The organism is Acidiphilium sp. MT5 (assembly GCF_054767495.1).
Window position 1 is genome coordinate 55,897 of sequence record NZ_BAABMR010000010.1, and the last position, 111,648, is coordinate 167,544.

110 protein-coding genes, 1 tRNA gene and 1 riboswitch (2 of these 112 cut by a window edge) are annotated in these 111,648 nt (G+C 59.6%); of the genes, 60 read left to right on the top strand and 51 right to left on the bottom strand.

The window, feature by feature from the left end:
* From flgE to ACYUCQ_RS11695, 9 genes are all read left to right on the top strand, one after another.
* On the top strand, positions 1-452 hold the 3' portion of the coding sequence (flgE, locus tag ACYUCQ_RS11655; protein WP_460254701.1) for a flagellar hook protein FlgE. The gene continues 865 nt to the left of window position 1, outside the view; the window shows 452 of its 1,317 coding nt (coding positions 866-1,317); its start codon lies off the left edge, out of view; its stop codon occupies positions 450-452.
* Between the two features lie 22 nt (positions 453-474).
* On the top strand, positions 475-1,974 hold the full coding sequence (locus ACYUCQ_RS11660) for a flagellar hook-associated protein FlgK (RefSeq protein ID WP_460254702.1): 1,500 nt from the start codon (positions 475-477) through the stop codon (positions 1,972-1,974).
* Entirely contained in the window at positions 1,971-3,068 is a 1,098-nt protein-coding gene (locus tag ACYUCQ_RS11665; RefSeq protein WP_460254703.1) for a flagellin, read from the top strand. Before ACYUCQ_RS11660 ends, ACYUCQ_RS11665 begins: the two co-directional genes overlap by 4 nt.
* Before the next feature lie 95 nt (positions 3,069-3,163).
* Entirely contained in the window at positions 3,164-4,027 is an 864-nt protein-coding gene (locus ACYUCQ_RS11670; protein WP_460254704.1) for a flagellin, read from the top strand.
* Between the two features lie 61 nt (positions 4,028-4,088).
* Positions 4,089-4,487, top strand: a complete 399-nt coding sequence (locus ACYUCQ_RS11675; RefSeq protein ID WP_460254705.1) for a flagellar biosynthesis repressor FlbT — start codon at positions 4,089-4,091, stop codon at positions 4,485-4,487.
* A 24-nt stretch (positions 4,488-4,511) separates the two neighbouring features.
* The gene (locus ACYUCQ_RS11680) at positions 4,512-4,853 is read left to right on the top strand and encodes a flagellar biosynthesis regulator FlaF (protein ID WP_460254706.1); all 342 of its coding nucleotides are present in this window, start codon (positions 4,512-4,514) and stop codon (positions 4,851-4,853) included.
* Between the two features lie 10 nt (positions 4,854-4,863).
* Positions 4,864-5,757 carry a DUF1217 domain-containing protein gene (locus ACYUCQ_RS11685; RefSeq protein ID WP_460254707.1) on the top strand — a complete coding sequence of 298 codons (894 nt, stop codon included), beginning with the start codon at positions 4,864-4,866 and terminating at the stop codon, positions 5,755-5,757.
* A 57-nt stretch (positions 5,758-5,814) separates the two neighbouring features.
* Positions 5,815-6,537 carry a tetratricopeptide repeat protein gene (locus ACYUCQ_RS11690; protein WP_460254708.1) on the top strand — a complete coding sequence of 241 codons (723 nt, stop codon included), beginning with the start codon at positions 5,815-5,817 and terminating at the stop codon, positions 6,535-6,537.
* The gene (locus ACYUCQ_RS11695; RefSeq protein WP_460254709.1) at positions 6,530-8,875 is read left to right on the top strand and encodes an O-linked N-acetylglucosamine transferase, SPINDLY family protein; all 2,346 of its coding nucleotides are present in this window, start codon (positions 6,530-6,532) and stop codon (positions 8,873-8,875) included. The genes ACYUCQ_RS11690 and ACYUCQ_RS11695 overlap by 8 nt, the downstream gene beginning before the upstream one ends.
* Here the strand turns inward: ACYUCQ_RS11695 and ACYUCQ_RS11700 are convergent.
* Entirely contained in the window at positions 8,838-9,506 is a 669-nt protein-coding gene (locus tag ACYUCQ_RS11700) for a glutathione S-transferase family protein (RefSeq protein WP_460254710.1), read from the bottom strand. The two genes, ACYUCQ_RS11695 and ACYUCQ_RS11700, sit on opposite strands and share 38 nt — an antisense overlap.
* 201 nt (positions 9,507-9,707) lie before the next feature.
* Between ACYUCQ_RS11700 and ACYUCQ_RS11705 the strand changes: the two genes are divergently transcribed.
* Together ACYUCQ_RS11705 and ACYUCQ_RS11710 are read left to right on the top strand one after the other, a co-directional pair.
* Entirely contained in the window at positions 9,708-10,976 is a 1,269-nt protein-coding gene (locus tag ACYUCQ_RS11705; RefSeq protein ID WP_460254711.1) for a molybdopterin-dependent oxidoreductase, read from the top strand.
* 13 nt (positions 10,977-10,989) lie between these two features.
* Entirely contained in the window at positions 10,990-11,328 is a 339-nt protein-coding gene (locus ACYUCQ_RS11710; protein ID WP_460254712.1) for a sulfite--cytochrome C oxidoreductase subunit B, read from the top strand.
* A 16-nt stretch (positions 11,329-11,344) separates the two neighbouring features.
* On the opposite strand, the gene ACYUCQ_RS11715 is transcribed toward ACYUCQ_RS11710, so the two are convergent.
* Together ACYUCQ_RS11715 and ACYUCQ_RS11720 are read right to left on the bottom strand one after the other, a co-directional pair.
* Complete coding sequence (locus tag ACYUCQ_RS11715) at positions 11,345-14,962, bottom strand: Hint domain-containing protein (RefSeq protein WP_460254713.1); 3,618 nt, start codon at positions 14,960-14,962, stop codon at positions 11,345-11,347.
* 244 nt (positions 14,963-15,206) lie between these two features.
* A complete protein-coding gene (locus ACYUCQ_RS11720; protein ID WP_460254714.1) occupies positions 15,207-16,118 on the bottom strand; it encodes a diguanylate cyclase domain-containing protein in 912 nt (303 codons plus the stop codon).
* Between the two features lie 168 nt (positions 16,119-16,286).
* Here ACYUCQ_RS11720 and ACYUCQ_RS11725 point away from each other — a divergent pair, with 168 nt between their 5' ends.
* Positions 16,287-17,132, top strand: a complete 846-nt coding sequence (locus ACYUCQ_RS11725; protein ID WP_460254715.1) for a 2,3,4,5-tetrahydropyridine-2,6-dicarboxylate N-succinyltransferase — start codon at positions 16,287-16,289, stop codon at positions 17,130-17,132.
* A complete protein-coding gene (dapE, locus tag ACYUCQ_RS11730; protein ID WP_460254716.1) occupies positions 17,132-18,253 on the top strand; it encodes a succinyl-diaminopimelate desuccinylase in 1,122 nt (373 codons plus the stop codon). The genes ACYUCQ_RS11725 and dapE overlap by 1 nt, the downstream gene beginning before the upstream one ends.
* 38 nt (positions 18,254-18,291) lie before the next feature.
* Here the strand turns inward: dapE and rsmI are convergent, their stop codons facing one another.
* Positions 18,292-19,197, bottom strand: coding sequence for a 16S rRNA (cytidine(1402)-2'-O)-methyltransferase (gene rsmI / locus ACYUCQ_RS11735; RefSeq protein ID WP_460254717.1), 906 nt, complete (start codon positions 19,195-19,197; stop codon positions 18,292-18,294).
* 8 nt (positions 19,198-19,205) lie between these two features.
* Here rsmI and ACYUCQ_RS11740 point away from each other — a divergent pair, with 8 nt between their 5' ends.
* The 5 genes from ACYUCQ_RS11740 to ACYUCQ_RS11760 all read left to right on the top strand — a co-directional run bounded on the left by ACYUCQ_RS11740 (position 19,206) and on the right by ACYUCQ_RS11760 (position 25,710).
* On the top strand, positions 19,206-20,480 hold the full coding sequence (locus tag ACYUCQ_RS11740; RefSeq protein WP_460254718.1) for a penicillin-binding protein activator: 1,275 nt from the start codon (positions 19,206-19,208) through the stop codon (positions 20,478-20,480).
* Positions 20,481-20,496: 16 nt separating this feature from the next.
* Positions 20,497-21,882 (top strand): ATP-binding protein, encoded by a 1,386-nt coding sequence (locus ACYUCQ_RS11745; RefSeq protein ID WP_460254719.1) that lies wholly within the window; start codon positions 20,497-20,499, stop codon positions 21,880-21,882.
* A riboswitch (cobalamin riboswitch) is annotated at positions 21,846-22,051 on the top strand. Its footprint overlaps the gene before it by 37 nt.
* Before the next feature lie 190 nt (positions 22,052-22,241).
* On the top strand, positions 22,242-24,188 hold the full coding sequence (locus tag ACYUCQ_RS11750) for a TonB-dependent receptor plug domain-containing protein (protein ID WP_460254720.1): 1,947 nt from the start codon (positions 22,242-22,244) through the stop codon (positions 24,186-24,188).
* Positions 24,189-24,236: 48 nt separating this feature from the next.
* Positions 24,237-25,133: a cation diffusion facilitator family transporter gene (locus tag ACYUCQ_RS11755; protein ID WP_460254721.1), complete on the top strand. Its 897-nt coding sequence runs from the start codon at positions 24,237-24,239 to the stop codon at positions 25,131-25,133.
* A gap of 22 nt (positions 25,134-25,155) precedes the next feature.
* Positions 25,156-25,710, top strand: coding sequence for a cob(I)yrinic acid a,c-diamide adenosyltransferase (locus ACYUCQ_RS11760; RefSeq protein ID WP_460254722.1), 555 nt, complete (start codon positions 25,156-25,158; stop codon positions 25,708-25,710).
* A 42-nt stretch (positions 25,711-25,752) separates the two neighbouring features.
* Here ACYUCQ_RS11760 and ACYUCQ_RS11765 read toward each other — a convergent pair whose 3' ends face one another.
* Both ACYUCQ_RS11765 and ssb read right to left on the bottom strand, forming a co-directional pair.
* The gene (locus tag ACYUCQ_RS11765) at positions 25,753-26,424 is read right to left on the bottom strand and encodes a hypothetical protein (RefSeq protein ID WP_460254723.1); all 672 of its coding nucleotides are present in this window, start codon (positions 26,422-26,424) and stop codon (positions 25,753-25,755) included.
* A 114-nt stretch (positions 26,425-26,538) separates the two neighbouring features.
* The gene (ssb, locus tag ACYUCQ_RS11770) at positions 26,539-27,039 is read right to left on the bottom strand and encodes a single-stranded DNA-binding protein (protein WP_460254724.1); all 501 of its coding nucleotides are present in this window, start codon (positions 27,037-27,039) and stop codon (positions 26,539-26,541) included.
* Between the two features lie 113 nt (positions 27,040-27,152).
* On the opposite strand from ssb, the gene uvrA reads away from it, so the two are divergent.
* Positions 27,153-30,035 (top strand): excinuclease ABC subunit UvrA, encoded by a 2,883-nt coding sequence (gene uvrA, locus ACYUCQ_RS11775; RefSeq protein WP_460254725.1) that lies wholly within the window; start codon positions 27,153-27,155, stop codon positions 30,033-30,035.
* 35 nt (positions 30,036-30,070) lie between these two features.
* Positions 30,071-30,499: a GlcG/HbpS family heme-binding protein gene (locus ACYUCQ_RS11780; protein ID WP_460254726.1), complete on the top strand. Its 429-nt coding sequence runs from the start codon at positions 30,071-30,073 to the stop codon at positions 30,497-30,499.
* 3 nt (positions 30,500-30,502) lie between these two features.
* Here ACYUCQ_RS11780 and nudC read toward each other — a convergent pair whose 3' ends face one another.
* Together nudC and mutL are read right to left on the bottom strand one after the other, a co-directional pair.
* Positions 30,503-31,411 carry an NAD(+) diphosphatase gene (gene nudC / locus ACYUCQ_RS11785; protein WP_460254727.1) on the bottom strand — a complete coding sequence of 303 codons (909 nt, stop codon included), beginning with the start codon at positions 31,409-31,411 and terminating at the stop codon, positions 30,503-30,505.
* A gap of 59 nt (positions 31,412-31,470) precedes the next feature.
* Complete coding sequence (gene mutL / locus ACYUCQ_RS11790; RefSeq protein ID WP_460254728.1) at positions 31,471-33,195, bottom strand: DNA mismatch repair endonuclease MutL; 1,725 nt, start codon at positions 33,193-33,195, stop codon at positions 31,471-31,473.
* A gap of 62 nt (positions 33,196-33,257) precedes the next feature.
* Here mutL and ACYUCQ_RS11795 point away from each other — a divergent pair, with 62 nt between their 5' ends.
* The gene (locus ACYUCQ_RS11795; protein ID WP_460254729.1) at positions 33,258-34,106 is read left to right on the top strand and encodes an SDR family NAD(P)-dependent oxidoreductase; all 849 of its coding nucleotides are present in this window, start codon (positions 33,258-33,260) and stop codon (positions 34,104-34,106) included.
* Between the two features lie 10 nt (positions 34,107-34,116).
* On the top strand, positions 34,117-35,022 hold the full coding sequence (locus tag ACYUCQ_RS11800; RefSeq protein WP_460254730.1) for an alpha/beta hydrolase: 906 nt from the start codon (positions 34,117-34,119) through the stop codon (positions 35,020-35,022).
* On the opposite strand, the gene ACYUCQ_RS11805 is transcribed toward ACYUCQ_RS11800, so the two are convergent.
* The 5 genes from ACYUCQ_RS11805 to ACYUCQ_RS11825 form a co-directional block, all read right to left on the bottom strand.
* Positions 34,985-36,199, bottom strand: a complete 1,215-nt coding sequence (locus ACYUCQ_RS11805; RefSeq protein ID WP_460254731.1) for an MFS transporter — start codon at positions 36,197-36,199, stop codon at positions 34,985-34,987. The genes ACYUCQ_RS11800 and ACYUCQ_RS11805 overlap by 38 nt on opposite strands.
* A 64-nt stretch (positions 36,200-36,263) precedes the next feature.
* A complete protein-coding gene (locus tag ACYUCQ_RS11810) occupies positions 36,264-36,839 on the bottom strand; it encodes a DUF3035 domain-containing protein (protein WP_460254732.1) in 576 nt (191 codons plus the stop codon).
* Between the two features lie 80 nt (positions 36,840-36,919).
* The gene (lspA, locus tag ACYUCQ_RS11815) at positions 36,920-37,408 is read right to left on the bottom strand and encodes a signal peptidase II (protein ID WP_460254733.1); all 489 of its coding nucleotides are present in this window, start codon (positions 37,406-37,408) and stop codon (positions 36,920-36,922) included.
* Entirely contained in the window at positions 37,405-40,263 is a 2,859-nt protein-coding gene (ileS, locus tag ACYUCQ_RS11820; RefSeq protein WP_460254734.1) for an isoleucine--tRNA ligase, read from the bottom strand. The genes lspA and ileS overlap by 4 nt, the downstream gene beginning before the upstream one ends.
* A 244-nt stretch (positions 40,264-40,507) precedes the next feature.
* A complete protein-coding gene (locus ACYUCQ_RS11825) occupies positions 40,508-41,686 on the bottom strand; it encodes a CCA tRNA nucleotidyltransferase (RefSeq protein WP_460254735.1) in 1,179 nt (392 codons plus the stop codon).
* Between the two features lie 133 nt (positions 41,687-41,819).
* Here ACYUCQ_RS11825 and ACYUCQ_RS11830 point away from each other — a divergent pair, with 133 nt between their 5' ends.
* Together ACYUCQ_RS11830 and ACYUCQ_RS11835 are read left to right on the top strand one after the other, a co-directional pair.
* Complete coding sequence (locus ACYUCQ_RS11830; RefSeq protein WP_460254736.1) at positions 41,820-42,251, top strand: hypothetical protein; 432 nt, start codon at positions 41,820-41,822, stop codon at positions 42,249-42,251.
* A 220-nt stretch (positions 42,252-42,471) separates the two neighbouring features.
* Positions 42,472-42,831: a hypothetical protein gene (locus ACYUCQ_RS11835; RefSeq protein WP_460254737.1), complete on the top strand. Its 360-nt coding sequence runs from the start codon at positions 42,472-42,474 to the stop codon at positions 42,829-42,831.
* A 9-nt stretch (positions 42,832-42,840) separates the two neighbouring features.
* Here ACYUCQ_RS11835 and ACYUCQ_RS11840 read toward each other — a convergent pair whose 3' ends face one another.
* Together ACYUCQ_RS11840 and ACYUCQ_RS11845 are read right to left on the bottom strand one after the other, a co-directional pair.
* The gene (locus ACYUCQ_RS11840; RefSeq protein WP_460254738.1) at positions 42,841-43,425 is read right to left on the bottom strand and encodes an NUDIX hydrolase; all 585 of its coding nucleotides are present in this window, start codon (positions 43,423-43,425) and stop codon (positions 42,841-42,843) included.
* Positions 43,426-43,430: 5 nt separating this feature from the next.
* A complete protein-coding gene (locus tag ACYUCQ_RS11845; RefSeq protein ID WP_460254819.1) occupies positions 43,431-44,012 on the bottom strand; it encodes a DUF1285 domain-containing protein in 582 nt (193 codons plus the stop codon).
* 112 nt (positions 44,013-44,124) lie between these two features.
* Between ACYUCQ_RS11845 and ACYUCQ_RS11850 the strand changes: the two genes are divergently transcribed.
* The 5 genes from ACYUCQ_RS11850 to ACYUCQ_RS11870 are packed head-to-tail and all read left to right on the top strand — an operon-like array spanning position 44,125 to position 51,692.
* Positions 44,125-45,114 carry an AAA family ATPase gene (locus ACYUCQ_RS11850; protein WP_460254739.1) on the top strand — a complete coding sequence of 330 codons (990 nt, stop codon included), beginning with the start codon at positions 44,125-44,127 and terminating at the stop codon, positions 45,112-45,114.
* Positions 45,111-45,980 carry a DUF58 domain-containing protein gene (locus tag ACYUCQ_RS11855; protein ID WP_460254740.1) on the top strand — a complete coding sequence of 290 codons (870 nt, stop codon included), beginning with the start codon at positions 45,111-45,113 and terminating at the stop codon, positions 45,978-45,980. The genes ACYUCQ_RS11850 and ACYUCQ_RS11855 overlap by 4 nt, the downstream gene beginning before the upstream one ends.
* A complete protein-coding gene (locus tag ACYUCQ_RS11860) occupies positions 45,980-48,709 on the top strand; it encodes a DUF4159 domain-containing protein (protein WP_460254741.1) in 2,730 nt (909 codons plus the stop codon). The genes ACYUCQ_RS11855 and ACYUCQ_RS11860 overlap by 1 nt, the downstream gene beginning before the upstream one ends.
* Positions 48,706-50,715, top strand: a complete 2,010-nt coding sequence (locus ACYUCQ_RS11865; RefSeq protein ID WP_460254742.1) for a hypothetical protein — start codon at positions 48,706-48,708, stop codon at positions 50,713-50,715. The genes ACYUCQ_RS11860 and ACYUCQ_RS11865 overlap by 4 nt, the downstream gene beginning before the upstream one ends.
* Positions 50,716-50,753: 38 nt before the next feature.
* Entirely contained in the window at positions 50,754-51,692 is a 939-nt protein-coding gene (locus ACYUCQ_RS11870) for a bifunctional riboflavin kinase/FAD synthetase (protein ID WP_460254820.1), read from the top strand.
* Here ACYUCQ_RS11870 and moaB read toward each other — a convergent pair.
* Positions 51,667-52,197 (bottom strand): molybdenum cofactor biosynthesis protein B, encoded by a 531-nt coding sequence (gene moaB / locus ACYUCQ_RS11875; RefSeq protein WP_460254743.1) that lies wholly within the window; start codon positions 52,195-52,197, stop codon positions 51,667-51,669. The two genes, ACYUCQ_RS11870 and moaB, sit on opposite strands and share 26 nt — an antisense overlap.
* 100 nt (positions 52,198-52,297) lie before the next feature.
* Between moaB and ACYUCQ_RS11880 the strand changes: the two genes are divergently transcribed.
* The 4 genes from ACYUCQ_RS11880 (at position 52,298) to ACYUCQ_RS11895 (ending at position 54,888) form a co-directional block, all read left to right on the top strand.
* Complete coding sequence (locus ACYUCQ_RS11880; protein ID WP_460254744.1) at positions 52,298-53,098, top strand: DUF1295 domain-containing protein; 801 nt, start codon at positions 52,298-52,300, stop codon at positions 53,096-53,098.
* 69 nt (positions 53,099-53,167) lie between these two features.
* On the top strand, positions 53,168-54,196 hold the full coding sequence (locus tag ACYUCQ_RS11885) for an SAM-dependent methyltransferase (RefSeq protein ID WP_460254745.1): 1,029 nt from the start codon (positions 53,168-53,170) through the stop codon (positions 54,194-54,196).
* 9 nt (positions 54,197-54,205) lie between these two features.
* Complete coding sequence (locus ACYUCQ_RS11890; protein WP_460254746.1) at positions 54,206-54,766, top strand: hypothetical protein; 561 nt, start codon at positions 54,206-54,208, stop codon at positions 54,764-54,766.
* Positions 54,767-54,813: 47 nt separating this feature from the next.
* Positions 54,814-54,888, top strand: a tRNA-Val gene (locus ACYUCQ_RS11895).
* Here the strand turns inward: ACYUCQ_RS11895 and ACYUCQ_RS11900 are convergent.
* Positions 54,867-55,469, bottom strand: a complete 603-nt coding sequence (locus ACYUCQ_RS11900) for an SRPBCC family protein (protein ID WP_460254747.1) — start codon at positions 55,467-55,469, stop codon at positions 54,867-54,869. The two genes, ACYUCQ_RS11895 and ACYUCQ_RS11900, sit on opposite strands and share 22 nt — an antisense overlap.
* Positions 55,470-55,634: 165 nt before the next feature.
* Here ACYUCQ_RS11900 and ACYUCQ_RS11905 point away from each other — a divergent pair, with 165 nt between their 5' ends.
* From ACYUCQ_RS11905 to hypB, 9 genes are all read left to right on the top strand, one after another.
* The gene (locus ACYUCQ_RS11905) at positions 55,635-56,762 is read left to right on the top strand and encodes a hydrogenase small subunit (RefSeq protein WP_460254748.1); all 1,128 of its coding nucleotides are present in this window, start codon (positions 55,635-55,637) and stop codon (positions 56,760-56,762) included.
* Positions 56,759-58,555, top strand: coding sequence for a nickel-dependent hydrogenase large subunit (locus ACYUCQ_RS11910; RefSeq protein WP_460254749.1), 1,797 nt, complete (start codon positions 56,759-56,761; stop codon positions 58,553-58,555). Before ACYUCQ_RS11905 ends, ACYUCQ_RS11910 begins: the two co-directional genes overlap by 4 nt.
* A 29-nt stretch (positions 58,556-58,584) precedes the next feature.
* On the top strand, positions 58,585-59,307 hold the full coding sequence (gene cybH, locus ACYUCQ_RS11915; protein WP_460254750.1) for a Ni/Fe-hydrogenase, b-type cytochrome subunit: 723 nt from the start codon (positions 58,585-58,587) through the stop codon (positions 59,305-59,307).
* A complete protein-coding gene (locus ACYUCQ_RS11920) occupies positions 59,304-59,882 on the top strand; it encodes a HyaD/HybD family hydrogenase maturation endopeptidase (protein ID WP_460254751.1) in 579 nt (192 codons plus the stop codon). The genes cybH and ACYUCQ_RS11920 overlap by 4 nt, the downstream gene beginning before the upstream one ends.
* Complete coding sequence (locus tag ACYUCQ_RS11925; protein WP_460254752.1) at positions 59,879-60,265, top strand: thioredoxin domain-containing protein; 387 nt, start codon at positions 59,879-59,881, stop codon at positions 60,263-60,265. Before ACYUCQ_RS11920 ends, ACYUCQ_RS11925 begins: the two co-directional genes overlap by 4 nt.
* A gap of 103 nt (positions 60,266-60,368) precedes the next feature.
* Complete coding sequence (locus ACYUCQ_RS11930) at positions 60,369-61,136, top strand: hydrogenase expression/formation protein (protein ID WP_460254753.1); 768 nt, start codon at positions 60,369-60,371, stop codon at positions 61,134-61,136.
* A complete protein-coding gene (locus tag ACYUCQ_RS11935) occupies positions 61,133-61,330 on the top strand; it encodes a rubredoxin (protein ID WP_460254754.1) in 198 nt (65 codons plus the stop codon). The genes ACYUCQ_RS11930 and ACYUCQ_RS11935 overlap by 4 nt, the downstream gene beginning before the upstream one ends.
* 1 nt (position 61,331) lies before the next feature.
* On the top strand, positions 61,332-61,664 hold the full coding sequence (locus ACYUCQ_RS11940) for a hydrogenase maturation nickel metallochaperone HypA/HybF (protein WP_460254755.1): 333 nt from the start codon (positions 61,332-61,334) through the stop codon (positions 61,662-61,664).
* A 71-nt stretch (positions 61,665-61,735) separates the two neighbouring features.
* On the top strand, positions 61,736-62,539 hold the full coding sequence (hypB, locus tag ACYUCQ_RS11945; protein ID WP_460254756.1) for a hydrogenase nickel incorporation protein HypB: 804 nt from the start codon (positions 61,736-61,738) through the stop codon (positions 62,537-62,539).
* 18 nt (positions 62,540-62,557) lie between these two features.
* Here hypB and hypE read toward each other — a convergent pair whose 3' ends face one another.
* From hypE to ACYUCQ_RS11965, 4 genes are read right to left on the bottom strand one after another with little or no spacing between them, the layout of a single operon-like run.
* Positions 62,558-63,580, bottom strand: a complete 1,023-nt coding sequence (gene hypE, locus ACYUCQ_RS11950) for a hydrogenase expression/formation protein HypE (RefSeq protein WP_460254757.1) — start codon at positions 63,578-63,580, stop codon at positions 62,558-62,560.
* Positions 63,573-65,837, bottom strand: a complete 2,265-nt coding sequence (gene hypF / locus ACYUCQ_RS11955; protein WP_460254758.1) for a carbamoyltransferase HypF — start codon at positions 65,835-65,837, stop codon at positions 63,573-63,575. The genes hypE and hypF overlap by 8 nt, the downstream gene beginning before the upstream one ends.
* Positions 65,834-66,931, bottom strand: a complete 1,098-nt coding sequence (hypD, locus tag ACYUCQ_RS11960) for a hydrogenase formation protein HypD (protein WP_460254759.1) — start codon at positions 66,929-66,931, stop codon at positions 65,834-65,836. The genes hypF and hypD overlap by 4 nt, the downstream gene beginning before the upstream one ends.
* A 9-nt stretch (positions 66,932-66,940) precedes the next feature.
* Positions 66,941-67,171 carry a HypC/HybG/HupF family hydrogenase formation chaperone gene (locus ACYUCQ_RS11965; protein ID WP_460254760.1) on the bottom strand — a complete coding sequence of 77 codons (231 nt, stop codon included), beginning with the start codon at positions 67,169-67,171 and terminating at the stop codon, positions 66,941-66,943.
* A gap of 219 nt (positions 67,172-67,390) precedes the next feature.
* Between ACYUCQ_RS11965 and ACYUCQ_RS11970 the strand changes: the two genes are divergently transcribed.
* The 6 genes from ACYUCQ_RS11970 to ACYUCQ_RS11995 are packed head-to-tail and all read left to right on the top strand — an operon-like array spanning position 67,391 to position 71,694.
* Positions 67,391-67,651, top strand: coding sequence for a PqqD family protein (locus ACYUCQ_RS11970; RefSeq protein ID WP_460254761.1), 261 nt, complete (start codon positions 67,391-67,393; stop codon positions 67,649-67,651).
* Positions 67,648-68,625, top strand: coding sequence for a radical SAM protein (locus ACYUCQ_RS11975; protein WP_460254762.1), 978 nt, complete (start codon positions 67,648-67,650; stop codon positions 68,623-68,625). Before ACYUCQ_RS11970 ends, ACYUCQ_RS11975 begins: the two co-directional genes overlap by 4 nt.
* A gap of 41 nt (positions 68,626-68,666) precedes the next feature.
* Positions 68,667-69,572, top strand: coding sequence for a UbiA family prenyltransferase (locus ACYUCQ_RS11980; protein WP_460254763.1), 906 nt, complete (start codon positions 68,667-68,669; stop codon positions 69,570-69,572).
* The gene (locus ACYUCQ_RS11985) at positions 69,569-70,573 is read left to right on the top strand and encodes a radical SAM protein (protein ID WP_460254764.1); all 1,005 of its coding nucleotides are present in this window, start codon (positions 69,569-69,571) and stop codon (positions 70,571-70,573) included. Before ACYUCQ_RS11980 ends, ACYUCQ_RS11985 begins: the two co-directional genes overlap by 4 nt.
* On the top strand, positions 70,566-70,724 hold the full coding sequence (locus ACYUCQ_RS11990; RefSeq protein WP_460254765.1) for a hypothetical protein: 159 nt from the start codon (positions 70,566-70,568) through the stop codon (positions 70,722-70,724). Before ACYUCQ_RS11985 ends, ACYUCQ_RS11990 begins: the two co-directional genes overlap by 8 nt.
* A 16-nt stretch (positions 70,725-70,740) precedes the next feature.
* Positions 70,741-71,694: a radical SAM protein gene (locus tag ACYUCQ_RS11995; RefSeq protein ID WP_460254766.1), complete on the top strand. Its 954-nt coding sequence runs from the start codon at positions 70,741-70,743 to the stop codon at positions 71,692-71,694.
* Between the two features lie 53 nt (positions 71,695-71,747).
* Here the strand turns inward: ACYUCQ_RS11995 and ACYUCQ_RS12000 are convergent, their stop codons facing one another.
* Genes ACYUCQ_RS12000 through ACYUCQ_RS12015 form a run of 4 tightly spaced genes read right to left on the bottom strand, consistent with a single transcriptional unit; the run spans position 71,748 to position 76,230 of the window.
* The gene (locus ACYUCQ_RS12000) at positions 71,748-72,416 is read right to left on the bottom strand and encodes a rhodanese-like domain-containing protein (protein ID WP_460254767.1); all 669 of its coding nucleotides are present in this window, start codon (positions 72,414-72,416) and stop codon (positions 71,748-71,750) included.
* Between the two features lie 11 nt (positions 72,417-72,427).
* Positions 72,428-73,468 (bottom strand): NrfD/PsrC family molybdoenzyme membrane anchor subunit, encoded by a 1,041-nt coding sequence (gene nrfD / locus ACYUCQ_RS12005; RefSeq protein ID WP_460254768.1) that lies wholly within the window; start codon positions 73,466-73,468, stop codon positions 72,428-72,430.
* Positions 73,469-73,492: 24 nt separating this feature from the next.
* On the bottom strand, positions 73,493-74,035 hold the full coding sequence (locus tag ACYUCQ_RS12010) for a 4Fe-4S dicluster domain-containing protein (protein WP_460254769.1): 543 nt from the start codon (positions 74,033-74,035) through the stop codon (positions 73,493-73,495).
* Positions 74,032-76,230 (bottom strand): molybdopterin-containing oxidoreductase family protein, encoded by a 2,199-nt coding sequence (locus tag ACYUCQ_RS12015; RefSeq protein ID WP_460254770.1) that lies wholly within the window; start codon positions 76,228-76,230, stop codon positions 74,032-74,034. Before ACYUCQ_RS12015 ends, ACYUCQ_RS12010 begins: the two co-directional genes overlap by 4 nt.
* A 227-nt stretch (positions 76,231-76,457) precedes the next feature.
* Here ACYUCQ_RS12015 and ACYUCQ_RS12020 point away from each other — a divergent pair, with 227 nt between their 5' ends.
* The 6 genes from ACYUCQ_RS12020 (at position 76,458) to ACYUCQ_RS12045 (ending at position 80,514) form a co-directional block, all read left to right on the top strand.
* The gene (locus ACYUCQ_RS12020) at positions 76,458-77,432 is read left to right on the top strand and encodes a sulfurtransferase (protein WP_460254771.1); all 975 of its coding nucleotides are present in this window, start codon (positions 76,458-76,460) and stop codon (positions 77,430-77,432) included.
* Between the two features lie 41 nt (positions 77,433-77,473).
* Entirely contained in the window at positions 77,474-78,001 is a 528-nt protein-coding gene (locus ACYUCQ_RS12025) for a YeeE/YedE thiosulfate transporter family protein (RefSeq protein WP_460254772.1), read from the top strand.
* Entirely contained in the window at positions 77,998-78,600 is a 603-nt protein-coding gene (locus ACYUCQ_RS12030; RefSeq protein WP_460254773.1) for a YeeE/YedE thiosulfate transporter family protein, read from the top strand. Before ACYUCQ_RS12025 ends, ACYUCQ_RS12030 begins: the two co-directional genes overlap by 4 nt.
* 9 nt (positions 78,601-78,609) lie before the next feature.
* Positions 78,610-78,897, top strand: coding sequence for a hypothetical protein (locus ACYUCQ_RS12035; RefSeq protein WP_460254774.1), 288 nt, complete (start codon positions 78,610-78,612; stop codon positions 78,895-78,897).
* Positions 78,898-78,967: 70 nt separating this feature from the next.
* Entirely contained in the window at positions 78,968-79,624 is a 657-nt protein-coding gene (locus tag ACYUCQ_RS12040) for a DUF6969 family protein (RefSeq protein ID WP_460254775.1), read from the top strand.
* A gap of 113 nt (positions 79,625-79,737) precedes the next feature.
* A complete protein-coding gene (locus ACYUCQ_RS12045) occupies positions 79,738-80,514 on the top strand; it encodes a Crp/Fnr family transcriptional regulator (RefSeq protein ID WP_460254776.1) in 777 nt (258 codons plus the stop codon).
* Here the strand turns inward: ACYUCQ_RS12045 and ACYUCQ_RS12050 are convergent.
* The 3 genes from ACYUCQ_RS12050 to ACYUCQ_RS12060 are packed head-to-tail and all read right to left on the bottom strand — an operon-like array spanning position 80,507 to position 85,187.
* Positions 80,507-83,716 (bottom strand): efflux RND transporter permease subunit, encoded by a 3,210-nt coding sequence (locus ACYUCQ_RS12050; RefSeq protein WP_460254777.1) that lies wholly within the window; start codon positions 83,714-83,716, stop codon positions 80,507-80,509. The genes ACYUCQ_RS12045 and ACYUCQ_RS12050 overlap by 8 nt on opposite strands.
* Complete coding sequence (locus ACYUCQ_RS12055; RefSeq protein ID WP_460254778.1) at positions 83,713-84,792, bottom strand: efflux RND transporter periplasmic adaptor subunit; 1,080 nt, start codon at positions 84,790-84,792, stop codon at positions 83,713-83,715. The genes ACYUCQ_RS12050 and ACYUCQ_RS12055 overlap by 4 nt, the downstream gene beginning before the upstream one ends.
* On the bottom strand, positions 84,789-85,187 hold the full coding sequence (locus tag ACYUCQ_RS12060) for an ArsR/SmtB family transcription factor (RefSeq protein WP_460254779.1): 399 nt from the start codon (positions 85,185-85,187) through the stop codon (positions 84,789-84,791). The genes ACYUCQ_RS12055 and ACYUCQ_RS12060 overlap by 4 nt, the downstream gene beginning before the upstream one ends.
* A 120-nt stretch (positions 85,188-85,307) precedes the next feature.
* Between ACYUCQ_RS12060 and ACYUCQ_RS12065 the strand changes: the two genes are divergently transcribed.
* Genes ACYUCQ_RS12065 through ACYUCQ_RS12075 form a run of 3 tightly spaced genes read left to right on the top strand, consistent with a single transcriptional unit; the run spans position 85,308 to position 87,303 of the window.
* Positions 85,308-86,615 (top strand): NAD(P)/FAD-dependent oxidoreductase, encoded by a 1,308-nt coding sequence (locus ACYUCQ_RS12065; RefSeq protein WP_460254780.1) that lies wholly within the window; start codon positions 85,308-85,310, stop codon positions 86,613-86,615.
* A gap of 12 nt (positions 86,616-86,627) precedes the next feature.
* Positions 86,628-87,077: a thioredoxin TrxC gene (gene trxC / locus ACYUCQ_RS12070; RefSeq protein WP_460254781.1), complete on the top strand. Its 450-nt coding sequence runs from the start codon at positions 86,628-86,630 to the stop codon at positions 87,075-87,077.
* A gap of 19 nt (positions 87,078-87,096) precedes the next feature.
* Positions 87,097-87,303, top strand: coding sequence for a YgaP family membrane protein (locus tag ACYUCQ_RS12075; RefSeq protein WP_460254782.1), 207 nt, complete (start codon positions 87,097-87,099; stop codon positions 87,301-87,303).
* Between the two features lie 38 nt (positions 87,304-87,341).
* Here ACYUCQ_RS12075 and ACYUCQ_RS12080 read toward each other — a convergent pair whose 3' ends face one another.
* From ACYUCQ_RS12080 to ACYUCQ_RS12130, 11 genes are all read right to left on the bottom strand, one after another.
* Entirely contained in the window at positions 87,342-87,866 is a 525-nt protein-coding gene (locus ACYUCQ_RS12080; RefSeq protein ID WP_460254783.1) for an NADH-quinone oxidoreductase subunit B family protein, read from the bottom strand.
* A 5-nt stretch (positions 87,867-87,871) separates the two neighbouring features.
* Entirely contained in the window at positions 87,872-89,275 is a 1,404-nt protein-coding gene (locus tag ACYUCQ_RS12085; protein ID WP_460254784.1) for a hydrogenase large subunit, read from the bottom strand.
* Positions 89,276-89,282: 7 nt separating this feature from the next.
* Positions 89,283-90,731, bottom strand: a complete 1,449-nt coding sequence (locus tag ACYUCQ_RS12090; RefSeq protein WP_460254785.1) for a hydrogenase 4 subunit F — start codon at positions 90,729-90,731, stop codon at positions 89,283-89,285.
* Positions 90,728-91,417 (bottom strand): hydrogenase-4 component E, encoded by a 690-nt coding sequence (locus ACYUCQ_RS12095; RefSeq protein WP_460254786.1) that lies wholly within the window; start codon positions 91,415-91,417, stop codon positions 90,728-90,730. Before ACYUCQ_RS12095 ends, ACYUCQ_RS12090 begins: the two co-directional genes overlap by 4 nt.
* Positions 91,414-92,370 carry a respiratory chain complex I subunit 1 family protein gene (locus tag ACYUCQ_RS12100; protein ID WP_460254787.1) on the bottom strand — a complete coding sequence of 319 codons (957 nt, stop codon included), beginning with the start codon at positions 92,368-92,370 and terminating at the stop codon, positions 91,414-91,416. The genes ACYUCQ_RS12095 and ACYUCQ_RS12100 overlap by 4 nt, the downstream gene beginning before the upstream one ends.
* Positions 92,361-94,385 (bottom strand): hydrogenase 4 subunit B, encoded by a 2,025-nt coding sequence (gene hyfB, locus ACYUCQ_RS12105; protein WP_460254788.1) that lies wholly within the window; start codon positions 94,383-94,385, stop codon positions 92,361-92,363. The genes ACYUCQ_RS12100 and hyfB overlap by 10 nt, the downstream gene beginning before the upstream one ends.
* A gap of 6 nt (positions 94,386-94,391) precedes the next feature.
* Positions 94,392-94,643 carry a helix-turn-helix domain-containing protein gene (locus tag ACYUCQ_RS12110; RefSeq protein ID WP_460254789.1) on the bottom strand — a complete coding sequence of 84 codons (252 nt, stop codon included), beginning with the start codon at positions 94,641-94,643 and terminating at the stop codon, positions 94,392-94,394.
* Between the two features lie 63 nt (positions 94,644-94,706).
* Entirely contained in the window at positions 94,707-95,600 is an 894-nt protein-coding gene (locus ACYUCQ_RS12115; RefSeq protein WP_460254790.1) for a DMT family transporter, read from the bottom strand.
* Positions 95,601-95,665: 65 nt separating this feature from the next.
* Positions 95,666-96,643, bottom strand: a complete 978-nt coding sequence (locus ACYUCQ_RS12120) for a fumarylacetoacetate hydrolase family protein (RefSeq protein WP_460254791.1) — start codon at positions 96,641-96,643, stop codon at positions 95,666-95,668.
* Complete coding sequence (hmgA, locus tag ACYUCQ_RS12125) at positions 96,640-97,956, bottom strand: homogentisate 1,2-dioxygenase (RefSeq protein ID WP_460254792.1); 1,317 nt, start codon at positions 97,954-97,956, stop codon at positions 96,640-96,642. Before hmgA ends, ACYUCQ_RS12120 begins: the two co-directional genes overlap by 4 nt.
* Before the next feature lie 23 nt (positions 97,957-97,979).
* Positions 97,980-98,453: an Lrp/AsnC family transcriptional regulator gene (locus ACYUCQ_RS12130; RefSeq protein WP_460254793.1), complete on the bottom strand. Its 474-nt coding sequence runs from the start codon at positions 98,451-98,453 to the stop codon at positions 97,980-97,982.
* A 116-nt stretch (positions 98,454-98,569) separates the two neighbouring features.
* Here ACYUCQ_RS12130 and hppD point away from each other — a divergent pair, with 116 nt between their 5' ends.
* The 3 genes from hppD to ACYUCQ_RS12145 all read left to right on the top strand — a co-directional run bounded on the left by hppD (position 98,570) and on the right by ACYUCQ_RS12145 (position 101,441).
* The gene (gene hppD / locus ACYUCQ_RS12135) at positions 98,570-99,679 is read left to right on the top strand and encodes a 4-hydroxyphenylpyruvate dioxygenase (RefSeq protein ID WP_460254794.1); all 1,110 of its coding nucleotides are present in this window, start codon (positions 98,570-98,572) and stop codon (positions 99,677-99,679) included.
* 145 nt (positions 99,680-99,824) lie between these two features.
* The gene (locus ACYUCQ_RS12140) at positions 99,825-100,742 is read left to right on the top strand and encodes an MBL fold metallo-hydrolase (RefSeq protein WP_460254795.1); all 918 of its coding nucleotides are present in this window, start codon (positions 99,825-99,827) and stop codon (positions 100,740-100,742) included.
* A 36-nt stretch (positions 100,743-100,778) separates the two neighbouring features.
* On the top strand, positions 100,779-101,441 hold the full coding sequence (locus ACYUCQ_RS12145; protein ID WP_460254796.1) for an NAD(P)-dependent oxidoreductase: 663 nt from the start codon (positions 100,779-100,781) through the stop codon (positions 101,439-101,441).
* Here ACYUCQ_RS12145 and ACYUCQ_RS12150 read toward each other — a convergent pair.
* The 12 genes from ACYUCQ_RS12150 to ACYUCQ_RS12205 all read right to left on the bottom strand — a co-directional run.
* Positions 101,380-102,255, bottom strand: coding sequence for a M48 family metallopeptidase (locus tag ACYUCQ_RS12150; protein WP_460254797.1), 876 nt, complete (start codon positions 102,253-102,255; stop codon positions 101,380-101,382). The genes ACYUCQ_RS12145 and ACYUCQ_RS12150 overlap by 62 nt on opposite strands.
* 52 nt (positions 102,256-102,307) lie before the next feature.
* The gene (locus ACYUCQ_RS12155; RefSeq protein WP_460254798.1) at positions 102,308-103,498 is read right to left on the bottom strand and encodes a YbfB/YjiJ family MFS transporter; all 1,191 of its coding nucleotides are present in this window, start codon (positions 103,496-103,498) and stop codon (positions 102,308-102,310) included.
* Between the two features lie 89 nt (positions 103,499-103,587).
* Positions 103,588-104,298 carry an ABC transporter ATP-binding protein gene (locus ACYUCQ_RS12160; RefSeq protein ID WP_460254799.1) on the bottom strand — a complete coding sequence of 237 codons (711 nt, stop codon included), beginning with the start codon at positions 104,296-104,298 and terminating at the stop codon, positions 103,588-103,590.
* Positions 104,295-105,044, bottom strand: coding sequence for an ABC transporter ATP-binding protein (locus ACYUCQ_RS12165; protein WP_460254800.1), 750 nt, complete (start codon positions 105,042-105,044; stop codon positions 104,295-104,297). Before ACYUCQ_RS12165 ends, ACYUCQ_RS12160 begins: the two co-directional genes overlap by 4 nt.
* Positions 105,041-106,072 carry a branched-chain amino acid ABC transporter permease gene (locus ACYUCQ_RS12170; RefSeq protein WP_460254801.1) on the bottom strand — a complete coding sequence of 344 codons (1,032 nt, stop codon included), beginning with the start codon at positions 106,070-106,072 and terminating at the stop codon, positions 105,041-105,043. The genes ACYUCQ_RS12165 and ACYUCQ_RS12170 overlap by 4 nt, the downstream gene beginning before the upstream one ends.
* Positions 106,069-106,938 carry a branched-chain amino acid ABC transporter permease gene (locus ACYUCQ_RS12175; protein WP_460254802.1) on the bottom strand — a complete coding sequence of 290 codons (870 nt, stop codon included), beginning with the start codon at positions 106,936-106,938 and terminating at the stop codon, positions 106,069-106,071. Before ACYUCQ_RS12175 ends, ACYUCQ_RS12170 begins: the two co-directional genes overlap by 4 nt.
* A gap of 78 nt (positions 106,939-107,016) precedes the next feature.
* Complete coding sequence (locus tag ACYUCQ_RS12180) at positions 107,017-108,297, bottom strand: ABC transporter substrate-binding protein (RefSeq protein ID WP_460254803.1); 1,281 nt, start codon at positions 108,295-108,297, stop codon at positions 107,017-107,019.
* Between the two features lie 174 nt (positions 108,298-108,471).
* Positions 108,472-109,068, bottom strand: a complete 597-nt coding sequence (gene trmB, locus ACYUCQ_RS12185) for a tRNA (guanine(46)-N(7))-methyltransferase TrmB (RefSeq protein ID WP_460254804.1) — start codon at positions 109,066-109,068, stop codon at positions 108,472-108,474.
* 73 nt (positions 109,069-109,141) lie between these two features.
* Complete coding sequence (gene metK, locus ACYUCQ_RS12190; RefSeq protein ID WP_460254805.1) at positions 109,142-110,329, bottom strand: methionine adenosyltransferase; 1,188 nt, start codon at positions 110,327-110,329, stop codon at positions 109,142-109,144.
* A 123-nt stretch (positions 110,330-110,452) separates the two neighbouring features.
* Positions 110,453-111,151 carry a 4-hydroxy-tetrahydrodipicolinate reductase gene (dapB, locus tag ACYUCQ_RS12195; protein WP_460254806.1) on the bottom strand — a complete coding sequence of 233 codons (699 nt, stop codon included), beginning with the start codon at positions 111,149-111,151 and terminating at the stop codon, positions 110,453-110,455.
* A complete protein-coding gene (locus tag ACYUCQ_RS12200; RefSeq protein WP_460254807.1) occupies positions 111,148-111,552 on the bottom strand; it encodes a J domain-containing protein in 405 nt (134 codons plus the stop codon). Before ACYUCQ_RS12200 ends, dapB begins: the two co-directional genes overlap by 4 nt.
* Positions 111,549-111,648 carry the final stretch of a DUF2167 domain-containing protein gene (locus ACYUCQ_RS12205; protein ID WP_460254808.1) on the bottom strand. It continues 791 nt past the right edge of the window, so 100 of the gene's 891 nt are visible here — the last part of the coding sequence; its start codon lies off the right edge, out of view; it ends in the stop codon at positions 111,549-111,551. Before ACYUCQ_RS12205 ends, ACYUCQ_RS12200 begins: the two co-directional genes overlap by 4 nt.

The window sequence follows — 111,648 nt, forward strand, 5'->3', positions numbered from 1 at the left end:
TTAGCCTCGGCTCGTTCGGGAGCACCACCGGCTTAACACAATATGCCGGCACCAGCTTTAATCTGCTTGGCTCCAGTCAAAATGGTATGCCTCAAGGCAGTTTCAGTAACGTCGCTGTCGATAGCCAGGGCAATGTCGCGATCAATTATAGCAATGGCTTTTCGCAAACAATTGCCCAAATTCCACTCGCAACGTTTCACGCACCCGACGCTCTGCAAAATCAGAGCGCTCAGCTCTTCACCGCCAGTCAAGGATCGGGGGGGGCCTCAATTAACGCCGTGGGCACCAACGGCAGCGGCGGCGTTGATACCGGCTCGGTGGAAAGTTCAAATGTTGATATCGCCACCGAATTCACCAAACTGATTGCGGCTCAAGAAGCCTACTCGGCGAATTCCAAAGTGATCACAACGGCCAATCAATTGGCGCAAACAACCATCAACATGCTCCCCTAATCGTTAGAGAAAGCATATCGTCATGAGTCTCGATACGGGCCTCGGCATTGCGAATAGCGGTCTTGCTGCGATCAGCCAGCAATTTGCCTTGATTTCGCAGAATGTCGCAAATGCAAGCACACCCAGCTATGCTGCGGAATCATCCGCATTATCCAGCAAGACCGCAGGCGGCGTTGGATCAGGTGTTGCCTCTGCGCCGGCAACATTGAATATCGATCATGCGGTGCAGAGCGCGCTGGTGAGTTCCATGGGCACTGCTTCGTATCAAGCCACCATCGCCAACGCCATGAGCGGCCTCGATCAAGTGATGGGCACGCCTGGTCAGGGCAATGATTTGTCAAGCCTAACGGCCAACGTGCAGTCAAGCTTCACAGCGTTGCTGAACGATCCATCGAATGCGGCGCAACAAAGTGCCGTGATCTCCGCCGCACAAGGCTTGTCCGGACAAATCAATAACATCGCCAATAGCATTGGTTCAGCGCGGCAAACGGCCCAAGCTCAAATTAGCACCTCACTGACAACACTGAATACATCGCTCACCCAAATTGGCACTCTGAATACGCAAATCGTTGCTCTCACCCAACAAGGCTTGAGCACTGCCGATTTGCAAAATCAGCGCAGCGGCTTGGTTCAAACGGTTGCGCAACTCACCGGCGCCAAACTAATTGCCGGATCGAATGACACCATTTCACTTTATACAGCGCAGGGGCTGCAGCTACCAACAACGGGCGCATCGTTCCAGATTTTGCCTTCAGCCATTGGCGCCAGCGACTCATACCCTGGCACAATCCCCGCAATCACCTTGAATGGGCAAGACGTCACGGCGGGGCTGGGTGGCGGGTCGATCGGCGCTGCGATTTCGCTCCGCGATCAGATATTGCCCGCGCAACAAGCGAGCCTCGATAGCTTCGCCCAAACCGTGGCATCGCGCTTTGCCGCACAAGGGCTGACCTTGTTCAGTGATCCAACAGGAGCCATACCGTCAACCGCATCAATGACCGGGTTCTCCAATGTGATCACGGTCAATCCTGCCGTTGTCGCGAATCCAGCCTTGGTGCGCGATGGGACCAATGCCGTCGTCGCCAGCACCACCGGGGCAACAGGCTTCACCCCTAATCCACCAGGCGGTCCGGCTGGCTTCTCAACCCTGATCGACAGAATCATCAATTTTTCACTCGGCAACCAAGTCCAAGCCGGTGTGCCGCAAACACCAGCTCCCACAACCGGCCTCGGTCCCGCCGGCACGATCAACCTGCCCTACCCAGGCAATGCCAATATCGGTGATCTCGCCACCAGCGTTGTCGCCAGCGAGGCCGCCACCAGCGCCTCGGCACAATCCGCATCGACCCAGGCCGGTCAGACCCAATCAGCCCTGCAAACCCAGGCAACCCAAACGAGCGGCGTGAGCATCGATCAACAGATGGGCACATTGGTTTCGCTACAAAACGCCTATGCCGCCAACGCCAAGGTTGTTGGGATCGCTCAGCAAATGATGCAAACAATGGAGGCGATGATCTCATGAGCGGCACCATCGGAACCATGACCGGCGCTGGCACGTTGCAGCAACTGATTGAGCAAGCCGCTGCCACCAAGTCCCGGCTTGATCAACTCACCACGCAAGCCTCAAGCGGCTATGTCGCCACGACCTATGCGGGCGTGGATGCCGCGAGCGGCGGTGCCGGCGCAACCCAATCCTCCTTGGCACTCGGCAGCCAGATTGCCGGTCTCACCTCAACCGTGAGCAACATCAACGCCGCGACAGGCCGAATGGGGGTTCAGCAAACCGCCTTGGCCAATATCAGCTCAATCGCCTCGGGGGTGATGAGCGCGTTGCAGAGTGCTGACCCCACCAATCCCCAATCTCTGGCCGTGGTCGCGCGTTCAGCCCAGCAGGCGCTGGTGCAAGTGGCCAATATGCTCGATACCAAGGATGGCAATGTCTATGTATTCGGCGGCCAAAATAGCAGTGAGCCGCCGGTTCCAAACCCCAACGCGATCAATAGCAGCGGGTTCGCCACCCAAATTGCGGCTGCTATCGCGGGCCTCGCCACCAATGGCGCGAGCGCCACCTCGGCTGCCATCCTCGCCATCGGTCAGTCGAATATAGCAGGCACAACCCCGTTTGCGACCGCACTCGGTGCCAACCCTTCATTGCCCCAGGTCGCTCTCGGAAATGGCACGACCGCAACGATTGGTGTTGCGGCCAATGTGAATGGCTTCGTTACCTCCAGTGCTTCCGGCAACGGCGCCGGCACCACAGGATCGTATATGCGCGACATTTTGACAACAATCGCCAGTGTCGCCAGCCTGGGAACCAGCACGATGAATGCCGCCTCCTATACCAATTTTGCACAATCAACAGCAGCAACGCTTGGCAGCGCAATCGATACACTCAATCAGGACGCGGGCGTGCTCGGCAATACGCAAAGCACGATGACTGCCCAGGCCACCGGCTTACAGCAAACGATCAACGGCATGACCACCCAACAAGCCGGCTATAATCAGGTCAATATGGCAACCACCTTGTCAGATTTATCGGCGGTGCAAACCCAATTGCAAGCTTCTTATCAGCTCATCGCTGCGATGAAAACAATGTCTCTGACCCAATATATTTAAGGGATTACGTTCACGTAGTGTTAAGAAATTCGGCGCAATATACGCTGAGTTCGCAAAATGCGAAAATGCGAAATGACTATCTGAAGGAATAAACCATGTCTGGCGTAATTAGCTCAGTTGTTACCAATTCTGCGGCGATGGTCGCCGTCTCTTCGCTCAATCTGATCAATTCCCAGCTCAGCACCGTGCAAAATGCGGTGTCCACCGGCTATTCGGTGTCGAGCGCAATGGATAACGGTGCGGCCTATGCCGTCGCTCAGTCAGTGCGAACGGACATTTCGGGATTGACCGCCGCCAACCAGCAGCTTGGTGACACCCAAGGCCTGCTATCCACGACCAGCACCTCGCTGAATAACGTCTCGAACATGATGCAAACGATGAAAGCCACTCTGGTCAATCTATCAAACCAGGCCGTTACCGGTTCTCAGCGTCAGCAATATATCCAACAATATCAGTCAAACCTGCAAAATATCCAGGCCTCAATTCAGGATGCGAACTATAATGGCCGCACCTTGGTGGGCAATATTGCAGGGTCGAACGGGACGTTTTCAACCACGGCCATTTCCGTGGTGAGCAACGGCTCTGGCGGTTCGTTCTCGATTGCATCGACTGGCATGTCAACCATCTACCATGCCTTGTCATTTACCAGCACGCAGCTATCGAGTGCGACATCGGTCGCGGCATTTTTGACGGCGACGGGAACGTTCTCGTCACAAGTCACCAATGTTGGAACCGCGATGAATACGTATGGCAATCTGTCGAACTTGGTCAACAACCAGATCACGTTCAATCAGAACAAAATGACAGCCCTGACCAACGGGCTTGGCGCTTTGGTCGATGCCAACATGGCGCAAGAGTCAGCGAAACTCCAGTCGCTGCAAATCCAGCAACAATTGGCGACCTCGTCACTCTCAATTGCCGATCAGTCGCCCAGCTTGCTCGTCAAGCTGTTCCCGTAATGGTCGGACGGCCCAGCATCATCGTGCTGGGCCGTTTCTTCCCCAGGAAAAGGAACAACCCATGACGGCGCTCGTTTTGGAATTGCGACAGGGGGATCTGATGATCCTTAACGGCACACCCATCCGATTTCGAACCAAATCAAGGATCGAACTGACCGAAAAGGCTAATTTCCTATTCGGCAAACAGATTTTGCGTCCCGACGACGCGAACTCACCAGCCCGCCGGATCTATTTCGCCTTTCAAACTGTTTATATCGGCACGGACGCTGAACGCGCCGTGGCGCTGGAGACTGCGCGATCGCTTATTGATGAATTCAAATCCGCAACGACGTCGAATCTCGCTCGCGAAATTCTCGATACGGCAATGGCTTGTGCATCATCAGGTCGATATTACGACGCGCTAAAACTTGCGCGGCGGATCATGAACCACGAGACGGCGGTGCTACACGCCAACCAATGAACATCCCCCAAACTTGGAGGCAAAATGTCAGTTTCCCACCATGTTGTTAAAGCCTATGGCCAAGCTGCTCGACTGCGGAGCCAACGCGAGCAAGACGCCGAAATTTTTCGCCGTGCGGCGGACCGACTCAGCAAGGCCGAGCAGCCGATTGATGTCACCCGCGCCCTGATCGACAACCAAACGCTGTGGCGCACTGTCATTGGTCTCGTGAACGACCCCAGCAATCCGTTGCCTGAGGCTTTGCGCGCACAAATTGCGTCGGTTGGACATACGGTACTGCGGGTACTCGATCACACCGTGCCGGATATTGATTTTGTTATTTCTGTCAATCTGGCCATTGCCGAGGGGTTAAGCGGCCGCGCGTAAGGAGTTTGGTATGTCAGCAAGCTTATCCGGTGTCGCGAGCAATTTCTCATCGCTATTTGCCGTTCAAGGCGCATCAGGCACCTCACCAGCGGCTGCGATCAGCTCGATACTTGCCGCAAGCGTCAGCGGTACGCTTGCCAATTCAAGTGCGAGTGCAATCAATCCAGTTACCGCATTAGCGATTGCTCAGCATAATCAAACCACTGATATTGCCAATGAGGCCAAACAACCGCAGGTGCTGCGCGATATCGCCGCGTTCACGACTGCCGTGAAAAATGCTAAAACACCACAGGAATTACTTCAGAACCCAACCGTCCTCAAAGTCCTCCTGACTGCCAGCGGGCTGGGGTCACAGGTGGGTTATCCAGCACTCGCCCAAAAGGCGCTCCTTTCGGACCCAAGCAAGTCGGACAGCCTCGCACAGCAACTCAGTAGCAGCAACGCGCAATGGTTATCAACGGCTCAGACATATGATTTCGCGACGAAAGGTCTGAGTATCATTCAAAATCCCAAAGTGATGAGCACAATCACTAATGGCTACGCCGAAGTATTATGGCGACAATCTCTTGATGCGCAGACACCTGGATTATCTAATGCGTTAGATTTCATCCAAAATGCTAAAACATTTACCTCAGCCACCCAAATTTTGGGCGACTCTGTGATGCGATCGGTCGTCACAACTGCGCTGGGACTACCACCACAAATCGCTTATCAGGACGTTAATACTCAAGCCTCTGCGATCACCAATCGTCTTGACGTTTCCAATTTTCAAAACCCTAGCTTTGTGCAAAGCTTTGCGGACCGATATCTAGCCATTGTTCAATCGCAGGCACAATCACAACCAAACAATTCAAGTAGTTCAATCGCCTCTCTGGCCGCGCAATCGATGGGATTATTGGCCTAAAAAATAAATCTGAAATCGAGATCAAAGGACAAGATGTCCAACATACAGGAGCCTTGAATGACCGTATCCTCCCCATCACCATCAATTATTGATCGGACGCGAGAGCTAATCCGGCGCGGTCAATATCAAGCCGCGACACTTTTGTTGCCAGCACTTGCAGCCCTTGGCCCAGATTTGCCGTGGCAAGCCGAAATTGAAGCTGAGCTCGCGTGTGCGCAGCAGCAATTTGAAAAGGTAATGATCATTACCGAAGCGGCGTTGCACCGCTGGCCGAACTCAGTCCCTCTTTTGGCAGCGCGCTCTGAAGCGGCGCTGGCGTGCGGTGATCGGATCGTTGCCTGTGTTGCGGCCGCCGATGCTGTAATCAATGATCCGCAATTGGTTCACGCCAAAGTGCTTTTGGGACGCGCCTTGCTGGCTCTCGGCAAGACTGAGCAGGCAGCGATTTGTTTTCGTGAAGTGCTCTCTCAAAATCCGAATGATTTGACCGTGCGCCGGATGATGGCAGAAGCCGCACCAAATGAAGCCGTCGCACTATTGCGCGACGGCATAAAAATCCATGCAAACAATATCGACATCCGCAATGCTCTGATCCGCTGCCTCCTTGATCAAAACCATGTCAAAGCAGCCAGCGACGCCGCTGACGAAGCAATCGAGCTTGGTGTTGCGAATGCGACCACGCGCTTATTTGCAATTGAGGCGGCTGGGTGCAATCTCGACTGGTCAAAAGCGGCTGCATTATGTGATGACACTGTCGCCCGGATGGGTCTTAATGGCTAATCTTCTAGAAAACCATGATAATATGGCACTTTCGGATCACGATGCCGATCGCTTAGTGACGGCAGCCTTGCAGTTTAGCCAGGATGGTCAACTTGATCTGGCGTTGAGCGTTGCCCACCGTTCGGTGGCATTATTTAGCCAATACGATCAGGGCTGGATGGCACTCGGGCAAATCCAGCGGGGTTGTAACCGATTGGCTGACGCGCGCGATGCCTATGCGCAAGCCACCACATGCAATCCACATAATGTGGAAGCTTGGATTGCGCGCGGCGTCATCGCATACCAGATGGATAACAATGACCGCGCATTAGAATTTCTACAGAAAGCTATTTCTATTCTCGAAAATCAGCCGGAAAATTCGAGCGATCAACAGCTCTATCAGGCATTGCATGCGCTTGGTATCGTGCGCATGCGCAACAAAGATTGGCCGAACGCAATCGCCCATTTTAGCCGTGCTCTTGAGCTAAACCCCACAGGTTTGGCGTGCGGCTTTGATTTGGCTGAGGCTTGGATCTTGGCAGAGTATTGTTGCGACGATCAATTATTAGATGACAAATATTTTCTGAAACATATTTCCATCGCGATAGAGTTCGGGCTCAAGGCCAGAGAGGCCATCAACGCAGGGCAACTCGCTATCGCGGAACCGATCTTAGAAGCTCTAATTGCGCTCGCACCTGAAGAGGTTTGGCCGTATTCGGCCTTGGCGTCCGTGCATATGTTGCAAATGCAACCCGAGCTTGCAGAACCGCTACTCCGTGAGGCAGTGCGTTTACAACCAAGTGATACGACGATTATCCATGATTATTCAGTCGCGTTAGCGCGCCTCTATCGCTATGCTGAGGCCGAAACGCTGATGAGCCGGCTGATTGAACGCGGTGATCGTCATAGTCTCACATTTTGCAATCGGGCCGTTCAGCGCACATCAATGGGTCTGATCGATTTGGCGCGCGATGATCTGCGCCGTGCGCGTGAGATTTTAGCGGCCGGCGAGCGAGGCATCGGGTTAAATGTCGCGGCGCTCAGCACCGACCAACAATCGAGGGATCACGATCTCGGAATATTGCGCACTGAAGCGTCGCTACTGCCCTATATGGAACAAACGTCTGCCGAGGATTTGCGCCATACGATGATGGCGCTGGGCGATCGTTTGCCGCGCGATCATCAACGCCGCTGCCAATCACCCGTATATCCTGAGCGAAAACTTCGTGTCGGGTTGCTGTCGAACACCCTGCGGCGGCATCCAGTCGGCTGGCTGACCCTAGCCGGTATCGAACAGTTGGATCGGGCAGAATTTGATGTCGTCTGCTTTGGGCGTTACGAACCGAGTGACGCCGTAGCACAACGTTATGCAGCCCGCGCCCTTGAGTGGCATCCAATCGAGGGTATGAACGATATTGATGCCGCTGATTTTGTGTCGCGCCAATCGATCGATATTTTGATCGATATGGGTGGCTATGGCGACGCGGGACGGGTCCAGATTGCCGCATTCAAGCCCGCGCCGGTTCAGATGAAATGGGTTGGCATGCAATGTTCAACCACCGGTCTCCGCGAGATTGACTGGATGATCACTGACCGATGGGAGACGCCTGCGGGATTTGAACGATTTTATTCTGAACGCCTGCTTAGGTTGCCAGATGGCTATGTGTGCTACACGCCACCCGATTATGCGCCCGCACCCTCGATCTTACCGGCTCTAGCAACGAAGCATGTCACATTTGGTTGTTTCAATAACGTGACAAAACTATCTGACAAGACGCTTTTACTATGGAAGAATATATTGTCGCGCGTGCCCAATTCACGCATGGTATTGCGCTGTCCACAGTTTTCGCAGGAGGCCATTGTCGACATCTTCATGCGTCGATGGGTTCAGTTGGGCATCGATCCTGGGCGCTTGACAATCTTGGGGCGCACGGCGCATCCCGATTTTATCGCGGGCTATCGTGCAATTGATATTGCGTTGGACCCCGTGCCCTATTGCGGCGGGCTTACCACATGCGAGGCGCTTTACATGGGCGTTCCGGTGGTCACGCTCGCAGGCGAGTTTTTCGCTGCGCGGCACTCAGTGAGCCATCTGTCTAATGTTGGTCTGCATGATTGGGTTACTGATTCCGCCGATGATTATGTGGAGCGGGCCGTTTCGGCGGCAAACAACATTCAGGCATTGGCCACACTTCGGTCCGGTCTGCGGTCCCAAATGCTGGCGAGCCCCTTATGTAATGCGCCGCGCTTCGGTCGAAATCTCGGTGCCGCGTTACGCCAAGCGTGGCGGAGCGCCTGCGCTGACCCAACTTCCATAATCCTTAAAAATCCAAATCAGCATAATGCGGCGGCGGCGTGATGCCCGAAACGCGATCCGCAAGCAATGCGCGAAACGCGGGCCGTGATTTGATCCGTGCGTACCAATCCTTAGCAGCCGGCGCAATGCTCCAATCAACATCGCCGATGAAATCAAGTGACGAGAGATGAGACGCCGCCGCAAAATCAGCCAATGATAAATGCGCGCCGGCGAGCCATTTTCTGGTCTCAGCTAGCCAGCCAACATAGGCCAGGTGCTTGCGCAGCGCCGCATATCCCTCACGTAAATTGGTGGCATTCGGCGCGCCGCGCCCAGAAGCAGGCTTCATAATTTTTTCGTCCAACAAATTCTTGGAAACCTCTTGGGCAAATCGCTCATCAAACCAAGCCGTGACGCTGCGAATCTCCACACGCTCGGCAAAGGTGCGGCCTATCAAACCAATATCGGGATAGGCTTCATCCAGATATTCGCAAATGGCGCCCGAATGTGGAATGATCAGGCCATTATCTTCAACCAACGTCGGTACGGTGCCCGCCGGATTGAGAACCAAATATTCGGGCCGGCGCTCCCAGGTCTTCTCGGCCCGTAGTTCGAACGGCAGGCGCTTCTCGGCCAAAACAAGCCTGACTTTTCGGGACGCAGGGGACAAAGGTAAGTGGTATAGGATTCGCATGATCGCTTTATGACATTACTCGAGCGAAGCGCAAATCATCCGCGCCACAACGGAGCGCTGACATGATTCCACTTTACTTCAATTCGATATCTCGCATATGGTCCGAGAGCTCGCGACTCACATGGCTGTGAGGTGAGATATTATCCCCGCGTGGGCCAGCCTAAAAACATGATAAAATCTAAATAATCTCGGGAGAATAACGTGCAGAATGACTCCACAGACCCAACAAGCCGATCGAGTGCCAGTCGCCGCGCCGTCATGACCGGCGCCGCATCGCTCGGTGCCTATGCGCTCGGCGGTGGCTTCGGCCGCGCCGATGCCGCCCGCGCAAACTCGGTCACGTTACCCTTCGCCAACGGGGAACGGCCACTGATACCGCCGGGAACATTTCCGCAAAAAGGCGAGATGATCCTGCAACGCACACGGGCGCCCTTGCTCGAAACCCCATGGTCGGTCTTCCAAAAACATCTATTCACGCCCAACGATCAAGCCTATGTGCGATGGCATATGGCTGACTTCCCGACAGAAGTGGACATAAATACATACCGGATCAAAGTATCAGGGGCCGTCAAAAAACCGTTTGAACTCACACTCGAAGAACTTGTGCGGATGTTCCCCGCCAAGCGCATGGCTGCGGTCAATCAATGTTCCGGCAATAGCCGCGGCTTCATCAATCCTCGCGTGGCCGGCGCACAATGGGCGAACGGCGCGATGTATAACGCGATGTGGACCGGCGTGCCGCTCAGTCGGCTGCTCGCCCATGCCGGGCTCACCGGCAAAGGAACCCATGTGGCCTTCCGCAGCCTTGAACAAGGTGGCGGCCTATATCCGCCGAGCGCCACTTTTGAAAAAGTCTTGCCCATCGGCCGCGCCAATGATGGTGACGTCATGGTAGCCTATCAGATGAACGATGCGGATATGCCCCTGCTCAACGGCTATCCGGTTCGCCTGATCGTCCCCGGCTGGTATTCGACCTACTGGGTCAAAATGCTCACCGAAATCGAGGTTATTGATCATCCGGGCACCGGATTTTGGATGGCGGTCGCGTATAAAATCCCAGCTACGCCAACGGGCGAAATGACGCCCGGCGAAGCAGGCGTTAAATTCGTACCCATCAATAAAATGAAACCGCGCAGCTTTTTTACCAATGTCGAAACCGGTGCAACACGACCAGCGGGCAAACCCACATTGCTGAAAGGCTTTGCTTTTGGCGGTGGCAGCGCCCTGAAATCGGTCCAAGTCTCAACCAATGGCGGCAAAACATGGCGGAGCACGACGCTCGCTAAGAATTACGGCGCCTATGGATTTCGCCAATGGCAGGCACAAGTGACACTGGCCAAACCTGGCCGCTACCGGTTGATGGTCAAGGCCACCAATGTTGCCGGTCATACCCAGCCGATGGTCGCTGGCTGGAACCCCGGGGGGTTCATGTATAATGGCATCGAGCATGTTGATATCACCGTTGCTTAAGGGAAACCGCATCATGACCAGAAATATGATCGTTGGGCTGACGGTGAGCTTTATGGCCGTCGGGTTCATCACCGTTGCCATCGCTGCGACACCAAGCCCAGTTTTTAAGTCCGAATCGGTCAAAATCCCGGTGCCTGGCGCCTATTTCGAGGGCACCGACGCCGCTGTGCTCAATCAAAACTGCGCATATTGCCACTCAGCCGGTTTTGTTGATCGCCAACCCCCACTGCCCGCTGCCACCTGGATGCTGGAAGTCACCAAAATGAAGGGCGCTTTCGGCGCACCTTACGCCAAGGCTGAGATACCAAAAATTGTCGCAGCGTTGATTGCGCGGCAAAAAGCCGCCCAATAGCTAGGCAACCTATCCACTATCCGGTGCGGCGGCGCGCTGAACCGCTCGTCACCGGATAATGGAGGACACTGCAAATCTCCAACTCAATCGCCCGCCCCTGAACCAGACTCGCAGGAATGAGCGCTCGGCCCGTCGTCCACCTGCCTTCCGGTTCGGTTGCGTGCCAACCCTGCGTCAACAAAGGATGGTCGATCGGGATCGTTTCGCCATTTGCGATGATACGAGCGATTTTCACCCCCAGCCGGCGCCTGTCACGTGGATCAGGCGTGCTGTAACCAGGGATCACGCTGCGGCTAAGCACCCAAATTCCACCACTGGCACAAGAATTAAGGCGCAAACACGGATCAGAGGAAGCAGCGCCACCCACTCTCGCGAGGATATTGCGCCGCACGGCCTCAACCGCCGGGCCGGACTCCGCCAGCTTCGCACAAGACCCAATTTCACGGTATGTTTGACCATCGAGGCACGGTGAATCAAAATCAGGGTGGAGTGTGACGACGCTCGCGCCATTGGCGAATGCGGCACGGTTGCCGGTATCAAGATAGCTTTCCACCGGCAAACCTTCCGCATACATGACAGCGTGACGCGCCAGTTCGACATGATAATATGTCACAGAGCGAGGATTAACCGTCTTGATCGATGTTTGATTAAGCAGCGCTTTGGCCGGAATAAGACAATTTTCTAAGTAAATCGCATGATCGGGTGAAACCACCAAATCACGTTGCGGCACCCCATCCGCAATTGCACCCGCAGCGATCCGCACAGGACGAACAGCATCGGGCCGTGGATGACGATCAATCTGCACGTGACGATGCCCAAGCCAAACTATCGGGGCGGAACCACCGCCATGCAGAACTACCCGATCACCAATGTCTAAATCTTCAACATGAACTGGCCCGTTCACGGTCAAAATTCGCGTTCCCGCCGCAAAACATGGCGCACCAAGCGAAATGTCGGTTGCCGTCGCCCCCAAGGCGGTCAGGCTGAAAGCCTCGCTGTTAAAGCTCGAAGGATTAGCAAAGGTCAGGGTGATCGATCCAACCGCTTCATTGAGCGTCAAGACGCCTGACGCAAAATTCTCACCCGTGATCGCACTGCTTGGGATATTGGTCAGCTCAATTGTGTCGCCAAGCGTGAAAGCAGAAATTGTTCCACTAAATCCACTCGCATCCCCCAAAGCCAGCACATCGCCGGTTTGGGCAAATAAAACCGATTGACCCGATGCAACGGCACCATCAAGTGTCAAGGACGAGCGATCAATCTGAATTGCGCCTTGCCCCATGATTGAACCTGAAATCGTAAGAAAATCATTTGAGTTTTCAACGATCGTGCCATTATTGCTTACCACCAATACAGCCGAACGCGCCGTTAGATTTTCGATTCCTGCCATATTCCATGTTGCGCCAGATTCAATAACGATTGAGGAAAATCCGCTAAAACCTGACCCAAAGCTCGTTAAGGTTCCCACCGACGCCGCTGAAGCCAAATCAAGAAAGCCCATGCCGTTGGCGACATCGACCGCTCCATTGAACACCGCACCTGGATCAAATATGAGTTCACCAAAGTTACTTGAACTGGTCCCAACAAAATCTACTGCAACACCCTGCGTGCCGGTGATCGTGCCGAAATTTTGAACTATGGCGCCGGTTGAAAGACTGCTGGCAGAAATCAAAATACCAACGCCACCAACAATATTTGCATGATTGGTGATCGACGCATCTGGAAACCCAACGAGCACCCCATCAGTCGCCCCGGTGATCAGACCGGCACCATAATTCGCCACGGTGCCGCCAGATTGCAAATCGATGCCGAATTGGCCGCCGTTAATCTTGCCATTATTAAACAACGTTACGCCGAGAAACGAACTATTTGATGCAAAAACGCCCGATGCACCACCATAGATTGTGCCTGCTGGCTGGTTGGTCATCGAATCAACGAATGATATGGCGATACCGGCGCCAGAGGGGCCAGCCGTAATCAATCCTTGATTTGAAAGCGACGCACTTGTCCCCAGCCCCACGCCTGCCGGGTCAATACCTGTGATGGTCCCTAAATTATTCAAATATCCAGAACCATTTGAAAGATATACGCCACCATAGCCTGATATGTGAGCGCCAACGGCGTTGGTAATGGTTCCACCGCCGGTTGCAGCGACCCCGAATGCAATATGAGAACCGCTTGTATTGGAAAAACTCGTTCCGGTTGCGTCAATAGAACCATTATTGATCAGATCACCAGACTGAATAAAGACAATTCCAGCATGATTTCCAATAATTGTGCCATTATTATGCGCATTTCCCGCATAAAGAAAATACACGCCAGCACCGGTCGTCGCCGTAATCACTCCCGCATTATCGAGTGAATTATTGTTAGACCCCAAATTTCCCTGGAATTCGATTCCACGCGCACCGCTGATGACAGCCGTCGTTGTATTGGTGATACTCCCAGCTTGTATCAAATCAATCGCAAAGGGATTAAAAACTGTGCCATTAATAGTAAATTTAGGCCCCGTAGCCTCGATTAATCCGTCATTCATAATCGCGAGAGCCCCCTGCGCGATCACACCATCCCTTGCGCCACTCAGCGTCCCCTGATTGAGAAAATAACCCCCATTTTGCAAATAGACCCCATAACCTGCACTCGCCGTGATCGCACCAGTGCTTGCATTTGTGACCTGACCCGGCCCGCGTTCAACCACGATACCCGCATGCGTGGCATTTATAACCCCCGCATTGACCACGGAACCCGGATCCGCAAGGTAAATGCCGACACCCGCATTGAGAAAGCCCGCCGAGGCCCCGGAGGTCGCGTTCGCCGTTCCATTGGCGTTAATCAAGCCATGATTGCCAACATATCCAACAAAACTAACATAGCCTGACCCGGACGTACCCGTATAATGGTCTAACACAATGCCGTTTTCGGCCACGATCGTGCCACTATTGGTCGCCGTTCCCCCGAGCTTAAAATAAAGTCCCGCATAATTTGATTGCGAACCCGACCCTGTAACCGTGATCTGACCCACATTATTAGCCGTGCCACCAGCACCGAACGCAGCACCACCAAGGATCAACCCGGCGTTGGTCAGCGCACCACCCGCACCGAGCTGCACAGCTTGATGGTGTGTCGAGCTGATTGTGCCGAGCGACGAATTTGAGAGAGTAGCAAACCCATTGATTTGTAATCCGCCCTGAATACCCTCAATCACGCCACTATTCGACAAATTGGCAGCACCTTTCAAATAAGCGCCAATTCCAATCGATCCGTTAATAACGCCACGATTATTCAGATAATCTGCTGTGGCCGTACCCAGCATCGCAACACCACTGGCGCCCGCAATGGTGCCTGCATTGGTAAGCGAGCCATTTCCGCCCAAAAACACGCCTAGATCATAGGGATTATTTGTATTCGCTCCATGAGACTCAATTATACCACTATTATTGATTGTAAAAATTGTGCCGGCAGCGCCAAATAATGCCGCTTCAATCGTCTCCTGCACGCTGGTCCCGGAACCTTGATTAATTGGATAGATGCCAACGGAGCCATACGCATTAATTGTACCCACGATACTGGCAAACGGCGTGAGCGCGCTGAGTGTCTGGACCGATGTTTGATATCCCGTAATCGTCTCGGACATGGTTCAACCTCTAGAGATCAGGTTAATAGCCAACTCTGAGCCAAAAAGACCGGATACACGCGCATGCGCATCGATCAGGACAATGAGCGGAAGATACAAACACCAATCGATAACAATGCCCGCGATCACGCATAACAGAGTCGTGATATAATTTATTCGGACGACATTGTCTATAATTTTATAATGGTGCCGATGCGATCACATGGCATCGGCACAGGCGAAACTCTGGTCCGCTCGCGTGCTGTCACACGCCCTCGCGTGCGTCGTCCTGCCAAACGCGAATCGCCGGTTTCCCCGCTGTCGCCGCTGCCAAACGGGCGCGCTCCAAGCCAGCGCGAGCCCGGATCAGCACATTGCTGGGGTCATCGCCCGATTGCGGCCAGCGCGTGGCAATGCCGACCGCCACCTGGCGTCCCGTTTCCGCCAACAGCATTTGCAGCTTAGCTGCAATACGATCAGCGCGTTCAGCACCAATCAAATGATCAATGCCGTCGCACCAGGCGGCAATGCGCGTCGGCGCCACGCGACCCAGCAAATCAGTCGGCCGCAACATGTCGCGCAAACATTCAACAGAGGCCCGCACCACAGCCGCATTCGCCTCAACTTTGCCGAGACCATCACTGCGCACCCAACCGAATGCGAGCATGGTCCCCGCCCGATCTTCAACATCTAGCCGATCCAACCGCCGTTCAATTTGATCGATAAAGGGGCGCAACCGCCATAATCCGGTCTCCTCATCCAGCGGGCTAGCGGCAATCGGCTCGATGACTCTTTCAATCCGATCAGCAAATCCGACCATATCAATGACCAAAGCCGTCAAAAGCTGACGATCCGCTGGCGCGAATCGGCGATCACCAGCGCTGCGCCATGCTTGCAGTTCGATTGCAATCCCTGATTGCATCCGCGAGGCCGCACGAATTGTCTCGGCTCGGCCCGCACCATCAACGCCAAGCCCACTCGGATAATCTGCCAACACCACATCGCCAGCGCGGCCCGGCTCATGGCGAACCAGTGCAACACCAGCATCGCCAAGATCAGCTGCAATCAACGCACAGCAGGCCGACGCAGCGGTTCGTGCATCAGGCAGACCAGAGAGACTCAAGATCAGCCGATGCAGCGATTCGAGCCTCAGTTGAAAATCCGGGACATTGTTCATCCTTTGGATCCCAACTGCCTATATTGGTGCAAACTCATTAGATCGATCCTTTAGTGGCGTTGCTCACCCTAAGCTGACCGAAAAAAGTGAATAGATCGTTAGCGTGCAATTGACAGTTTGGCGCCGCGTCACCATGGTCCGGCACAACCTTATTTCACGGATTGAACCATGAACGACATCGACTTGCGTGCCGCCATCGAAACCGCGTGGGACCGACGCGACAGCCCTGATTTACGCGCCGAGCCTGCGCATCGCATGGCGATCGAGGCGGCCCTGTCGGGCCTTGATTCGGGGCGCCTGCGCATCGCTGAACCTGGACCTGGACCTGATGGATGGATCGTCCATGACTGGCTCAAAAGGGCCGTATTATTGTCGTTCCGGATTGCCGATAATGCGCCATTACCCGGCGCAGGCGGAGCGCCTGTGTTTGATAAAGTCGCAATGAAATTTAGCGATTGGGACAGGACGCGCTTTGCCAGTGCGGCGATTCGCGTTGTGCCAGGAGCCGTCGTTCGCCATTCCGCCTTTATCGAGCCAGGTGCGGTATTGATGCCCTGTTTCATCAATGTTGGAGCACGCGTGGGTGCCGGCACAATGGTCGACACATGGTCAACGATCGGGTCATGTGCGCAGGTTGGCGCCCATTGCCATATTAGTGGTGGCGTTGGCATCGCCGGTGTTTTGGAACCGTTGCAAGCGGCCCCTGTGATAATCGAGGATCATTGCTTTATTGGCGCCCGCTCGGAAGTGGCGGAAGGCGTGATTATCGAACGCGGCGCGGTGCTGGCGATGGGGGTATTCATCGGGGCATCGACCAAAATCATCGATCGCGAGACCGGTGAAATTTTCTATGGTCGGGTGCCGGCCTACTCGGTGGTGGTGCCGGGAAGCTTGCCGGGCAAACCTCTGCCGGACGGGTCACCGGGGCCAGCTCTCGCATGCGCCGTCATTGTCAAACGCGTTGATGAGCGCACGCGGGCCAAAACCGCGATCAATGATTTACTGCGGGCCTAATGAACCCAGATCCGCTACCGCTGGCGCAGGCCTTGCTGCGTTGCCCCTCCGTCACGCCTGATGACGCGGGCGCGCAGGAGGTGCTGGCAGCTGCCTTATTGCCTCTCGGATTTTCAATCGAGCATCGCCGCGACGGGGTGGTGCATAATCTCATCGCGACCTTAAACGGGGATGGCCCCCATCTTGGCTTCGCCGGCCATACCGATGTTGTGCCGGCGGGCGAAGGTTGGGGGCAGGATCCGTTCGCGGGCATCATTGCAGACGGCATGCTGCACGGTCGCGGTGCCGTTGATATGAAAGGGGCGATTGCCGCCTTTGTGGCGGCTCTGACCCAACATCGCAATGCCGGGCGACGATTGGGGCGGCTAACCCTGTTGGTCACCGGGGATGAGGAGGGTGAGGCGGTTGATGGCACGGTGCGGATTCTTGAAAGCCTCGCCGAGCGCCTGGCGATGCCAGATGCGTGCCTCGTTGGCGAGCCAACATCGGTGGCCCGACTGGGCGATACCATCAAAATCGGGCGACGGGGCAGTATTTCCGCTGAGATTACCGTGCGCGGCATCCAAGGGCATGTGGCTTATCCGCACCGCGCTGATAACCCGCTGCATCGGTTATTACCCGCTCTCGAAGCCTTACGCGGCACCGCGCTAGACCAAGGAACGGCATACTTCGAACCGTCGAGCTTACAAATCACCAGTGTTGATGTGGGCAATCCGGCGGGGAATGTCATCCCCGGTGAGGCACGCGCCCGGCTGAATATTCGCTTCAATGATCTGCATTCCGGCGCGGCGCTGCACGCTTGGATACGCACCACAGTCACTGAATACGCGCCAGAGGCGCAAATTGCGATTAAGGTGAGTGGTGAAGCGTTTCGCACCGAGGCGGGTCCGCTGACCGACACGCTCACCAAGGCCATTGGCACGGTCACCGGGCTGGTGCCCCGATTAGACACTGGCGGCGGCACATCCGATGCGCGCTTTATCAGCCGCTACTGTCCGGTTGCGGAGTTTGGATTGGTCGGCACCCGAATGCATCGCAATGATGAAGCCGTGCCGGTGCAGGAATTGCGAGAACTCAGCACGATTTACGCGGCGCTACTCGCCGATTGGTTTCGCGCCTGAGCGCCGCTCCCGCTGACTCTCAGGCTGTTGCGCGCTGATCAATCGGGTTCTGCATCGTCGGTCGAACGGAGTAACAGCGCACGCTGGTAGGCGCGATTGCGGGGCACGCCGAGGCGTTCGGCGACGCTGCTCGCCGCGTCGCGAACCCGCTGGGTGCGCAGGGCGGCCCGTAACGCCTCATCCAGATTTTGTTCGGAGGGCACCGTTGGTCCGGCGGGGGGCGCGATAATCAAGGTGACCTCCCCACGCGGCGCCAGCTCGGTATAAAATTGCGCGAGGGCAGCCAGCGAGTCGCGGCGAACTTCTTCGAACCGTTTGGTCAATTCGCGCGCAACCGCTGCAGGGCGATCACCCAGAATTTCAGCGGCGTCCTGCAGGCAGCCGGCGAGCCGGTGCGGGGCTTCATAAAAAATTAATGTCGCTGACAGACCCGCCGTTTCGGCCGCCACAATCTCGGCGAAGGCGCTGCGGCGCTGGCCGGAGCGGGGTGGTAAAAACCCGTGAAACAGAAAGGGCTGGGGCGGCAAACCAGACAAAGCAAGGGCCATCAACGCCGCGTTCGGGCCTGGAATTGCGCTGATCGGCAGGCCAGCCGCCAGGGCGGCCCGCACCAAGCGATAGCCAGGATCGGCGATGAGTGGCGCGCCTGCGTCACTGACCAGGGCGTAATGCTCGCCGCGCTGCATGGCGGCGATCAGCCCGGCGCTACGCTGCTCTTCGTTGTGATCATGCAGGGCGATCAATCGGCGGCGCAGACCGTGCGCTGCGAGCAAAGTCATGGTATGACGCGTGTCTTCGCATAAAATAGCATCGGCGTCCTGCAGGGCGGCGAGCGCGCGGGGGGATAAATCGCCGAGATTACCAATCGGCGTTGAAACGAGAACCAGTGCGGGGCGACGTGCCTCGGACTCATTGATACGGATTGTAGGAGGTTCAGCTGTCACGTCGATCCATGATACGGTTGAGTGTGTGTTTTGCATCCTGCCTGGGCCTCGCCGCCTGTGGCACGCAAGCACCCTATTACGCGCCTGGCGCGATGAGCGCCAATGGCACCCCCATGGCAAGTTCGATGGCCGGCCCGACGCAGACCGGGCAGCGCGGGGGCGGCGTTGCGTTGTTATTACCGCTGTCGGGTCCGCTGGCCTCAATTGGGCAATCGATGGAACAGGCGGCGAAGCTGGCTTTTGCGGAACCGGGCGCACCTAAATTGGATGTGCGCGACACCGGGGGCACACCGACCGGTGCGGCGCAGGCCGCGCAGGCGGCCATTGCGGCGGGCGATGGCCTGATACTGGGGCCACTCACCAAGGACGAAACCGCCGCCGTTGCGCCGATTGCGCAGAAGGCGGATGTGAATATGCTGGCCTTCACCAATGATGAGACGCTGGACGCGCCCGGTCTTTGGACTTTGGGGATTTCGCCGGGGCAGCAGGTGCGGCGGGTGATCAGCTTTGCGGCTCAGCATGGCCGCACGCGAACTGCCGCGATTTTGCCGGAGACGGCGTTCGGGCAGATCATGGCGACGGCCTTGCGTGACGAGACGCAGCATTTGGGTGAACCTTCGCCGCAAATTGGGTTTTATCAGAATGGTAATTTTTCCAGCCTGACGGCGACAGTGCGATCCGTCTCCGATTTCGATGGTCGCGGTGCGGGGTTGGAGGCGCGGATCCGCACGGCACGCGATCAGGATAACCAAGCGGGGCGGCTGCTGGCCGCCAAATTATCGCGCGAGCCGATTCCACCGCCGCCGTTTGATACCTTGCTGCTTGCCGCCACGGGCGAACAACTCGCTGAGATGGGCACGTTATTGCCGTATTTTGATGTCGGCGCGCCGGCGGTGCAGCTCGCCGGGCCGATGCTGTGGGCGCAGGATGCGACATCGATGGCGACGCATGATGGATTGCGCGGGGCGATTTATGCGGCACCGGACCCGGCCCTGCGGGCGGCCTTTGTGCAGAAATTTGAAGCCGCTAACGGGGGCAGCGCGCCGCCGGCGCTGGATGATGTGGCCTTCGATGGGGCGGCGATTGCGGTGTTGGCGGCCCATGAGGGTGGGTTCACCACCCGCGTATTGACCAACCCAACCGGGTTTTTGGGCACGGATGGTGTGCTGGTGTTGCTGGATAATGGTCATGTGCGGCGGGGGCTGGCGGTGTTCAAAGTGACGCCCGGCGGGCCGACAATTGTGTCGCCCGCGCCGTTGCGCCTGACCACGCCGACCGGCTGAGACGGCCCTCATCGCCATGCCATCGCGCCCGGTCGTTACGATTACCGTCTGGTTGGGGGCGATTCCCGCGCTCGCCATTGTGGCTTTGCTGGTCTCGGGCATGCTGCATCCGCGCCTTGGCATTATCGGGCTGGTCGGCACCGCCTTGTGGTCGGGCGGGGCGGGGTTGATTCTGGCGCGCGATCTGGCCGCGTTTCGGCGATCGATTGAAGATGCTTCGCTCGATCAATTGCATTTTGTCACGCCAGGGCTGAGCATTTTGGCCCTGAACGCCATTCGTGCCATCACCGTGGAACGCGACAAGCTCAACCGGCTGGTGCCAGCGGCGGCGGCGAACCAGGCGTTGCTCGATCGGCTGCCGGATGCGTTGTTCCGGCTGGACCATGAGGGCGGGGCGCGGCGCGTGGTATGGCAAAACCCCTCCGCCGAACGGGCCTTTGGCGCCGATGCCCAGGCGTTGCTGCGCCACCCTGGAATTCGGGCGGCGATTATTGACGCGGAGATGGCGGAGCAGCCGGTGCGCGTATCGATCAATTTGGCGGCGCCGGTGCCGCGCGATTTGGATGCGGTGCTGATCCGGGCGGCGGACGGACGAAGCGCGCCGCTGTTTTTGTTGCTCAGTGATCGCACCCGGGAACGCGGTTTGGACCGGATGCGCCAGGATTTCGTGGCCAATGCGAGCCATGAGCTGCGCACCCCCTTGACCAGCTTGATTGGCTTTATCGAGACGCTGCGCGGGCCGGCGGCGGGGGATGCTGAGGCTAGTCAGCAATTTTTGGGGATCATGGCCGAGCAGGCGGAGCGGATGCAGCGCATTATTGCGGATTTGCTCAGCCTGTCGCGGATTGAAATGATGGAACATCAGCCGCCTGAGCAGCTTGTGTCGATTGTGCAGGTATTGCAGGAGGTGGCGGGCTTTATGGCTCCCTTGCTCGACCAGCAAGAAACTAGGCTGGAGCTGAGCTTGCTCGATGGGCTGCCCGATTTGCGCGCCGATGCCGGGCAATTGACCCAGGTTTTCACCAATCTGCTGGATAACGCCATCAAATATGGCAAGCGCGGTGGGACGGTGACGATACAGACCACACTGACGCCGACCGAACAATTGCCGTTGCCGGGCATTTTGATCGATGTGATCGATGACGGACCGGGAATTGCCCGCGACCATATTCCACGGCTCACTGAGCGGTTTTATCGGGTGGATAAAGGGCGTAGCCGCACGGTGGGCGGGACCGGGCTTGGGCTTGCCATTGTAAAACACGCGGTATCGCGCCACCGGGGGCGGTTTATGATTGAAAGCGTGGAACATGTTGGCACCAAATGCCGGGTTTGGCTGCCTCTTGCACCGGAGGTGGAGAAAGGGTTAACGGAGACGCAGATGAAGGTGACCCGCAAGGGTTGAAACGGGAATACAGAACGCCGTTAACGCGGCGAAGCTGTGGCTGCCCCCGCAACTGTGAATGGTAAGGCGCTCCCTGAAGGCCATTGCCGGTTTGGTTTTGAACCGGTGAGAAGGCGGGAGAGGCCGATGACCCATGAGCCAGGAGACCGGCCCTCATCGAGACCAACGGCGCGGATCTGGGCGGGGTGCACCAGATGCGAAGGGTAAAGTCCCAATGTCATCGGTCGTCCTGTGGGTGATGCGCCCTGCCATGGTTGGGCGCATGGATGCGGAGCGTATCGATGTTTTTTCTCTCGCGTAAAATGTTATCGCCTCGGGTGATGGGGTGGTCATTTGTTAGTATTACTGTATTTACAGTTATGGCACAAGCCCAAACCGTGTCCGCGCCCGCCGCGACATCATACTCGGTGCGGGTGCAGAGCGTCACGGCTTCCTATGTGCCGACGCCAGTGCGCGACACGCCAGCGGATGTGACGATTATTACGGCGGCGCAAATGGCACGGCGCGGGATTACCACTTTGACCCAGGCGCTGCAGACGGTGCCGGGATTGATGGTGGTGCCCTCGGGCGGGCCGGGTAATCAGGCTTCGGTGTTTGTGCAGGGGGCGAATTCGGAAGATGTGTTGGTGCTGCGCGATGGGGTGCCGGTGAATGACCCCTCGGTGGCGAATGGTGCTTTCAATTTCGGCAATGCCGGCATTGGCGATTTGGCGCGGATTGAAGTGGTGCGTGGGCCGATGTCGAGCCTCTATGGCTCGAGCGCGATTGGCGGGGTGATTAACTTAATCAGCAAGCGCGGCCACGGCAAAGCGCATATCGATTACACGGTGGGTGGCGGGTTTCCCGGCCAGGGCGAGGCGAGCGCCACCTTATCGGGCGCGACCGGGCGCTTTGATTATGCGTTGACGCTCTCGACCATTGAGCAGGCGGGGTTTGATGCGACCGCACGCAGACTGAGTGTTTATGCGGGGCATCGTGATCCGTTTCGGTATAAATTAGCCTCGGTCAATCTCGGCTATCGCCCGGTGGCGGGTACGCGGATTTCATTGATTGTGCGCGCACGCCAGGACGGGACGATCTATCCGGATTTGGGCTATCCGATTTTCGATGATCCGTATGAGAATAGCTATGATTCGAACCTGTTTATCCGGTTTGGGATCAAGTCGCATTTGTTCACGCGCCATTGGGTGACCTCGCTGGTGGTAGCGCATAGCCAGGATGATCGGCGCTATCTGACCTTGCTTGATCCGCTCGATCCGAACGGGTTTGCGGGGAATAGTGCCTATCGCGGCGATCGCACCACGATCCAGTTCAATAATATTGTGCATTTGCCGGATGCAGGAGCGTTCCGTGCGAGTGACGTGGTGTTTGGAATCGTGCGCAAACGCGATACCGCCTATCAGGATTTGAATGAGAGTTTCTTTGGCTCGCCTTATCTATCGACGGTGAATGCCGCGCAGACGACCACCTCCGGCCATGTGGGGGTGCAGACGGTGATTGCGCGGGATGTGTCGCTGCAAGGGGCCGTGCGCGATGACGCGGTGAGTGGCTATGGCAATGTGCTCACCGAGCGGGCAGGGGCGGTGCTGGCCGTGCCGATGTTGGCAACACGGTTTCGCGCTTCGATTGGCAGCGGGTTTCTGGCACCCTCGCTCTATGATTTATACGGGGTGGATAGTTACGGCTATCAGGGAAATCCCGCACTGCATCCTGAGCGCAGCATTGGTTATCAGGCGGGATTTACCACCGATTTGACACTAGGGGGACACGCACGGGCGGTGACGCTGGGGGCAAATTATTTTCATGATGACATCAAGGATTTGATCGAGTTTGCCTATTTGGCCAATGGCAATTCGACCGAGCAGAATATTGCCCAGGCGCAGATCCATGGGGTGGAAGCGACGCTGGATTTGCGGCCCGCCCCGTGGCTGACGGCGCATTTGAATTATACTCGCACGATTGCCCGCGATCCGGCGGCGGGGACGGAACTCTTGCGCCGGCCGGAAAATGCCGGATCGCTGGTGTTGGATGTTCGACCGCTGCCACGCCTGACGATTGAGCCGGTGGTGCGGTATGTTGGGCGGTTTTCGGATTATCTTTATGCGAATAACGGCTATCCGTCCGGCATTGGGCTGGCGAAGGCGGGCACGATTGCCGATTTGACCGTGAGTTACCGGATTAATCGGGCGATCACTTTGTTCGCCAATGGGCGCAATTTGACCAATTCACGGTTTGAGCCGGTGAATGGGTTGCAGATTCCGGGGCAGAATTTTCTGTTTGGGCTGCGCGGGCGGTTTGGGCTGTAAGCGCAGGCTATAATCGCGGGCGGCTTCTTGGTATCAGGGTGCGTGGAGATGATGCGCACCCTGACCCCGTTTCGCCTGGCTCTTGGGAGTATTGCCCTAGGGTTTGTGGTGTTTGCGATGAAATTGCTGGCTTGGCATATCAGCTTGAGCACGGCGCTCTATTCGGATGCGTTGGAGTCGCTGGTGAATGTGGCGGCGGCAATTTTGCTGGCTTATGCGTTGCGCACGGCGGCGAAGCCTGCGGATCGCGAGCATCCTTATGGCCATGCCAAGGCGGAATTATTTAGCGCCGTGGCTGAGGGTGGCATGATTATTGTGGCCGCCGTACTGATTTTTCAGCGTGTGTTCTCGGAGATTAGCCATCCGGCGTTGCCGCGCCATGCGGTGCTGGCGCTGAGTTTGAATGGGATGGGTGGTGCGCTGAATGCGCTCTATGCGCTGTTTTTGCACCAATCGGGTGCGGCGCGGCGGCATCCGGCGATTGCGGCGGATGCGGCGCATTTGGTTGCCGATGCGGTGACGACGCTGGGGGTGCTGGTGGGGTTGGGGGCGGCGATTTTGTTTAATTTGCCGATTTTCGACCCGATTATTGCGGCGTTGGTGGCGGTGCAGATTTCGGTGATTGGGGTGCGGACGGTGTTTCGCTCGATGAGCACCTTGCTCGACCGCGCCCCCTCGCCGCAGGTGACGGCGAGGGTGCAGGCTTTGCTGCGCGCGCATGGAGCCGGGGCGATTGAGGCGCATGATTTGCGGATGCGCGAGGCCGGGACGTCGCGGTTTTTGGAATTTCATTTGGTGGTGCCGGGGACGATGAGTGTTGCGGCGGCGCATGAGATTTGTGATCGGATTGAGGCGGCGCTGAAGCTGGAAATGCCGGGCGTCGTGATTACTATTCATGTCGAGCCAGATGGTAAGGCGAAGCGCGAAGGGGTGTTGCTCAGGTGAGCGGACCGAAACAGGAGCTTATATGGTAAAATTGGATCGGATTGCGACGCGCGGCGGCGATGGCGGGGAAACATCGCTTGCCAATGGGGCGCGGGTGCGCAAGGATCACGCGCGGATTCAGGTCTTTGGCGCGTTGGATGAGGCCAATAGCGCGATTGGGTTGCTGCGGGCGGCTTGCGCGGATCACGCGGCGATTAGCGATGTGCTGGGGCGGGTGCAGAATCATTTATTTGATTTGGGGGCTGATTTAGCGACGCCGGGCGAACGGCGCAGCGGACCCCAGATTGATGAACGGTACGCGGCGTATTTAGATGAAAATCTCGTAATATACAACCATCGATTGCAACCATTAATGAGCTTTGTCTTGCCTGGTGGGACTGAGGCGGCGTGTCGGGCGCATTTGGCGCGAACGTCGGTGCGGCGGGCGGAGCGCGAGTTGGTGGCGTTGAGCGCGCTGGAGCCGATTTCGCCCTTGCTGATCCCGTATTTGAACCGATTATCCGATCTGCTGTTCGTGCTGGCCCGCGTGCTCAATCATGACGGGCGCGACGATGTGCTCTGGGTGCCCGCCGCTTAATTTTCATTTTGCTCTCGTAACAATTAGCGCGCAATTATGCGCCTAACGCTCGAAGTTGATTTTTGCGCGGGCGGGGGGTGCGTAGATGTGGCCGGGCAGCGTGGGGCGTGGCGGAGCGGGAGGGTATTTTGCCAGCATGTAGTCGTAAAATGTTGGCTCTGGTTTTTTGCTCCGCCGCGCTGGTTTGCGCGCTGGTTTGCGCGCCGGTTTTTGCTCCGGTTTGCGGGGCTTGCGCGGTAATTTGAGGTAAGCGGGGAGCGGGATCGCCAGCATGTGGCACATGGGGCGCAGCACGCGACCGATGCGGGGATTTGCGGCGTGGAGGAGCGACAATTCGGGGTCTTCGAGGAAGCGGATCAGGTGACCGCGGACGTAGGGGATGTGGTGGCCAGGGAATGTTTGCAGCAGCCAGCCCTTTTGCGCCGGCAGTTTGCTTTTTTTCGCGCCAGTTGGAGGGGTTGGTGCTGGTGCTTCTGCTGATTCGGGCGCGGTTTGAACTTTGGGCTGGGGTTTCCGTTCGCGGATGGGTCGGGGATTGCAGGCGAGGGCGCGAAAACGGAGCGAAAGAGCGGAAATACGGTGCCAGACGGCCCACTTGAGCGAAAGATTAAAGCGGGCGTAGTCGGGGGCGCCGAGGGTTTTGCGGAGCATGTGCGCGATCGCGGTGAAGCGGTCGGCGAGACTCTGTGCGAGGGGGTTAGTGACCTGCTCCATTTCGCTAACATGGCATAGGAGCAGGGGGGTGCGAAAGGGGAAAATTAGAGAGTGGTTTTGTGCCCTCCCCTCCCCGCTCGGCTTCGCTGTCGCGGGGTGGGGCGGAGCGAAAAATTAGAAGGGGATGTCGTCATCCATATCGGCGTGGCTGGTGCGGCTGGCGTCCCAACTGCCGCCGGCTTGGCTGCGGGCGGGGGCTGGGGTGGGTTCGGCGTAGCTGCTGGAACCGTAGCTGCTGGCGCTGGCACCGGCGTTGGCACCTGTGGGGCGATCGAGGAGCACGAGTTCAGCGCCGATGCGCCCGAGCATGATTTCGGTGGTGTATTTTTCTTGACCGGATTGATCGGTCCATTTGCGGGTTTGCAATTTGCCTTCGAGATAGATTTTTGAGCCTTTTTTCAGGTATTTTTCAGCGACATCGGCCAGGCGGTCATTCATGATGACGATGCGGTGCCATTCGGTGCGCTCTTGGCGTTCGCCGCTGGTTTTATCGTTCCAGCTTTCTGAGGTGGCGAGGGCGAGATTGACGATTTTCATGCCGGCTTGGGTGTTGCGAATCTCGGGGTCTTTGCCGAGATTGCCCACCAAGATTACTTTATTGACGCTGCCAGCCATGAATTCCCCCTAAGGTTGTGCGATCGAGGAGCGAAGAATAGCCTATTATGGCCCCCCTTTCCAGCGCCCCGGTTTGACGCCATATCCGATGCTTCACCAATTAGGCGATGATCATGGCGGGGACCGGCTATATTGTGGTGCGCGGCGCGCGCGAACATAATTTGCAAAATATCGACGTGCGGATTCCGCGCGATCAGTTGACGGTGATTACCGGCCTGTCTGGCTCGGGGAAATCATCGCTGGCGTTTGATACGATTTATGCCGAGGGGCAGCGGCGCTATGTGGAGAGCCTGTCGGCCTATGCGCGGCAATTTTTGGAATTGATGGGCAAGCCGGATGTCGACTCGATTGAGGGGTTGTCACCGGCCATCTCGATTGAGCAGAAGACCACCTCGAAAAATCCGCGCTCGACAGTGGGCACGGTGACGGAAATTCATGATTATATGCGCTTGCTGTGGGCGCGGGCGGGGGTACCGTATTCGCCGGCGACGGGGCTGCCGATTGAGGCGCAGACGGTGAGCCAGATGGTGGACCGGGTGATGGCGATACCGGAGGGCACGCGGCTGTTGTTGCTGGCGCCGGTGGTGCGCGACCGTAAGGGGGAATATCGCAAGGAACTGGCCGAATTGCAGCGGCGCGGTTTTACCCGGGTGAAAATTGACGGCAAGTTATTTGAAATTGGCGCGGTGCCGGCGCTGAACAAAAAGATCAAGCACGAGATTGAGGCGGTGGTGGACCGGGTGGTGGTGCGGGCGGGCACTGAGCAGCGGCTGGCGGATTCGTTTGAGACGGCGCTCGGATTGTCCGATGGGATTGTTTATGCGGAGAACGCGGATCATGCCGAGGAGCGGACGGTGTTTTCGGCGCGATTTGCCTGCCCGGTTTCGGGATTTAGCATTGAGGAGATTGAGCCGCGCTTGTTCAGTTTCAACTCGCCGCACGGGGCGTGCCCGGTTTGCGATGGGTTAGGGACCGAGACGGTGTTTGATCCGGCGTTGATTGTGCCGGATGACACCAAATCGCTCGCCGAAGGGGCGGTGGCGCCCTGGGCCAATGCGCAATCGCCGTATTATGACCAGACGCTGGCGGCGATTGCCAAACATTTCAAGGTCAAAACGTCAACGCCGTGGGAAGCGTTGCCCGATGCGGTGCGCCAGGCGATTTTATATGGCGCGGGGCTGGCGGAGATTGAATTTTCTTACAAGGATGGTGTGCGCGCTTATGCGGTGAAGAAGCCATTCGAGGGGGTGGTTGCGAATTTGGCGCGCCGGTTGCGCGAGACTGATAGTGTGTGGGTGCGCGAGGAATTATCGCGCTATCAGGCCGATCAGCCTTGCCAGCGTTGCCAGGGGGCGCGGCTGCGGCCTGAGGCGTTGGCGGTGAAAATTGCCGGATCGAGCATTGCGGATGCGTCGTTCCTCTCGATCCGCGCAGCGCGGGATTGGTTTGCCACGGTGGATGACACGCTGACGCCGCAGCGCCGGGATATTGCCCGGCGGATTTTGCGCGAGATTAATGAGCGGTTGCAGTTTTTGGTGGATGTGGGCTTGGATTATCTGACGCTGGCGCGTGGCTCGGCGACGCTCTCCGGCGGGGAGAGCCAGCGCATTCGCTTGGCGAGCCAGATTGGGTCGGGGCTGACCGGGGTGTTGTATGTGCTGGATGAGCCATCGATCGGGCTGCATCAGCGTGATAACGAGCGGTTATTAGGGACGCTGCGCCGGTTGCGCGATTTGGGCAATACGGTGCTGGTGGTTGAACATGATGAGGATGCGATTCGCAGCGCGGATCATGTGATTGATATGGGGCCGCTGGCCGGGGTGCATGGCGGGCAGGTGATTGCCGAGGGGACGCCGGATCAGGTGGCGGCGAACCCGCAATCGCTGACCGGGGATTTTCTCTCGGGCCGCCGGGTGGTGCCGATCCCAGCACGGCGGCGCGCGGTGGACCCGGCCCGGATGCTGACGCTGGTTGGCGCGCGGGGCAATAATTTGAAGGCGGTGACTGCGGGGTTTCCGCTGGGGGTGTTTACCGCGATCACCGGCGTGTCGGGCGGTGGGAAATCGACCTTGGTGATTGACACGCTGTATAAGGCGGTGTCGCGCCGGTTGATGGGATCGGGGCAGGTGCCGGCACCCTATGATCGGATCGAGGGGTTGGAGCAGCTTGATAAGATTATCGAGATTGATCAATCGCCGATTGGGCGCACGCCGCGTTCGAACCCGGCGACCTATACGGATTTGTTTGCCCCGATCCGCGATTGGTTTGCCGAACTGCCGGAAAGCCGGGCGCGCGGTTATAAATCCGGGCGGTTTTCGTTCAATGTGAAGGGCGGGCGGTGCGAGGCGTGCCAGGGCGACGGGCTGATTAAGATTGAGATGCATTTTCTGCCCGACGTGTTTGTGACCTGCGATACGTGCAAGGGACGGCGCTATAATCGGGAGACGTTGGAGATCAAGTTTCGCGATCAGTCGATTGCGGATGTGCTGGATATGAATGTCGAGACGGCGATGGGGTATTTTTCGGCCCAGCCGCGCATTCGCGACCGGCTGCGGTTATTGATGGAGGTGGGGCTGGGCTATATCAAGCTGGGGCAATCGGCGACGACTTTATCGGGCGGCGAGGCGCAGCGGATTAAGCTCGCGAAGGAATTGGCGCGGCGGGCGACGGGGCGGACCTTATATATTTTGGACGAGCCGACGACCGGGCTGCATTTCGAAGATGTTCGGAAATTGCTAGAAGTTTTGCATGCGCTGGTGGATGCTGGCAATAGTGTGATTGTGATTGAGCATAATCTGGAAGTGATCAAGACCGCTGATTGGGTGATTGATTTGGGGCCTGAGGGCGGCGATGGGGGCGGCGAGATTGTGGCGGAGGGAACGCCTGAGCAGGTGGCGGGGGCTGCGCGTTCGCATACCGCGCGGTTTTTGGCGCCGTTGCTGAGCGTGCGCATCAGTGAGCGGGTTGCTGTTCGCAAACGGCGCAAAGCAGGGTAACCCGTGCGGCGCTGATAACCTTAAGGAGCGAAACTATGTTGAAATTGGAGCAGGCCGAGCAGATCATTGCGGCGGCGCGGGCGAAGGGGCGGGCGTTGAAGCTGGCGCCGTTGACCGTGGTGGTGCTGGATGCCGGTGGGCATGTGGTGGCGAGTGCGCGGGAAGATCATTCCGGGATTGCGCGGATTGAGATTGCGACCGGGAAGGCTTGGGGCGCGCTGGGCGTTGGTGCGGGTTCGCGGGCGTTGTTTGATCGGTGGAATGCCGGGGGGCAAGGGTTTTTGACCGGGTTTGCTGCTGCGACGCAGGGGCGGATGGTGCCGGTGCCGGGCGGGGTGTTGGTGTTGGGCGCGGATGGGGTGATGGGTGCGGTTGGAATTTCTGGTGATAATTCCGACAATGATGAGATTTGCGCCATTGCCGGGATTGAGGCGGCGGGGTTGAGCGCGAAGCCGGGCGCGTAAATTTTAGAGGGTTGCGAGAAAATTCTCGATCAAACGCCGCGCGATGGAGTCGCGCGGCGGGAGATTGAATCCGAGCGCGTGGCGATTGGCGATGTCGGCCGGGGTGAACCAGCGGGCGGCGCGCATTTCATGGGTATCGAGGGTGATTTTATCGGTGAGGGCTTCGGCGCGGAAACCGAGCATCAGCGAGGCGGGGAACGGCCAGGGTTGGCTGGCCTCGTAGCTGACATGGCCGACATGGACGCCGACTTCTTCGAAAACCTCGCGCCGGACGGTTGCCTCTAAGCTTTCGCCCGGCTCGACGAAGCCGGCGAGGGTGGAGAAGAAATTGCGATCGACCGGGAATTTGTGGGATTGGCCAAGCAGCAGGCGGTCTTCGCGATAGACCAGCATGATCACGGCGGGGTCGGTGCGGGGGAAATGTTCGGTGGCGCAGGCGGTGCAGCGCATCACGTGGCCGGCGCGTTCGGGCGTGCAGGCGCCGCCGCAGACGCCGCAAAATTGATGGCGCGATTGCCACCAGAGCAGGCCACGGGCGGTGGCGAGCAAGCCGGCTTCGGGGGCGGGCAGGCCGCCCGCGATGGCGCGAAGCTCAGCGAAATGCCCGTGCGGGTGGGCCAAGGCGGCAAGCGGGTCGGGATGTGGCGACAGATCGGCGGCGAACACGGGCTGGTCATGCCAGAGGCCTAGAAAAACGAACGGCGCGGACAGGGAAGGTGCGGCATTGAGCACGGCGCGGGCGGCGCTGGCATCGCCCTCGATCAGGAATTGGCCGCGCCAATAGGCGATCCAATAGGTGGTTGGGTTCGCGCGGGCGGCGGCGATCCAATCAGGGTCTTCGCGATGGTGACCGGCGCGATCAAGCTCGGCATTGGTGTAGAGGAGCGGGCGGGTCGGCTGGGTATCGCGCATGGGGTTTACTGACATTGTGCGCGGCCCGGCGCAAGCGCGGGGTGTGGTTAGATGCGTAGTTAGAGGCCTGCGCGACCGAACATGCGTTCCAGCGCGTCACGGCTCAGGCGCAGCACGGTGGGGCGGCCATGCGGGCAGGTTTGGGCGCGCGGGGTGGCCTCCATGGCGCGCAGCAGGGCGGACATTTCTTCGATCGTGAGGCGGCGGCCGGCGCGAATCGAGCGGTGGCAGGCCATGCGGATCAAGACCGCATCGAGCCTTGCGGTGAGGGCGACGGCGCTGCCGTGCTCGGCTAGGCTATCGGCGATGTCACGGACCAGGGCGGCGGGATCGGCGCGGTCGAGGGCGGCGGGGATGGCGCGGACCAGCACGGCGCCGGGGCCGAAGCTTTCGAGTTCGAGGCCGAGTTCAGCAAGGTCAGCGGCGGCGGTGAGCAGCAGATCGATGTCCGGGGCGGGAAGATCGACCGGCACCGGGGCGAGCAGGGCGTGGCGGGTGATGCCTGTTTGATCGCGCTCGCCGCGCAGCCGTTCTTCGGTGAGGCGTTCATGGGCGGCGTGCTGATCGACCAGGATCAGCGTGTCATCCGCGGCGAGGGCGAGGATGTAGGTATCGAAAATTTGGGCGATGGGCGCGCCCAGCGGGTAGCTATTGGTATCGGGGGCTGCGCTGATCGGCCGCAGGGCGGGGGCGGGTAGGTCAAACCCGGTGGCGATTTCGCGTTCGGCGAAGCCGCGTTGCAGCGCCATGGATGGTTGGGCGGGGGGATAATAGCGCAGCGACGGGGCGGCTTGGCGGGTGGCGGGGCTGGCGAGGCCCGCACGGATGGTGCGGATCAGCGCGCTACGCACGGCATCGGCGGCGGCGAAGCGCAGTTCGGATTTGGCGGGATGCACGTTCACATCGAGCTGGTCGTGCGGCAGGCTGAGCCAGAGGGCGGTGATCGGGAAGCGGCCTGGGGGGATCACTTCGCGATAGGCGAGGCGCACCGCCATGCGCAGCATAGGATCGCGCACTGGGCGGCCATTGACGGTGAGGTGGTTATGGCGGGCGGCGGCGCGGGTCAGGCTGGCGGGGCTGATGAAGCCGGTGATGGCGAGCGGGGCATCGCCGGTATCGATGGGGATCAGTTGGGCGGCATCATCATGGCCGATCAGGGCGGCGAGGCGCGCACGGCGATCTTGGGGCGGCAGGTCGAACTGGGTTTTGCCATCGATGCGCAGGGCGAAGCCGATTGCGGGGGCGGCGAGGGCCAGATCGCGCACGATGTCGCTGCAGGCGGCGGTTTCAGCGCCGGTGGAGCGGAGGAATTTGCGGCGGGCGGGGGTGGCGAAGAACAGGTCGGTGACATCAGCGCAGGTGCCGATGGGGGCGGCGACGCGGGTGATGGGGCTGATCACGCCGCCTTCGACGGTGATCCGGGCGGCGCTGTCTTGGCCGGTGGGGCGTGAGGTGAGGGTGAGGCGGGCGGCGGCGCCGATGGAGGGCAGGGCTTCGCCGCGAAAGCCGAGCGTGGTGATGTGGATCAGCGTATCATCGTTCAGTTTCGAGGTGGCGTGACGCTCAATGGCGAGGGCGAGTTGTGCTGCGGCGATGCCGGACCCATTATCAATGACGGTGATCCGGGCGATGCCGCCGCCTTCGATGGCGATTTCGATGCGGGTGGCGCCCGCATCCAGCGCGTTTTCGACCAATTCTTTGACCGCTGCTGCCGGGCGCTCGATCACCTCGCCGGCGGCGATGCGGTTGATGGTCTCTTGCGTGAGGCGGGTAATGATTGTCATTACTGTCAATATTCTTTCGCGGCGCCGACGGGGCGGGAGAGAAATAGGGAGTGAGCGAGACCATGCAGGTTTGTCAACAATTGGGGCTGCTGACCGGTGCGGCGAGCGGGATTGGCGCAGCGACGGCGCGGTTGCTGGCGGTGCAGGGGGCAGATTTGGCGCTGGTGGATCGCGATGCGGCGGGGCTGGCTGCGTTGGCGGATGAGCTGCGGCTGTTTGGGGTTAAGGTTTCGACCCATGAGGTGGATTTGGCGGATGGGGCGGCGATCCCTGCCCTGCCCGATGCCGTGAAGGCGGCGCATGGGCGGGCGGCGAACCTGTTGATTAATAATGCGGGTGTGGCGTTGGTCGGGCGGTTCGATCAGACCGAGGCGGAGGCGTTTGACTGGCTGATGCGGATTAATTTCGAGGCCGGGGTGCGGCTGACGCGGGCGATGCTGGCGGATTTATTGGCGGCACCGCAGGCGCGGATTGTGTTTATCTCGTCGGTGTTTGGGATTATCGCGCCGGCGGGACAGACGGCTTATTGCGCATCGAAATTCGCGATCCGGGGCTTTGCCGAGTCGTTACGCCATGAATTATCCGACACCAAGGTAGGGGTGACGGTGGTGCATCCGGGTGGGATTCGCACCAATATTGCGCGGCGGGCGCGGGTGACCGCCGGGGTGGACCCGATTGCGGCGCAAACCGGGATTAAGGCGTTCGAGGTGGCGCTGGTGACGCCGCCGGAGGTCGCGGCGCGGCGGATTGTGGAGGCGATTTTGCGGGATCGTCCGCGTTTGTTGATTGGGCCGGATGCGCAGGCGATTGATGTGATCCAGCGCGTGCTGCCGGTGCGCTATTGGTCGTTGATTAACCGTCGGCTTGGCAAGATGGCCAATCTGGTGAAAACTCCGGCTGCAACCCGATAAAGGAACCGTTATGGCCAGTATCCAGGCGCATTTGATCAATCCACTGATGCGGTTGCAGGTGAAGCGCAAGCTGGTGAAGGCCGGCACGGCGCAGGATATTCGCAAGGCTTTTGGCGCGAAATTGCCGGTGCCGCGCGGGGTGCGGTTTACCGAGGCGGTGATTGGCGGTGTGCCCGGTGAGTGGGCCGAGCCGGCGGATGGGGCGATGCCGGCGATGACGCTGCTTTATTTGCATGGTGGCGCGTATATAGCCTGTTCGCCGCGCACCCATCGACCGATTACCGGGGGGTATGCGAAGCGGGGGGTGCGGGTGTTTGCTGCCGATTATCGGCTGGCGCCGGAGCACCCGTTTCCGGCGGCGGTGGAGGATGGGTTGGCTTCGTATCGCGGGTTGCTGGCGCAGGGCGTGGCGCCGGAGCGGCTCGCGATTGGGGGCGATTCGGCGGGCGGCGGCCTAGCGATGGCGGTGCTGCTGAAGGCGAAAGCGGAGGGCGTGGCGTTGCCCGCGCGGGTGGTGCTGTTTTCGCCTTGGGTGGATTTGCTGGGCAGCGGAGCGAGTGCGGTGGAGAATAAGGACCGCGACCCGATGCTCGATGGCAGCAAAATTGGCGATGGGGCGGCGATGTATTTGGCGGGGGCGGATGCCCATGATCCGTTGGCGTCGCCGTTATGGGGGGATTTGGCGGGCTTGCCGCCGATCTTGACCCATGTGGGCGAGCGCGAAGTGTTGCGCGATGACAGCACGCGGTTGGATGCGAAAATCCGCGCGGCGGGGGGCGTGAGTTTATTGCGAATTTGGCCGGTGGTTGCGCATGTCTGGCCGTTGCTGCAGGGGGTTTTGCCGGAGGCGCGGCACACGCTGGATGAGAGTGCGGCGTTTATCCGGGCTGCTGGCGTGGCACCCGCGCCTGAATGAGGTGAATGGTGAGGTAGGTCAGCGCGCAGGAGGGTGCGATCATCCCGGCCAGGGCAATGCCCGCCCAACCGTGATCGAGCAGAAGCTGACTACCGAGTGCTGAGCCTGCGGCACCGCCCACGAAAAAAGCGGCCATGTAAGCGCCGTTGAGGCGCGCGCGCAGCGTGGGGGCGAGCGAATAGATGGCGCGTTGGCCAAGCACGTTATTCGCTTGCACGCCGATATCGAGCAGGATGCCCGCAGCGGCGAGCAGGATGAGGTTTTGCAGGGCAACGGCGAGGGCCGAGAGCGCGAAGGCGATGATGATCGAACCCAGGGACGCGGCAGTGCCGATTTGACTATGGCCGCGATCCGCGAGGCGACCAGCGATGGGCGCTGAGGCGGCCCCTGCCGCGCCGACCAGGGCGAACAGCGCGATGCCGAGCTGATTGAGATGAAAATCATGCGCGAGCAGCAAGGGAACCGCAGTCCAGAACAGGCTGAATGTGCCGAAAGCGGCGCATTGATAGAGCGCGCGGCGGCGCAAGACCGGCTCGGTCGCGTAGAGGCGCAGCATCGAGCCGATCAAGGCGGGATAGGGCATGGTGCCGGTGGGTTGGATTCGCGGCAGGAAGCGCAGCAGCAAGAGCAGCAGGGCCGCCATTAAGGCGGCGGCGATGGCAAAGACGGCGCGCCAGCCGGCGATATAGGCGATGACGCTGGCGGCGGGGCGGGCGAGCAGGATGCCAAGGAGGAGACCGGCCATGACATTGCCGACGACTTCACCCCGCCGCGCCGGCGTGGCGAGGCTGGCGGCCATGGGGACCAGGATTTGCACGGCGCATGAGGCGATGCCGACCAGGATGGCGGCGACGAGGAACCAGACCGCATTTTGTGCCAGTGCGGTGAGGGCCAACGCGGCGGTGACGGCGATGAGCAAGCCGAGAACGAGCCGACGATTTTCCAATCGGTCCCCGAGCGGGATGATGAACAGCAGGCCGAGCACGTAGCCAAGCTGGGTGACGGTGACCAGCAGCCCGGCCAAGCGCGGTTCCATATGCAGGCCCCGCGCAATCGGGCCGAGCAGGGGCTGGGCGTAATAGAGTGTGCCGACCATCGCCCCGGTTGCGACGGCGAATAGCAGGGTCAGCGCGGCGGAGAGGCCGGAGCCTGGGTGAGCGATGTTGCGGTGCGGCATTTGCCCGATATGACTCGGCTGGCCGCAAGATCAAGCAAAAGGGTGGCGAGGGCAGCTATGCGGTCTAGAAGAAATTCATGATCCGACCGAGCAAACCGGGCTTGGCTTCGGTGGTTTGCGGGGTGGCGCCTTGCGTGACGGGGGCGCCGAGGGCGGCGTTTTCTTGCAGGCGGCGCTGCTCGGCGGCGGCATTAACCAATGTTGGTGTGGTTGAGGGAGCAGCGCCAAAATTCATGATCCGGGCGACGAACCCTGGCGATTTGCTGGTTTCACCGGCTTCGCGATTGACGATGGCGCGGATGTCAGGCGGCGGGGTGGGGCCGGCTTGCGCGAGGAGCGACGATTGGCCGGGGCCCATAGCGGCGCTGGAGGCGCTGGTGACGCTGGAGGGGGCGAGCAGCGCTTCGGCCTGTTGGGACGACGAGATTTGCTGTGGCCGGGGCGCGCCGGGATTGGGCCGGGGCAGCGTGGCCAGCTCGGGCGGCATGGAGAGCGGGGCTTCGGTGGCCACATCGAACGCGTTTGGCGGCGTGAGGCTCAGGCCAAAGGTTTTGGACGCGCCGCTGCACCCGGCGAGGGCCAGGGGGACGAACAAAGTGGCGAGCAGGGTGGCGGTCGGGATCGCGGAGTTGCGCTTCATGGCGCGTTCATATCGCCCGGCTGATCCGGCGGCAAGGGCGTGGCGCTGGTCAAACCGCATGGTGGGGCAAAGTTGGGCGATCAGGTGGTGGATTTCGGGTCTTTGCGGAGCAGATTCTCGGCGATCAGGGTCATCACGCCGCAGACGATGCAGGCATCGGCAATGTTGAAAACATACCATTCATAGCGGCCAAGATGAAATTCCAGGAAATCGACCACGGCACCGTAATACAGGCGCGAAATGACGTTGCCGAGCGCGCCGCCAATGATGGCGCCGAGGGCAAGGCTGGTGGTTCGGTGTGGGGCGCGCCAGAGCCAGACGGCGAGAAAGGCCACGGCGGCGATGGCGATCAGGATCAGCAGGGTGCTGGCATTGGCCCCGCTGAGCAGGCCGAACGTGACGCCGTGATTCCAGACCATCGCGAAATTCAGGATCGGCAGGATGGTCACGACATGTTTTGCCGGCAGATCCAGCCCGTAGAGAATCCAATATTTCGAGGCTTGATCGGCGGCGAGCACCACCAGGGCCATGAGCAGGCCGAGGAGCCGGTTTTGGGCGGCAGCGGTCATGCGACATACTCGCAGCAGCGCCGGCACAAAGTGGGATGGTCCGGCTGGGTGCCGACATCCGGCAGTACGCGCCAGCAGCGGGCGCATTTTGCGCCGGTGGCGATCGCGGCACCCGCCGCGTTTTGACCGAGTGTGGCGCTGGAGGTGATGCAGAGTTCGGCCCAGCTTGCGGCGTCCAGCCAAGCCGACACGTCGTTGGGTATCAATGCGACAGCTTGCAGAGAAGAACCAATCGTTTTTTGGGCGCGCATTTGTTCGATTTTGACGGTGATGGCGCTGCGCGTGTCGCGAATCTGGCTCCAGCGCTGATCGAGTGCCGGATTGAGCTCGACGGCGAGACCATCAGGGAATTGTTCGAGATGGACCGAGCGATCCGGGCCAAAATGCGCCCGCCACGCTTCATCGGCGGTGAAGGGCAGCACCGGGGCGAGCCAGGTGCAAAGGCAGCGGAGCGTGATATCGAGCACGGTGCGGCAGGCGCTGCGGGTTTGGCTCTGTTTGGTTTGCTGGCCCGCCGCATTGAGCATCACGTCGCAATAGAGGGCGTCTTTGCGAATATCGAAATAGAAGGCCGAGAGATCGTTATTGCAGAATTGGTGGATCGCTGGGTACACGCCGGTCCAATCATGGGTCTCGACGGCGGTGCGGATCATCGCATCGAGTGTCGCGAGTTTGTGCAGGATATAGCGTTCCAGCTCCGGCAGATGATCGGGCGCGAGGGCTTCAGCGGGTGTGAAGCCATCGAGCGCGCCGAGCAGCCAGCGGAGCGTGTTGCGAATCCGGCGATAAAGATCGGCCTGTTGTTTGAGGATGTCTTTGCCGATGCGCAGATCATTATGGATGTCCGCGTTCATCACCCAGAGGCGCAGAATATCCGCGCCATAGACATCGATCACTTCTTGCGGGGCGGTGACGTTGCCCAGCGATTTGGACATTTTGCGGCCTTGTTCATCGAGCACGAAGCCATCGGTGACGATGGCTTTGAACGGGGCCTGGCCCCTTGTGCCGATGGCTTCGAGCAGTGAGGCCTGGAACCAGCCGCGATGCTGATCTGAGCCTTCGAGATAGAGATCAGCCGGCCAGGGCAGGCCGCGCGCTTCGAGCACGAAGGCGTGGGTTGAGCCGCTTTCGAACCAGACATCGACAATGTCGAACACTTGTTCATAGTCATCGGGGTTGTAGGCGTTGCCGAGAAAATCCGATGGCGGGCGGGCATACCAGGCATCCGCGCCTTCGGCTTCGAACAGCGCGCGGGTGCGGGCGAATATTTCGGGGTCGTTGAGGATTTGCTTGGTGGATTTATTGACGAAAATGGCGATCGGAACGCCCCAGGCGCGCTGGCGCGAGATGCACCAATCAGGCCGGGTTTCGACCATGGAGCGGATGCGGTTGCGGCCTTGGTCTGGCACGAAGCGCGTGGCATCGAGGGCTTTGAGCGCGTGGTCGCGGATATGCTCGGGGCCATCCATGCGGATGAACCAGTTGGGACGGGCGAGATAGATCAGCGGGGCTTTTGAGCGCCAGGAATGCGGGTAGGAGTGGAGGAATTCCTCGCGTTTAAGCAGGGCGCCGACTTTTTCCAGTTCTTCGCAGACGTGATTAGCGACTTTGTATACGTGCTCGCCGGCGAAAAGCGGCACATCGGGCGCGTAGGTGCCATCATCCTGCACGGTTTCGGGGATTTCGATGCCGTATTCGCGGCAGAGGAAGAAATCATCCTCGCCATGGGCGGGGGCCATGTGGACAAAGCCGGTGCCCGCTTCGGTGGTGACGAAATCACCGGGTAGAAGGCGTATGCGGGCAGAGTAACCATAATTTATTAACGGGTGGTGGCAGAAAAGCCCACTCAAGAATATCCCTGACAGCTCATCGGCTGGACGAAACGTAAACAAAACGTCCGCTCGCAATATATGCATATCCTCTAAGAACTTATGCATCAGCGCGCTCGCGACGAAAAATTTCTCCCCAATTCTAATTGAAGAGGTTTTTTCTACCTCTTTTACTTCAACCCATTGATAAATGATTTCAGGGCCGTACGCGATGGCCCGGTTTCCAGGGATCGTCCACGGCGTTGTCGTCCAGATCGGGATGCTAGTTTCTCGGAGCATTTCGGTTGTGGGATGCCCGTTTGGAAATAAACGCTGATCGAGGTAAGCAACATCAAGCGCATTGTATGAAATTGGGAATTTTACCCAGATGGCGGTGTCTTTTTTGTCTTGATATTCGACTTCGGCTTCGGCGAGGGCGGTCTTCTCCACCGGGCTCCACATGACCGGGCGCAGGCCGCGATAAAGCGCGCCGTTGGCCGCAAATTTGTGGATTTCGGCGGCGATGGCGGCTTCGGAGCGAAAATCCATGGTGGCGTAGCGGTTGGCCCAATCGCCCTCAATGCCCAAGCGTTTGAATTCGTCGGCCTGGATCGCGAGCCAATGGGCGGCGTAGGCGCGGCATTCGGCGCGGAAATCGAGCACCGGCACGTCGTCTTTGTTTTTGCCGGCTTTGCGATATTGCTCCTCGACCTTCCATTCGATGGGCAGGCCGTGGCAGTCCCAGCCGGGGACGTAATTCGCGTCGAACCCGGCCATTTGGCGGGCGCGGTTGATGACGTCTTTGTGGATTTTGTTCAGCGCGTGACCGATATGCAGATTGGCGTTCGCGTAGGGCGGGCCGTCATGCAGGATGAAGGGCGGGCGGCCTTTGGCATCGGCGCGCAGGCGGGCGAACAGGTTTTGCGCTTGCCAGCGGGCGAGGGTTTCGGGCTCGCGGGTGGGCAGATCGCCGCGCATCGGGAACTCGGTTTTGGGCAGGAACACGGTGCTGCGATAGTCGCGCGGCGGGGCGGGTTGGTCGTTCATGATGGGTTATCCGGTTGTGCGGCGAGCGCATCGTGGGAGGGAATAGGCGAAGAAACCCGGCCGCAGAGAAAACGGGGCGCTAGGCGGCCGGGCTGCTAGAGCGTGATTGGTTATCATCAATCACGCTCTAGCCCTTGTTTGCCGATCAATTTCATTGGTTTAGGTTGAATCTGTCGATTCAACCTAAACCAATATTGATCTCGTTCGTGCGATCGGAGCAAAACCATACCTATCCATAGGATCGTTATGCTTTGGTCGGGCGGGTTTGGTCAAGAATTGCGGCGAGGCGGGCGAGGCAGGCGGGGCGGTCCGCGGTGCAACCGGTGGCGAGCCAGTCTTGGCGGACTTGGTGGAGCGCCGCGCCGATGGCCGGGCCGGGGGGCAGGCCGAGCGCGATGAGATCAGCACCGCGCAGGGGAAATTCGGGCTGGGGCATGGCGCTGAGGCGTGCGCGCAGATTGTCACTCCCCGGCGCGGCACGGGGCGCGAGATAGGATTTGACCAGCAAGGCGGCGCGGTCATGGGTGGCGAGGGCGGTGCGGAGCGCAAAATCATCCGCGTCGGCGGGGAGGATCGGCGCGGCTTGAATCTGGTGCAAGCTGGTGCGTTCGGCGTCCGACAGGCGCAGGGCGGCGGCGATTTCATCGATTGGGCCGGCATTGAGCAGGGCAAAGCGGGCGAGCGGGAGCGAAAGGCCGTTGGTGATGGCGATGCGGGCGGCGGGGAGATTGGTGCCGCCCGGCAGGATCAGCGGCAAAATACCGGTTTGCGCCATCAGGCTGAGGGCGGTGAGCGGGTTGGGGGCGAGCAGGATGCGCTTGAGTTCGGACCAGATGCGTTCCGGCGAGAGGCGGGTGAGACCGGTGCGGTGGGTTTGGATTGCCGCGATGGCGTCAGGATCGGGGGAGGATTGGGCGTAGCGGGCGAAAAAGCGGAAAAAGCGCAGGATGCGCAGATAATCTTCGGTGATCCGGGCGGCGGCGACGCCGACGAAGCGCACGCGGCCGGCGGCGAGATCGGCCTGACCCTCGAAATAATCATAGATTTGGCCGGAGCGGTCCATCGACATTGCGTTGATGGTGAAATCGCGGCGGGCGGCATCGGTTTGCCAATCATCGGTGAAGGCCACGGTGGCGTGGCGGCCATCGGTCGCGATGTCACGGCGCAGGCTGGTGATTTCAAAGCCGCGCCCATCGATCAGGGCGGTGAGGGTGCCATGATCGAGGCCGGTGGGGATGGTGCGAATGGCGGCGTCGGTGAGGCGGGTTTGCACGGTTGCGGGCGGGAGCGGCACAGCAAGGTCGATATCGGTGATCGGGTGGCCGACGATCAGATCGCGGACGGCGCCGCCGACGATGCGCGCTTCGGGCAGGGCGACCCAGAGGCGGGTCAAAGCCGGATCGTCGAGGCGGGGGATGGTCATGGTGCGCAGGCTACAGGCGCAATGATTTTAGGTAAATCGGGGTGGGGAGGTGATTTTGGGATTGAAGAACGGTTAAGCCTCTGCAATGGATAGCAAGAGCGCGGGACGATAGCGCACGGTGATGGAGGCATGTATGGCGGGTTGGCGGTTCGGTTTGATCTCGGCGTTGGCGCTGGTGGTGCCGTTGGCGGGGTGCGGCACGATGGTTGACGGCGTCAATCAGAGCATGACGGTGAAGACGACGTGGGCGGGGCGACCGGTTGACGGGGCGTTTTGCACGCTGACCAATAATCGGGGGCGCTGGTTCGTGCGGACGCCGGGTGTGGTGGAGGTGCGGCAGAGCAATTCGCCGATGAATATTGAATGCACCAAAAAGGGCTATCTGGGGAATGCGGGGGCGGTGAATTCGCATACGCGGTTTATTGCGTTCGCTAACCCGATTACCGGGCTGATGGTTGGCACGCTCGTCGATATGGGAACCGGTGGCGCGTATAAATATCCGGACGTGGTGACCGTGACGATGGTTAATCAGGCGGATTTGCCAACGCAGACCGCTAACCGATAATTCGCGCCGATCACGAAAACGTCATTGTTGCTTTGATTGACACCATACGTTACCGATAGGTAACCTGAAACATATCTGCAATGGTTGCAGGTTGTTATCATCATTTGCGTGTGGGATTTGCATGATCAGTCAAAATTGGCGGAATGTTGTTTTGCTTGCGGCCATTTTACCGTTTGCCGGTTGCGCATCGATTGTCGATGGAACCAAACAAATCGTGTCAGTGAAAACAATCAGTGCGGCGCAGGATGTCGATGGTGTGCAATGTTCACTCAAGAATAGTGAGGGGACATTTTATGTGAAAACGCCTGGGACAGTGACGGTGCATCGTGATTATGGGGCGTTGCATGTGGATTGCACCAAGGCTGGGTATCAGCCGGGGCTGATCAATGTGGCCTCCAGCACCAAAGGGATGGCGTTTGGTAATTTGTTGTTCGGCGGCTTGATTGGAACCGGCGTCGATGTCGCGGATGGCGCGGCTTATGATTATCCGACGTCAATCACGGTGCCGATGACGCTGTTGCCGGTCAATAAAGATGCCGCTGCGCCGACGCCAGCGCCGAGCGGGCAGCCAACCTCTTAGACCATTGGTCTAAAGGCCTGGGGTCTCCCGCAGCGCTTTGGCAAGGCGGAGCAGAATCCAGGCGGTGGCACCCCAGATCACGTGATCCGGGTGAGGCCAGACTGGGTAATCACGGGTGCCGCCGTGCCAGGTGGCGCGGCGCCATTCGGGCTGGTGGTCGCTGAGCAAAGTGGAAAAATCGAGCCGGAAAATCGCATCGACCTCGCCGGGGGCGGGCGCAAAATGGGGGGCGCCGTGCAGGATTGCGGTGATCGGTGTGATCCGAAAGCCGGTGCCGGTGGGAAAATCATCAAGGCGGCCAAGCAATTCGATTTGCGCGGGATCAAGGCCGATTTCTTCTTGCGCTTCGCGGATGGCGGCGGCTTCGGGCGAGCCATCTGAGGCATCGATGGTGCCGCCGGGGAGGGCCACTTGGCCGGCATGTTTGGAGAGATGGGCCGCGCGGCGGGTGAGCCAGACCCCCTGCCCCGGCTCCAACGCCACGAGCACGGCGGCGGGGCGCGCGATGCCCGCTTCAAGCGCGCGGGCGGGTCGGTTGGTGAGGGTGCGGCGCAGAAAATTGGCATCCGGCGCCGGACGATGGATGAGGGACACGCGCTCTAGCTATCGGTGTTGGGAATTTCGCCGAGCGGGAAGAAGACCCCCTCGCTCCAGACGCCCATGACGCGCTTGCCCCGGCAAAAACCGGGTTCGGCGAGGGCGACCAGTTCGTAATAGACGGAGCGGTTGATCCGCGCCTCAATAGGGTAGCGGCCATCGCCATTGCGGATATGCAAATAGGGGGTGGGGTGGCAGCTGAATAAATCATGGGCGATGCGAATCGGGTGTTCCGGCCCGGCGGTGACCATCAGATCGATATTGGTGCAAAAACTGAGACGTTGGGTGCGCCCGCTGCCGGTCCAATCAAGGCCGATCGCGATGAAAGGTGCATCTTCGACCTCGATTTCGCCGCGTTCGGCGGGGGTTTCGAGGCGGAATTTGCCATGCTCATCGCGTTTGAGGACGCTGGCGAACAGGCAGACCATGGATTTTCGCCCGATCGGGCTGCCGCGATAGAGCCAGGTGCCGTCACGCTGGATTAGGAACGGTAAAGCGCCGCAATCAACCGGGATGCGCCCCGATCCAGCGACTTTTGGTCTTTGCTTGCCCAAATCGATGCTGCGGCTTGCTTCACTCACGATATCCAACGCGGCCCTTCATGTATTTTGCTGATCCATGCCATATAGGGAGGACTTGCCGACGAAAAAACCTATTGGACGATCACAAATGACATCTGTTCGCATTTCGGTGCCGATGAGCGACCTTGACGACACACTTGCCGGGTTTGCCGCCGGTGCCGAGCGGATGGCGCAGGTGCGCGCCGCCGTGGCGCGCGAAATTTTTGGCCAAAGCGAGGTGGTCGAGCAATGTTTGAGCGTGTTGCTGGCGGGTGGGCATGGGCTGATCGTGGGCGTGCCGGGCTTGGGCAAGACCAAGCTCGTGGATGTGCTGGCCAGCACGCTGGGCTTGAGCAGCCGACGGGTGCAATGCACGCCGGATTTGATGCCGGCGGATATTTTGGGCAGCGAGGTGCTCGATCAGGATCGTGACGGGACGCGGCGGTTTCGGTTCATCGAGGGGCCGGTTTTTACCGAGTTGCTGATGGCCGATGAGATTAATCGGGCGAGTCCGCGCACGCAGTCAGCCTTGTTGCAGGCGATGGCGGAGCGGCGGGTGGCGGTTGCCGGGGTCAATCGGGAATTGCCGGCGCCATTTCATGTGTTGGCGACGCAAAATCCGCTGGAGCATGAGGGCACCTATCCGTTGCCGGAGGCGCAGCTCGATCGGTTTTTGCTCGAAATTCGGATCGATTATCCGAATGTGGAAGATGAGCGGGCGATGCTGCTGGCGACGACTGGGGTGGCGGCGGTGCAGACCGCGCCGGTGCTGGATGCGGCGGGGCTGATGGCGTTGCAGCGTTTGGTGCGGACGATGCCGGTGAGTGAGCGGGTGTTGGGCGCGATTATGCGGCTGGTGCGCGGTGCGCGGCCACAGACGCCGATTTTGCCGGAATTGGCGAGTCTGCTGAGCTGGGGACCGGGGCCGCGCGCGGCGCAGGCGTTGATGTTGACCTGCCGGGCACGGGCGTTGCTGCATCAGCGTGAGGCGCCGGGGCTTGAGGATGTGGCGGCGTTGGCGGCGCCGGTGTTGCGGCATCGGCTTGGGCTGGGTTTTGCGGCGCGGGCGGAGGGGGCTGATGTTGAAGCGTTGATCCCGCGTTTGGTTGCCGCCGCGCTGGGATGAGGAGCAGCGTCGATCGGAATCGCGCCGAGGCGCTCGCAGCAAGCCTGCCCGCCTTGGTCTTGGCGGCGCGACGGCTGGCCGGGCAGCTTGATGCCGGGCTGCATGGACGCCGACGTTCGGGTCAGGGCGAGCAATTTTGGCAATATCGTGAGGCCGAGCCAGGGGATTCGCTACGGCGGATTGATTGGCGGCGCAGTGCGCGCGGCGAGATTTTGTTCCGGCGGGAGCGCGAAGCCGAAACAAATTCGGTGCTGTTGATCGATGTGGATCAGCATCCGGGCATGGGCTGGGCCAGTGCGCCGGGGCTGGAGAGCAAGCAGGCGCGGGCGCTGGTGCTGGCGCTGGCCTGCGGCTGTTTGGCGCTGGCCGGCGGCGAGCGGGTGGCGGCGCTGGGGCGCAGCGCGCCGCTGGCGGGGGAGGATGGCTTGACCCATTTGGCCGAAGCGCTGATGCGCCCTCGACCCGCTTCGGCCGCGGCGGCGGAGCGGCGCGATGGCGTGCTGGCGCTGTTTGGCGATTTTTTGGAGGCACCGCCTGTGTTGGCGGCACGGCTTGGCGCTTTGGGCGCGGGGCTGCGCGGCGGGGTGTTGGTGCAGGTGCTCGACCCGGCGGAAGTGACATTTGCCTATCGCGGGCGGGTTTTGTTTGAGGATATCGCCACGGGCGGGCCGGATGAGGATGTGGCGCGGGCCGAGGCGGTGGCGCCGGCGTTTCGCGCGCGGATGGCGGCACAGATCGAGGCGGTGGCGCAGATGGCGCGGGCGGCGGCACTGACGCCGTTTTTGCACCGGACCGATCAATCGGCCTTATCGGCGCTGGTGCAGATTTATCCGGCGTTGCAGAGGATGCGCGGGGCGGCGGGCTGATGGGCATGCTGCTGGGGGGGATTAGTTTTGCAGCACCCTGGGTGTTGATTGCGCTGGCTGGCTTGCCCGCTTTGTATTTTCTGCTGCGGGCCACGCCCGCTTTACCGCGCCGCGTGCCGTTTCCCGCACTCGCGTTGTTGCGCGGGCTGAACCAAGCCGAGCGCACGCCGGCACGGATGCCGCTTTGGATTTTGGTGCTGCGGTTGGTGGCGCTGGCGCTGTTGATTATCGGGCTGGCGGGGCCAGCGCTTGTGCCGCCGCCGCTGTTGCCGGGGCGTGGGCCGATTTTGTTGGTTATTGATAACGGATTTGCGGCGGGTGCGGATTTTAGCGCCGTTCGGCGTGCGGCGCGGCGGGTGGTGGCGCAGGCCGGTCAGGATGGGGTGGTGTTACTTGCGACCGCGCCGGATGCAACAGGGCAAAAATTGCAGGCGAGCGGCGTGCTGACACCGCGCGCGGCGTTGGCGCGGTTGGGGGTGTTGCCGGTGCAGCCTTGGCCGGATGATGATCGTGCGGCCTTGCAGGCGGTGCGGGCGGTGTTGCGGCAGGGCAAGATGCGGTCGGTTTTCATCACCGATGGTCTGGCCGGGCCAGGGCGGGCGGCGCTGATCCGGGCGTTGGCGCCGGATTTGATTCTGACCGATGGCGCGGCGCGGGTGCGCGTGATGCAGCGTGCGCAGTTGGGGCCGCATGGCGGGCTGCAGGTGCGCCTGGCGGTGGTGCCGCATGATCGGCCGGTGGTGACGGCGGTGCTGGCAGAGACGCAAGCGGATGCGGTGTTGGCGCGGGCGACAATCCGGGTGCCACCGGGGGCGAAATTCGGCTCGACCCGGATTGATTTGCCGCCGCCCTTGCTGGATCAGGTGACGCGGTTGGTTTTGGCGGGACCGGCTGAGGCGGCGGGGGTTTTGCTGCTTGATGGCGCGGCGCGGCGGGTGAGTGTGGGGATTGTGGGCGGGGCGCAGGCGGCGCAGAAATTTCTCGGAGCCGATTATTACGTGCAACGGGCGATACCGCGCGCGGATGCGGTGCATGTGGGGACGCTGGGGACGTTGCTGGCAGATCAGCCGGGGGTGCTGATTTTGCCGGATATGCCGCTTGATCCGGCACAGATGCTGAAATTACAACGGTTTTTAGAGCAAGGCGGCGTGGTTATTCGCTTTGCCGGGCCGCTGAGCGCGACGACCCGTGATGATTTGACGCCGGACAAGCTGGTGCTAGGCGTGCGGCATGTGGGCGGCGCTTTGGGGGCCGGTAAGCCAGGGCGGATTGGGGCTTTTGCCGCTGGCTCGCCGTTGGCGGGTTTGGCGGTACCGGCGGATGTGCGGATTTCGGCGGCGCGTCTGGTTGATCCGACGCGCCTTAATCCAGCGACGGTGTGGGCGCGGCTGCAAGATGGCACGCCGATTGTGTTGGGGGTGCGGCAGGGACGCGGCACGTTGGTGTATGTTTTGACGTCCGCCAATACCGCTTGGTCGAACTGGGTGCTGGCGGCGGATTTTCCCCAGGTGATGGAGCGGCTGCTGCGGCTTGGGGTTGGGGCGCGGCCACGCCATGGCACGGTGCAGGTGATCCGCGCGCTGGATGGGTTGGGCCAATTGGGCCGGGCTGGTGCGGCGGCGCGCGCGGTGCGGGTGCGGAATTTGGACACGCTGATGGTATCGCCCGCGCATCCGCCGGGCTTATGGGGCAATGCTCAGGGGCGGATTGCGGTGAATGTGGGGGCGCATGTGCCGGTGCTGCGCGCCGGGCGGATGCCTGATGGTGTCGCGCAGGCGCGTTTATCCGGTTTGCGGCGGACCCTGCATTATGGGCCCGCGTTGATCGCGACCGGATTGCTGCTGCTGCTGGCGGATTTGCTGATATCGCTCTGGCTGCGCGGCTTGGTTGCGTGGCGCGCTGTGCTCGGCGCGGCGCTGCTGGTGGTGCTGTGCTCGGGCGGGGTGCGCCCGGCGCGCGCGCAGGGGCCGAATGGCGCGGGGGACGCCGATCAGGCGGTGCCAACGGGGGCGCTGCGCACGCGGCTTGCGTATGTTGCGACCGGCGATGCGGCGCGGGACCGAACGATCCGCTTGGGGTTGCAAGAAATTTCACGACTGGTTGATGGTGAAACCGCCGCAAAGCTGGGCCGGCCCCGGGCGGTGGTGCCTGGAGCAGAACCGCTCGATTTTTATCCATTGATCTACTGGATGGTGACGGCGGCGAGCCCGACGCCGGATGGGCAAGCGTGCCGGGCGCTTGACGGGTTTATGGCGAGTGGCGGCTTGCTCGTGATCGACACCGATGGGGGGGATGCGGGGTCGGCGGGGTCAGGCGCGGGCTTTGATCCGGGAGCGGGTGCGGCGTTGCGCCGGGTGACGGCGTGTTTGGCGATCCCGCCCTTGGCGCGGCTGACTGATCGAGCGACGTTGGGGCATAGTTTTTTTATTGTTCGGCAATTTCCGGGGCGGTTTGTTGGGGCGCCAGTGTTGATTGCGGCGAAGGGGGGACGTGACGCGGATGGCATGAGCCCGGTGGTGATTGGGCAGAATGATTGGGTGGGCGCCTGGGCGCGGCGGCGCGATGGCGCGGCGCTGCATGCGGTTTTGCCCGGCGATCCGGGCCAGCGGACCGACTCTGAGCGGTTTGGGGTGAATTTGGTGATTTATGCGCTGACCGGCACCTATAAATCCGATCAGGTGCAATTGCCGATGTTGCTGCAACGTCTCGCGCCGCAGAGGGCGCCATGAACGGCTGGAGCTTCGCGCCGCTGGTGCCGGGATGGGTGCTAATTTTGCTCAGCGTCACGGCGCTGCTGCTCACCGGATGGGCGCTCATGCGGCGGGCGCGGGGGGCGGTTTGGCGGGCGGCGGCGTTTGGGGTGTTGCTGGTTTGGTTAGCCTCGCCGCTGCGCACGGTGCGCCACACCGCGCCGCTGGATAATGTTGTGGTGGCGCTGGTCGATCATTCGGCATCGATGGCGATTGATCATCGGCGGCAGAGGGTGGATCAGGCGCTGGCGCATTTGCGCGCTCGCTTGCCCCAGGGGGTTCGGCTCAAAATTGTCACGCTGGATCGTGGTGCGGGGACCAGCACGGATTTATTTTCGGCGCTGCGGCAGGCGGTTGCGGCGGTGCCCGCAGCGCAGCGTGCCGGGGTGGTTGTGCTGAGTGATGGCGAGGCGACCGATCGCGCGCAATCATTCAGGGCGGGGCGGCAATTTCCGATCTCGGTGCTGATTCCGGCGCGCAAGGCGCAGACCGATCGCGAACTGCGCTTGTTAGCGACACCGCGCTATGGGTTGGTGGGGCATTCGGTGATGGTGCGGTTCGTGGTGCGCGATCATGGCGTGGCCGATCCGGGTAAGGCGGTGACGGTGCGGGTGAGTGTGGATGGTCATGTGGTGCAGCGCGTGGCGGCGCAGATTGGCGCGCCATCGGCCGTGCCGATCATGGTGCGCCATGCCGGGCGGGTGGTGGTGGATTTGGCGGCGCGGCCCTTGCCGGGAGCGGTGACCACGCTGAATGATCAGGCGGTGTTTGCGCTGCATGGCATTCGGCGGCGCTTGAATGTTTTATTGATTGCCGGATCGCCCAATCAGGGATTGCGCAGTTGGCGGTTGCTGCTGAAATCTGACCCGGCGGTGCGGCTGGTGAATTTCACTATTTTGCGCGAGCCTGATGAGCCGTTGGCGGCACCGGAGCAAGATGTGGCGTTAATCCCGTTTCCGGTTCGCCGGTTATTCGGGATCGATTTGCACCGGTTTGATTTGGTGATTTTGGATCAGTTTGGTGCGAACGGGGTGCTGCCGGATTTTGCCTTGGCGAATATCGCTGCGCATGTGCGCAAGGGTGGCGCTTTGTTGGTAGAAACCGGGCCGAGCTATGATGGGCGCGATAGTTTGGCGCGCACGCCGTTGCGCGCGGTGCTACCGGTGGCGCCGGTGATGGGCGGGGCGGTGGTGGGGGCGTTTGTGCCGCGCCTATCGGCGGTTGGGCGGCGGCATCCGGTGACATCGGCGCTGGCGGATGCGGCGATGGGGCCGTGGTATCGGTTTGAGCAAGGAAAGCGACAATTTGGCCGGACGGTGCTGCGCGCACCGGGGGCGGCACCGTTGCTGGTGTTGGGCCATGTTGGGCGCGGGCGGGTAGCGATGTTGATGTCCGACCAGTTTTGGATTTGGGCGCGCGGGAGTTTGGGGGATGACCGTGCGTTGGCCGGCCCTGCTTTGCCGTTGCTGCGGCGGACGGTGCATTGGTTGTTGGGGACACCGGATTTGGCAGGGAATTTCCTGTCGGCGCGGATGGTGGATGGGCGCCTTGAGGTGACGCAACGGCGCATCATTGGCGGTCCTGCCGGTCGGGTGCGGATTACCGCGCCGGATGGGCATCAGCAGACGATGCTGATGACCAAAACCGGGCCGGGGCGCTATCGAGCGGTGCTGCCTGCCACCATGCCAGGGGTTTGGCGGGCGCAGGCGGGAGGCTTGACCGCCTATGCCGGGGCAGCGACCCGCGATGCGCCGGAATATCGGGATTTGGCGGCGAGTGCGCGGATTTTGGCGCCGTTGGTGGAGCGCACCGGCGGGCGGGTGGTGTGGTTGGGGCGTGACCCGACGCCGTCATGGCGTGGTTTGTTTCGTGATCGGCATGCGGTGATGGTGACGGGGTTGCGGCGGGTGCGGTTATTGCCTGCTGAGCCGATCGCGGTTTTGGTTTTGCTGCTGGTGGTGCTGGCGTGGTGGCGTGAGCGGTAACAGGGCGGGTTGAGAAGGAGGGCATGATTGTGGGTGAGTTGACCATTCTGCGCGATTGGCGGGCGGTGCCAGAGCAAGCACGCGGGGCGAGCGTGGCGCTGGGGAATTTTGATGGGGTGCATCGTGGTCACGCCGAAGTGCTGCGCGCGGCCCATGCGGCGCGACCGGACGCGCCGAGGGCGGTGCTCAGTTTTGCGCCGCATCCGCGCGAGTTTTTTCGCCCTGATGATCCGCCGTTTCGGCTGACGCTGGAGGCTGAGCGCGCCGAGGCTTTGGCGGCGTTGGGGGTGCAGATTTTGGTTGAATTGCCGTTTGACCGGGCTTTTTCGGCGTTGAGCGCGGGCGATTTCATCGATGAGGTGCTGCATCGTGGGTTGGGAGCGGCGCATGTGGCGTGCGGGGCGGATTTTGCCTTTGGCCATCGGCGCGGCGGGGATGTGCGCTTGCTTGCCGCGCGCTGCGCTGAATTGGGGATTGGGCTGAGCGTGGTGCCGCATTTGGACGATGCGGAGGGGCCGATTTCCTCGACGCGGATCCGGCGGCTGTTGCAGGATGGGTATCCGGAGCGGGCGGCATCGTTGCTGGGGCGCGACCCGGTTGTGCGCGGCGAAGTGGTGCATGGCGATGCGCGCGGGCGCACCATTGGTTTTCCCACCGCGAATATTGCGCTGGGGCGGCATCTTGAGCCGGCGCGCGGGGTTTATGCGGTGAGTGCGCTATTCCCGGATGGGATTTTACGGCGGGGGGTTGCGAATATTGGCCGACGACCGACCGTGGCCGAGGGGGCAATTGCCCGGCTGGAGGCGCATTGGTTTGATTTCGATGGCGATTTGTATGGCGTGACGCTCGCGGTGGCGTTGCATCATTTCATTCGCGAGGAGCGCAAATTTGAGAGTTTCGAGGCGTTGCGCGGGCAGATTATCCGCGACGCCGAGGCGGCGCGCGCCTGGTTCAACGCTCCATTAGGCGCGGCATAAGCTCGACAAGGTTGCAGGGGCGGTGGCGACTATCGAGCTGCCAGCGGAGAATATCATCCCAGCCATCTTTGACGGCGCCGGTGGAGCCAGGGAGGGCAAACAGATAGGTGCCGCCGGCAACGCCGCCGATGGCGCGCGATTGAATGGTTGAGGTGCCGATTTTTTGATAGCTCAGCATGCGGAACAGTTCGCCGAACCCTTCGATGGTTTTATCGAGCACGCGGGAGAAGGCTTCGGGCGTGACATCGCGCCCGGTGATGCCGGTGCCGCCGGTGGTGATCACCACATCGATCGCTGGATTGGCGATCCAGTTTTGTAATTGGGCGGTGAGGCGATCCGCGTCATCGGGCAAAAGTGTGCGGTCGATCAGATGATGGCCGGCTTCGGTGATGCGCGTGGCGAGAGCGTCACCGGAGGTGTCATTCGCGGCAGTGCGGGTATCCGATACGGTGAGGAGAGCGATGGCGACGGGGACGAACGGGCGGGATTCATCAATGCGCGACATAGCAGGCTCCTTGGACGAGTGATGACGCAGAATAGGATTAATGCGCGATGGCTGAAAGAGGGTCTTGACGTTTGCCAGGGTGAGGGAAACATCCCGGCGCATGGGATATATTATTTTGAGCGTGATGCTGCTGGTTTTGCTTGGCCTGGTGATGACCGGGGCGTGGGTTGCGCAAAGGCGGACCGGCAATTCGGGCTGGGTTGATGCGTTTTGGACGTTTGGCACGGGCGGGGCGGCTGCGTTGGGCGCGTTGGTGCCGCTGGGCTCAGCGCCGGTGGCGCGGCGGGTTTTGGTGGCGGCTTTGGTGCTGGTTTGGGCGTTGCGGCTCGGCTTTTATATTGTGCGGCGAACCCGCGCGATCACGCATGAGGATGCGCGCTATGCGCGGTTTCGCGCCGATTGGGGGGCTGCGTTCGAATCGCGGATGTTTTGGCTGTTGATGATCCAAGCGGTAGTGGCATGGGTGTTGGTGATCGCGGTGATGATTGCCGCTCATGATCCAGCACCGATGACCGGCGTTTCTTGGGGTTGGACTCTGGCGGGGCTGGCGGTTTTTGCGGGATCGCTCTGGGGTGAGGCGGTGGCGGATGCGCAGATGCATGCGTTTCGCGCCGATCCGGCCAATCGGGGTCAGGTTTGTGATCGCGGATTATGGGGCTGGTCACGCCATCCTAATTATTTTTTCGAAGCCTCGATTTGGTTGGCCTATCCGCTGATTGGGCTGGCGGGGGGATGGGCGCCGGGATTATTGGCGCTGATTGGACCGTTGGGGATGGTATGGCTGTTGACCAAGATTTCCGGGATTCCGCCGCTGGAGCGCGAGATGTTGGAGTCGAGGCCGGTGGCTTATGCCGCGTATCAGGCACGGGTGAGCGCGTTTTTTCCGCGCCCGCCACGGTAGCGCGATTGGCGCATCCATTGGTGGATTGGAGGCGTATTTCAATCAAGGTCATGTTGATTGGAGTTCGCGATGAGTTATTCGGTTGCAGCGATGACAGGGTTGGCGGAGCGGTTCGTGCTGCCCGATCGACTTTTGCGGTTTGGCGTCGCGCAGTTGGTGGGACGCACCGACCGGGCCTTGACGCGGGTGGGGCCGGAGGCTGAGCGCCGCTTTGCCGCAGAGATGGCGGCCTTGCCGATTGCGTTGCATGCCGATGCGGCCAACGCGCAGCATTATGAGGTGCCAGCGGCGTTTTTTGGCCTTACGCTGGGGGCGCGGCGGAAATATTCCTGCTGCTTATATGATGGGTCGGTGAGCACGCTCGATCAGGCCGAGGAGCGGGCGTTGAGCGAGACCTGCGCGCATGCGGCGCTTGCGGATGGGCAGCGGATCTTGGAGCTGGGCTGTGGTTGGGGCTCGCTAAGCCTTTGGATGGCCGAGCATTATCCCGCCGCCCGGATTACGGCGGTCTCTAACTCCGCCTCGCAACGGGCTTATATCGAGCAGGTGGCGCGGGAACGCGGGTTGCGGAATCTGACGGTGATGACGGCGGATATGAATCATTTCAGCACAACCGAGAGGTTCGACCGCGTGGTATCGGTTGAGATGTTTGAGCATATGGCGAATTGGCAGGGTTTATTGACCCGGGTGAAGGGCTGGCTGGCGCCAGGCGGCAAGCTGTTTGTGCATGTGTTTACCCATCGCCAGGGGGCGTATCGGTTTGATCATCATGATCGGGCCGATTGGATTGCGCGGCATTTTTTCACGGGCGGGCTGATGCCGAGCCATGGGCTGATCAAGCAATTTCCAGATTTGTTTCGATGCGAGGCGGAATGGCGGTGGAGTGGCGCGCATTATGCGCGGACGGCGCGTGATTGGCTGGCGAATTATGATCGTGAAGCCGGGGCGATTACCGAGGTGTTGGAACGGGTTTATGGCGCGGAGGCTGGGATTTGGCGGCGGCGGTGGCGGTTGTTTTTCTTGGCGACCGAGGGGCTGTTCGGCTATCGTGATGGCGAGGCGTGGGGGGTTAGCCATTATCGGCTGACCGCAGCTTAGGGTGAGGGCATGATTGGTCGGGCGTTGACGGCCCTTGGGCGGGCGCTGGACCATCCGGACCCGCTGACGGCGGCGATGAACACGGTAGCGGCGGTGCTGGCGGGTAATACGCCGTTTTATCCGATTTATTTATATGTGGTGTTGGGGCGGGATGCGACGCCGACGATATTGCTGACGTTATGCTCCCTGCCTTTTTGGTGCGCGGTGCCGATGATTGCCCAGCGCAGCGGTGTGGCGGCGCGGGTATTTTTGACGGTGATTGGTGTGCTCAACACCATGTGGTGCGCGGTGGTGCTGGGGTTTAATACCGGCATTGTGCTGTTTTTGATCCCCTGCATTTTGCTGGCTACGTTGGGGTTTCATCGTGCGGAGCGGCGGCTGATGGTGGGGCTGACCGCCCTGCCCTTTTTGGCGTATGGCGTGCTGCGCTATGCGCCGATGGGGCCGGTGATGCGGATTAGTGCGGCAGAGCAGCTTGATTTGGTGACGCTGAATGGGGTCAGCGTGGCATGCCTTTGCGCGTTTTTAGGCTATCGCTTTGCGGGGGCGCGACCAACAAAGCTGCCATAAGGGTGCTTGCGTCGCGGCGCGAGGGGCGGTAGATCGTGCGGACCCCAGGGTGCGTAGCTCAGCGGGAGAGCATCGCCTTCACACGGCGAGGGTCACAGGTTCAATCCCTGTCGCACCCACCAGGGTTTGCCAATCCATGGTGGTTTTGGTCGCGAACGGGTTTCAAGCGCACTGATTGGCCGTGATTCGGCGCGGACCCGGCTGGGCCGGGTTGTGCTGATGGCTGGGCGATGATGATCCGCTTGGCGCGTTGAGCGAAGGCGTTGATCGTGCGCTCCAGCATCAGTGGGGCCATTTTATCGGCAAAGCGATTGAGCGGAGCGGTGCGAAAACTCAGATCAAAATCTGCTTGGACGATGGTGCTGGTGGGGCACAGGCTGCGCAATTGCCAGCAGAGCTGAAACGTGCGGAACGGAAACTGGGTTGCGCTGATGCGCAATTGGTGCGGCGGATCCAGCGCGGCGATGGATCGAAAATCGACCGACAGGCCGAACAGGCTTACGCGCTGCTCGACCTCCAGCCGTTGCGTGCTGCGCTGGTTGATGCGCACGGCCCGCCAGCCGGGCATATACAGCGGGTAAGATTCGATATCGGCGATCAGGGTGAATAAGACGGTCATCGGATAGACGAACAGCCGCTCGACGTGGTGCGTGGTCATGCCGGGGCGCTCACCGCGCATTGTTTCCAGGCGGACACGGGGCATTGCGTCATCATGTTCTATCAATATTCGCCCTTAATTCATTGTCCTTGATTTAAATCAATGCCGAAATCGGAATGATCAGTAGCATAGCCAATGTTCGTGCGTGCATCCGTTACGTTTGGCACAAGGCTTCTTGGCCCGAAGCGGGCCATGGGTGGAGGATGAGCGATGGGTTCGGAAACGCAGACATTCTACCAATTGATGCGCGCCCAAGGGACCAGCCGACGATCGTTTCTGAAATTTTGCAGTCTCACGGCGGCGGCACTTGGTTTGGAGCCGATTTATGCCGCCCAAATTGCGCATGCGATGGAGACCAAGCCGCGCATTCCCGTGTTGTGGATGCATGGCTTGGAATGCACATGCTGTTCGGAATCATTCATTCGCTCCGGCCATCCGTTAGCGAAAGATGTTATTTTGAAAATGATTTCGCTTGACTATGATGACACGCTGATGGCCGCTGCCGGTGCGCAAGCGGAAGCTATTCTTGATGAAATTCCGAAGAAATATAAGGGCGAGTATATTCTTGCCGTTGAGGGAAATCCGCCGCTCAATGAAGATGGCATGTATTGCATTGTCGGCGGCAAACCGTTTGTTGAGAAACTCAAGGCTGTTGCTGCCGATGCGAAGGCGGTGATTGCCTGGGGTGCTTGTGCATCGTGGGGATGTGTGCAGGCGGCGCGCCCTAACCCGACCCAAGCAACGCCGATCGATAAGGTGATTACCGACAAGCCGATCATCAAGGTGCCGGGCTGCCCGCCGATTGCCGAAGTGATGACGGGTGTTATCAGCTACATGATTACGTTCGGGCGAATTCCTGAACTGGATAGTCGAGGCCGACCTTTGATGTTTTATGGTCAGCGGATTCACGATAAATGTTATCGGCGGCCGCACTTTGATGCGGGGCAGTTTGTTGAACAATGGGACGACCAGGGGGCGCGCGAGGGCTATTGCCTTTATAAAATGGGATGTCGTGGGCCAACGACCTATAATGCCTGTTCCACGGTGCGCTGGAATGGCGGGGTTTCGTTTCCGATTCAGTCGGGCCATGGCTGTATTGGATGTTCGGAAGATAATTTCTGGGATAATGGGCCGTTCTATCAACCGCTTGCGCATATTGGCGCTGGCTTTGGTGTTGAAGCAAGCGCTGATGAGATTGGCGCGGCAGCGGCGGGGCTGGTGGGCGCTGGCGTGTTAGCGCATGCCGGCGCCAGTGCGATTAAACATTTTCGATCAGGGAAAGCGACCCCGACGGCAAAATCCGACGATCATTCCCGGCCCGATGGAGACCAGCCATGACCCGTTCGATCACCCCGAATGGCTTTGCGATTAATGATAGCGGCCGACGCATGGTGGTTGATCCCGTTACGCGGATTGAAGGGCATTTGCGGTGCGAGGTTAATCTTGATCAGAATAACATTATACGCAACGCCGTATCATCGGGCACGATGTGGCGCGGGCTTGAGGTTATTCTGAAAGGCCGCGATCCGCGCGATGCGTGGGCTTTTTGCGAACGGATTTGCGGGGTGTGTACTGGGGTTCATGCGCTCGCTTCGGTGCGCGCGGTGGAGGATGCGCTCGCAATCAAGATTCCAGAGAACGCCAACACCATTCGCAACATCATGCTCGCGACGCAATGGGCGCAGGATCATTTGGTGCATTTCTATCATTTGCATGCGCTCGATTGGGTTGATGTGATCAGCGCCTTGAAGGCTGATCCGAAGGCGACGAGCACGTTGGCGCAAAGCATCTCGCCCTGGCCGAATTCATCGCCCGGTTATTTTCGCGATGTGCAAACGCGGCTGCAAAAATTTGTCGATTCTGGACAATTAGGGCCGTTCATGAACGGCTATTGGGGCAATCCGGCTTATTTATTGCCGCCGGAAGCCAATTTGATGGCGGTGACGCATTATCTGGAAGCGCTCGATTTTCAACGCGAGATTGTCAAAATTCATACGGTATTTGGCGGCAAAAACCCGCATCCAAACTGGCTGGTTGGCGGCATGGCCTGCGCGATCAATCTGGATGGGCCGATGGCTGCGGGGGCGCCGGTCAATATGGTGCAGCTTGATTTGGTCGCCTCGATTATCAGCCGCACGATTGATTTCATCGATCAGGTTTATGTTCCTGATCTGGTCGCGATTGCGAGCTATTACAAGCAATGGGATTATGGTGGCGGCTTGGCGGGTAAAAATTTGATGTCGTATGGCGATTACCCGCTGGTTGCGAATAGTTGGGCCGATGATAATTTATTGATGCCGCGCGGCGCCATTGTGAATGGCAAACTTGATGAGATTATGGACATCGATTTGCGTGATCCAAGTCAGGTTCAAGAATTTGTCGATCATTCATGGTTTCGTTATCCGGATGAGGCGACCGGCCTGCATCCCTGGGCCGGAATTACGGACCCCGATTTCAAATTGGGCCCAAAAACGATTGGCACCAAGACCGATATCAAGCAAATGGATGAATCGGCGAAATACTCTTTCATCAAGGCACCGCGCTGGCGCGGCCACGCCATGGAGGTCGGCCCGTTATCGCGCTTTACGGTTGGCTATGCCAAGGGCATTGCTGAATTCAAGGAGCCGGTTGATAAATTATTGACCGATCTGGGCCTGCCGCTCAGCGCCTTGTTCACCACGCTGGGCCGAACCGCAGCACGGGGCCTCGAAGCCTCGTGGGCGGCGCATAAGATGAAGTTTTTCTTTGATCGGTTGATGAGCAACTTGCGCGCTGGTGACCTGGCCACGGCCAATACGGCGAAATGGGACCCGGCGACATGGCCGACGGAGGCGAAGGGGATTGGCCATGTTGAGGCGCCGCGCGGGGCTTTGGGGCATTGGATTCATATCAAAGACCGCAAGATCGAAAGTTATCAGGCAGTCGTGCCGAGCACTTGGAACGGATCACCACGTGATCCGGCTGGAAATATTGGCGCATTCGAGGCGGCTTTGTTGAATACGCCGCTCGCCAATGCAAGCCAGCCGCTCGAAATTTTGCGCACGCTGCATAGTTTCGATCCTTGCATGGCGTGTGCCACCCATGTGATTGCGCCGGATGGCAGCGCGTTAGTGCGTGCCGACGTGCTTTAGACATTGTTTGGGAATGGGGACATTACGCCATGCTCGACCAGCCATCGCCCACCATGAGTGACCGGCCAGAAGCCGGTGTTTCCGCGCCGGTCTATGTTTATGAGCTGCCGGTGCGCATCTGGCATTGGGTGATGGCGTTGGCGATCACCCTGCTGGTTGCAACCGGTTTGCTGATTGCTAATCCGATTTGGCCGCTGCAGGTGGGCCAGCCTTATCACCATTTCTGGATGGGCGATATTCGGTTTGTTCATTTCGTGATTGCTTATGCGCTGACGTTGGCGATGCTAGTGCGGATCTATTGGGCATTTGTGGGCAATCGGTATGCGCGCGAGATATTTATGCCGCAATTTTGGTCTCGTCCCTGGCGGCATGAATTTTTCAAGACAATCCGTTGGTACTTATTGATCGAGCGCGAGACCAGCAAAGAGAGCGGCCATAATCCGTTGGCACAGACAGCAATGTTTGCGATGTTTTTACTGGGTGTGTTGGTTGAAATCATTACGGGGTTTGCGCTCTATGGCGAGGGCAGTGGTTACGGTTCATGGTCGTATGATTTATTCACCCGTTGGGTGGTGCCGCTTGTCGGTGACAGTCAGCGCCTGCGCACCTGGCATGTGCTTGGGATGTGGTATTTGATCCTGTTCGTGATTGTTCATGTTTATATGGCGATCCGTGAGGATATTATGTCACGCCAGACAATGATGAGCACGATGGTTAATGGGTGGCGGTATTTCAAGGATAATCGGCCATGAGCGACGCAAAGTCTGTCGTCGTATTGGGCATTGGCAATATTCTCTGGGCTGATGAAGGGTTTGGCGTGCGCGCCGTGGAGGCGTTGCACGATGCCTATATTTTTCCTCCAGATGTGAGGCTGATTGATGGCGGCACCCAGGGCCTTGCACTTTTGCCCATCATTGAATCGGCGAGCAGGTTGGTGGTTTTTGACGCGATTGATTACGGGCTGACGCCCGGCAGTTTGCGGATCATCGATGATGATGCGGTGCCGCGCTATCTCACGGCGAAGAAAATGAGCTTGCACCAGACAAGTTTTCAGGATGTGCTTGGCTTGGCGACCTTATCGGGGCGGCTGCCTGCGCATATGCGGCTGATTGGTGTGCAGCCGCTTGATCTTGATGATTATGGTGCGGGGCTGACGGCACCGGTTCGTGCTCAGCTCGGCATTGCGGTGGATCATGCGCTGGCATGGCTCGCGATTTCCGGGATTATTGGCACGCCACGCCCGAAGGATCAGAAGGCAGAGCCGTTGGGTCCGGCCTCGGTTCGTCAGATTGCCTATGAGCGCGTTGCGCATGAGGTTCGGTCATGAGTGCAGCGATTGAACGGTTATTGGCGCGGCCTGATAGTGTGGGGCTGGCGCCGGGCGATGTGGAGGCGTTCATCGCTGAGGGAATTTGTGTTTTATTTTTTACCGGCAATCCATCGCGACATCGAGAAATTGATGATGTCGCCGCTATTTTGCCGGAATTGATCCGGACGAGCGGGCATCAGATAAAAATCGGTGTGATTGATCCAGATCGGGATCGCGCGAGTGCGGCGCGGTTTGCGGTGACGATACGCCCGACCTTGGTGTTTTTGCACCATGGCCGCGTGCTGGGCACGGTGGCGCGGATGCGCGACTGGGCGTATTATCAAGCCGAGATTGCAACGATGTTTGCGCCATTGGCATCGGAGGTATCGTGCGATGGATGATTCTCTGAAATCCATACCAGATCTTCAGCAATTTCGGCCAGAGAACTTTGGCCCAAGCAGCTTTGGTCCGGGGAGCTTTGGGAATGGGCCGGATTATCTGCCAATGCCCAAGGAAGTCACGGTGTTTGTTCCGCCCGCGCCGTTGTCCGACCCGCAATTGCGTGCGGTTGGTCCGGCCTGGTTGACCCGTATTGGCAACGCGCTCGCTGGCTATCGCGATGATGCACCTGGGATATCGATTGATCTGGTCGGGCTGAGTGGGGCTGAACGCCGATTTCTTGATGAGATTTTGGGTCATGGTGAGGTGAGCGCTTTGGTGCTCGGCACGCCGGTGATCCAGATTGAGGAGACGATTTTCACCGGGTTGTGGCGTGTGCGCAGCGATGCAATGCCAAATGCGCTGGCACAGGACCGGCTGGAAATTGGCCCCATCCCGCAGATTTTGACCGCGCGTTCCGCTGACGCCGCCGGAGCGCTTGCTTTGCCGGGCGCCGAGACATTGCCGCCCGGTTTGGTCAATGCGCCGCATATTCTGGCGGAGTTGATTGCCAAGAGTGCTTCGTTTTTGACGAGCGGGGCTGGTCATTTGATTAATCTTGATTTGGTGCCGATGAGCAACGATGAACTGACTTGGCTGGTGGGGGCGCTGGGCGAGGGGCCGGTGGTTATTCTCTCGGCGGGCTATGGCGCGTGCCGGATTCGCAGCACCAGGCTGGCGGCGACGTGGTGGGTGCAATATTCTAATGCAAGTGACGCGCTCATTCTTAACTCATTGGAAATTGCGCCGATCCCCGCTGTTGCGTGTGCCGCTGCTGACGATATTGCGGAATCGGCGCTGCGGATTCGCGCGGTTGCGGCGTTATACGCATGAGCGCGGCAGGCCCATCGGGTCGGTATGAGTGCCGGATTTGCTGGCATGTTTATGATCCTGCGCAGGGCGATGCGGTGGCGCAAATCCCGCCGGGGACGAGCTTTGCGGCGTTGCCGGAGGATTGGGTATGTCCGCAATGCGATGCGGCAAAGCTGCAATTTATCTTGATTGATCCGACGACTGACCATGCATGAGATGGCGCTTTGTCAGAGCGTGGTGCAGGCGTTGGAGGAGCAGGGCATCGCCCAAGGTTTCGCCCGTGTGACAGCGGTGTGGCTGGAGATTGGCGCGCTGGCCAGTGTGGAGCCGGATGCGATGCGGTTTGGCTTTGATGTTGCGGCACGCGACAGCATTGCGGATCAGGCGCGCCTGGAGATTATCGAAGTGGCCGGAGCGGCGTGGTGCATGCGATGTGCCACCACAATTGCGTTGCAGCGTTTTGGCGATGCCTGCCCGCTTTGTGGCTCCTATCAGCTCCAGGTGCTGGATGGGCAGCAGATTCGGATTAAACAAATTGAGGTGACATGATGTGCGGGATTTGTGGATGTAGCAGCGGCGATCTGGCGGATGGCGCACTAACGGCGCTGGCGACACATGAGATGCAGCGGCGCGTTGACCATTTGCGTGATCATCATCATGACAATGACGATGAGCGTGGACATGACCATGGACATGACCATGGGCATGCCCATGGGCATGATGATGGGCATGATGATGGGCATGACGCTGCGGCGGGCCGCCGGCTCGTGCGCGTTGAGCAGGATATCATGGCGAAAAATCAGCGTTATGCTGATGCCAACCGGCGTTATTTTGCGGCGCATGGGATTTTTGTGGTCAATTTGATGTCGAGCCCAGGGGCTGGCAAGACAACGTTACTGGTGCGTATTGTTGAGGCGTTGAAGGGCCGGGTGCCGGTTGCGGTGATTGAGGGGGATCAGCAAACCGGGTTGGATGCGGCGCGTATTGCCGCGACCGGAGTGCCGGCGTGGCAGATCAACACCGGTAAGGCCTGCCATCTTGATGCCCATGCGATTGGTCATGCGCTCGATCATTTGCCGAAGCTGGATGGGGGGATTTTGTTTATTGAGAATGTTGGCAATCTGGTGTGTCCGGCGGGGTTTGACTTAGGCGAAGCGCATAAGGTGGTGATATTGTCGATTACGGAAGGTGAGGATAAGCCGCTAAAATATCCTGATATGTTTCATGCGGCGGATTTGATGGTGCTCAATAAAACCGATTTGTTACCCTATTTGGCTTTCGATCCCGAGACAGCGAGCCTGTATGCGCGCCAGGTTAATCCAAAGATCGAAATTCAAGCCGTCTCAGGGTTGCACGGCTACGGGTTGGAGGTATTTCTCGCATGGCTTGAAGCGGGACGCGCCCGCGCCGCAATCCACGCCTGAGCGGGTCTGGCCGCAGCGTTAGCAAATGCGCGGCAGCGGGTCTGCTTCCAACTCGGGCAGGATGCGCGCGCCGCCGATGCTTGTATGGACGATGACGCGATGATCATCGGCGTGGGCAAGGTGACCGATGAGGCTCGCACCCGCCCCCTGCGGCAGAGCGCGCCACCGGGCAAGGGCAGTTTCGGCTTGGTCGGGCGCGATGACGGCGACCACGCGACCTTCGCTGGCGAGGTAGAGCGGATCATAGCCGAGCATCGCGCAGACCGAGGAGGTTGCCGGGCTGATCGGGATGGATGCTTCATTGAGATTGACACGAAGATGGGCGCCTCGGGCGATTTCATGCGCGACCGTGGCGAGGCCGCCGCGGGTTGGGTCACGCATGAAGCGCAGGCCCGGCAGGGGCAGCAGCGATTGGGTGAGCGGCAGGACCGAGGCGGCATCGGATTGGAGGTCACCGCGCAGCCCGAACGCCTCGCGCGCCAGCATCACGGCGATACCATGATCGCCGACCGGGCCGCTGACCAAAATGGCGTCGTTCGCACGGATTGCCGCCATGCCGAGAGTGCAGCCCGGCGCCCGCACGCCAATGCCGGTGAGTGCAAGATAGAGCCCGCCGCCCTGGCCGCGCGGCACCACTTTGGTGTCACCCGCAACCACGTTGACCCCGACCGCACGGGCGGCGGCACCAAGGCTGGTGACCACGGATTCCAGCAACGCCATGGGCAGTCCTTCCTCGATGAAGAGGGACAATGTGGCATACAGCGGTTGGGCGCCGGACACTGCGAGGTCATTCACCGTGCCGTGGATCGCGAGGACGCCGATATCGCCGCCCGGAAATTGCAGCGGCTGGACGGTAAAACCATCGGTCGTCACGACGATTTCGCCGGGTGGCAGGGTTATCGGCGCGGCATCGGCTTCGGTATCGAGCGTGGGGTTACCCAGACGGGGGCGAAACAGGTTATTAATCAGATCGCGCATGTGCCGCCCGCCATTGCCATGGGCGAGGCTGACATACTGGTCGGGCTGGTGGGCATTATTCATCGGGTCGGCATCCATATTCGATAATCTGGCCGAAGCTCAGACCAGCATCATTGCAGGGGATTTCGCTGCCGAGATCGGCGGTAAATCCATCGTCGCGCAGCAAGGCGAACAGGCGTTCAGCCAGACGGCGATTTTGAAAAACGCCGCCGGCAAGCCCAATTGCGGTGACCGCTTCGATGTCGCGCATGGTGCGCGCGATGGCGAGCGCGGTTTGCGCCAAGGTTTCGTGAAAGCGGGCGGCGCGTTCGGCAGGGCTGATGCTATCGTTCAGCAGCATGGCCAACAGCGTGCTCCAATCGGCGGTCAGTATCCCGTTTTGCGGATCAAGCGGCAGGGGGGATGGGGGCGCAGCCAGGGCAACTGCTGTATCGGCGAGGGTTTCCAAGCGTGCGGGCCCCTGCCCTTCAAAGCTGGCATGGGTGCCGAGGCCGAGCAGGGACGATGCCGCATCGAACAGGCGGCCCACCGATGAGCTGAGATGGCAATTCAGGGCCGCGTCCCAAGCCTGGCGTGCGAGGGCGGCGTTAGCGGGTAACAGGGGGGCTGGCGGCGTGATCTGCTGGGTCCAGCATAAGGCGGCGGCGCTGCGCCACGGTTCGCGGCCAACGCGATCGCCGCCTTGCAGGCGGAACAGTTGAAAGCGCGCGACGGCGCGCCAAGCACCGGGCCGACCGAGCAAGGCCTCGCCGCCCCATAGCGTGCCATCAGGCCCCAGACCGGCGCCGTCCCAGGTGAAAATCAGCATCGGGCGATCAAGCCTATTGAGTTCACCCGCAAGCGCCGAAGCGTGGGCGGCGTGATGATAAATTGGGCATGTTGGCATAGCTTGGCCGCGCGCCCATTGGGTGCTCGCGTAAGAGGGGTGGGCATCGGTGAGAATGCGCGTTGCTGGCACGCCGTACAGCGCTTGCAGATCGGCGGCGGTGCGCGCCAGCAGGGCCAGAGCGGCTTGGGTGTCGAGATCGCCCAGATGCGGCGAGATCACCACGCGATCATCAAAGCCAAGCGCGATGGTTGATTTCTGATGGCCGCCGACTGCCAAGATGGGTTGCTGGAGCCGGAACGGCAGGCTGCGCTCAATCGGCGCAATGCCGCGGCCGCCGCGCAAGGTGCGGGCGCGATGATCGATCACCCGGACCACGCTATCATCGACGGGGCGTTCGATCGGGCGATCATGATGCAAATAACCATCGGCGATGCTGCTGAGTTCCTGTTCGGCGCCTTCTGGTTCGGTGACCATGGGCGCGCCGGAGCGGTTGGCGGAGGTGGCGACCAACGGTGCGGCGAACGCCTCGATCAGCAAATGATGCAACGGGCTATCGGCCAGCATGACACCGACTATGTTCAAGCCGGGGGCGAGGGCTTGGGCCAATGGGGCGCTAGGGCGGCGGAGTGCGAGGACGATGGGCCGGGCCGGTGAGCGCAGGGCGGCGAGGGTTTCGGGGTCTGGCTCGATCCAGTCGGCAAAGCGCGCCGGGTCGTGGGGAAGGAGGATGGCGAGTGGTTTGTCGGGCCGGTGTTTGCGGGCGCGCAAGGCGGAGACACTGGGTTCGGATGCGGCATCGCAAAATAAATGATAACCGCCGACGCCTTTGACCGCGATGATGGCACCGCGCCGCAGTGCCGCGAGGGTGGCTGCTAACGCGTCATTGCCCTTGAGCGCTGGCGTGGCGGGGGCGGCGAACCAGCATTGAGGACCGCAGACGGGACAGGCCGTTGGCTCGGCATGAAAGCGGCGATGGGTGGGGCTGGTGTATTCCGCCGCGCAATCGGCGCAGAGCGTAAACCCGGCCATGGCGGTATGGGCGCGGTCATAGGGCAATTGACGGATCACGCTATAGCGCGGGCCGCATTGGGTGCAATTGATGAAGGGGTAGCGAAAGCGCCGGTCGGCTGGATTCGCCATTTCGGCTAGGCAGTCCGGGCATGGGGCGAGATCGGGCGGCAGAAAGTGCCGATGCGCGCCCTGGGTTCGGCTCACGCGAATCACAAAATCCGACGATCCGTCCGCCGCTTCCTCGTGGCAGCCGAGGAGCACGGGGCGTGCAATGGCGGGGGCTTGTGCCAGAAGATCAGCTTCAAACTGGTCCAGAATCGCTGATCGGCCAGAGGCGAGTATTTCCACCGTGCCGGCGCCGTTACGGACCCAACCGGTCACGCCGTAGCGGCATGCGAGGCGATAGACGAAGGGGCGAAAGCCGACGCCTTGCACGCGCCCGCCTAGCTCGATCCGTCTTGTTGCCACCGGCGCGCTCACGTTGGTCTGACACCGGATTGCCACCAGATATGGCAGGCCCCCTCATCAGACACCATGCAGGGTCCGATTGGATGGGTGGGGGTGCAGCCTTTGCCATAGAGGCGGCAATGGTCGGGCGTGATCCGGCCCAGCACAACGCTGGCGCAATCGCAGCCGGGCGGCATTGCGCCGGCATGCGGCCGGGCTTGGGTCCGGATGGTGTGGCGCAGCCTCGCGTCATGACGCTGCCAGGGGCCGCGCAGGCCAAAGCCAGAATCGGGAATGATGCCGATGCCGCGCCACATGGCGGGGATAATTTCAAAAATCTCGGCCAAGAGGCGTTTGGCTTCGCGATTGCCATTTGCGGTAACCAATTCGGGATAGCAATTATCTAAAAAGGGGCCGCCTTCGACATATTGCCGCAGCACGGAGTACAACGCGGCGAGCAGGCTTTCCGCCGTGAAGCCGGCGACTGCGACGGGCAAACAATAGCGCTCGGCGATGAAACTCCATTCATTGGCCCCCATGATTGTTGCGACGTGACCCGGCGCGATCAGCGCATCGAGCGTACTTTGATCGTCATGCAGCAACATCTCGACGGCGGGCCACGTTAATCGTGCCGCGAGCAGCACGGTGAGATTATCGGGCACGCCTTCGGCCAGCATCGCGGCGACGGGTGCCGATGTTGTTTCGAAACCGGCGACAAAGAACACGATCTCGCGCTGCGGCTCGGCGCGCGCGATTGCGACGGCCTCCTGCGGCGAGGCAACCGGGCGCACATCCGCACCATGCTGGCGGGCTTGGGCGAGCGAGCGGAGTTGCCCCTTCGGCGCGTTGATCGGCACGCGCATCATATCGCCAAAGGCGACCAAGATCACCCGATTGGTGGTGGCGAGTTCAATAGCGTCGGCCAGATCATCTTCGGGGCACACGCAAACCGGGCAACCTGGACCGGGAATGATGCGCACGGCGGCGGGCAATATGGCGCGCAACCCGAGCATCGCGATGCTGCGCTCATGGCCGCCGCAGACATTCATCACCGCGACGGGCCGATCAAGCGGCAATTGCTGGATGCGTGTTAGCCACGATTGCGGGTCGTCATTCAGATGGCTCATCGGACCCACTCACACGGCACCGGCGGCGATGGCTTGATCGAGCAAATCCCAAACGGTTCGTGCTTCCTGGTGGGTCATTTTTTGCAGGGCGTAGCCGACATGCACCATGACGTAATCACCGACTGCGAGTTCGGCGTCCGCCATCATGAACAGGCTGACCTCACGGCGCACACCTTGTGCCTCACAGGTGGCAACGTAGCGATCAATGGCGACGATCTGCATCGGGATGCCGAGACACATGGCGCACCTCCTTAATTGTTTCGGTTTGCCGGCTGGCGCAGGCACCGGCCCCACGGCTGCGAGTGTTGCGACGATGGCAGGGCATTTTCATTGATCTGGATCAATGCAGCCATGAGGATAACGCTGGTAGACGGGAATGGTCGGCGGTCAGCCAGACCGTGTGGCATTCATCGGACGAATGCGGCCTGAAGGGTCGTTCTGCGGCAAGGGGATAGGGTCATGCAATTGGCGAAACATGTAAAATTCCGCGAAGAGCAGTTTGGTGGCGTTTTGTTCGAAACCCAGTCCGAGAAAGTATTCACTTTGAATGAAGGGGCCGCCGCTATTGTGCGTGAATTGCCCAAGGGTGGTGACGCCCATGCGATCGCGGCGCGCTTGAAATCACGCTATCAAGACCCGTCCGCCACGATTGAGGCTGATGTTGCTGCTCTACTCGACGATTTGCATCGGCGCGGCCTGATTACTGAGACGGCTGCATGAGCCCTGGCGCTGACAGCTCACGGAATGCGGCGGCGCCGGCGTCGAGCGGGCTGCGATCACCGCTTTATATGGCTTGGCAGATTACCAATGAATGTAATCTGGCTTGCTTGCATTGCATCGAAGAGAGCGGGCCGGGCAAGGCGTTTGCCGACGAATTATCGGATACGCAAATATTTGACGTGTTGCGCCAGATTATTGAATTAGACGTGCCTTATTTGTCATTTTCCGGCGGCGAGCCAATGCTGCATCCACGATTCTTTGACATGGTGGAGTATGTTTGTGCGCGGGGCGCTCAGCTCAAGATTGAAACCAACGGGCATTTTCTTGAGCCTGAGGCCTGTGCGCGATTACAGGCTGCTGGGGTGAAGGCGGTGCAGGTCAGCCTGGATGGGGCGAGCGCTGCGACTTTCAACCGGATGCGGGTGCGTGGCGATTTTGATAGAACTGTGCAGGGTATTCGCAATTTGCGGGCCGCAGGCGTGCCCATTGAGATTAATTACAGCCCGAGCAAGTTCAGTGCGCATGAAGCAGGTGACGCTGTTGATTTGGCCTATGCGCTTGGAGCGGAAAGTTTTTACTCGGGCCGCACCATGTATACGGGCAATGCGGTCAAGACGTGGCAGAAGCTGGCACCATCCGAGGAACAATATCGCGTATTATTCGATACGCTGCGCGACAAGGCCCGGCACTATGCCGGGCGGATGCGGGTTGATTTCCATGAGATGGGTTTGCTGGATGAATTGCGCTACCGACTGCATAATCCCGCGGCTTTGCTGATCGTCTTGCCGAACGGGTTGGTCAAACTGATCAACGCCCTGCCCTTTACCTGTGGTGATTTGCGGGTGCAGTCATTGCAGGCGGTGTGGGATCATTTCCAACATGCCTGGCAAGATCAGCGTGTTGTTCAGTTTGTTGATGCGCTGGAGCGCGATCCGGCCACCACGGCTCAGTTGCACCAATGGATCGCGCTCTAAACCCGCCGCACGCCCGCGCGACGGTCACCGGATCGCCTGTGATGCGGCGGTTGATCCGCGTGCTCAGCTTGGTGCGCTATCGGTTCTTTTTGTATGCAGGGCTGTTGCCCTATTTGCTCGGCGCCGCCTTTGCGTATCGCGACACCGGCCATTTTCCGGCTGCCCTGTTTTTGAGTGGGCTGTTGGGTATTATTTTTGCGGTTGTCGGCGTTGAGGCGTTTAACGAGTATTTCGATGACCGAATGGGAACAGACCGGGTGTTTAACCCGCAGGATGTTCCGCCAATGTCCAATCTGGTGCTGTGGCTTGGCGTTGCTGGTTTTGCCGGGGCGTTTGGGTTTGGGATTGAGCTTGCCTTGCATGCGGGGTGGCCGGTTTTGGTGTTTGCTGGACTGGGTGGGATGGCTGCGGTGTTTTATGTCGCACCGCCGATTCGCTGGGCGTATCGAGGCTTGGGTGAAACCATGATTGCCTTGTCTTATGGCCCGTGGATGGTGCTGGGGAGTCAGTATTTGTTGGCGCACCGGTTGAGTGGGGCGGCGATTGCGGCTTCGCTGGTGCCGGGATTGCTGATTATGGCGTTGGCGGTGGTCAATGCCATTCCCGATTTTCATCAAGACCGGCTGGTTGGCAAACGAAATTTGGTGGTGCGGCTTGGGCGCAGGGGCGGGATGTTTCTGTATCTCGGCTTGGCGAGTGCGGGGATGTTGATGGTGCCGATCGGCGTGGTTGCGGGGTGGTTTCCGGCGGCGAGCTTGGTGGCGCTCATGGGCTTGCCGTGGCTGATCCGCAGTGCGCGGGCGGCGCGACATACTTATACGACGCCACGACGATTCATCCCGGCGATCCGTGCGATCGTGACATGCTATGGCATCACGGTGGGATTATTTACCGTTGCGATTGCGCTGAGTGCGATCATCACCCCGATGCTGGGGGGTCATTCATGAATGTTGGATTGGCACCGGTGACCAGCACGGTTGATCGGTTGGGGGCGCCTTTGTTTATCTCCTGGCAGATGACCCGCGATTGTGATTTGGCGTGCGTGCATTGCTGCACCGATTCAGCCCCCAATCATCGGCTGGTTGACGAGTTTGATGCGGACGAAATGACCGATCTGGCGGACCAGATTATTGCCGCTGATGTGCCCTATGTGATGCTCTGTGGCGGTGAGCCGCTGCGGGTGCCGCATTTCATCGATATTGCCGAACGGCTGGGCCATGCCGGTGTGCAGTTGAAAATTGAAACGAACGGGCAATTGCTCGATCATGCGATGATTGAGCGTTTGGCGGCGTTGCCGATCCGCTCGATCCAAATTAGCCTCGATGCCGACACAGAGGAGATTTATCGGCATCAGCGTCCGGGCGGCTCTCTGGCCAAGGTTCATGCGGCGTGCCGCGCAGTGCAGGCGGCTGGTTTGCCCCTCGAAGTCACGTTTGCGCCGACCAAACTGAATATCGATCAACTTGATGCGGTGCTGGAACGCGCTGCGCATTTTGGCGCGTTTCGGTTCAACACCGGAAAATTGATGCGCATTGGCCGTGCTGCGCGATTATGGCACAAAATCAGTCTGGACGATGCCGAATTTGATAAATTTCGTGAAAAACTCGATGAATATGCCAAACAACGTCATAGAATTTTCGTTGACCATTGCATGGAAATTTGTTATCTTCCGTTCTCGGTATCGGAGGGTCTTCGGCAAAATCGGGCCAATCCTCCAGCGACGATGTTAATCATGCCGAATGGCGCGGTGAAGATTGTTGGGGCGTCTGGCCTTATTTGTAGTCATCTTCGCCAGACGTCGCTGTTGGCGGCGTGGCGTGAGTATCGTGCGGCCTGGCACGATGCGGCGGTGCTTGATGATATTGATCGCTGCATCGCCGATGAAGCCTTTCAGGCCAGTGCGAATAACTGGGCTTTAACTTCGAACGGAGCAAATAAAGATGGGTAACATAACCGAGACCGTGCAGATCAAGGTGGGAAGTTCGGGCGACGCCCTGCATAGCCGGACCGAGACGAAGGAATTACCGGTTTGGGTGTCACCGCGTCTTGAGGACGTTTCCGAACAGGTGATGGCGCAGCCTTATATTCGCTTCACTTAAGCCGGTTTGATACGTAATGAGCGGCCGCTCACTCGATCATTATGCTGCGCCGCTCTTTCTCGCTTGGCAACTCACCAATGGGTGCGACGCCGGGTGCCTTGCGTGTTGCGAGGAATCCGGCGTTGGTCGTGCTTGGCGTGATGAGCTTACGCGCGATCAGGCGCTTGAGGTTACGCGTCAGATTATCGCGGCTGGTATTCCTTATGTGGCCTTTGGTGGCGGCGAGCCGCTGAGTGTGGCGCATTGCTGGGATATATTCGAGATGCTCGCTGAGGCTGGCATCTCGATTAAACTTGAGACCAATGGTTATTGGATTGATGAGGCGGTGGCCGCACGGATTGCGGCGCTTGGCATTGAATGCGTGCAAATTTCGGTCGATGGTTCGACGGCGGCGATCCACGAGCGCATGCGCCCCGGCGCGCGGTTTGTTGATGCGATTGGTGCCATTGATCGGCTGAAGGCGCGCGGCGTTGCGGCACAATGGGTATTCGCACCATCCCGCCTGAATATTGATGATATGGGCCAGGCGTTCGACCTCGCGGCGGCGCATGGATGCAGCGCCTTTGTAACAGGACCGTTGATGCGCCTTGGCCGTGCGGCAACCCATTGGGATCGGCTCGCTTGTGATGAGACAACGTGGCAAAATGCCGTCACGCAATTGCGGGCGCGCGCCGATGAAACCCAAGCGGAGATTACGCTTGCAATCTATCCGTGGGACATTGTGACGGAATTGCTAGTTCGGTGGGACAGTCCGCAAGCGATGATGCTGGTCGTGCCGAATGGCAAGGTCAAATTGCTCAATGCCCTGCCCTTTGCGCCGGCTGATTTGAAGCATCACGATTTGACTTCGGCATGGAATGCGTATCGCCGCGCTTGGCGAATGCCTGCGGTGCATGATTTTATTCGGCGCTGCCAGGCTGATCCATCACTATTGCGCCATGCCAATGAAACGTGGCCGTTAGTGACGTAATGGCCGCCAAGGCCCATACACGTCCATAGGGAGTGTGCGAGGGTTTTTCCGCGTCAGCCGCACATTGCGTTGAGATTGATCTTGGTTTTGCCTTTGGGTTTTGCGGCGGGGGCGGGGGCTTGCGCGGGTGTTGGTGCGGTGGTGCTGGCCGGGATGACGCTGCCAAGGGCGGGGATGATGGCAGGGGCAGGTTCGGGGCAATTATTGAGCGCGCGAACGATTGACGCGGTTTGCGGTGTGGCATCCGCCGCGATGGCATTTGACCAGGCGACGAGACCGCCCTGCAGAGCAACGGCAGTGACGCCCGATAGCCGCAACAGGACGACGCTCTGTGCCGCCTCATCGGTTTTTGTCGAATAGATAATCACCAGCGGCGAGCGACGCAGCTTCACGATCTCGCTGGCGTCCACTAATTTTGGAAGCGGAATATTTGTAGCGCCTTGAATATGCGCTTTGGCAAAATCGCTTGGCGAGCGCAGGTCGATCAAGGTGAAATCATGCCGCTGAGCCAGGATTAGGCTGCGCAAATGCGCGGCGGTTACCAGATTTTCGCCGCGCGCGACGGCTTGTGCCATGGTTTGCAGCGTAGCGGCGTCTGGGGCATTCGCCCGAGCGATGCCGAACGGGGCGAGAGCGGGAATCGCCATCGGCAAAGCCGGAATGGTTCCGAGAGCGAGCGCCAATCGCGATAGGCGGCGGCGGGAGGGTTTGATGCGAGGCATCACATGATCTCCTAAAAACGTCCATTCGGATTCTCACCATCGCTGCGCAAAACGGTGAGTAATCCGGGGTTGAACTGGTTGTGGACATGGGTCCAACTGGTTTGCTGGCCCGTGGTTATCATGACGTCGCGCAGCAAGAAGCCGCCGAGCAAGACCAAGATTGACGCGGCGCCGGCGATCAGGGTGATGGAGCGCCACCATATCGCGGCTTCCAGCACTAACGGCACTGCAAGCCCGAGGCCGATGAAGCCAATCCAGAACAGATGGGTTTGGGTGCCTCCCAGCACATGCGCCACTGCTACTTGCTGCATCGCATCGCCGGTCATCATGTCGATCAGAAACAAAAAGATCAAAGCAAGTTCCGTCGCGATCAAACCAAGATCGATGCGGCTGAATAAATGCCGCTCTTCGGGCGAGCCGGCACCTAAGATCATCAGTGCTGCGCCAGTCGAAAGGCCGGAGACCAGGAAGAGCGGGCCGAGCAGAGCCGAATGCCAGAACGGCCGAGCGTTGAAATTGGAGAGCAAAACGCCGGTATAGAGGCCCAGGCCAATACCGAGCGTGATGGCGAGCAGCGCGAGCGGTTTGCGCGCGAGGCCGCAAAGCCGGATGATTGGCGCGAGCACCCGCGGACCCAAAGCTGGCAGGCGCTGGAGATCGTTCGCGAGGCGCGGAAAGCCGACCGGCAATCCAGCCAGTGCCAGCAAGGCGAGAACAGGGAAGACCAGGATTAGAATCCAAGCACCCCAGGACATCGGCGAGGTGACATGCAGGAAGGCATAAAAGCGCCAGACATTGATTTTGCGTTCGAGGTCCAGAAATAAAGTGCCCATGCCGAGACCAAGCAAAATCAAACCGATCAGCGGCGCGCGGTTTGCGGCGAAGGGGGCACGATAGGCCCGACCACTCAGCACCACCCAGCCGGAAAAGACCATCAGGCCGGCGGCGAGCCCGCCGAGAAACAAATAAGTGGCAATTTCCCAACCCCAGATGGCCAGTACGGGTTCCACCCTGGGATTGGCCAGAACATTGGCAAGAACCTCTTCACGCATGTCACGGCACCTTTCGGATCATGGTTAGCGCAAATAAAACACGTTTGGCCGATTGCCGGTTTCGGGATGGAGCGTGTAATGGTCACGCGCGGCGAGGAGTTGGCTAACCTCGCTGATGGGATCATCAAGCAAGCCAAAATGCATGGCGTGCGCCGGGCAAACTGCGACACAAGCCGGGTCTTCGCCATATTGCACGCGATGCACACAGAAGGTGCATTTGCCGATATAGCCTTGAGGCTGCATGATGAGCCGCGCATCATACGGGCATGCTGCGATGCAGGCTTTGCATCCAGTGCATTTTAGCGCGTCGACCACCACGATGTTGCTGCCGTTCCAATATTGGCTGGCACCGGTTGGGCAGGCGGTAACGCAGGTGGCATTTGAACAGTGATTGCAGCGCTCTGAGCGAAATTCGGTTTCGAGTTTTGGGTAGACGCCTTTGGTAATTTCAACCACCCAATCATAGCATAGACCTTCGGGCACGTTATTTTCCATTCGGCAAGCATCGACGCAATCGGTGCAGCCGACGCATGTTTTCGTGTCGATTACCATGGCATAATGGGTCATGCTGAGGTCACCTTGCGGAAGGTTACGAAATTGCCGCGCATACCGGTGCCGCCCATGATCGGATCGTAGAGAATATTGGTCATCAGGGCTGAATCATCGGCGCCGCGGCCAAAGGCGAGTTTTAACCCTTGCGCTGTGTGACCGAACCCATGGACGAGCCAAACTGAATCCGGACGGGTACGTTCGGTGACGCGCACGCGCACTTTGTTGCTGATGATGCCATCCTGATTGACCAATTGGACGTAGCTGCCGTTGGTAATGTTGAATTGACGTGCGACATCGGGGTGAATCCAGACCAGATTTTCTGGCATCATTTGAAACAAGACGGGGTTGTTCTGGGTTCGGCTGAAACTATGCTGGGGCGCGCGCCCGTAGCTGAGCCGATAAAAGCCTGGCTTGGCGGTGGGCGGTGGGGTGAAGCGCGGGAGTGGATCGAAGCCCGCTTGCTCAAGGATTGTTGAATATAGATCGATTTTACCGCTGGGCGTATTGAACGTGATGGGGGTGTTTTGTTCATAGTAAAGCGGTTTGCTGCGCGGGAAGAATTTGATCCCGGTTGTTTTCAACTCCGCCAGCGAGCTACCGATTTGCTGGAGCTGCCAATCGACGACCTCGGCGTAGTCGGTCCAGGGGAAATAATCGGCAAGACCGAGGCGTTTGCCGATTTCCTTGGCGATCCACCAGCCAGGCTTGGATTGACCCCGTGGCGGTAAGGCGGGGGCGCGCAGCGCGATGCAGGGCTCCATTTCTGGATCGTTCCGTAAACCATCATAACGCTCAAGATATGAACATTCGGGGAGCACAACATCGGCATAGCCGGTGACTTCGGAGGGTTGCACATCGACGGCTACGATCAGATCGAGCGATTGCGAGGCGTTTTGCAATTTTTCGCGGATGCCGGGCATGGTCATTGGCACGTTGGTGTCATAGATCATCAGCGCCCGGTAATGGGCGTTGGCGCCGAGAGCGTTATCAATGATAACATTGGTGACGGGCGCGCCGGCGAGCGGGTATTTGGGGAGTGTGATCTCACGCCAGGATGTTTTGGGCTCGGGATATTCGGGCAGCGGGTAATCCGGCACCAAGGCGGCTTCGGGCAGGTAATAGCCGCCTTTGCTTCCCCAAATGCCGAGCAGGCCGGCGAGAATCGCCATGGCGCGGGCGCGCTGGGTGTCATCACCCCACCAGACAGTGTGGCGACCCGGATGAATGACGGTAGCGGGTGCTGCTGCGGCCATCAGCCGAGCGGTTCGCCGAATGGTTTCGGGCTCTAAGCCGGTCGCGGGATAGGCCCATTCCGGGGTGAACGGCGCGATATAGGCGGCGAGTTCGGGCAGGCCGATGGTGTTGCGGGCGACGTAATCGGCATCGTATAATTTTTCCGCAAGAATAACGTTGATCCAGGCGAGTAGGAGGGCGATATCGGTGCCCGGCTTGATGGGCAGCCAATGTTGGGCCTTACCCGCCGCGACGGAGAAGCGCGGATCGACCGTGATGATGGTGGCCTGGTTGCGAATGGCGTCTGCGAAGGTGCGGACCTGGCTGTTATGGAGATTCTCGCCAAGATGGGTGCCGATCAGCACCACGCAGCGTGCATTGGACATGTCGGTCTGTTCGGGCGAGGCCATTCCTTCACCGAAGGTGAGGAAAAAGCCGGTATCACGCGGGCCACGACATTGCGCGAAGGCGGGCTCGGCGATGCTATCGCTGCCGAAAGCACGGCTGAGATGGGCAAAATGCTGCGCGCCGGGGCCGTGAACCAGCGAGGCGAGGCGATCAGGCCCATAGGTTTTGGCCATTTTGGTCAATCGCTCGGCGATCACGCCCAGCGCGTCATCCCAGCTTGCCACCTCGAAGCGCTGCTGGCCGTTACGGGTGACCCGCAGCAAGGGTTTGATCAGACGATTGGGATCGTAATAGGCACCAACGCCGCCGGTGCCGCGGGTGCATAGGCGGCCATCCGAATGGGGATCGCCGGGCTGACCGGTGATTTTCCACAGGCGCGATCCCTGGGTGTGGACACGGGCGGCGCAAGACCAGAAGCAGATATTGCAGACCGTTGCGGTTTCGGTTGCCGGTGGTGCGGTCATCATAAGCTGCCACTCAGCCGGTTCGCTGCAGCCGGTGAGCATGGAGCCGAGCAATGCGCTGGAGCCGACTGTTGCGCTCAATTTGAGAAAATCACGCCGCTGCATGGGGTTCTCCTCGGCAAACCAGAGCTTATCGACCACCGCCTCGGATCGCCGACCCTTTCTGCTTATCGGGCGCGGACGTGGGCGTCATTGATTTCGATCAATGACTGAATCGCTGACATATAATAGTTGTTGCATGTTTCTGGCTCGTCGCGTAGGATGCCGAAACGCGTCCATGTTGATCAAAAAAGCCGGAAACTTACGGCAACTCTTGGGGAGATTTATTACGCATGCAACCTGTATCAACCAACCTATTTCGCACCAAATTGGGCCGCAATGTTGCGATTGCAGCGCTGCTGGCCCTTGCACCCTTGGGAATGCGCGCGGCACGGGCCGCAACGGCGCCAGCGCCGGCTTTGGTGACGCCGGCGTGGCTTGCCGCCAATTTGCATACGCCCAATTTGGTCGTGGTCGAGGTTTATGATTTCGACAAGCAAAAGCCCGCTTATGAAAAAGAGCATATTCCGGGTGCGGTTTTCACTGGCTTTCTGAGCGATCATTGGCGGGTGCCGATGAATGGGCTGCCCTTTGTGCTGCCGCCAGAGGCGACGATTGCAAAGGTGATCGGCGGCGTTGGGATCAGCAATAATAGTCGGGTGATCTTGGTGCCTGCTGGCGCGGAAAAGGGCGATTTCCCGGCGACGACGCGGGTTTATTGGACGTTGCGGATCGAGGGGATGAATAATGTCTCGATCATGAATGGCGGCGATCATGCCTGGCTGGCCAACCCGAAAGACCCCGTTGCGACCGGTGATGTGAAGCCTGCGGTTGCGCAGTTTACGCCGCATTTCAACCCGAGCCTGCTCGCGACTCGCAGCATGGTGCAGGCGGACCTCAAGACCCATCATTTCCAACTGGTCGATGCGCGACCGGCCAAGCAATATGATGGGACGGTGATGCCTGGCGTTGATAAAAAAGCGGGCACGATTCCGGGCGCGATGAATATGCCGTTCTCGGTGATTTTGACCGCCGATCATGAAGGTATCATGGATCAAGCTGGGGTTGATGCGATGATGAAAAAGGCTGGTATTTCGGCGACGAAGCCGACTTACACGTTCTGCAACACCGGGCATCTCGCATCGCTTGATTGGTTTGCGTTGCGCGAAATTGCCCATGTGCCGGACGTCAAGCTGTATAGTGGATCGATGTCAGAATGGACCCGTGACGCCGCGTTGCCGGTGGTTAAGGGCAAATCGGCTTTCTAACATATCGTTCGTTTCAACAGGCAATCTGTGGTGGTGACAAGATGAGAGCGACCAACCCGCGACCGCGATGGAATCCCTATCTTTCTGGGATTGCGCTCGGCCTAGTGCTGTTTTCGACATTCTTCGTTTCCGGTCATGGCCTCGGCGTGACCGGGGCGACGACCTCGATGACCGCCGTTAGTGTGGCTGCTGTTGTGCCGCACGCATTCGGCCCACATGATTATCTCGCGGCCTATGCCCGCGCCGGTCTTAATTCATGGATCGTGTGGGAGGTTGTGGGGGTCGTGATCGGGGCGCTGGCCGGTAGTTTGATCGGGCGGCGATTCGGCGCGCAAATCGACGGGCCACCACAGATCCGCTCCTATGGCCGGCTGGGGCTTGCCGCCCTGGGTGGTGCTGCGTCTGGCTTTGGCGCGCGTATGGCGATGGGATGCACCAGCGGCATGGGGCTGTCCGGCTCAGCGCCGCTCGCTGCCGCTGGATTTCTGTTTTTGATTGGATTTTTTGCGGCTGGCGCTGGCTTTGGCACGTTATTCAAACCTCTTTGGAAGCGGAGATCCCTGTCATGATGATCCCCTGGTCTGGGCTGATCCTCGGCTTGTTATTTGGCCTTATTCTTGAGGGGGCTGGATTTGGTGATCCTGGCTGCCTGACCGCGCAGCTGCGCTTTACCAACTGGGCGGTGTTCAAGGTCATGTTCACCGCGATCGTGGTGAGTGGCATTTTGCTTTATGCGAGCCGGGCTATGGGGCTGATCCATTTGTCTGATATTTTTGTCCCGTCGGTCTATTTCTGGGGAACGCTGCTCGGCGGCGTGGGTGTTGGCATTGGGATGGCGGTGGGTGGCTATTGTCCTGGCACCTCAGCGGTTGCGATGGCATCAGGCCGGCTCGATGGGCTGGTGTTTTTGCTGGGGATTGGCGGCGGCACGCTGGCGTTTAATGGCGTGTATCCCGCCATTAAATCCTGGGTTTACGCGCAAACCGGCGCTACTTCGTTGACCGTGCCACAATTGCTGCATGTATCGCCTTGGGTGGTTTTGGCTGCGTTGACCGCGATTTTGGTCGCGGTTAGCTGGATCGTTGATCACAGGGGCAAGCGCCCGACGAGCGGGGCGATGTCCACGCTGGTCTCGGCTCAAGTTAATTCCATTCAACCCGAGCATTAGGATCGTTCAATGACCGCGTCTCGCTTCAAACCATCACGCCGCCGCGCCTCAATGCTGGCCCTGGCCATTGCCGTGGCCCCGGTTCTGCCCGCCGCGGCGCGCTTGCTCAATCCGGTTGGCACGGGCGTTGCGGCGACGCCGCAGAACCCGTGCGCGCCTGCATCGACCCCGGCTAAGCCCGCGAAAAAACCTGCGACAACGGGGACGAAAATGTCGGCCAAGCCGGCGAGCAAAACCGCGACCAAGCCGCCAGCCAAAGCGCCTGGCAAGAAGCCCACGAACCCCTGCGCCCCGTAAGGCTGCCGGTGCGACCGGCGTTCGCGCGCAACGCGCTGACCCTCGCGGCGCGGTGCCGAGAATTTTGGGGATGAGCCGGTCGCTTCAGGTGCGCGCGCGCGCTGGCAGGGCCGCAATTGAGCAGATTATCGATTGGTCGCGGCAGGGGCAAAGCGCCCCTGCCCGGCTTTTGGATCCAGGACTTTCAGGTGCTGGGCCTTTGGATGCCGGAGAGGGCTTTGCGGAATGGGCGCATTATCCGCAGCCCGACGCGATTGATCCGGAGTCGGGCTGGCGATTTTACTATCATGCGCATCCGCGATCCCAATTGTTGCGCCGCGAACATGGGCATTTTCATATTTTTGTGCCGGGACCGCGGGCGCAGCAGGATGCGGCGCATGGCGCATTTTCGCATCTGATCGCGCTATCGGTTGATGAGCGCGGCCTGCCGCTGCGCTTATTTACCACCAATCGCTGGGTGACCAATGAAACCTGGCAGGCCGCACCGCTCTTGATGGAGCATGTGCGCCACCCTGCCCTGCGCGAAGCCGCGCCGCGCGATGTTGCGCGGTGGCTTAATCATTTGCTGATGGCTTTTGCGCCGATGATCGCGACATTGTTGGTGGCACGCGACCAGCGCTTGGAACAGGCGCAGCGATATTCGCGCGCACCGTTTGAGGATCGGCGATTGCGGATTCCAAGCCAACGGACGGTGCGCATTGAATGGCTCGATCCGCTGCGCGTTTGAATGCGGAACCGGGTTCACCCGGCACTGGCGGATACAGCGTTTTATTGATCTCGATCAAAGATCGCGGCAAGCAAACCATGCTTGAACAGTCCAAAGATGAAGGACGATTGATCATGGAAAGCAATCAGAGTAGCGCGCCGAATGACGTGTGTGGACCGTCAATTTATGTCACGAAGCAGCAGGGGGCGACCCGATCTGCACAACAACTTTTGTCGCCCGATGAGCGACGCCGATTGGCATTGCTCGCCTCAATCCAGCATTTCGAGGCGGGCGATTTTTTGTTTCATGAGGGCGATCCGGCGACCACCGTTTATAATATCATTTCGGGTGTGGCAAAATCGGTCGCATTGCTGGAAGATGGGCGGCAGGCGGTGGTGGCATTCTTTTTGAACCATGATTTGCTCGGCATGTTTGAAGAGCAGCGCTATGCGCAATCGGCCCAGGCGATCACACCGCTCACCGTGTATAGTCTGCCGATTGACGCGTTAGAGCGGTTGTTGCGGCGCGATCCGAATTTGCAACTGCATTTTTTGTGCAAATTATCGCATGAATTGCGTGCGGCGCAGCGGCAGGCGATTGTGCTTGGGAAATTCAGTGCGGTTCAGCGGGTGGTGTTGTTTTTGGATTTTCTCGATCGACATCCACAGATGCATGAGCGGGATAATGAGCAGGTCACAATTCCGATGGATCGGGCGGATATTGCGGATTATGTTGGATTACGGATCGAAAGCGTTAGTCGGGTTTTGCAGAAACTGCACCGTGATCGGGTGATCCATGTTGATGGACGGCACCGGTTTCGAATTCTTGACCGCAACGCCTTCAACCGGGCCATGGGAAGCCCGGTTGCCGCACCAGAATCGATCGAGGCGAGCCAGTCAGCGATTATGTAGCTGGCTTGCCGTCATCGCGCAGGACAACATAGATCGCGGGGATCACCAGCAGGGTCAGCAGCGTCGAGGAGGCGAGGCCGAACAGCAGGGAGATGCCGAGCCCTTGGAAAATCGGGTCTGGCAGGATCGCGGCAGCGCCGATCATAGCGGCTACGGCGGTGAGTAAAATCGGCTTGGCGCGGATGGCGCCGGCCTCCAGCAGAACCTGACGAAGTGGGGTGACGCCGTCTTGGCCATGGCGGATGAAATCGACCAGCAAAATCGAGTTGCGCACGATGATGCCAGCGAGGGCGATGAAGCCGATCATCGAGGTGGCGGTGAAATAGGCGTTCAGCAGCCAGTGGCCAAGCATGATGCCGATCAAAGTGAGCGGCACGGGGGTGAGGATCATTAGAGGGATTTTGAAGCTGCGAAATTGGCCGACCACCAGGACATAGATGCCCAGCAGCGCCACGATGAACGCGCCGCCCATATCGCGGAAGGTGACGTAGGTGATGCGCCATTCACCGGCCCAGCGGATTGTTGGCGTTGCGGCGTTGAGAGGGGGATTTGACAGGCTGATTGTGGGGCGGGGTAGGCTTTTCGTCCAATGATGCTGGGCAATCAGATGATCGACCGCGAGGATGGCATAGATCGGCGCTTGGAATTTGCCCGCCATGTCGGCTTCCACCATGTCGGTATATTGGCCATCGCGCCGGTATAGGCTGAACGAGCCTTTGGTTTGCCGCGCGGTCACGACTTGGCCGAGTTCGACGATTGATTTCGCACCAGGCACGGAGGATGCAGGGATCGGGGTTGCGGCGAGATTGTCATTCCAATGGCGCGCACGGTTGGGCAGCCCTACGGTGATATCCATCGGCAGATGTTGCGCACCGCGATAGGCGTACCCGACGCTGACGCCGCCGAGCAAATCGGCGATGGTTTGGTTCACGTCCGACTGATTGACCGCGTAGAAATTGAGCTTGCTTTGATCGACATCGATTTCAAGTTGGGGACGGCGATAGCCCCACGAATCATGAATGTCGGCGATGTAGTGGATTTTACCGAATAGTTTTTTGATTTCTCTGGCCTCGGCAAGGCGCATCGCGGCGGTCGGGGCATAGATTTCGGCGACCAGCGGGGCGAGCACTGGCGGGCCGGGCGGTGCTTGCACGATTTGCAAGGTGGCCCCTTGCGGCAATTTTACCGGACGCAGGGCGGCGCGCAATTGTTCGGCGATGGTGTTCGTGAGCGCGCTGCGCTGATCGCGCGGGGTGAGGAGAATGTGCAATTCTCCCTGGTTTGGGCTTTGCCGTGCGTAATAGCCACGCACCAACCCGTTGAAATCGAACGGACCCGCCGTGCCGGCATAGAGGGTGACTGATTTGACATCGCGCAGGGTTTTGGCGCGTTGGGCGAGGGCGAGCAGGTTGCGCTCGGTTGCTTCGAGCGAGGCACCGGCGGGCAAGTCGAGCACAACGGTGATGTGTGATTTGTTTCCATAAGGCAATAGTTTGACGGTGACCGCCTCAAAATAGAACATTGAGATGGCCACGAGGGTGGCGATACCGATCACGATGAGAAAGGTGAGTGCGCGCCGACGGGTGCGGATGATGGGTTCGGCGACCCGCCAATAAAGCGCGCCCAACCGATTGCGCGGCGCGTGATGGGATGGTGGGTGATTGGCCATGCGCGGGGCGAGTTTCAATAACATCCAAGGGGCGGCGATGGTCGCCATAAAGAATGAGATCACCATGGCGGTTGAGGCGTTGATTGGGATGGGCGCCATATACGGCCCCATCAGGCCGGAGACGAATAGCATGGGGACCAAGGCGGTGATCACGGTGAGGGTGGCGATGATGGTCGGGTTGCCGACCTCGGCCACGGCTTCGATGGCGGCTTGCATTCGCGTGCGGGTATCGTTCATTTCCCAATGGCGCGCGATGTTCTCGATCACCACGATGGCGTCATCAACCAGGATACCAATGGCGAAGATCAGGGCGAACAGACTGACGCGGTTGATTGAGAAGCCGAACACCCAGGAGGCGAAAATGGTGAGCAAGACCGTTGTGGGGATGATTACCGCCGTCACGGCGGCGGCACGCCAGCCGATGGCGATGCTGATCAGCACCACGATTGATAAGGTAGCGAGGGCTAGATGCAGCAGCAGATCATTGACTTTGGCGTTCGCACTGCGGCCATCATCACGGGTGATGGTGACGGCGACATCGTTGGGAATCAGCCGCCCTTGCAGGGAAGCGAGGCGGTTGCGGATCGATTGGGCGATAACCACGGCATTGGAACCCGAGCGCTTGGCGAAGGCAATGCTCACCGCAGGCGTGGTGCGCCAGCCGGTTTTGCCGGTGCGCTGAACCATGAATACTTTATGTTGGGTGGGTGCGGGGCCGGTAATGATTTTGGCTACGTCGTCAACATAGACGGGGCGGCCGGCACGGGTGGTCAATTGCAGCAGGCCGATATTGGCGCCGGGTTGCAGACTATGGCCGACAATCACGGCATCGAGCTTGCCATGGGCAAATAGATTGCCGGCGTTGAAGCTCTTGTTCGCTTCGGTGATTCGGGCGACGAGCTGTTGGAAGGTAACGCCATACAGCGATAGCTTGGCGGGGTCGGGTTCGACCCGTATTTCATCGGGAACATTGCCGACGATGTAGGATAGGCCAATATCGGGGATGCGGATCAGGGCGGTTTGCACTTTGCGCGCGATGCGCGACAAATCGGCTTCGGTGTAGAATTTGGCAGCACCAGGCTTGGGTGTTAGCGTCATCACCACGATCGCGACATCATTGATGCCGTGACCGATGATCATAGGGGCTGGGATGCCGATCGGGAGTTTTTGGATGTTCGCTTGGATGTGGTTGCGCACGCGAATGACGGCGTCTTGTTCTTTGGTGCCGATATGAAATTCGGCACCGACCATTACTTGATCGTCTTGGGTCTGACTATAAACATGCTTGACCCCTGGGATCGACTTTAGAATGGTCTCCAGTGGTTTGGTAACCAATTCGGCGGCGTTTGCGGCTTTGAGGCCGTTGGCGGTGATCGAGACATCGACGATCGGGGCTTTGATTTGCGGGTCATCCTCGCGCGGGATCGAGGCGAGGGCCAACAGGCCGGCCAAGATGGCGGTGATGATGAGCAGTGGCGTTAGTTTCGAGCGAATGAAGCTGCGCGTGATGGCGCCGGAAATGCCGAGCTTCATGGGGTAACCTTTGGCAAGACCAGAACATCGTTATTATGAAGTCCGGAGAGTATTTCGATACCGTTTGGCATGGCCGGGGTTGGCCGTGCGGCACCGCGCTGGATCGGCACATCGATCACGCCGCCGTCTGCTTGGCGCAGTTCAGCATAGTCGGACCCTGACAGGGTGAGCACGAAATTTTTCGGGATGATGATGGCTTGATGGGTCTGGGCGGGCAAGCTGACCTCGACCCGCACGCCGACGAAATGGCTGGGCAAGCCGGGCACGGTTGCATAGGCGATCACGCGGCCATCGGTGATTGCGGGTTTGATGTCATTGATGGTGCCGAACAAGGTGCGCGCGACGCCGAGTTCGGCACCATTCACGCGGATGAGCTCGCCCGGATGGACAAAACGGCTATAGCGCTCGGGCACGGCGAGGCGTACGCGAAAGGGCGCCTGGGCCAATTGCGCGACGACATCGCCAGGCATCACCACGCTGCCGGCGGCAATCGGCGTGTGAAGCACCAAGCCGCCATGCGGGGCGCGCACGGCCCCTTGATCGATCTGCTTGGCGATGGTGTTGCGCTGGGACAAAGCGGCGGCCAGCGCGCTTTGGGCAACGCCCAAGGCAGAGTGGGCTTGATCGAAACTAGCTCGCGAGACCGCCCCCTGCCCCACCAAGCGTTGGGTGCGGGAAAAATTGAGCTGTGCTTCAGCGAGTTTGGCGCGAGCACCTTTGACCTCGGCATCGAGGGTGGTGAGCTGGGTGACTAGGGTTGAATCGGCGATGGTCGCGATGGTTTGGCCGGCGGTGACTTGATCGCCGTCATGCACATCGATCTGCGCGACAGTGCCGGCAATGCGGGCGCGGGCCGGCAAGGTGCGCACACCCTCAATCGTGCCGAATACCGGCGCCAATTCAGTTACGCTTTGGCTTCGGACGGTGAAGAGGGTTGGCGTTTTTGGCGCGGGCGCGGGCGCGGATGCGGCCAAAGCTGCACTCAAGGGCATTGTGAGCGCCATGACGCCGCCCAGCGCCGCGCACCAAACATGTTTGCGGGCCCGGCGCGAATTGTTAGCGTGGGAGTGGATCATGGCTTGTCCTGGTTGGCGATGGTGCGCGACATGACGCAGAGTTGCTCTGGATTAACAGTGTGATGATCGGGCGGGGTAGACGAAGAATCGAGATAAGGTTCGCAATAGATTGAAAACAGGGTTTCCAGGATTCGTTGCGCATCCGGGTCCTCAATGCGGTAATGCATGGTCTGGCCGTCCCGGCGGGTGGCAACGAGGCCGCTGCGGCGCAGCAAGGCAAGATGTTGCGACATGGTTGATACCCGCAAATCAAGCGCCGCAGCGAGGTCACCCACTGACCGTTCGCCCTGCGATAGCAAGCACAGGATCATCAAGCGGTGCGGATTAGCCAGCGACTTCAGCAAGTCGCTGGCGGCGGCTGATTTTGACATCATGGCATCCGCTAGTGTTTTCATACTTGCGTATATACGAATTATAGAATATACAGTCAAGCATCACCACGCCCGGGAACGCCCCGCCGGGATTGACGTCCAAGCAAAGCGGCACGGGCGACCGCATTACAGGATGGGAATTTCATGGCGGAAATTGTTGTGTTGGGTGCCGGGCTCGGTGGCACTTTGATGGCTTACGAGATGTCCGATCAATTGCGCCCCGAAGATCGGATCACGTTGATCGGGAACGGGCCAACCTACCAATTCTACCCGTCAAACCCTTGGGTGGCGGTGGGGTGGCGGGAGCGCAAAGAGATCGAGGTCGATCTGACCGGGATTATGCGCAAGAAGAATATCCGCTTTCTGACCAGCGCCGCCGCCCGTGTCGATCCGCAGGGCAAAGCGGTGATGATGCAGGATGGCACGGCGATTCCGTATGATTATTTGGTGATCGCCACCGGGCCGGAACTGGCCTTTGATGAAATTCCCGGCCTTGGCCCGTCTGCATATACGCAGTCCATTTGTGAAACGGGCCATGCGGAGGCGGCGTTCGCTGCGTTTGAGGCGTTTTGTAAAGCGCCAGGACCTATCGTGCTGGGTGCGGCGCAGGGTGTGTCGTGTTTCGGGCCGGCTTACGAGTTTGCGTTCATCATCGACACCGAATTACGGCGCCGGAAAATCCGCGATCAGGTGCCGATGATTTTTGTGACGCCCGAACCTTATATCGGTCATCTGGGCCTTGATGGGGTGGGCGACACCAAGAGCTTGATGGAAAGTGAGTTGCGCAATCGGCATATCAAATGGATCACCAATGCGCGGATCAAGACGGTGCATGCTGACCGGATGGATGTTGAGGAAGTGGCTGACGATGGTTCGGTGAAGGCCACGCATGACCTTGCTTTTCGCTACAGCATGATGATGCCGCCCTTTCGCGGTGTGCCAGCGGTCTCTGGCATTGAGGGGCTGGTCAATCCGCGTGGCTTCATCCTGGCCGACGCGTATCAGCGGAATCCGAATTTTCCGGATGTGTTTTCGATTGGCGTTTGTGTCGCGATACCGCCGATTAGCAAGACGCCGGTGCCGGTTGGCGTGCCCAAGACCGGCTTTATGATCGAATCGATGGTCACCGCCACCGCGCATAATATCGGGGCGCTGCTGCGCGGACAGGAGCCGGATATCAAGCCGACTTGGAACGCGATTTGCCTCGCTGATTTTGGCGATGGCGGCGTTGCGTTCGTCGCTCAGCCCCAATTGCCGCCCCGCAACGTCAATTGGGCGGCTGAGGGCAAATGGGTGCATCTCGCCAAAATCGGGTTTGAGAAATATTTCTTGCGCAAGATCAAGGCCGGCACCAGCGAGCCGTTCTATGAGCGGTATTTGCTCAAACAACTCAAGATACCCAAAATTCATCACCCCAAACCCAGCGCCAAAGCGCCGCAGAAGGCCGGCTAAGCCGGACGCATCATGACCGAAACCGCCCTCACTCTGGTTTGTCCCTCCTGTCAGTCGATCAATCGTGTGCCAGCAGCGAAACTGGCGGCGGGGCCGCGTTGCGGGTCTTGCCATGCGCCGCTGTTCACCGGGCAGCCGGTGGAGGTGGATGCGGCGGGGTTTGATCGGCATCTCAAGCACGATCAGATCCCGGTGCTGGCCGATTTATGGGCGCCGTGGTGTGGGCCGTGCCGGGCCATGGCGCCGATTTTCGTGCAGGCGGCGGGGCGATTAGAGCCGCATATGCGGTTGATTAAGCTGAATGCCGATACCGCGCCGGATATTCTGGCGCGGTTCGGTGTTCGCTCGATACCAACTTTATTACTGTCTCAGAACGGAAAAATCATCGCGCAAACCGCTGGCGCGATGCCGCTCGAACAGATGTTGCAATGGATCCAACGCCATCGTGGCGCGACTGTTTGACACTAGAACGAAAGGTAAAATGATGACTATTGATAATGCTGTGCTGTCCTTTGCTGGGGCAATTGTGCTGCTCGGGCTGCTATTGGGGTGGCTGGTGAGCCCGTATTTTGATTGGCTGAGCGCTTTTGCTGGCCTTAATCTGGTGCAGGCGGGAATTACCGGACTTTGTCCGGCGGCGATGATTTTCAAACGACTCGGTCTCAAGCCTGGCTGCGCCTTTCGCTGATCGCGCCGGGTTGAGGGCGGGGCGGACAGGCCGTTCGGTTAGCCGCTCCGGACCAGCGTGTTCGCGAAGCCGATCAGGGCTTGCAGCAGGGTTATTGGATCGGGTGGGCAGCCTGGTATCTGCAAATCGACCTTGATGACCTGCTCGGCGGCGCCGATGCAGGCGGGGCTGTTGGCGAACAAGCCGCCGGTGCAGGCGCAGTCACCCACCGCGACGACAAATTTGGGCGCGGGCATGGCTTCATCGGTGAGGCGCAGGGCTTCGTGCATCGCGCGGGTTAGCGGGCCGGTGATCATCAGCACATCGGCATGACGCGGGGAGGCGACGAATTTCAGGCCAAACCGTTCCAGATCATAATAGGGGTTGGCGAGGGCAATCATTTCGAGTTCGCAGCCATTGCAAGACCCGGCATCCAGCGCGCGAATGGCGAGTGAGCGACCGAGGCGCTGGCGTGCGGTGCGCGTCAGCGTGCTGACCAGGGCAGCGATGTCGGCATCCGAAGCCGGTGGTCCGGGTTCGGTGAGTTTGCCGCGAAACAGATTCTCAATCAGGGTTCTGCGCATGGGCCCTACAGATCACAGCCGGAATAGCTGGCGTTGAATGATTTATTGCAGACTGGAAAATCGGCCACGATATTGCCCTCAATCGCCGATTCCAGGGCGGGCCAGAAGAACCAGGACGGGTCGCGCAGCATCACATCCGCGATCTGACCGTCATGCAGTCGGGTTTGCACGAAAATATCGCCGCGAAATCCCTCGATCAACGCATGGCCCACGCGGGCGGTGGCGCGGTCAGGGATCGGTGTGTGCAAGGCGCCCGCCGGCAGGGTGGCGAGGAGGGTGCGGATCAGCGCGGCGCTCTGTTGAATTTCGGCCATGCGCAGGCGCAGGCGCGCATCGACATCGCTGGCTTTGAGCGTTGGGATGGTGAGGGCAATGGTATCATACGGTGGGTAGGGTGCGTCGCGCCGTGCATCGAAATCTTGCCCGGAGGCCCGCCCGACATAACCGCCGCAGCCGAGACGCTGAGCGATAACCGGATCAAGCCAGCCGGTGGTGACCACACGATCTTGCAGGGAGGCGGTTTTTTCATAGAGCTCAAACAAGCGCGCCCATTGACTGAGCAAGAGGGTCAGGGTGGTGAGGATTTGTTGCGCGTGCTCAACTGTCAAATCGGTGGTGACGCCGCCGGGGATGATCCGGTCCATCATCAAACGATGACCAAAGCAATGGGCAGCGAGGCGCAGCACGCGCTCACGCAAGGCACCGCTGAGCATATTCATCAGCGGAAATCCGCCATCATTGCAGATGGCGCCGATATCGCCGAAATGATTGGCGAGGCGTTCCAATTCGGCCATGATCGCGCGCAGGGCGGCGGCGCGCGGCGGTGCGGCGATGCCGAGTGCCTGTTCCACCGCGCGGGCGAAGGCGAAGCTGTAGGCAACGGTGGAGTCACCGGAGATCCGCCCGGCGAGCTTGGCGGCGTCCGCAATGGTTTTTCCGCGCATCAAGCCGAGCGTGCCTTTATGGGTGTAGCCGAGCCGCACCTCAAGCCGGATGATGGTCTCGCCATTGACTGAGAAGCGGAAATGCCCTGGCTCGATAATGCCAGCATGCACCGGGCCCACCGGTATTTGGTGAATGCCATGGCCATCGACCGGTTTGAATGGGTAGGCGGCGCTATGATCGAGCCAAGGGCGCGGATCGGGCGATCCATCGGCGATCAAACCGTGCAAATCACATAGAGCGCGCTCCATCAGGCTTGCGGCGGGATGGTGACGGGCGATCGAGGGAAAGTGCCGATCAGGGCTGGTCAGGCTGAGCACCTGCACATCACCGGAGCGGTTCGGGCGCAAGGCGAGATGAATGACCGCGCCATCCGCATGGTGTTCGGCCCAGAGCGCGATGAATACGCAACGATTTTCGGCCAGATCAGAGCAGGCTTGCTGCCATGATGTGATGTTAGCGCTCATCGGTGGTTCATCCGAGTAATTTCGCGACATGGGCGAACCAGGCATAGAGGAAGCCGGGCAGCGCCAAGCCGATGATGAGCACTAAGCCGAGATGCAGGAAAATCGGCACCGATGATGCCGTGATCGGGTGGGCGCCGGGGCTGGGTTCGCCAAAGCAGATCGAGGTCATTCGCAGCAGCAGGGCGCCGAAGGCGAGCAGGATACCGAGGCCGAGCGCGATGGCGAGCAGCGGTGCGCGATCAAATGTTGAGGTGATCAGCAGAAATTCCGAGGTGAACAGGCCAAAGGGTGGCAGACCGGCGATGGCGGCGACACCCGCGACCAAGGTCCAGCCGAGCAGCGGATGGCTCGTGGTTAGGCCGGTGATCGCGGCAATTTTTTGCGTGCCTTTGGCCTGGGCGATATGACCGACTGAGAAGAAAATGGCAGACTTGGTCAGGCTATGCAGCATCATTTGCAACAGGCCGGCGATATTGCCGAGCGGTCCCCCCATGCCAAAAGCAAAGGCAATGATCCCCATATGCTCGATTGAGGAATAGGCGAACAGCCGTTTGATGTCACGACGCCGGTAGAGCATGATGGCCGCGAAGAACAATGATAATAGGCCAATGCCGATCATTAATGTTCCCGGTTCGATCGTGGCATGGCTCATCGCGAGCAGCACCTTGAAGCGCAGGATTGCATAGAGAGCGACGTTGAGCAGCAGGCCGGAGAGCACGGCGGAAATCGGGGTGGGGCCTTCGGCGTGCGCGTCCGGCAGCCAGGCATGCATCGGCACCAATCCGGCTTTGGTGCCATAGCCAATCAGCAAAAAAATGAATCCGACATTCAGCAACGCCGGATCTAGGGCTGGCGCATGGTGCAATAGCCGGGTCCATTGCATCGCCCCCATGCCGGTGCCGAGGATCGGTTTGGCCGCGAGATAAATCAGGATCGTGCCGAATAACGCGAGCGCGATGCCGACGCTGCCGAGAATCAGATATTTCCAGGACGCCTCAATGGAGGCTGGGGTGCGGTAGATGCCCACCATCATCACGGTGGAGAGTGTGGCCAGTTCGACGCCAAACCACATCAAGCCGAGATTATTGGTGATCAACGCGAGATTCATGCCGACCATCATCACCTGATACATGGCATGATAGAAGCGCAAATAACGAGGCGTCAGGTGTCCGGTCCGCACCTCGTAGGCGATGTAGGTTGCGCTGAACACGCTGGTGGTGAAACCGACAAAGCCGTTGAGCAACAAAAACACGATGTTCAAATCATCGATCAAGAATAGCCGGGTGGCGGCGGGCCGATGCCAGAGCAGCAGGGCCGAGACCGCGATGGTGAGGGCGCTGGCCAGAACATTGAGCGCCGCTGCGAGGCGCCAGGATGGCACCACGGCCAGGATCACCGCCGCGATGGCGGGGATGGCGATGGTGCCGATCACTGCGTCATGGGCGAGGCCGATCATTGGGCTTCACCGCGAAATGCGTCCAGCGCTGCGCTATCGACGGTATCGAAACGTTCGCGAATTCGGAACAAAAACACTCCGATGACGATGAAGGCGATCAGAACCGAGAAGGCGACGCTGATTTCAACCACCAGCGGCATCCCTTGCGCGCCGGCGGCGGCGAGAATCAGCCCGTTTTCAAGGGACATGAAGCCGGCAATCTGGCTCACCGCGTTGCGCCTTGTGACCATCATCAACATGCCGAGCAAAATAACGGCCAGCGCCAGCGCGACATCTTCGCGGGCCAGGGCATTGGCGTGCGCTGCGGTGCGCAGCATGACCACCAGGGACAAAGCGACCAAGCCGATGCCGGCCAGCATGGTTAGGCTGATCCCCCCGACGGCCTCGATCTGACGGTGAATGCCAAGGCGAATGACGATGCGTTGAAGGGCGATGGGAATGATGATGGCTTTGAAGCCCAGCGCGAGACCGGCGGTGATGTAAAGTTCCGGCGCATGCTGGATCGCTGCTTGCCAGCCCACCGCGACGCCGAGCACCGCCGAATGCAAGGCGAGGACGTTGATCACCGAGGAGAGCCGGTTTTGATACAGCATCATGAAACTCGCCAGCACCAGCGCACCGGCCAGCACATGCGCCAAGCTGAGGGTGGTGGCGGGTGAAAATAATGCGGCAGCGATGCGTGTCATAGCGTTGCTGACACAAACAGCAGCAGAGTGCCGAGCAGGCCGAGCATCAGCGCCGCACCAATGAAATTTGGCACGCGAAATACGCGCATTTTGGCGATGGCGGTTTCAAACACGGCCAGCAATGCAGCGCCGATGATGAGTTTGATCAGATAGGCGAGCAGGCCGAATGCCAAAGCGGCGGGGGCGGCTCCAGGGCCGGCCATGCCTAAGGGCACGAAGATGCAAGCAATCATCGACATATACAATGTTAGTTTCAACGCGTGCGCGAGTTCGAGGAGTGCCAGATGCCGCCCGGTATAATCCAGGATCATGGCCTCATGGACCATAGTGAGTTCCAGATGGGTGGCTGGGTTATCGACCGGAAAACGTCCGGTTTCGGCCAGCGCCACAATGACCAGCGCCACCAAGCCAAGACCGAGGGACAGACGCAATCCGGCTGCCCCCGAATGCATAAAATCAGCGATCACCGATAATTGGCTGGAGCCGGCAATCAGTGCGACAGTGAAGACAATCATCAACATGGCCGGTTCAGCGAGCGAAGCGAACATCGCCTCGCGGCTGGCACCAAGACCCCCAAAGGCGGTGCCGAGATCAAGTGCTGCCAGCATTTGGCAAAATCGTGCGGTGCCTAACAACGCAACGATCACGATCAGGTCGCCCGACCAGGAGAAGAGCAGGTTGGTGCCAAAACTCGGCACCAAGGATGCAGCCACCCAACCCAAGGCAAATACGGCATAGGGGCTGGCGCGATAAATCCAGGAAATATCGGTCGCGATGATCGTGTCCTTGCGGATCAGCTTGAGCAAATCACGATAGACTTGCAGCAAAGATGGGCCGGCGCGGCGTTGCAGCCGGGCCTTCAGCACCCGCACCCATCCGGTGAGCAATGGCGCGATGGCCAGGACCAAGACCATTTGGAATAATTGCAGCAATAAAGGGGCGATCAGCGCCATAACGCAACCCATACCAATAAGGCGACCAGGGCGACGAATACAAAAGCCAGGTAGCGCCGGATGGTTAGAAATTGCAGGCGGTTCATCCGGTCCGCCGTCCAGTCAAGGGCGGTCAGTAGCGTTAGGTACAGCGCGACCCAAGCAGGGTCGACCCAGGTGGTGGTGAAGCGGGCGGGTGCGCCATCGCCGGGTGCCGGCATCATCACGGTATCGCGCGCACGGAATAATCCGGTGGCGAATACACGGCGGATTGGTTGGGCAAAGCCGGAGGGTGTATATTGGCTGGAGTGCGATTGCGGCTGCGCGCCGTTCTCGCTGTATCCACAGGCCCAAGCTGGCGCGCGGCGGGTGTTGCGCGCGCCAAACTGGCGCAGGACGAGGAAAGCGAGGCCTGTGCTGATGGCCACGAACAGAGCGATGAGCAGCGGGTCATAGGCACTGCGGCTGGCGGTGACCGGCACAATCGTCAGCCAGGACATGCCCGCTTGGGTGGGCACGCGTGCGCCGAGTAGATTATTAGACACCGGCGCGAACAGATCGATCATGAAGCCGGGGAGCACGCCGACGATCACGCAGAGTGCTGCGAGGCCGATCATCGCGCTGCGCGAGGCGATATCGGTTTCATCGGCGATGCTGGCGGCTTGGCTGCGTGGTTTGCCGAGATAGGCGATGCCGAACAGCCGGACGAAACAAGCGGATGCGAACGCCGCCGCTAACGCAATCAGGGCGCCAATGGCTGGCACAGCGAGCTTGAGGCCGAATTGCGGCAAGGCCGGGCTGAGCAGGATGGCTTGGAGCAGCAACCATTCGGAGGCAAAGCCGTTCAGCGGCGGCAGAGCGGCAATCGCCATCGCGGCGATCAACATCGGCACGGCGCTGATTTTCATCCGGTGGATCAACCCGCCAAGCTGTGCGAGATCGCGCGTGCCCGTTGCGTGGTGGATTGCACCCGCGCCGAAAAACAGCGTCGATTTGAACAGCATATGGTTGAACGCGTGAAACAACGCGGCGGTGAGGGCCAAGGCAGCGGCGGCCATCATGCCATCGGCTTTGAAGGCCAAAGCGAGGCCAAGCCCGGCAAAAATTAACCCGACATTTTCAATCGTGCTATAGGCGAGAATTGTTTTGATATCGTCTTCCATCAGCGCATACAGCACGCCGAGAACGGCGGTGATGCCGCCCGCGAGCAACACCACGAGGCCCCACCACCAAGCGGCAGGGCCCGCTAAGACGAACACGATGCGAATAAAGGCATAGATCGCGACTTTGGTCATCACGCCGCTCATCAGCGCGGAGACATGGCTGGGCGCCGCCGGGTGTGCGCGCGGCAGCCAAACATGCAGCGGCACCAACCCAGCCTTGGAGCCGGCGCCCAACAAAGCGAGGATCAAAATGGCCGCGCTGGCTTCGGCCGAATGCGGCAGGCGCTGCATCGCGGTGAATGCATAATGCCCGCCCGCGCCCGCGAGCACGCCGAAACAAAGCAGCAGAGCCAGCGTGCCCGCACTGGCCATGAGCAGATAAATCATCCCGGCGCGCCGGGTTTCGACATCGTTATGATGGGCCATGACCAAAGCCCACGAGGCCAGGGACATTGATTCCCAGCATAACAGGAAACTATAGGCATCAGACGCGATCACGACGAGGTTCATGGCGGCGAGAAAGACCGGGTAGAATGGCAAAATCCGCGCCGGGTCGTGGTCATGCCGGGCGTAGCCGAGTGCAAACAGGCTGGCCGCTGCCGCACCGAGATTGATCATGACGAGAAAGGCGGCTGCCAGCGCGTCCATACTGAAATGCATGCCAAGCTGCGGCAGGCCGATGGGCAAAATCACCTGGGGCTCTGGGGCCACACCAAAAGCGAGCTGCGCCAACGATGCCAGCAAAACCACCAGCGCGATGCCGAGTGATCCGCCATAGACGATCCAGCGCCCGATCCGCCGATGCGCCCACGCCCCACCCGCTCCAGCCAGGATGATGGACGCGAGGGCCGCAATCAGGATGATCGGCGTCATGGTCGGTTACGGGCTTTTGAGGCGAACACCGCGCCCGGCATTGCCATCCGACACATCGCCCGGCCTGATGATGATAACCCCGGCACAATCGAGCGCTTCGAGAAGCTTCATCAGCGAGTCGACATTGCCGCGAATGACGCCCTCGCTGCTCTCCATCCGCTGGATGGTGGGCAGCGACAGGCCGGAGAGCTGGGCCAACTCCTTTTGATCGATGCCCAGCAACGCCCGCGCGGCCTTGAGCTGACCGGCAGAAATCATGTTTCAAACATCAATATATCCATAAAATATGTTATAATCGCCATTTTCGATGGCGAATAATGCTTATTCAGCAAGCCTGTGTTGTGCCGACCGATTTGCGCGGATGGGCAGGAAAATCACCAAATTGCCCAGGAGGATCAAAAAGGTGGCGGGAATGGCCAGGCCGGTCCAGTGATAGGACTCGAACAAGGTGGACATGGTGAGTGCGACCACCGGGGTAATGACCGTGACATAGGCGGCGCGCGATGCACCGACGCGGGCGACCAACGTGAGATAGGCAAAGAAGCCGATCAAGGTTCCGAATACCGAGAGGTAAGCCAGACCGCCAAGATAAAACCGATTGGGGCTGACCCCGAAATTATGGCCGGTGGCCACCACCAGAATGCCGAGACCGGCGGACCCCCAACTCATGGCCCGGACCATCGCGTTGGCCAGGGTGGTGCCATCGGCGGTGATGCGCGTTGACAGCAAATTACCAAGCGAGAAGGAATAGGTGCCCGCGAGGGCAAGGAGAATACCAACCGGACTAACGTGCGGGCCAACCCATTGATCCGCGAACAACAGCACGACGCCGCCGGTGCCGAGTGCTGCGCCGGCAAGCACGCGCAAGCTTGGGCGGATGCGGCGAAACAGGAATTGGTTGAAGACGTTGAGCACGGTGGCGAGGCTAAACACCACCGATTCCAGCCCGCTCGAAATATGGCGGCCGGCAGCGTAGAGAAACAGGAAATTGACCGAAAACAGGCAAAGACCCAAACCGGCATAGCCGATATGGCGGCGCCATGGCCCCGGGCGATAGGATTTGGTGGCGAGCAGGATGACCCAAAGCAGGATCGCGGCGCTGGCGAAGCGCCAGAAGATCGAGACGACATCCGGCGTTGGTCCGAGTTGCAAATGAATGGCAAACCAGGTCAGGCCCCAGACGATAACAACGGTCAGGAACAGGATAATGGACATCAGCGCGTCGGGCTCCGGGGACCGCGCCGATGCGGCGCCCCCGCTTCTAGGCGTGATCCCCGGCGTTAGGCAACCTGTTGCTCGATCGCCCCGAAAATCGATTGGCCACCGGGGCCGCGCACCTCAATACGCACCACATCGCCAGGGATCAGGAAAGATGTGCGCGGCGCGCCGGTTTGAATGGTCTCGACGGCGCGGCGTTCGGCGAGGCAGGCATAGCCGATGGCGCCGGTGGGATCGCGGTTGGAGATGGTGCCAGAGCCAATGATGCTGCCGGCCATCAAGGGCCGGGTTGTGGCGGCATGGGCGATTAAGGTTGGGAAGTCAAAAATCATATCGGTGCCGCAATCGGGACTGCCAAATATTTGGTTATTCAGCGTCACCCGCATCGGGCGATGCAGCCGCCCGCCATCCCATGACGGGCCAAGCTCATCCGGCGTGACCGCGACGGGCGAACAGGCGGAGGCCGGTTTGCCATGCACGAAGCCAAAGCCTTTGGGTAATTCTGACGCGATGACATGGCGGAGCGAAATATCATTGAGCAGCATGACCAGCTTGATCGCGCTGCCGGCCTCGGCGGGGCTGATTCCTGCGCTGATCGGGCCGGTGATCACCGCAAGTTCGGCCTCGAAATCAAGCCCGGACCCCGGCGATGGCTGCGGGATCGGATCACGCGGGGCGAGAAAATGATCCGAGCAGCCTTGATACATCAGCGGATCGGTCCAAAACCGCTCGGGCATGTCGGCACCCCGGGCTTGGCGCACCAGCTCGACATGATTGACGTAGGCTGAACCATCAAGAAATTGATAGGCGCGCGGCAAGGGCGCTAACGCTTCGCGCTCATGAAAACGATGATCGGGAACACTGCCGGCTTCGAGTTGATCGGCCAGTGATTGCAGGCGTGGGGCGAGTGCTGCCCAATCATCGAGCGCCTGCTGCAGAGTTTGCGCGATCGGGTCCGCTGGGGTGTAGCGGGTGAGGTCGCGGCTGACCACCACAAGTTGGCCATCGGGCTGGCCGTTGCGCCGCGATGCGAGTTTCATAGTCCCCTGCCCTCCCGGTTGGCCGGGTCAAATCGGCGCGGCAGCCCGTGCCAGCAGGCGGTGTACTGCGGGTCGAGCGTTGGCAAGGATGCCGAAAATGCCGTGAGATATTGCGGCAGGCGGGTTTCAAACATGAAAGCCAGCGTGTTGGTGAGCTTGACCGGTGCCAGCGTCGTGGTGCTAGCTTTGAGAAAGGCTTCGGTATCGGGGCCATGCGGCAACATCGCGTTATGCAAACTCATCGCCCCGGGCGCAAAGCCGGTTTCCTTCGCATCGTATCGACCTTCGATTAATCCCATAAATTCTGACATGATGTTACGATGATACCAAGGGGGACGGAAGGAATGTTCGGCGACCATCCAGCGTTCGGGAAAAATCACGAAATCGATATTGGCGGTTCCGGCCTCGCCGCTAGGTGCGGTCAGGACCGTAAAGATTGATGGATCGGGGTGATCAAAGCCGATAGCGCCGATGGGCGCGAAATGGCGAAGATTATAGCTATAGGGTGCGTAGTTGCCATGCCAAGCGACGACATCAAGCGGTGAATGGGTGAGGGTTTTTTGGTGAAATTGGCCGCCCCATTTGAGCGTGAGATGGCCTGGAGCGGCGCGATCTTCATAGGCGGCGACAGGGGTTTTGAAATCACGGGCATTGGCCAGGCAATTGGCCCCGATCGGCCCGCGATCAGGCAGGGTGAATGGCGCGCCATAATTTTCGCAGAGATAGCCCCGCGCTTCAGCCTCAAGCGGATCGACCCGGAAAATCATGCCGCGCGGGATGATGGCAATCTCGGCGGGGGCGATTTCGATCACGCCAAGTTCGGTGGCGACCCGCAACGTGCCGATTTGCGGCACGATCAGCATTTCACCATCGGCATTGGCGAAATAACAATCGGTCATCGGTGCGTTCGCCAGATAGAGATGGATGGCACAGCCGGTGCGGCTATCAGCATCGCCCGCCGTCGTGATGGTGCGGATACCATCGAGAAAGCTCGATTTTTCCGCTGGCACCGGCACCGGCCCCCAACGGAGTGGACCCAGTGGCAGGCCGTGATCCGGGCGATGCGGCGCGGTTTGCCAGAATGGGTGGCTGATGCGGGTGAATTGGCCAAAATGCAGCACGGAGGGGCTGATCCGGTAGAGCCAGGACCGTTCATTGGTCGCGCGCGGGGCGGTGAAGGGCGAGCCGGAAAGCTGCTCGGCGTACAGGCCGTATGGGCAGTTTTGCGGCGAGTTCTGGCCCTGCGGCAAAGCGCCGGGCAGAGCTTCGGTGGCAAAATCATTACCAAAGCCGGACATGGTGGCGAGCGTCATGGTTTCCTCATCGATGATTTCTGTTAGCGCAACAAGGGCAATTCACCATCATCCTTGATGGTCATCAGCACGATTTCGGAGCGAACCTGGGCCACGAGCGGGTGGGCGAGCAGATGGTGATGGATGAATTCAGCGAATTCGCGCAGATCGCGCACGTGAATATCGAGCAGGTAATCCGCATCGCCCGACACGGAAAAGGCGCCGCGAATTTGGCCATGGCGCCGGATGAACGCGACGAAATTATCGTCATTATCGCCGCCATGGGTGCGCAAATTGATCCGGGTGATCGCGCGCAAGCCAAAACCGAGGGCTTCGGCATTGAGGCGGGCGGCATAGCCCTTGATCAGGCCGCTGGCTTCGAGGGCGGCGCGGCGGCGGGAACATTGCGAGGCGGATAGGTGAACCTGATCGGCAAGTTGGGCGTTGGTCAGGCTCGCGTCACACTGCAAGGCGCGCAGGATTGCGATGTCGGGACCATCAATGCTGACTGATTGCATATTTTTGCTCTTCTGCGCGAATTCTGTGCATAACTAAGGCTGATTATGTGAAATTTGCAAGCCATTATCGCGGCGCCGCGCCTAAAATCAATCTCATCAAAATTGGGAGTTGTCTGATGGGTCCTTTTCCGCACGATGCGCCGGTGGCACGAATTGATGATGTGAACGTGGCGGGCACGGATGGGTTCGAATTTGTTGAATTCGCCAGCACCGAGCCTGGTGCTTTGGAAACATTGTTCGAGCAGATGGGCTATCAGGAGGTGGCGCGGCATCGCACGCAGGACATTTCGCTCTATCGGCAAGGATCGATCAATTACCTGATCAATCGGGAGCAACAGAGCCATGCTGGGCGTTTTTGCGCGCAGCACGGGCCGTGCGCACCCTCGATGGCGTGGCGGGTGGTGGATGCGCAGCACGCACTCAAGCGCTGCCTTGATTACGGCGCTGTTGAATATCGAGGGGCGGACAAGATTCTCGATGTGCCGGCGGTTGTGGGGATTGGCGGATCACTCCTGTATTTGGTGGAGAATTATGGCGAGAAAGGCTCGCCCTATGCGGCCGAATTTGACTGGCTCGGCGCGGTGGACCCGCAGCCGCAAGGCGTTGGGTTTCATTATATCGATCATCTGACCCATAATGTGGCGCGAAACGCGATGAGCACATGGTATGATTTCTACAGCCATGTGTTTAATTTTAAGGAAATCCGGTCTTTCGCGATTGAAGGCAAAATGACCGGGCTGATTAGCCGGGCGCTGACGTCACCCTGCGGTAAAATTCGGATCCCGATTAATGAAAGTGCCGATGATAAGAGCCAGATCGAGGAATATCTGCGCGCCTACAAGGGCGAGGGCATTCAGCATATCGCGGTGGGAACTGAGGATATTTATCGCTCGGTTGAAGCGATTAGTGCGCGCGGCCTCGAATTCATGCCGCCGCCGCCTGATATTTATTATGAGCGGTCGCGCGAGCGGGTGCATGGCCATCGCGAGCCGGTGGAGACTTTGCGGCGGCTTGGCATTTTGATCGATGGCGAAGGGGTTGAGGCGGACGGGCGGGTGCGCGTGCTGTTGCAGATTTTCTCCAAGCTGGTGATTGGGCCGATTTTCTTTGAGTTTATTCAACGCAAGGGCGATGACGGCTTTGGCGAGGGGAATTTCAAAGCGTTGTTTGAATCAATCGAGGAAGATCAAATCCGGCGCGGGGTGTTGAGCGAGGCCGCCGCCTGAAATCATCTTTTCGCTCCATTCCATCGCCCTTCGCTCCCGGACCCGTCCTTCGCCCCGATTAAATATATCGCCTAACTTGCATTTATCGGCTATTGATCCAAGTGATAGGATAGTCGCGACCGGCCTTGTTGGTAGCCGGACGCGGATGATCCTCAATCGCGTGTTTTATCGGGACAAGACCATGGGCAATTTGACAGGTGCAAAGCCAGACGTTCAGTCGTTTTTCGATGAGCCGACCAATACGGTCAGCTATGTCGTCACGGATCCTGTATCGAAATCCTGTGCGATTATCGATACGGTTTTGGTGTTCGATCAAGCCTCGGGGCGGACCTCAACCGCAGCGGCCGATCAGATTTTGGACTATTTGAAAGAGCATGATCTGAAGGTTGACTGGATTTTGGAGACGCATGTTCATGCCGATCATTTGTCGGCAGCGCCCTATATTCAGCAGAAAGTGGGCGGCAAGATCGGGATTGGTGCGCATATCATTGATGTGCAGACGATTTTTGGCAAAATTTTCAATGAAGGGTCGGAGTTTCAGCGCGATGGCAGCCAGTTCGATCGGCTGTTCAATGATGGCGATCACTTTTCCATCGGCACCATCGATGGGTTGGTGATGCATACGCCGGGCCATACGCCGGCCTGCATGACATGGTTGATTGGCGATGCCGCCTTTGTCGGCGATACGCTGTTCATGCCCGATTACGGCACGGCGCGCTGCGATTTCCCCGGCGGCGATGCGCGGATTTTGTATCAATCGATTCAGAAAATCTTTGCCTTGCCGCCAGAGACGCGGCTGTTTCTCTGCCATGACTATCGCCCGGCGGGACGCGATCATTATGCCTGGGAGACCACCGTTGCCGAGGAGCGGGCGAAAAATATCCATGTGCATGATGGGATCAGCGAGGATGAGTTTGTCGCGATGCGTGAGGCGCGTGACAAGACCTTGTCCATGCCCAAGCTGATCCTGCCCTCGATCCAAGTGAATATGCGCGCTGGCGAAATGCCGAAGGCCGAGGATAACGGGACCGCTTATTTGAAAATTCCGCTCAACGCGATGTAAACTGACGTACCGGATCGATCCGGGGGAAAGTGCAGCATGGCGGTGATTGTTTTTGGAGCGAGTGGTGGCACCGGCGTCGCGGTTATTCGCGCTTTGTTGGATGCTGGCGAGACCGTTACCGCCTTTGTTCGCGACCCGGCCCGGTTGGCCTTGGCTGCTGATCAACCTGCCAGATTGTCGGTTATTGTTGGGGATGTGATGCGTGCGGCTGATGTGGCCGCCGCGATTGAGGGTCATGATCGGGTTGTGGTGAGCCTCGGTAATTCGCAAAATCCGTTTGCGCTGATGCTGGGTGCTCAACGCACCACCGCGCGCGACGTGTGCGAAATGGGCACGCGGCATATTATTGCGGGCATGCAGGCCCATGGTTGTCGGCGGGCGGTGTGCGTCACCGCTTTTGGTGTGGGCGCGACCCGGACCATGATGCCCATGATGTTCAAGCTGTTTTATGCGGTGGTGCTGCGCGAACATATGGCCGACAAAGAGCGGCAGGAGACGCTGCTGCGTCAGTCAGGGTTGGATTGGACGATCGTCCAGCCCGTGGGCTTGGTTGATCAACCAAGCACCGGGCATTATCGCGCGGATCGTAACGGCCAAATTGGCAAGCAGACCATCAGCCGGGGTGATCTGGCACAATTCATTGTGCGGTGCCTGGATAATCCGGCCGATATTGGGCAATCACTGGCGCTGTCGGGCTAGGCTGGGCCGCGTGGGCACGCAGCAATTCGGCGCGTTGCACATGCGCACGGATCGCCCGGATGCGGCGGGTGAGACGCGGGTGGGTTCGGAAAATCTCGGTCAGATAGCCGAAAAACGGCGGGACCAGCCCTTCCTGATCAGCAAAGGCTTCGCAATTCAGCGTGGTGTTGAGACGCCGACAACCGCAGCCGAGCATGCCAAGCGCACTGCGCGCCGCTTCCGCATCGCCAGAAAGGTAGCAGCCAATACTATCGCAGGTATATTCGCGTGAACGCGAATAGGCTTTGCCTAAAAACGGGATCAGGTGGCCAGGCAATTGGATGAAATGCTTGATCGGGTTGAGGTGACCCGCCGCATGGTGGCCCAATTCATGACCGATGACAAAACGGACCTGCTCATCATTTTGCACGTCAACCAAGGACGCTGTGAGAAACACAAAGGGGCGGCCAAGCAAGCGGCGCGCAAAGGCATTTAACAGGCCGTTGGAATTATAGAGAAATGTTGTAGGCGGCTGCGCCATGCCGAGCTGGGCAGCACCGTCGACGACCATTTTATGCAGTTCTGGAAATTGACGCGGGCTGAGCATGGTCATGTTGCCGAAGGCATGGGCGCGATACCAACCGGCTGATATCACGGCGAAAATAACCCCGCCAATAATATATAAAATATAGACCACCCCCACCGCAGGGCGCAGGACCATCACGGTGATGATGATGAAAATAAAATAGATCCAGAGCAAAATGCCCAGAACTGTCAACGCGGTGCTATAGCCTGATTCTGAGCTGTCACGCAGCGTTTTGACGATCGGCGACATCCAATTCCCCCTTAAGACAGACCAATGTTAGTCGCTTGCAGGCGATGACTTGTCAAGCGCTGGCGGTGCGGCGCAACGGCAGGAGCAGGATGATGCCGATGATCATGGTTGCCGCCGCCATCAGCAGGGCGCCGCGATAGCTGCCGGTGTAATGAGCGATGGTGCCGCCGATGGCGGGCGCAATAATTTGGGCGGCGCCGAAGCTGATGGTCATCCGCGCCATCGCTTTGGCAGGATTGCTGGGATAGAGGCGACCGATGATGGTGAGCGCCATGCTGGTGATGCCGTTGAAAGAGCCGCCATAGAGCGCCGCACTAACCAAGCTGGGAAGCAGGGTCTTGGTAAAGGCAGAGAGCAGGATGGCCAGGATGAGCACGGCGAACGCCCAGAGCAGGGCTTGGATGTCACCGGTGCGGCGGGCGAGCCGGTCCCAGAGCGGGCAGGATGGCATGGCGGCAAGGCCCACCACCACCCAGGCCAGATTACCAAAACCATGCAAGGCTGGCAGCTTGGCCGCAATCGCGACAATGAAAGTCGCGCTGACGACGTAACCGACACCGGCGCAAAAATATGCGGCGGTAAAGAAAATGATCCAACGGTGCGATGGGGGCCGATCCGCATGGGTGGGGGTTGCGCCCCGTTCTGTCTGCGGCGGTGCGGGAAGCCAGAACCAGGCCGGGATGAAAATCAGAATGCCAAACGCGCCTGCGGCGAACCATTGCTGCGACCAGGTGAGCCTGCCCGCCATTGCGATAGCCAGCAGGCCGGAAACGGCGATGCCAAGACCGACGCCGCCGAAATGAATGCCGAGTTCGAGCCTGCGGCCATGATGACGGAGCCAATGCAACACCAGACCCGACCCGAGCAGCAAGCCGGCAACGCTGGAGAGGCCCGCGATGAGGCGTAAAATGGCCCAAAGCAGGAAGTTTTCGGTCAAACCCATGCCAGCCGTGCTGAGCAGGGCGATCACGAGGCCAGCGCGATAGGCGCGGAATTTGGTGTGGATGTCGCCGATCAAGGCGGTGAGGAGGGCGCCGCTCATATAGCCGGCATAATTGATGGTAGCGAGCCAGCCGCCTTGGAGTGTGGTCAGCCCGGCTTGATGCTGCATGATCGGCAGCAGCGGGGTGTACATGAAACGGGCGAGGCCGACAGTGAGCAACATGCTGGCGACACCGGCGACCATCACCCGGGCCGCTTCTTGATTGGTCGCGGTGGCGGGCGCCGTGGTCAAAACGGACATGGCTTACCTTTGACTGTTCGGCTCAGCTTGGGCGCGGCGAGAGTGGCCGCCAACCGATGCGAACGCATGGCCGGGTTGAGGCGGCGCGATCACCCCGCGTGCGCGACGCCGGCGAGTGCTTCGATGCGCTCTTTGTCGGCGGCGAGTTCAGCCGCCGGGCCATGATAGGCAACTTCACCATCCGAGAGCACGTAAGCGCGGTCGGCCAGTTGCAGAGCGAGGAAGGCGTTCTGCTCGACCAGCAAGATCGACATGCCTTCTGATTTCATCCGAGCGATGGTGCGCATGACTTCCTGCACGATGACCGGCGCCAGACCTTGCGAGGGTTCATCGAGGATCAGAAAGCGCGGGTTGAGCAGCAAAGCGCGGGCGATGGCGAGCATTTCCTGCTCGCCGCCGGATAAGCGGCCACCTTTGCTGGTGCGGCGCTCTTCCAGACGGGGGAATAATTTATAAACCGCATCTATGGTCCAGGGGCCTTTGGTTTGCGGCGGGACCAATAGATTTTCATGGACGGTGAGATGGCCGAAGATTTTCCGCCCCTCAGGCACGTAGCCGACCCCGAGACTTGCGATCCGATAGGGCGGCTTGCCGGTGACATCCTGGCCAAAGAGCTGCACACGGCCACTGCGCGGCGGGGTGAGGCCCATGATGCTGCGCATGGTGGTGGTTTTACCCGCCCCGTTGCGGCCAAGCAGAGCGATCAATTCACCCTCGTTCACGCTGAGCGAGACGCCGTGTAGAATGTGGCTTTTGCCGTAATAGGTATTCAGATCGTCGGCAGCGAGGACGGTGCTCATGCGGCGTTCCCCAGATAGGCTGATTGCACGCGCGGATTGGCGGCGATTTCGGCGGCGTTGCCCTCGGCGAGCATGCTGCCGTTATCGAGCACGGTGATGCGATCAGCGATGCCGAACACGATGGCCATGTCATGCTCGACAAACAGGATGGTGATGCCCTGGTCCTTGTTCAGCCGGCGGATCAGCGCCGTCATGTGATGGGTTTCTTCATCACCCATGCCGGCGGTGGGCTCATCGAGCAGGAGCAGCTTGGGTGCGCGCGAGAGAGCGATGCCGATTTCAACCACACGCTGATCACCGTGGGATAATTCACCGGCGATCCGGTCCGCTTTGCCGCTGATTTGGACGATTTCCATGAGCTCAGCGACACGCGCTTCGATGCGCGCCCGCGTGGCCCGCGAAACCCAAGGGCGCAGATTGAGCCCCATGGCCGTTTCAACGGCGGCGCGCAGATTTTCAGCGACCGTGAGCGAGAGAAAAATCTCGGTAATCTGAAAGGTGCGAATGATGCCGCGACGCACGAGCGAGGCGGGATTGACCGCCGTGATCGGGCTGCCATCGAAAATGATCGCTCCCTCCGTTGGAGGAAAAAATCCGCTGATCAGGTTGAACAGAGTGGTTTTGCCGGCACCGTTCGGGCCGATGATGGCGCGCAGCTCGCCTTGATCGACATTCAGCGAAATGTTCGACAGGGCCTGCAGGGCGCCGAAACGCCGACCGACCGATTGCAGTTCGAGGAGGCTCATGGGGCGTCCTGTTCACGAATTCGGGGCGAGATGAGCGCCCGCCAATCTTTGATCGACCCCAAGATACCGAGCGGGAAGAAAAGCACCGAAACGACGAAAATAAGGCCGATCACGGTCATCCAATTATGGGTGATCGAGCTGACATAATCGCGCACCAGAATAAAGATGACAGCCCCCACCAGCGGTCCCCAGAAATTGCGCATGCCACCGAGCACGGCGATGATCAGGAAATTGCCGGACAGGGTGTATTCAAGCACGTTGGGCGAGGTAAAATTGCCATACATGGCATCAAGCCCACCCGCGAGTGCCGCGATGGTGCCGGAAATCGCAAACGAGATCGCGATATAGCGTTGGGTGCGAATGCCGAGGAAGGTCAGGCGTTTGTGGTTTTCACGAATCGCAACAAACGTGTGGCCGAGCGGCGAGTTCAAAATCGTCCAGAGCACCCAGGCCCCGAGGCCAAAGCAGATGAGCACCATATAATAAAAATCCAACGAGCCCATGGGCAGCGTGAGGCCGGGTAGATGAACCGGGTGACGCGAGAAGCCGGTGAGGCCGTCATAGCCGCCGGTGAAATCATTCCAGCGCACCGCGATGAAATAGAACATTTGACCAATCGCGATGGTAATCATCGAGAAATAGATGCCGCGGCGCCGGGCGGCGATCGGGCCGAGCAGGGCGGCGGCGGCACCGCCGAGCAAGGTGCCCGCGAGGAGAGCGAGAAAAATATTATGGGTCTCGTATTTCAACATCAGCCCGACACCATAAGCGCCGAGGCCGAAATAGGCGGCGTGACCAAAGGATAAGCCGCCGGTAAAGCCGAGCAGCAAATTAAGGCCCATGGCGGCCAGCGCGTAAATCAACACGCGGGACGCCAGATCGGTATAGCCGCCGACCAAAGGAAGCCAGAACGGCACGGCGATCAGCACCACGCCAAGCAACAGATTGCCGATGACCCGGCGGTTGAAACGCGGGTTGGTTGCTGTGGTTGAAGCATCGGTGCGCGATACGGACGCGGGGGCGCTCATTCGAACAATCCCTCCTGTCCGAGCAAACCACGGGGCCTGACCACCAGCATGACGCCCATGATCACATAAATCACCACTTCGCTCGCGGCGGGTGCGAACGTCGTGACGATGCCGGAGGCAAGGCCGATAATCAACCCGCCGAGCAAGGAGCCGAGCAGTGAGCCGACGCCGCCCACCACGATGGCGACGAAGGCCGGCATGATCAACGCATCGCCCATATTCGGGTTCAGGCCGAGCTGGCCGGCGGCGAGGATGCCCGCGACACCCGCGAACAAAATACCGATCATGAAATTGATCGTGCGGAGCAGATAAATATTCACGCCCAATGCTGCGATGGTTTCCAAATCGCTATTGCCAGCGCGAATCCGGATGCCAATTCGCGAGAAGCGCAACACCGCGAATAGCGCGCCGGTGCTAAGCAAGGCAACGCCGACCACGAACAGACGATAACCGGTGAGGAAGAAATAGGTATTGCTGAGCGGGTGGTTCAGCATTGCCGGGATTGCGAGCGGCTGACCTTGGGCGCCCCAGATGGTGCGGATCAAATCTTGCAAGATCAGCGCAAGGCCGAAGGTGAGCAGCAACGTATAGATCGGATCTTTCCGGGTATAGAGGCGCCGGACCATCGTGGTTTCAACCACAAACCCCACCGCCGCCGCCAGCAACGGCGCAATGAACAAAGCGCCCCAAAAACCGGTATAAGGGAAAATTGTGAAGGCAAAATAAGCGGCAAGCGCCATGAAAGCGCCATGGGCAAAATTGATCGTTGCGTTGAGCCCCAGGATCAGCGCGAGACCGAGGGCCATCAGCGCGTAGAATGCCCCTTGGATCAGCCCGTTGAACGCGTTGAACAGCAATAATACCATAAAAACCTCGGTCTTATTCGATTAAAACGGGCGGCACCGTTGGCACGGCACCGCCCGGATTTCGCAATTAGTGCAGAATTAGGCTGGATATTTCATTTTGCAGTCGGTTGCCGAGGCTGGCAGGGCCAATTGCGCCCCCGGAACAATCGCTGAAACATCGAACAGGTTCGGATATTTGCCGGTCTGGATGGCGTGCCCAGGGAACATCGACAGGATCAATTGGTGATCGGCGGCGCGATATTCCGGCGCACCGGGTTGCAGCGCCACTTCGGGCGGTAGCACCAAGCCTTCCATCGCCCGGACGACCTTGATGGTCTCGGTCGATTTGGCTTTTTCGACGGCGAGCTTAATGGCATGAACCGTTGCATAGCCGAACCAGGAGCGCGCCGAGGGGTATTGGCCCTTATATTTCGCCTTATACGCGCTGACGAATTCCGCAACATAAGGCGTTTTCGGCTGGTTCCAATACCACTCCATGGTCCACCACCCATAGCGGGCGGCTTCGGGCAGCGCTTGCAGCAATTCAAGCTCCATCAACGCGCCACCGACCGCAATATTCTTGTCGATGCCGAATTGGGCGATCTGCTTCATGCAGTTCACCTGATCATCACCGGCCAGCAACAAGCAGAGCACGTCAGGCTTTTTGGCTTTCACATCGATCAGATAGGACGAGAAATCGGTGGTGCCGACGGGCGCGAGCGCGCCGCCGACCACGCTGCCGCCGGCCTTTTTCAACTGCTTGGTGTAATCGGCCTGCTCGGATTCACCGAAAGCGTAGTCGGTGGTGATGAAATACCATTTCTTGCCGAATTTCTTGAACAGGGTTTCAAAATCGCCGGACGTCAGCATCCAGGTGGTCGAGCAGGTGCGGAACGTGTTCCAGCTGCAAGACGCGCCGGTCAGGCTGTCCACGTGGCCACCGGTGCAGACGAACAGCTTGTTTTGCCGTGCGGCATATTGGCTAAGGGCCAACGAGGATGCCGAATTCACGGTGCCGATCAGAAAGTCAACTTTGTCGCGAGTGACCAGACGCTGGGCCTTGGTGACCGTGGTGCCGGGGTTGCCAGCGCCGTCTTCAACGAGCAGCTGCAGCGGACGGCCCATGATGCCGCCTTTTTTGTTGATCTCTTCCTCGGCGAATTTCGCGCCCTTAATTTCGCTATGGCCGAGGGAGGCAAAAATGCTGGTGATCGGATCGATCATGCCGATTTTGATGGGTTTTTCGCTCGCAGCCCAGCTCGGCGTTGGTGCGGCCATCAAGGCGGTGAGGCCGACGCCAGCCCCGGCTTTGATCAGATCACGCCGACCAAGATGGTCGGTGACGCCGAGATTGGGCATGTCATTGCTTTGATCGCTCATGGATTTTGCTCCCCAGGCTTTGGTGTTTTAAAATTCGTGCAGTGCGCGTTTGTAACCGTTGCGGCGCTGAATGCCAATATGAACGAACATTCGACCGCCGCTTGGTGGCATTAAATTGCCTGTTTGCCATTGATACGTCAATGTCACCTATTGGTAAATTCAATGAGACAGTCGCTAAACGCGCCGGAAAATCCAATAATAGGGTTGCCGCCCTGCCCTAATTGCTTTGGCTTCGTAACGCGTTGCTGGCCAGTCATCCGGGCGTATTGTGGTTTGTTGCGTCATGATAAAGTCATGCTGCGCTGCAAAGACGGCGGATACCCATTGTTGATAGGTGGGGTCATCACTCGCGATCCGCCATTCCGCGCCGCTTTGCATCACGCGCGCGATTTCGTAGATCATATCCGGATGCACGAACCGGCGTTTCGCGTGGCGGGCTTTGGGCCAGGGGTCTGGAAACATCAGAAATAACTGGCCGAGAGCCCGATCCGGGAGGCTGCGCAGCAAGGCCCGCGCATCATCAGGGTACAGGCGCAGATTGGCCGGCAGAATGACGCTGGCCGGGTCAGTGTCACCAGGGGCGATGCGCGACAGCAGCGACGCGATGCCATTTTCAAACACTTCGCAGGCGATGAGGCCGATGGCAGGGTTCGCGCGCGCCATCGCCTCGGCATGTTCGAAACTGCCGGCGCCAACCTCGATCCATAAATTGACGGGTTTGATGGCGAACCCGACATCGGGCCAGCGCAGACGCGGCAACAAAGCGGTCATGAGGGCGACTTGCCGAGGCCGCAGCGCGTGGCCGCGCGCCCGACCGTAAAGACGGTCGGGCGGCGGTTTCAGATTAGCGTCCAAATGCCGATTTCAGCGCGGGAACCAGATCAGTCTTTTCCCAGGTGAAGGTGCCCAGCTCAGCATCCGGCTCGCGGCCAAAATGGCCGTAGGATGAGGTCGGCACATAGATCGGCCGGTTCAAATGCAGATGCTCGCGAATGCCGCGCGGGGTAAGGTTCACCAACTCGCGCAAGACCCGTTCGATCTTGCTCTCTTCGACGTCATGGCCGGTCCCGTGCAAATCGACATAGACCGACAGCGGATGCGACACGCCGATTGCGTAGCTGACCTGGATGGTGCAGCGGCTGGCCAGCCCGGCAGCAACCACGTTTTTCGCGAGGTAGCGACACATATAGGCGGCTGAACGATCGACCTTGGTGGGGTCTTTGCCGGAAAAAGCGCCGCCGCCATGCGGAGCTGCACCGCCATAGGTATCGACGATGATTTTACGCCCGGTCAGGCCACAATCGCCGTCAGGGCCGCCGATGACGAAATTACCAGTGGGGTTCACATAGAAATGCTCATCACTGCACATCCAACCCGCAGGGAGCAATTCGGTGATCAGCGGGCGCAGCATGGATTTGATGGCGCCTTGCGTCATTCCCTCGTCATGCTGGGTGGACACCACGATCGAGGTAGCGCCGACCGGCTTGCCATCGACATATTTCAGCGTGACCTGGCTTTTTGCATCGGGCTGCAGGCCAATCGCGCGGCTGTCGCCGATTTTGCGTAACTCCGCCATGCGGCGCAAAATCAGGTGCGAATAATGGATGGGGGCCGGCATCAGCGCCTCGGTTTCCGAGCAGGCATAACCAAACATAATGCCTTGATCGCCAGCGCCTTCATCTTTGTTGCCAGCCGCATCGACGCCGGCAGCGATATCGCTCGATTGGGCATGGAGCAAAACATCGATCGCGGCGTTGCGCCAGGAAAAGCCCTCCTGGTCATAGCCGATATCCTGCACGGCCATGCGCGCGAGATGGGCGAGATATTCATGGGTGATCGAAGCCGGGCCACGGGTTTCACCAGCGAGCACGATCTGATTGGTGGTCACCAGCGTTTCACAGGCGACCCGCGCATACGGATCAGCCGCCAAATAGGCGTCAAGCACGGTATCGGAGATCCGATCCGCGACTTTGTCGGGATGCCCCTCGGAGACGGATTCCGAGGTGAATAAAAACTCGCCTTTGTCGCGCATGGATTTCTCCTCTTGTCGCGAAACAGCCCGAAGCCGGGTCAGCGCCGGGGCCGCACGCCCGAGCGCACGCGGATTGGCGGAAACTGGCGCACCGGTCAAGCCAAACAGCGCAATGAACGGCGATTACCTGATAATATCATCAAGGGCCAGCAGATCATTCATGCCGTAAAGCCCTGGCGGCTGGTGGATCAGCCAGAGGGCGGCGCGGACCGCACCATCCGCAAAAATGCGTCGATCAAGGGCATGATGGGTTAGGGTGATTTGCTCAAAACCGGCCGTAAACAACGCCGTATGCGAGCCAATGATCTGCCCGCCGCGCAGGCTGGCGGTTGGGATTGGGGCCTCTGCGCCACGGCCACGCTGGATGGCGCGGGTGAGCGCGATGGCGGTGCCGGAGGGTGCATCGCGCTTTTGGCGATGATGCATTTCCAGCACTTCGGCATCATGCGTGGCGGCGGGAAGCTGGGCCGCGAGAATTTGCGCGAGGGCGAGGATCAGATTGACGCCGGGGGCAAAATTAGCGGCGGTGAAAACGGGGATTTGTGTCGCGGCGGCGGCAATTGCCGCGTGATCCGCCTCGGTCTGGCCGGTGGTGCCGAGCACCCAGGCCGTGCCGGTTTGGGCCAGAATCGCCGCGTGTGGCGCAATCGCCGCCGCGATGGTGAAATCAATCACGACATCGCACCCGCGCGCGAGGGCCGCCAGATCATCGTGACGGCCCGTGCCGCCGACCAATGTCGCACCCGCTGCCGGGATCGCGGCGGCGAGCAATTGGCCCATCCGACCGCTGATACCGGCAATGCCGATCCGTGGCGTCGTCATGACCATAATCCTGGCGGCGATCCTGGCTGCGCGGCGGCACGGGCTTGTTGTAAGGCGTGATCGATCGCGGCGCGGCGGGCGCGAACGATGGACCGCAGATCGGGCGGCAGAAGATGATCATCCTCCGTTGCGTTTTGCCGCGCGAGCCGATCATAGGCGGCCTGGATCGTGGCGGAAGATGCATCTGGCGCGACGCCGAGAACCGAATACCAGGGGCCGTTGGTGGTCGGAGGCGACGCATAGGGGGTCGATGGGATCGATCCAGGTTTGGCATCGCCAAAATGCGGCGTCGCGGCTTTACGGCGTTTCGAATCGATGAATTTCGATATCCCGACATAGCCGACAATGCCCGCGACCAGGGCGACGGCCAGCGACACGATGCCGGACGAGGGCGCGCTCATGAACGGCGAAATAATCGGGCGAAAAATCGGCGAAAGGCTGCGCCGACCGCCACCAGACCCACGATAATAATCTTGGAAAAGCTGAGGATGGCCTTG

What these genes read in the sequence shown, in the direction of transcription:
- ACYUCQ_RS11825 (WP_460254735.1), bottom strand. Translation starts at nt 41,686, where the DNA reads ATGACCATCCCCCGCCTCGACGATCCGGCTTTGACCCGCCTCTGGGTC.
- ACYUCQ_RS12180 (WP_460254803.1), bottom strand. Translation starts at nt 108,297, where the DNA reads ATGAGCGATCAAAGCAATGACATGCCCAATCTCGGCGTCACCGACCAT.
- ACYUCQ_RS12145 (WP_460254796.1), top strand. Translation starts at nt 100,779, where the DNA reads ATGGCGGTGATTGTTTTTGGAGCGAGTGGTGGCACCGGCGTCGCGGTT.
- hppD (WP_460254794.1), top strand. Translation starts at nt 98,570, where the DNA reads ATGGGTCCTTTTCCGCACGATGCGCCGGTGGCACGAATTGATGATGTG.
- ACYUCQ_RS12080 (WP_460254783.1), bottom strand. Translation starts at nt 87,866, where the DNA reads ATGCGCAGAACCCTGATTGAGAATCTGTTTCGCGGCAAACTCACCGAA.
- ACYUCQ_RS11885 (WP_460254745.1), top strand. Translation starts at nt 53,168, where the DNA reads ATGAGTTATTCGGTTGCAGCGATGACAGGGTTGGCGGAGCGGTTCGTG.
- ACYUCQ_RS12130 (WP_460254793.1), bottom strand. Translation starts at nt 98,453, where the DNA reads ATGCAATCAGTCAGCATTGATGGTCCCGACATCGCAATCCTGCGCGCC.
- ACYUCQ_RS11805 (WP_460254731.1), bottom strand. Translation starts at nt 36,199, where the DNA reads ATGCCGCACCGCAACATCGCTCACCCAGGCTCCGGCCTCTCCGCCGCG.
- ACYUCQ_RS11935 (WP_460254754.1), top strand. Translation starts at nt 61,133, where the DNA reads ATGAGCGCGGCAGGCCCATCGGGTCGGTATGAGTGCCGGATTTGCTGG.
- ACYUCQ_RS11670 (WP_460254704.1), top strand. Translation starts at nt 3,164, where the DNA reads ATGTCTGGCGTAATTAGCTCAGTTGTTACCAATTCTGCGGCGATGGTC.
- ACYUCQ_RS11905 (WP_460254748.1), top strand. Translation starts at nt 55,635, where the DNA reads ATGGGTTCGGAAACGCAGACATTCTACCAATTGATGCGCGCCCAAGGG.
- ACYUCQ_RS11755 (WP_460254721.1), top strand. Translation starts at nt 24,237, where the DNA reads ATGATGCGCACCCTGACCCCGTTTCGCCTGGCTCTTGGGAGTATTGCC.
- ACYUCQ_RS12055 (WP_460254778.1), bottom strand. Translation starts at nt 84,792, where the DNA reads ATGATCCACTCCCACGCTAACAATTCGCGCCGGGCCCGCAAACATGTT.
- ACYUCQ_RS11980 (WP_460254763.1), top strand. Translation starts at nt 68,667, where the DNA reads ATGCGGCGGTTGATCCGCGTGCTCAGCTTGGTGCGCTATCGGTTCTTT.
- ACYUCQ_RS12035 (WP_460254774.1), top strand. Translation starts at nt 78,610, where the DNA reads ATGACCGCGTCTCGCTTCAAACCATCACGCCGCCGCGCCTCAATGCTG.
- ACYUCQ_RS12200 (WP_460254807.1), bottom strand. Translation starts at nt 111,552, where the DNA reads ATGAGCGCGCCCTCGTCCGGCATCGTGTCGCTGGCCGTCGCCCTGGTC.
- ACYUCQ_RS11860 (WP_460254741.1), top strand. Translation starts at nt 45,980, where the DNA reads ATGGGCATGCTGCTGGGGGGGATTAGTTTTGCAGCACCCTGGGTGTTG.
- ACYUCQ_RS12000 (WP_460254767.1), bottom strand. Translation starts at nt 72,416, where the DNA reads ATGCCTCGCATCAAACCCTCCCGCCGCCGCCTATCGCGATTGGCGCTC.
- ACYUCQ_RS11765 (WP_460254723.1), bottom strand. Translation starts at nt 26,424, where the DNA reads ATGGAGCAGGTCACTAACCCCCTCGCACAGAGTCTCGCCGACCGCTTC.
- ACYUCQ_RS12140 (WP_460254795.1), top strand. Translation starts at nt 99,825, where the DNA reads ATGATCCTCAATCGCGTGTTTTATCGGGACAAGACCATGGGCAATTTG.
- ACYUCQ_RS12025 (WP_460254772.1), top strand. Translation starts at nt 77,474, where the DNA reads ATGAGAGCGACCAACCCGCGACCGCGATGGAATCCCTATCTTTCTGGG.
- ACYUCQ_RS11720 (WP_460254714.1), bottom strand. Translation starts at nt 16,118, where the DNA reads ATGAACAATGTCCCGGATTTTCAACTGAGGCTCGAATCGCTGCATCGG.
- ACYUCQ_RS11665 (WP_460254703.1), top strand. Translation starts at nt 1,971, where the DNA reads ATGAGCGGCACCATCGGAACCATGACCGGCGCTGGCACGTTGCAGCAA.
- cybH (WP_460254750.1), top strand. Translation starts at nt 58,585, where the DNA reads ATGCTCGACCAGCCATCGCCCACCATGAGTGACCGGCCAGAAGCCGGT.
- ACYUCQ_RS12100 (WP_460254787.1), bottom strand. Translation starts at nt 92,370, where the DNA reads ATGGCGCTGATCGCCCCTTTATTGCTGCAATTATTCCAAATGGTCTTG.
- nudC (WP_460254727.1), bottom strand. Translation starts at nt 31,411, where the DNA reads ATGCGCGATACCCAGCCGACCCGCCCGCTCCTCTACACCAATGCCGAG.
- ACYUCQ_RS11985 (WP_460254764.1), top strand. Translation starts at nt 69,569, where the DNA reads ATGAATGTTGGATTGGCACCGGTGACCAGCACGGTTGATCGGTTGGGG.
- ACYUCQ_RS11760 (WP_460254722.1), top strand. Translation starts at nt 25,156, where the DNA reads ATGGTAAAATTGGATCGGATTGCGACGCGCGGCGGCGATGGCGGGGAA.
- hyfB (WP_460254788.1), bottom strand. Translation starts at nt 94,385, where the DNA reads ATGACGCCGATCATCCTGATTGCGGCCCTCGCGTCCATCATCCTGGCT.
- hypB (WP_460254756.1), top strand. Translation starts at nt 61,736, where the DNA reads ATGCAGCGGCGCGTTGACCATTTGCGTGATCATCATCATGACAATGAC.
- ACYUCQ_RS12090 (WP_460254785.1), bottom strand. Translation starts at nt 90,731, where the DNA reads ATGATCGGCCTCGCCCATGACGCAGTGATCGGCACCATCGCCATCCCC.
- trmB (WP_460254804.1), bottom strand. Translation starts at nt 109,068, where the DNA reads ATGACCGCTTTGTTGCCGCGTCTGCGCTGGCCCGATGTCGGGTTCGCC.
- ACYUCQ_RS11910 (WP_460254749.1), top strand. Translation starts at nt 56,759, where the DNA reads ATGACCCGTTCGATCACCCCGAATGGCTTTGCGATTAATGATAGCGGC.
- ACYUCQ_RS12010 (WP_460254769.1), bottom strand. Translation starts at nt 74,035, where the DNA reads ATGACCCATTATGCCATGGTAATCGACACGAAAACATGCGTCGGCTGC.
- ACYUCQ_RS11680 (WP_460254706.1), top strand. Translation starts at nt 4,512, where the DNA reads ATGTCAGTTTCCCACCATGTTGTTAAAGCCTATGGCCAAGCTGCTCGA.
- ACYUCQ_RS12060 (WP_460254779.1), bottom strand. Translation starts at nt 85,187, where the DNA reads ATGAAAACACTAGCGGATGCCATGATGTCAAAATCAGCCGCCGCCAGC.
- ACYUCQ_RS12040 (WP_460254775.1), top strand. Translation starts at nt 78,968, where the DNA reads ATGAGCCGGTCGCTTCAGGTGCGCGCGCGCGCTGGCAGGGCCGCAATT.
- ACYUCQ_RS11715 (WP_460254713.1), bottom strand. Translation starts at nt 14,962, where the DNA reads ATGTCCGAGACGATTACGGGATATCAAACATCGGTCCAGACACTCAGC.
- ACYUCQ_RS11800 (WP_460254730.1), top strand. Translation starts at nt 34,117, where the DNA reads ATGGCCAGTATCCAGGCGCATTTGATCAATCCACTGATGCGGTTGCAG.
- ACYUCQ_RS11695 (WP_460254709.1), top strand. Translation starts at nt 6,530, where the DNA reads ATGGCTAATCTTCTAGAAAACCATGATAATATGGCACTTTCGGATCAC.
- nrfD (WP_460254768.1), bottom strand. Translation starts at nt 73,468, where the DNA reads ATGCGTGAAGAGGTTCTTGCCAATGTTCTGGCCAATCCCAGGGTGGAA.
- ACYUCQ_RS12165 (WP_460254800.1), bottom strand. Translation starts at nt 105,044, where the DNA reads ATGAGCCTCCTCGAACTGCAATCGGTCGGTCGGCGTTTCGGCGCCCTG.
- ileS (WP_460254734.1), bottom strand. Translation starts at nt 40,263, where the DNA reads ATGAACGACCAACCCGCCCCGCCGCGCGACTATCGCAGCACCGTGTTC.
- ACYUCQ_RS11675 (WP_460254705.1), top strand. Translation starts at nt 4,089, where the DNA reads ATGACGGCGCTCGTTTTGGAATTGCGACAGGGGGATCTGATGATCCTT.
- ACYUCQ_RS11830 (WP_460254736.1), top strand. Translation starts at nt 41,820, where the DNA reads ATGGCGGGTTGGCGGTTCGGTTTGATCTCGGCGTTGGCGCTGGTGGTG.
- ACYUCQ_RS12075 (WP_460254782.1), top strand. Translation starts at nt 87,097, where the DNA reads ATGATGACTATTGATAATGCTGTGCTGTCCTTTGCTGGGGCAATTGTG.
- ACYUCQ_RS12150 (WP_460254797.1), bottom strand. Translation starts at nt 102,255, where the DNA reads ATGTCGCCGATCGTCAAAACGCTGCGTGACAGCTCAGAATCAGGCTAT.
- ACYUCQ_RS11925 (WP_460254752.1), top strand. Translation starts at nt 59,879, where the DNA reads ATGAGTGCAGCGATTGAACGGTTATTGGCGCGGCCTGATAGTGTGGGG.
- ACYUCQ_RS11710 (WP_460254712.1), top strand. Translation starts at nt 10,990, where the DNA reads ATGACCAGAAATATGATCGTTGGGCTGACGGTGAGCTTTATGGCCGTC.
- hypE (WP_460254757.1), bottom strand. Translation starts at nt 63,580, where the DNA reads ATGAATAATGCCCACCAGCCCGACCAGTATGTCAGCCTCGCCCATGGC.
- ACYUCQ_RS12085 (WP_460254784.1), bottom strand. Translation starts at nt 89,275, where the DNA reads ATGAGCGCTAACATCACATCATGGCAGCAAGCCTGCTCTGATCTGGCC.
- ACYUCQ_RS11685 (WP_460254707.1), top strand. Translation starts at nt 4,864, where the DNA reads ATGTCAGCAAGCTTATCCGGTGTCGCGAGCAATTTCTCATCGCTATTT.
- ACYUCQ_RS11965 (WP_460254760.1), bottom strand. Translation starts at nt 67,171, where the DNA reads ATGTGTCTCGGCATCCCGATGCAGATCGTCGCCATTGATCGCTACGTT.
- ssb (WP_460254724.1), bottom strand. Translation starts at nt 27,039, where the DNA reads ATGGCTGGCAGCGTCAATAAAGTAATCTTGGTGGGCAATCTCGGCAAA.
- ACYUCQ_RS12115 (WP_460254790.1), bottom strand. Translation starts at nt 95,600, where the DNA reads ATGTCCATTATCCTGTTCCTGACCGTTGTTATCGTCTGGGGCCTGACC.
- ACYUCQ_RS12170 (WP_460254801.1), bottom strand. Translation starts at nt 106,072, where the DNA reads ATGAGCGCCCCCGCGTCCGTATCGCGCACCGATGCTTCAACCACAGCA.
- ACYUCQ_RS11865 (WP_460254742.1), top strand. Translation starts at nt 48,706, where the DNA reads ATGAACGGCTGGAGCTTCGCGCCGCTGGTGCCGGGATGGGTGCTAATT.
- ACYUCQ_RS11975 (WP_460254762.1), top strand. Translation starts at nt 67,648, where the DNA reads ATGAGCCCTGGCGCTGACAGCTCACGGAATGCGGCGGCGCCGGCGTCG.
- ACYUCQ_RS12020 (WP_460254771.1), top strand. Translation starts at nt 76,458, where the DNA reads ATGCAACCTGTATCAACCAACCTATTTCGCACCAAATTGGGCCGCAAT.
- ACYUCQ_RS12030 (WP_460254773.1), top strand. Translation starts at nt 77,998, where the DNA reads ATGATGATCCCCTGGTCTGGGCTGATCCTCGGCTTGTTATTTGGCCTT.
- ACYUCQ_RS12015 (WP_460254770.1), bottom strand. Translation starts at nt 76,230, where the DNA reads ATGCAGCGGCGTGATTTTCTCAAATTGAGCGCAACAGTCGGCTCCAGC.
- ACYUCQ_RS12095 (WP_460254786.1), bottom strand. Translation starts at nt 91,417, where the DNA reads ATGACACGCATCGCTGCCGCATTATTTTCACCCGCCACCACCCTCAGC.
- ACYUCQ_RS11780 (WP_460254726.1), top strand. Translation starts at nt 30,071, where the DNA reads ATGTTGAAATTGGAGCAGGCCGAGCAGATCATTGCGGCGGCGCGGGCG.
- ACYUCQ_RS11850 (WP_460254739.1), top strand. Translation starts at nt 44,125, where the DNA reads ATGAGCGACCTTGACGACACACTTGCCGGGTTTGCCGCCGGTGCCGAG.
- ACYUCQ_RS11880 (WP_460254744.1), top strand. Translation starts at nt 52,298, where the DNA reads ATGGGATATATTATTTTGAGCGTGATGCTGCTGGTTTTGCTTGGCCTG.
- ACYUCQ_RS11750 (WP_460254720.1), top strand. Translation starts at nt 22,242, where the DNA reads ATGGCACAAGCCCAAACCGTGTCCGCGCCCGCCGCGACATCATACTCG.
- ACYUCQ_RS11890 (WP_460254746.1), top strand. Translation starts at nt 54,206, where the DNA reads ATGATTGGTCGGGCGTTGACGGCCCTTGGGCGGGCGCTGGACCATCCG.
- ACYUCQ_RS11940 (WP_460254755.1), top strand. Translation starts at nt 61,332, where the DNA reads ATGGCGCTTTGTCAGAGCGTGGTGCAGGCGTTGGAGGAGCAGGGCATC.
- ACYUCQ_RS11810 (WP_460254732.1), bottom strand. Translation starts at nt 36,839, where the DNA reads ATGAAGCGCAACTCCGCGATCCCGACCGCCACCCTGCTCGCCACTTTG.
- ACYUCQ_RS11795 (WP_460254729.1), top strand. Translation starts at nt 33,258, where the DNA reads ATGCAGGTTTGTCAACAATTGGGGCTGCTGACCGGTGCGGCGAGCGGG.
- lspA (WP_460254733.1), bottom strand. Translation starts at nt 37,408, where the DNA reads ATGACCGCTGCCGCCCAAAACCGGCTCCTCGGCCTGCTCATGGCCCTG.
- hmgA (WP_460254792.1), bottom strand. Translation starts at nt 97,956, where the DNA reads ATGACGCTCGCCACCATGTCCGGCTTTGGTAATGATTTTGCCACCGAA.
- ACYUCQ_RS12155 (WP_460254798.1), bottom strand. Translation starts at nt 103,498, where the DNA reads ATGTCCGTTTTGACCACGGCGCCCGCCACCGCGACCAATCAAGAAGCG.
- hypD (WP_460254759.1), bottom strand. Translation starts at nt 66,931, where the DNA reads ATGAGCCATCTGAATGACGACCCGCAATCGTGGCTAACACGCATCCAG.
- ACYUCQ_RS11990 (WP_460254765.1), top strand. Translation starts at nt 70,566, where the DNA reads ATGGGTAACATAACCGAGACCGTGCAGATCAAGGTGGGAAGTTCGGGC.
- ACYUCQ_RS11740 (WP_460254718.1), top strand. Translation starts at nt 19,206, where the DNA reads ATGATACGGTTGAGTGTGTGTTTTGCATCCTGCCTGGGCCTCGCCGCC.
- ACYUCQ_RS11920 (WP_460254751.1), top strand. Translation starts at nt 59,304, where the DNA reads ATGAGCGACGCAAAGTCTGTCGTCGTATTGGGCATTGGCAATATTCTC.
- ACYUCQ_RS11745 (WP_460254719.1), top strand. Translation starts at nt 20,497, where the DNA reads ATGCCATCGCGCCCGGTCGTTACGATTACCGTCTGGTTGGGGGCGATT.
- dapB (WP_460254806.1), bottom strand. Translation starts at nt 111,151, where the DNA reads ATGACGACGCCACGGATCGGCATTGCCGGTATCAGCGGTCGGATGGGC.
- ACYUCQ_RS12065 (WP_460254780.1), top strand. Translation starts at nt 85,308, where the DNA reads ATGGCGGAAATTGTTGTGTTGGGTGCCGGGCTCGGTGGCACTTTGATG.
- mutL (WP_460254728.1), bottom strand. Translation starts at nt 33,195, where the DNA reads ATGACAATCATTACCCGCCTCACGCAAGAGACCATCAACCGCATCGCC.
- ACYUCQ_RS11660 (WP_460254702.1), top strand. Translation starts at nt 475, where the DNA reads ATGAGTCTCGATACGGGCCTCGGCATTGCGAATAGCGGTCTTGCTGCG.
- ACYUCQ_RS12120 (WP_460254791.1), bottom strand. Translation starts at nt 96,643, where the DNA reads ATGAAACTCGCATCGCGGCGCAACGGCCAGCCCGATGGCCAACTTGTG.
- ACYUCQ_RS12175 (WP_460254802.1), bottom strand. Translation starts at nt 106,938, where the DNA reads ATGGTATTATTGCTGTTCAACGCGTTCAACGGGCTGATCCAAGGGGCA.
- ACYUCQ_RS12110 (WP_460254789.1), bottom strand. Translation starts at nt 94,643, where the DNA reads ATGATTTCTGCCGGTCAGCTCAAGGCCGCGCGGGCGTTGCTGGGCATC.
- ACYUCQ_RS11995 (WP_460254766.1), top strand. Translation starts at nt 70,741, where the DNA reads ATGAGCGGCCGCTCACTCGATCATTATGCTGCGCCGCTCTTTCTCGCT.
- moaB (WP_460254743.1), bottom strand. Translation starts at nt 52,197, where the DNA reads ATGTCGCGCATTGATGAATCCCGCCCGTTCGTCCCCGTCGCCATCGCT.
- ACYUCQ_RS11700 (WP_460254710.1), bottom strand. Translation starts at nt 9,506, where the DNA reads ATGCGAATCCTATACCACTTACCTTTGTCCCCTGCGTCCCGAAAAGTC.
- ACYUCQ_RS11855 (WP_460254740.1), top strand. Translation starts at nt 45,111, where the DNA reads ATGAGGAGCAGCGTCGATCGGAATCGCGCCGAGGCGCTCGCAGCAAGC.
- trxC (WP_460254781.1), top strand. Translation starts at nt 86,628, where the DNA reads ATGACCGAAACCGCCCTCACTCTGGTTTGTCCCTCCTGTCAGTCGATC.
- ACYUCQ_RS12050 (WP_460254777.1), bottom strand. Translation starts at nt 83,716, where the DNA reads ATGAAGCTCGGCATTTCCGGCGCCATCACGCGCAGCTTCATTCGCTCG.
- ACYUCQ_RS11725 (WP_460254715.1), top strand. Translation starts at nt 16,287, where the DNA reads ATGAACGACATCGACTTGCGTGCCGCCATCGAAACCGCGTGGGACCGA.
- dapE (WP_460254716.1), top strand. Translation starts at nt 17,132, where the DNA reads ATGAACCCAGATCCGCTACCGCTGGCGCAGGCCTTGCTGCGTTGCCCC.
- ACYUCQ_RS12160 (WP_460254799.1), bottom strand. Translation starts at nt 104,298, where the DNA reads ATGAGCACCGTCCTCGCTGCCGACGATCTGAATACCTATTACGGCAAA.
- ACYUCQ_RS11970 (WP_460254761.1), top strand. Translation starts at nt 67,391, where the DNA reads ATGCAATTGGCGAAACATGTAAAATTCCGCGAAGAGCAGTTTGGTGGC.
- ACYUCQ_RS11900 (WP_460254747.1), bottom strand. Translation starts at nt 55,469, where the DNA reads ATGCCCCGTGTCCGCCTGGAAACAATGCGCGGTGAGCGCCCCGGCATG.
- ACYUCQ_RS12045 (WP_460254776.1), top strand. Translation starts at nt 79,738, where the DNA reads ATGGAAAGCAATCAGAGTAGCGCGCCGAATGACGTGTGTGGACCGTCA.
- uvrA (WP_460254725.1), top strand. Translation starts at nt 27,153, where the DNA reads ATGGCGGGGACCGGCTATATTGTGGTGCGCGGCGCGCGCGAACATAAT.
- metK (WP_460254805.1), bottom strand. Translation starts at nt 110,329, where the DNA reads ATGCGCGACAAAGGCGAGTTTTTATTCACCTCGGAATCCGTCTCCGAG.
- ACYUCQ_RS11690 (WP_460254708.1), top strand. Translation starts at nt 5,815, where the DNA reads ATGACCGTATCCTCCCCATCACCATCAATTATTGATCGGACGCGAGAG.
- ACYUCQ_RS11930 (WP_460254753.1), top strand. Translation starts at nt 60,369, where the DNA reads ATGCCCAAGGAAGTCACGGTGTTTGTTCCGCCCGCGCCGTTGTCCGAC.